Source organism: Psychromonas sp. KJ10-2, assembly GCF_047323255.1.
Lineage (GTDB): Bacteria > Pseudomonadota > Gammaproteobacteria > Enterobacterales > Psychromonadaceae > Psychromonas.
In genome coordinates this window covers 288,356-403,698 of record NZ_CP178827.1, presented here as the reverse complement: position 1 = coordinate 403,698, position 115,343 = coordinate 288,356, and the positions used below count along the sequence as shown (strand labels likewise).

The window sequence follows — 115,343 nt, the reverse complement described above, 5'->3', positions numbered from 1 at the left end:
TTTAGACTTCAAAGTATTGAACAACAGGTCAAGTTAACTAGATATCGCAAGTTTTGATCCAATTTTTCTCTCATTAATAAAATTAATTTAAGCATTTGAATATACAATAATTAAATTCAGAAAATGGACTTGAAGCTAAAGTTTAAGAGGACAGAGTGGTTTACAAGCATGGTGCACAAGCCCTATTTCAGTGCAGATTGTGTACAACATTAAAGGTATATAGGTGCATAAAAAGTATCAAGACGAATGACTAATTTGTTATTAGTCCGCAATATCAGAGAGCATGTTAAAAAGTAAAACGCGTTATTTTAATTTATCTAATCATTCGTTTTCTAAGCATAGGGCAGCATTATCGATATCCACTCTCTTGCTGCTGTACCCATCCAACAAAGGTTTTAGCGGCTAGGTTATTCTCTTGGTCTGCAATGTGTAAAAAATAGGCCTTTTCTTCGAACTCCATATAATCAGTAACACTCACTAATTCCCCCTTAGCAATTAACTCTGACACATGCCAGTCCCACACTAAAGCAATGCCAGTATCATTAATCGCGGCTTGGATAACGGCAACTTGATCGTCAACCATTAACGCATTGTTAGGTATACGATAAGTTAGCCCAGCTTTATTTGCCCAGGACTGCCACCCCTCCCAGAATGACATCTCTTTTTTAAGCATGATCAGAGGTTGATCGAAGATGCTTTGCAAGTCGATATATCCGCCATGGCTTTCTAAAAACTTCGGACTGCATACTAATTGAATCCGCTCAGCAAATATTTGCTGACAATTTTCATTAGCTGTTGCAATCGTAGCGTAATAGAAAGTCACATCATAATGTTCGCTAGCATCGATATGACGTTCATTACTGATAGTGATATTCAACATAATTTCAGGATGAGCTTGCCTAAATTGTTCTATTTTTGGCAATAACCAAAAGTGCATAAAACATGGACCCACTTCTAAGTTAAGTGTCACCGCAGTACTGGAGTTATCTAATATTTTGGTCTCTTCAGAAAGTATGTCTAACGCTTCTTTTACTCTTTGCAAATATTGGTAACCCTGAGCGGTTAATTGCACACCTTGTTTAGAACGTGTAAATAACTGGATATTTAAAAAATTTTCAAGATTTTTTACCTGTTTACTTACCGCTGTAGTGGTTACACAGAGTTCATCAGCAGCTTTAGTTAAGCTTCCCAAACGCGCTGCTGACTCAAACACTAATAGGTATCCTGTTGGTGGAATTAACCTAGACTTTATAGACACTTTAATAACCTTCCTTAACTTTAAGTTAAAGATATATTAACTAAATAACGATTTACTAACAAATCTATCTGTCTAGTATCTTCTCAACCTTACAGAAAGAAGATTGAAATCAATGATTAAAGTGAAAGAAATCCGTCACGATTGGATAACGTTACCCGATGGTACCCGTTTAGCTTTTCGTGCTTGGCTTCCAGACAATGCCGTATTACAGCCTGTTCCAGCCATTTTAGAATTTTTGCCCTACCGTAAGAGTGATGGCACTGTCGTCCGTGATGAATTAACTATGGCGCAAACTGCTGCACAAGGTTATGCCTGTATTCGAGTTGATTTACGTGGCTGTGGTGAGTCTGAAGGTTTCTTTGACGATGAATACTCAGCACAAGAGTTACAAGATGGTTGTGATGTTATTGCTTGGATAGCAGCTCAGGATTGGTGTGATGGTAACTTAGGTATGGTTGGTATTTCCTGGGGTGGATTCAACTCTTTGCAAATTGCAGCGCTTAAACCACCTGCTTTAAAGGCCATTATCACGCAATGCTCTACCGATGATCGTTACAATCGAGATATTCACTTTGAAGGTGGTTGTTTATTAAATGACAACATGGGCTGGGCTGCTTTTTTCTGGGCTTACGCACAAGCACGCTCTCCCGACCCATTATTGATAGATCAAGATTGGAAAGCCGTATGGTTGGATAGATTAGACAATATGCCACAATTGGCAACGCCTTGGTTATCGCATCAAACGCGTGATGAGTACTGGCAACATGGCTCAGTTTGTGAAGATTACTCTGCCATTGAAATCCCTGTGTATGCTATAGGAGGCTGGTCAGATGGTTACCGCGACACTGTATTTAATCTGTTAACTCATTTAAGCGGCCCTAAAAAAGGTCTCATTGGACCATGGGCGCATAAGTACCCTAATATTGCTTTTCCTAACCCGAAAATTGATTATGTTAAAGAATCTGTACGTTGGTGGGATCGTTGGTTAAAACAGATCGATAACAAAATTGATCAAGAAGCCGCATTACAATATTACTTACAAGACAGTGTCGCTCCACAAACAGATTATGACTTCCGTGCTGGTACTTGGGTCAGTGAGCCAAACTGGCCATCACCTAATACTCATTTACAAACATGGCATTTATCTCCACAAGGGTTAAGCACAGAACAACAACTCACTGACCATTCAGTCTCAATCTATTCTCCTCAAACCACTGGTTTAGACGGCGGCAGTTTCTGTGTGGGTATTCGAATTGATATGGAACAACCCGGTGATCAGCGTGCTGATGATGCAGGCTCTTTAGTTTTCGACTCCGAGACGCTCAGCGAAGAGATGCCAATTGCAGGTCAAATAGCGGCGCAATTTGCATTGAGCAGTGATAAACCCCAGGCTAATTTGGTGGTACGTGTTTCTGATGTGCATCCAAATGGCGAAGTGACGCGAATTACTTATGGTGTATTGAATTTAACACATCGAGATAGTCATGAAACACCGGAAGCGCTAATTCCTGGTCATGAATATGATGTGAGCATGACACTTAATGCAATGGCTTATGTGATCCCTAAAGGTCATAAGTTACGCGTAGCTGTATCTACTGCTTACTGGCCACTCATCTGGCCAAACCCAGAACAAGCAACATTAAGTTTTAATACTCAAAAATGTTCAATCACTGTGCCACTTAATCAGCACCCTACTATCAGTGAAAACATACCTGCTTATGACAAACCGGTTACTTTTGATGGCAAAGAACTAGCGGCTTCAGAGAGTAAGCGCGTTGTTCATAAAGATTACAAAACCGGCATTACTACACTGGAAACGCGTGAAGACTTTGGCTGTCAATTTTATGAATCTGCACAAAGTGATATTCAGTTCATTATGGATCAGCAGCAATCCGTCCATCACAGTGACCCATTAAGCGCAAAAAATGAAATCAAGGTGCAAGTTGATATGGGCAGAGAGGGTTGGAGAACCACTATCAAAGGTCACTATGTAATGACCTGCGATAAAGAAAACTTTTACCTGCAAGTGCAATGGCAAGCTTATCAAGATCAAACACTGATCTTCAGTAAATATTTTAACGACACAATAAAACGAAACTTTATATAACTAACTCAAGGATGAAATATGATTAAAACAATAAGACCCTTGGTGTTTTTACCTACCTTTTTGATATTAGCCGCCGCATTAATATTAAGCTTGGTAGATTTAGACACCTTCATTAAGGTAACGGGCTACCTTAACAGTAGCATTTTAAAGAACTTTTCATGGTTATTTAGCTTAGGCAGTTTCTACTTACTAGGTTTAGTTGTAGTGACCTACTTTTCTAAACTAGGTAATGTACGAATCGGTGGTGAAGGCAGTCAACCAATGATCAAAAAACCACAATGGTTTATGATCGTACTTTGTACTACCTTTGCCGTGGGTGTACTATTCTGGACAACCGCAGAGCCTATTTATCATTTGCATGCTCCACCAGCTAGCTTTGGTATAGAAGCAGCAAGCCCTAACGCTACTTTATTTGCTTTCTCTGCGATGTTTTTACATTGGGGACCAACACCTTACGCAATTTATTGTGTACCAGGGTTAATTTTTGCTTTGGCTTTCCATAACTTGAAAATGCCTTTTTCAATTTCAAGTTCATTACGCCCTGCTTTTGGTCGTTTAATTACCCCTGTTGTGGCCGATATTATCGACTCATTAGCTTTATACTCTCTAGTGGTTGGTATGGCTTCTTCATTGGGTACGGGTGTGTTAACGCTATTAGGCGGCATCAGTCAGTACATTGATATTGAACGTAATGCACTAACCTTAGGGATCATTACAGCAATTATTGTTGGTACTTTTATTTTGTCTGCTATTAGTGGATTAATTAAAGGTATTGCACGTTTATCTAAAATTAACTTTTGGATGCTGATTGCCCTCTTTGTGTTTATCTTTTTCTGTGGGCCAACTCTGTATATTTTATCAATTGGCGTTGAAGGCTTAGGTGCCTTTTTACAAAGCTTCTTCCGTTTAAGTTTGTTTACAGGACAAGCTGCGAATGACCCTTGGCCACAATGGTGGAGTGTATTCTATTGGGCAGTTTGGTTTGCTTGGGCACCAATTACAGCGATGTTCTTAGGTAAAATATCGCGTGGTTATACGGTTAAAGAATTCATTCAAGTCAATGTTATTTATCCAAGTTTATTTGTATTCCTATGGATATCAGTATTCTCAGGTACCGCTATTTTCATGGATACACAAAGTGCCGGTGAACTTTATAATGTATTAAATAATGAAGGCATTGAACAACTGCTTTATTACATTATGAATGATTTGCCATTTAGTGCGATTACCTCGTTCTTCTTAGTACTGATTGCTTTTATCTCTTATGTGACGGCAGCAGATTCAAGTACTGATGCCATTGGTGATTTATGTACTAAAGACTTTACTTCAGAATCTGATGCTAAGACGTCATTACCCATTAAAATACTTTGGGGTACGTTAATAGGGTTAGTCTCTTGGATCATGATCAGCACAGTAGGGATTGATGGTGTTAAAAAACTATCATACTTAGGTGGATTACCAGCCACTTTAATTATCTTAGCTTGTAGCGCGACGTTAATTTTGTGGATTAAGAAACCAGAGTTAATTGCCGTGAAAAGTAAAAAATAATAACAATAAATAATAGATTAGCTAAAAGCTAACATAGTCAATATTTTATTTAGGCTAACAGAAGTTACTTTCTGTTAGCCTTTTTTATTACTGATTTCTTTGTGAAAATAGTGATTAAAACAGTCAAATAATATTATGAATTTGAAAATTTACTGCTAGACTGCGCACACCTAAATAGGAGATAAACAGATGGGTAAAAAACAAAAAATGAACAAAATGATGAAATCATCGCCAGGTGAAAACCTTAAAACACAAAAAGCCACAGAGATAGGTCGTGGTACGATTAACCATTCAGCAATGGCGGCTTTAGTCACCAGTAAAGTATTTACTATGCGAGTTGAAAAAGCTAAAAAAGGTAAAGGTTCATTCAGTCGAAAACAAAGCATATGGGAAAAGAGAGTTATCAAATAGCGGCTTAGTACTTAGTACTGACTAAGCTATATTTGATAACCCTCTTTACCAAAATCAACACATTTATATAGATAAACAACCAAGTCGTTAACTTAATATGGTAGCGACTTGTTTAATCTCTTCCGCGTATTTACCACTAAGTGCTACCACTAATGCAAGTTTAATAACAAGTTAATTATTAATAACTTAAATTAACCCTGCATTTCATTATCTACACAAATCTTATTCGAGTCACTTTCGAATTATTGAATCAGCTTTGATATTCACACTTTGTTTAAAGTTCATTGAACAATGAACTTTTCAGTTGCTAAAATGCCTTATTATTTTCCCATCAAGAGATACAATGGCTAACTTCAATACTCATCTTAATACTGCAGTGATCGTCACTGGTTTAGGCTCCGCTACTTTATTATCTGCAGGACATACTGATTTAAACGGTGCACTTTGGTTATGGTTTTTAGGTTCAATTGGCGGCTTATTGCCAGATATAGATTCAGATAACTCTACTTCCCTCGATACTATTTTTAATTTATTTGCATTTAGCGCCGTCTTGCTAGTCCTCCATTACATAACGACAGAGTTAATTATTGAAATTAGCTTTATTGAGTTAATCATTGTGCCTTTACTGGTCTACGGATTTATGAAATATATCCTTAGACCTATTTTTGAATGGTTCACAGTACACAGAGGCAGTTGTCACTCTGTACTATTTTTAGCTTTCTGTGGATTGTTAACCACACAAGTCACTTGGCAATTGAACGGTCAAGCCACTGTACAAGCAGCAACTTTTGCTTGGTTAGCGGGCGGATTTGTTTTATTGGGCGGGTTGATTCATTTAATGTTGGACGAAATATACAGTGTGGATTTAAGTAACGTAAGAATAAAACGATCTTTTGGAACCGCTTTAAAGCTAGCTGATTTTGATAATAAAATAATCACCCTTGCGTCTATTTTAGCAATAGCTGGTTTAGTTTATATCGCACCACCTACCGAGCAAGCTATTATCTCATTAAGTGATTGGTCTCATTTTAGATTACAATCTTTACACTTTACATTCTAAGCGGTTTATAAATGCCACTGCGTCATATCATGACGGTTAAACATGCCCATGACTTTTTTATGGGCATTGCTCACCATAGGCTTATACCAATTGTATTAAATAACTGATCTAAATTTTGCGCCGGAAAAATGGCTTAGTTTGAGGCGTAAGTTGATGTAAATGGTTGTTCCCTATACGAAACTTACAACAAAAAAATAAGTTGTTTTAACAAGTAAAATAACTTATTTAATGCAATTGGTATGACTTAAGCGGTAAATAACGAATACGCGGATAAATTAACAACAACCATTTAAGTAATACAATACCACTTAAATTCTATAGGCAACCACTCACAATCTCTTGTTAAGGTTCTCAAATTTCGTGATTGAGAACATAAAATCAATTGTTTACGATTGATAAAAAATAGAAGTGATAATTATTTGTATTACAGGCGGAATGAATGAGTTATAGATGAGACTTACGTGCTAACTATTTACAGGTATTTTATTTACCAAATTAAACACATAAAGTGTATTTATAGACCGAAAAAACTTAAGTTTGATAATAACTTGCCGATAATTTAACAAATATAACGCAACCTAGCCCGAACGTTTTAAAGTATCATTACTCTAATTATTGATTCGTTTCGTATGTAAGGAGATTTATGGAAGTCTTGAATCAAAAAGGCGAATTAATTGAATTAGATACAGGTTTTAAATTCGGAGATGATTTCTTCACCTTGCTAGATTTTGTGAAATACCCTAGTCCTGATGATGCATTACGGTGTACCAGTGAACTGCAATGCGAACTGTTTTACCAGGACATCATGAATTATGCTTTTGTAGATTCTCATAACCAACTTTTGGCTGATGGCCATATTGGTTTAGCGGCTAAGAATTTGAATGAGATTAACAACTTATCCTTAGACTATTTAACTGGGTTAAAAAAGAAAGAATACTTAGAGCGTAAATTAGCTAGTTTGCAAAATGAGATGTATTTAGGCGAGCCTGTAGATTTCTCTATGATTATGTGTGATTTAGATAACTTTAAATCCGTGAACGATAAATTTGGCCACTCAGTGGGTGATGATACTTTGGCGTTATTTGGTCAATTGATCCTGGATACCATACGGCCATCGGATTTTGCTTATCGCTATGGTGGTGAAGAGTTTATGATCCTGTTACCTAATACCAAACTAAGTGAAGCTATATTAGTAGCTGAAAGGCTTCGTAAGGTTATTGAGCAACGTTTACAGATTGGTAACTATGGATTAAATCAAATCACAGCCTTTGATTTAAATAGTGAGCAAATTGAGCAAGAAAACAATGATATCAATGATGCTTTTTTCTTGGCACACAGTGTGACCTGTAGTTTTGGCATTGCTAATTACTCTGAACAAGGGCAATCAACTGAGTCTTTATTTGATACCGCCGATGAAAACTTATATATCGCTAAAAAGAGTGGTAGAAACCGAGTTGCTTACTAAGTAACTCAATCCCCACACTTCGCTATGTTATGTTATTGATAGCTAAATCTAAGCTCTACTTAAAGCGCAACACTAATTCATGTAGATCATCTGCAATTCGTTTTAGATCTTTGATCGAGGTTTCAGTTTCCGTTGAAATATTCACATTTTTATCAGTCAGAGTCGCAATACCTACCATTTGTTGATTAATGTCTTCCGATACATGCGCCTGCTGTTCAGTGGCCGTTGCAATTTGAATCGACATATCAGAGATTTTTGCAACAGCATCAACAATCCCTTTTAACATTTCACTACTCTGTATTACGTTATTTAAACCATTTTCAGCTTCTATAGTGCCCTGCTCTACATGAACTACTGCTGTACTTGTTTTTTCCGTCAATAGCTCGACAATCTTAAATATTTCACTGGTTGAGTCCTGTGTATGTTTAGCTAAATTACGCACTTCATCTGCTACTACGGCAAAACCACGTCCTTGCTCACCCGCTCTAGCAGCTTCAATGGCAGCATTCAGCGCGAGTAGATTAGTTTGTTTCGCTATTTGGTCAATGATATTGGTGGCAGTTGAAATTCTTTCCGCTTCTGCAGACACTTCCGTCACTGAATGGTTAATTGTTTGTACTGTTTCTTTTAATTTTTCTATTGATTCACTAGTAACCGTTACTAATGTTTCACCTTTTTTTGCTAATGCTAAAGCAGTTTCAGCATGCTCTGCGGTGTCAGAAACTCTCGAAGATACTTCACTGATTGTTGCAGTAATTTCATTACTCGCAGTAGCAACTTGTTGTGTTTTTGCTTGTAGTTGGTCTAAACCATTTTTTGAATGTTGAACGAATTCAAATGAATTATGGGATTCCGATGTTACTTTTATTGCTGCGCCCTCAATACGGCTTAATACCGTTATTAAATGTGATTGCTGACTTAAAATAGCCGTTTTAACCTTTCCTAACAAGCCCGTGCTGGATGTATAAGATTGTGTGGCTTGCTCATTAGAAAAATAACCACTTAATAACTTAGAAAAAGCCAATAAGTTATTTTTATTATGAATACTTGTCCATAACGCATAACCAATATTCGATATCAGCAATAAAATGATAGTCACTAGTGTTTCATCCATTGAGATAAGGACTAAAGATGATAACATCAACAGGATAAGTATTATGTTTTGTAAAGATATAGGTAACTTTTTTCTTAATCCTTTACCAGCATTAAAACGTTTGTATAGTTTCTCTGCTCTTATTACATCCTGTTGTTTAGGGCAAGACCTTACTGACTCATACCCAACAACCTTCCCGTTTTCCGTAACAGGTGTTACATAAGCGTCAACCCAATAATATTCCCCGTCTTTGCAACGATTTTTTACTAAGCCCATCCAAGGTTTACCTTGTTTTAATTGGCCCCACATTGCTGCAAATGTTTCACCAGGCATATCAGGATGACGCACTAAATTATGCGGCTGCCCAATCAATTGATCTCGACTAAAACCACTTATTTCGATAAAAGCCTGATTACAATCAACTATATTACCATTAGTATCAGTCACTGAAATAAACTTTTGATCTACTGAAAAAGTTTTTCTAAGGTCAATTACCGGTAAATTTTCACGCATCTAAATATCCTAATATGCAAAGTACTTAATTTTTGAGTGTATCTTAGATTATTATATGGCAAAAGTGGTAACTATACACAACCTAAAATGACTTTAAGTTTATTTTAATGCGATTAATAATAGGTTTTGTGTAACTGATGTCGCATAAACGGGTAAACACAAAGGGTTAAAGTTTACCTAAGTTAATTGAGAACAAGTATTTAAAATAAGCTAAAATAGACCACTATTATTTACATTTAGAGTTATATATTTAATGATCTCCAACGCTAACATTGATAAAAACAGTCAACACAACGACTCATTTCAAACACTTAAACTCGTTTCCCCTTTATTGAAACGTTTAAGCGAAATGCAATATACACAACCTACCCCTATTCAAATGCAAGCTATTCCCAATGTATTAGCCGGAAGAGATATTATTGCAGGTGCTAACACAGGCTCTGGTAAAACGGCTGCTTTTGCGTTGCCTATATTAAATACCCTAGCATTACAGGCAACAGGACATAAATCATCTGCCAATTTTGTTTCTCATCTTGTACTTGTACCAACGCGTGAACTAGCCAAACAAGTTGCGGATAGTATTAAGTCTTATGCCGCGCATTTTAATGGCGCAATCAAAACCGTTGCCGTCTTTGGTGGTGTGTCTATTAATACGCAAATGCAAGCGTTGCGTGGCGGCAGTGATATCTTGGTTGCAACACCTGGACGATTATTAGATTTAATTAATAGTAACGCCGTTAAACTGGATAACGTTAACACCTTAGTATTAGATGAAGCAGACAGAATGCTTAGCTTAGGGTTTACCGATGAATTAGCTTCTTTACTAAAATTGATGCCACCACAAAAACAGACATTACTGTTTTCTGCTACTTTTCCTGAACAAGTGAAGGCTCTGACTAAAGATCTACTTAATGACCCAGTGGAAATACAATTACAAAGCGCTGAACAAAGTACCTTGGTACAGCGTTTATTCACTGTTGATAAAGGCCAAAAAACGGCATTGTTATCACATTTAATTAAACAACATCAATGGCAACAAATCTTAATCTTTGTCAACGCCAAATCAGCCTGTAAACATTTAGCAGATAAACTCGCCAAACGCGGTATCAATGCTGAAGTTTTTCACGGAGATAAAGGTCAAGGTGCACGAACACGCGTTTTGGAGGCATTTAAAGTAGGTGAGATTCAAGTGTTAATTGCAACTGATATTGCAGCACGTGGTTTGGATATTGATAAACTGCCCGTTGTGATCAACTTTGATCTCCCTAGAAGTCCTGCTGATTACATGCATCGTATTGGTCGAAGTGGACGTGCTGGAGAAGTCGGTTTGGCTTTATCAATCATTGATTTTGAAGACGTTCAACATTTTAAAGTTATAGAGAAAAAGCATAAGATTCAATTAGAGCGTGAACAAGTAAACGGGTTTGAAACCACTGACTTTGAACAACTGGCATTACAGGCTAAAAATAACATAACAGCACCTGCTCAAGGTACTGGTAAAAAGAAACGCAGTAAACAGCCACAAATTAATGCGGATATTTGGCTAGGTAAAGTGTAGAACCGACCAAGCAAGCCTCTATTTATCAAGAGTGGTTAACAACCTTATGACCGCTCTTTTTTTAACCTTCTCAATTCCCTACTTTCCGTACCAGATCACTTTAGTATTATCAACCTGAGCTACAATGAGCTTGATTGTTTTTTTACATTTATTTTTAGCACTCTATCAATTCAATATCTACAGTATTCATTTTTAAAAAATGACCAGTTAATTAACTCGATTGTCATGACGTTTATATTAAATAATAAATTGAAAACAAATAGCATTTAAATTCGCTATATTCCAAAAAACACTATAATGACCTATAAAACAGTTACTTACACTTTTTCCAAACGATAAGCTTGTGTAAGTCGATGATTCAAAAAGGATTTGTAACCATAAAGGGGTACTATCCCAATATTGGTTATCACAAGGGTTGTGGCACATTTTATGGATTTACAGCAAAATACGAAATTACTAGCTAGCCAGCAAAAAATACTCACAAAAATAGCATTAGGCGAACCTTTACATGAAACCTTAGCATCGATTTGCCTAGCGATTGAATCATTAATAGGTGATGATAATGCTAAATGTTCAATATTAAAGTTAATTGATAACTTACTTTATAGTATGGCTGGGCCAAGCATACCTGATAGCTATTCTCACTTAATAAACGGCATTAAAATTGGTCCTGCAGTAGGTTCCTGTGGCACGGCTGCTTTTTTAGGCAAACGAGTTTTAGTGGAAGATATCCCTCACTCCCCATTATGGGAAGAGTTCAAAAGTATTGCAGAACAATACGATTTCAAAGCATGTTGGTCGACGCCTATTATTTCCACTAAATCTGAAGTGTTAGGCACATTCGCCATCTATTATTCAGATCCTAAAGTTGCATCAAAAAAGAACCTCGAGTTGATAGATTATTTTGTCCATTTATCCAGTATTGCCATTGAAAAAAGCAACGATGCATTGCAAATGCAAAAACTGGTTAAAGATTTAAAAGTTACCAATCAAAACCTTAATGCGTTTATTAAAGTAATACCTGATCCAGCAATTATTATTACCAAGGAAGGGTTATACCTCAATGTTTACGCAGCATCAGAAAATTTATTAAGCGACCCTATCCATGAATTAGTGGGCAAAAATATTAAAGATATTTTATCTGAGAGTGACGCATTAATGGTATTAGATAAAATAAATAAAACATTAGAAACCAATGAAATACATGTATTTGAATATACGCTTACAATACGCTCTGAAACACTTATTTTCGAAGGCAGAAGCATTAAGATTAATTACAATAATGACGACCATGTATTATGGGTGATCAGGGATATCACCAGCCGTAAAAATAGGGAAAACGAGGTCAAGAAACTGGTTTATTATGATTCATTAACCAGTTTACCTAATAGACGTTTACTCAATGACCGTATAGAGCAGTGTGTGGCTAAAGTACAACAAGAAGATACCATCAGTGCTCTGTTATTTCTGGATATAGACAACTTCAAACGTATTAATGACTCGCTCGGCCATGCAGCGGGAGATCAGTTACTTATTCAATCAGCAAAACGCCTTACAGCGGTGTTAGGTAAAGTTAATACACTGGCTCGTATTGGGGGCGATGAGTTTGTGATCCTTGTTGATACCATTGGTGCTGACTTGCAACAAGCGGAACAAAATGTCATTCAACTGGTCAAAAAAGTGCAATCTATTTTTAATGATAAATTTGATATCGGCAAACTTGCCTTTCAAATTAGTGCTAGCATTGGCATCTACCTAATCGATAAAGAACATGCAAACGCAGATAACACCCTTAAATTTGCAGATACAGCTATGTATCGTACTAAATTTAAAGGTGGCAATGGTTACAGTTTCTTTGACCCCAAACAACAAACACTACTAGAGATTAAAACTGAATTAGAAAGCGAGATAGTCAGGGCTATTGAAAACGATGAATTCTGTGCTTACTTTCAACCTCAAGTGGATGTTCATGGAAAAGTCAGTGGTGCTGAGGCATTGATTCGCTGGAATCACCCAAGTAAGGGGTTGGTGCCACCTTATCAATTTATCCCACTCGCTGAACAATTTGGCTTAATACAAAAATTACAAAATATTGTATTACACGATATTTGTAAATTGCTTAATCAATTGGCTATAGCGCCATCAGTCTCTCCAAGCTATCGCATTGCTATCAATATGTCACAAAACCAGTTCAACTCTCCCACTTTAAAAGATGAATTAATATCGATTATTGATCAATATAAAGTCCCAGCATCACTAATAAAACTAGAGATAACAGAAAGTATGTTATCCAATGACCTCCCCTATACCGTGCAACAAATGCATGAGTTAAAAAATGTTGGCTTTACTTTTTCAATTGATGACTTTGGTACAGGTTACTCTTGTTTATCAACGTTACATGCATATCCAGTGGATGAATTGAAGATTGATAAAAGCTTTATCGATAACATATCAAACCTTGAAACAGGTTTACCGATAGTTGAAACCATTATTAACTTGGCAAAAAACTTAAATATTTCGGTGATGGCAGAAGGTGTTGAAACAAAGCAACAGTTTGACATTTTAAAAGAGAAAAAGAGCGACGGGATACAAGGCTATTTAATTGCTAAACCAATGTCTGCAACTGATTATATTAATTGGCACCAACGTATGTCTTTACACTAATAATGTGTAATAGATGACATAGAGTTGGCTAATACCCGGTAGATCTGTTGAATTATTGATTTTAAATCTGCTAAGCTCATATTTTCTTGTTTAGCATGTTCATGGTTTAAATTCTCGAATAATATAGGCTCTACCTTAGTTATTTTAATACGGCAAATCCAACGATTATCTTCAAAAGTAAACACATCTACTCTACTATCAGGCAAATAATGCTTTTCTTCTTCATTTCTAATGGTTAAGGTTTTCTTAGCAGATAAAATGTCTGACTCAAAACGTTCAAAAAATGTAATTTTAGATGAGATCGACATTGGATTTAGGCATAATGTTCCTAAGGTTCAGAGTATAGCTTTGATTATAACTATTAATTGTAGTTGATAGCGGTAGAGAAAAGAACATTACCCTACAGCAGTAGGATAATGTTTTACTAATAGGTTTAAACTAAGTTCTATAGTGCGATAAGATCTTACTTAATTTTTCTGCACCTTCCGATAAGTCTTTAGTACCCAAAGATGATTTATGAGCATAATCTCGGATCGATGTAGACTGGTCACGTACACCAGTTAAGTCCGAAGCAATACCATTTGCGACCGCACTTTGCTCCTCTGAAGAGGTTGCAATATGGAAAGTCATCTCTATTACCGCTTGTGATGATTCGGCAATTGCATTGATATCTGTACCAATCTCTTTAATCAAGTCCGTACTGGTCTGAGCCTGAGAGACTGTATTATTGGTAATAGTAGAGATATTGTTGGTTTCAGACTGAAGGTTACTGATCATAGATTGAATCTCTACCGTAGCAGATTGCGTTCTACTTGCTAATGTTCTCACTTCATCTGCGACAACGGCAAACCCTCGTCCCATTTCACCGGCACGTGCGGCTTCGATAGCGGCATTCAGCGCTAATAAGTTGGTTTGATCTGAAATGGAGTTAATTGTGGTGATCACTTCATCTATTTGTGTCGCATTTTCTTGTAATGTTGCCACTGAATATGACGTTTCTTCGATATAATTAGACAGTTGCTGAATTTCACTAATCACTAATTGAACTCGCTGATCACTTTGTTTGACATGTTCGGAGTTAAGCTCGACTTGTTTAGAAGCATTTTTCGATATCTCCGTGACTTCAAGTGATGAAGCCGTCATCTCTTCCATGGCTGTAGCAACTGAGTCAAGCGATGTATGTTGTTGGTTTATTTGAATTTCACTCTGTTTACTATGATCTGCAATATCTGATGAAGTATGATGCAACATTGACGCATTTTCTTTCACGGTATCCACAAGCTCTGATAATGTATCCATGGCTTTATCTAAACATGCACCAATGGTACCGAATTCATCTCGACCTTCAATAAAACCTAAACGAGACGTTAAATCCCCTTTTATAATTTTCAGGGTCGTATCCCACAATACCCATAATGCACCACGTAAAAATGTGGCAGTCCAATACAGGGCTAATGCAAAAGGCAATATCCATAAAAACGTCAGCAACAAACTATTAAGTGCACTTTGTTTTGCGGGATTTTCGATTGCTGCGACAGATTCTGACAATGAGACGTATTGCTGTGAGTTAGTTTTAACCACCACGGTGACCTGGTCATTATTACGTACCATGTGAGAAGTACTAGCGGGAAACGTTACCCCTAAATCAGCAATTTTATCGAGTTGATTAGTGGACTCAAGTGCTATCACCATACCTGATAAACGTTGCTCTAGTATTTGAGCTGATTGTTGTTCAATCATGTCCACAGTATCAAGGTATCGATTAATAGAAATAAAGCTAAGAATAATGACAAACAGGCCAAAAATGACCCAGAATTTGTCAAACAATGACATCTTGATAAATAACTTATCAATATTTCTAAATTGAACTTGTTTCATATTATTTCCATATAAAGTAGTGGTAAATCACAGATAAAATCTGTTTTATTATGCATACCTTTTAATATTGCATCGTTAGATCGTAAAATAGACTTTTCAATCTATTACACTGATTAACAAGATAAATTAAATTTATTTAAGTTTTTCAGTAAAATATTTTAGGATCCAATATACCTCTAAAGTGTGACTCAGTTCAACAAGTGACGTTTATTTAGAATAATCACCGTTTAACTAACAAAATATGTGGTTAACAAGTCATTGTTTTAAGGTCGTTAACCCACACATGATTCACACTACTCTAAATTGGCTGATTATTTTAACAAGATCTTGGTTACTTTCTGTCAGTTGATTAACTGAATTGCTCGTCTGAATACCGTTTGTATTTAATGTTTCGATTAACCCTTTAATCTGCAGCATATTTTTATTCATCTCTTCCGTCACAAGGTTTTGTTGTTCTGCTGAGGTTGCGATCTGTGAGGTTACATCGCTGATTTGATTAACCGACCCAGTCATGATGCCTAACGAATCCATCACTTGAGCTGTGGTCGCCGCTGTTTTTTGACAACTGTCTTTAGTGACAACCATACTAGTAACCAGCTCATCTGAACCTGCTTTTAATTTAGTCAACATATCACTGATTTCAGCAGTACTTTCTCGAGTGCGCATTGATAATGCTCTCACTTCATCTGCGACGACAGCAAACCCCCTTCCCATCTCTCCAGCTCTTGCTGCTTCAATGGCCGCATTCAACGCAAGGAGATTAGTTTGCTCAGCTATTTCACCGATCACTTTTAAGGTATTAGTGATTTGCACCGTATCCTCTACCATCACCGACACCGTTTGAGCGGTTTCATCGACTTGTGAGACTAATGCGGTCACATCAGTCACTGCTTGATGCACAATGACCTTACATTGTTCTGCTTCACCATTCGTGGATTCAGTTTGTTGTGCTGCAGTGGAGGCACTCTCTGCTACATGTTGTGCCGTTGAACTCATTTCATTCACTGAAGTCGTGACCATATCCATCTCAGTATTATGTACTTCTAATACTTGTTGGTTTGAACTTGACTGTTCCTCGAACTGCTTAATTTGTTCGCTAATATGTTGGCTTGACGCTGAGATATCCAGCATCATGGCTTGTAGGTTGGCGATAAACTGATTAATTCCTTCCGCGATTTTTCCAAGGTCATCCTGACTTTCTACTTGCAAACGATGGGTTAAATCTCCTGTTCCTGTAGCGAGGTCAGTGACTACATTACGTAAAGCAACAATGGGTTTAAAGGCAGCATTAATTAAACAAATTGCAATAATGATTATCACAGAAGCGGCCATTAACAGTGCAGAAGTGATTGACTGATTTAGTTGTCCTGTATTTTCTTGAATATGGGCATTATCGATATAACCATTTAAGGTCCATTGCATATTACCAACACTTATCTTTTCTGGTATTAATGTTAAATCCCCCGCTTGCTTATTCGAGAAAATGACATTATCAGCAGCATCCAACAATTCTATATAGCTACCTTTGACTGTAGAAGCCTCTAGTGTTGCTTTAAGCTTACTTAACGAAACAAAAAACAAGTCCCCTTCATTATTTTTCCTCGGAATGGTAATGCTATAGACTGGCTGCTCATCCAAATAAAATAGATTGCTGATCATTATTTCTCCATTAGCTTGCTTAAGCTGCTGTTTATAACGTTCTGCCTCGCCTTCATCTTGTACATTACCTGTTTCGTCAAACACAAAGTTATTGGCAATTTTGATAATTTTTAGGTAATCAGTCGCGTCCATTGTTTGTTTAATTCTGATCAAACTAAAATTGAGATTTTTAGCTAAATTAATATCGTTATTAACATCACTGGATATTTTACTTTTTAACAGAGAGAGTTTTGATTGGATATTATTACTGTCGTTATACGCAATATAACTACTGATATAATAATTTACACTGTAATAGGAAGTGATTAATGTCACCAAAATAATAGTGATCATTAGCACTACAAGCTTTGCTTTAAACGAAATCCTTTTCAACATATTATTCCTTATTCCATGCCCTTTATTAAAAGTGTGAAGTTGACCCACTTCTATTTATACAAGCAAATAGTAATAATTGCTACCCAAAATGGATTAGTTTTAGTCAGGTAAAAATCGGGATTCGAATCATTAATCTATCAATTTCTATTTAATACCAATCATAGTAAGTAACTGATCTATTTTACTTTTTAAAACAACTTATTTTTTCGTTGTAAGTTTCGTATAGGGAACAACCATTTACATCAACTTACGCCTCAAACTAAGCCATTTTTCCTGCGTAAAATTTAGAGCAGTTATTTAATACAATTGGTATAAGGCTTTAAAGGTAAAGAGGCTATTTGTGCTTAGTTAAGGTAAAACTTTGCTTGAAATGTGATTCACTGCTAAGCGAATTAACCATTCGTTTAGCAGTGTGATGTTACAATTTAATGTCGAGGCGGTTTCGGTAAAGCGTTTTTCAACTGGGTTTCTGTGACGCCTAAATCTTTCGCGGCAGCACTAATATCTAACTTTCTACCACCATTATCCATAATAACCTTCATTAACTCTTTTTCTGTCACGCCTAACGTTTTAGCTGCTTTATCGAAGCCTGGAGGTGTGCCGTGACCAGGTCCACCGCCTTGTCCGGGTCCATTCGCAGAACCAATGCCTTGTTTAGCGGTTGTAGAGAAGTTTTGCTTAGCCATGACTCCGTGTAAACAAGTTGGTAAGTTAGGGAAAGTCGTCGATGCGTGATAATGATAAATACCTTCTGGGTGTTCTTTGGTTGGGCCAAAGTGCCCATTACAAATATCTAACCCTGCTGGCATTTTTCCATCTTGTTCAAGACTACCGTAAATTGGAAATCCATCGAAAGCATAGGCAAACATGGCACTGGCTTTTTGTTTGATACCGCACTCAATATCTAGATGTTCATTTTTATAAACGCTGTCAATGTCAGTTGCCGTTGAATGCCAATGGTACCAACCACCTGGGTCAACATGTCCACCACATTCATCTAATGCAGGCATGTGCCCTGTATCCAATACAGAAGGTGCATCAGCAAAGATTGGGACACCATCTAATGCTAGACCTACTTTGGCGACTGTACCTGAGATCGCTCACTTGGTCTGATTTAACAGGGTTAACTGGAATTAAAACGGTCATTTCTACAGTCTTATCTACTGACGCTTGTAAACAAGTATTATCGCTTTTAGGTTGAGTGGTACGGACATCAGTAATGTTAACATTGCCATCTTGATCATAGAAATGATAACCCTGGCTATCTAGCATAGAGAGAAAGCCTTTATCTATCTGGTATAAACCAGCCATTTCACCATCCCAATTCCAAACACCACCTTTCTCGTCGATGTTTTTAGGACAAAAAGGTCCTGTCTCTAGGTTGTCTGGTTGATATTTAACAACAAATTTAGCACAACTTGCTGAATCTCCATTGTCTAATGTACATTCAACAATCACCGGATCTTTTACTAATGCATCTTGACTGATGCTATCGATATCAATATTAGCCCAAGCGCTGCTAAAGGGTAGCGCAAAACCAACCATACTAGCGAACCAATATTGACGTGTAAATTTTACTAATTTCATCCAACTTCCTTAAAAAAATAAACCAAGTCGCCTTGCTTGCTCACTTTTAGACTCGCTGTTATTTCATTGTGAACTAAGTACAACTTTTATAAAGACATTACTTGAGCGGTCTGAACATATTGCTTACAATGCATTATTTTAATTTTATAGGTCATATTTATGAACGACACTCAGTCGCTACCAACATTACCCGATCGTCTTTCTGTTAACCCTCGTAGCCCTTATCATGTTGCAGAAATATTTGAACATGACATCGGTATTCGACTTAACGGTAAAGAACGTTTTGATGTTGAAGAATACTGTATTAGTGAAGGTTGGGCTTTAGTGTCAGCACATAAAGCCTTAGACCGCAGAGGTCAACCTTTAATGAGAACGGTTAAAGGTACAGTTGAAGCCTATTACCGCTAACAACAAACTAAAAGGTGCGTTAATCGCGCCTTTTTTGTACATGATACTCACCACATTATCCTGTCAATTCAACATCTTTCACAGTATACAGTTATTTGGAACAACTGAATTATTATCACTGACATTGTGATGCCAATAATAGTAAATTAATGATCTAAATTTTGAACCTTTCGGCATTCAGGTTGAGCATCTTCTATTAAAAAGCTAACTCATTTTAATTAAAAAAATAGATCAATTAATTAGTGTGTTTCATATTAAGCGTTAATTTACCTTATGAATGTGCAGTAAATGTGCAAAGTAGACAATCCGTTAAAATTTATTAAGGGAATGAATAAAGGGGAATATAATTCCCCTTTGATTAGTTTAATGTAATTGTTTTGTACCTGTGTGCTTTAATATAATGTGAGCCCCGCATATCTCAGTGCACTATAGCCAGAGAACTCATCTACCGGTCTGATTTCAAGATCCAATAAACCTTCAAATTCAATATCAACTTTAAAGTTTTTCCAGCTATAACCTGAACTTAATGTGATCAGTTCACTTTCACCATTAATAATCAGCTCTATTGATGCTTCTTCTCGGGTCCACGCACCTGCAGTAAAGTAAATCGATGCCGTGTTAATTTGTTGATCGCCACTGCTTAATTGCATGGTGATACCATTATCTTCACTCCAGCCCATTGTTTGATACCCTTTATATTCCTCTGCAAATTGATCAGTAAAGGTATATTTATTGGTACGAGCCTTAGTGGTACCTGAATAAGATAATGATAATATTGTTGCCTCAGAAAATGTACTATTTACCTCTTCTAATAAGTTATTTAAGAATTTACTATCAGAGATATCTATATCAGTGCCATTATCTGTTTCTACTCCCATTAACGATGCGTACTTTATTACCTCTTCCTCTTCGATGACTTCCTCTTCTACTTCTTCGAAAACAATACCCGCGATCATCACTGCACTGTAGCCACTATGATCACTATCAGTAGTGATGGTAATTGGAAGGTCGCCATCAAAGGTGATGTCAACGGTAAAGTATTGCCAAGAATATTCTTGAGTTAATGACACGGTTTCAGTTACATCTCCGGCTATCACCTCTATTGCAGCACTCGCATGTGTCCACACACCTGCTTGTAAGTATATTCGCGCAGTTTGTGTTGTGCCGTTAGATTGCAATTCAAAGAATGCCTTATTGCCACTATTAAATGTCATTTTTGCAATGCCACTACTGAGTGTGGTTTGGCCATCAACAAAACTAAAGTAATTGGTAGATTTAATACTGCTATTACCACTTGAGATATCAAAGTAAAAATCGGAAACAGTGGCATCACTGTATGATTTATTGAAGTGTTGTTCATCGTAGAATGAGTATATAGCTTGCTCTGTCACGTCAATAGAAGTTGGTTTACTAATAATTGCATGAGACATACTGATAATAGTATTCTCATCATTTTCAGCAATCGGTTCTAGGTCACTACTAGTATCGTCATCACTGCTGTTGTCTTCATAGGTATCTGCGGTACGAGTATCTTGCTCAACGCTATCAGTGACCTCAACACATGATTCATCAGAATAACTTGATCCTGCCTGGTTAAACGCCACGATGCGATAACAGTATGTTTGGTCCACATCAACATCACTGTCCGTGAAACTGGTTGTATTGGCAGTGAGGGTTGTCACTATCGCTGCATCGTTTTCATCTAATCCACGTTTTTCAACATAAAACCCATCTTCATTTGAAGAACTATCAGCCCATGTTATTTGCAAACTATCGGCGTAAATGGCATGGCTAAAAAGCAACATGACGTTACTATTAAACGGGTTAGTTTACTGTTTATTTTATTCATCTTGTTTCTCCAAACAACATCGGCTGAGTAACCCAGCATTTATCAATGTAAAAATATTGGTTTATGCATTTAAATTTGGTGTGATAAATGCTTATAATTAACTTATGGGTTAAGGTTTAAGGCAACGATTTATGAATTAAATTCAAATGAACGAGCAATCCCTCTCCTCTCAAGTACTACTTTAAGGGTAGTTAATTAGCATATTTTTGCAAAAACAAATCCAGGTTATTTGCTTATTCCTCTCTGTCAGTTAGCTAAACATATAATATTTATATAGTTATTTTTCTAAATTATTTTTTATTTTCCTTCCTATTTATCTACTGGTTAACTAGCAACTAAATGCTACAATATTACTCATATAGGGTTAGTGCATTTGTTGTATTGGCCAGCCAAACACTTTTTAACAACATATTGACTAACAAAACCAAGGAATATATGCGTTCACTTTCTATTAAAAATCGAATAATTTTATCTATACTGGTTGTGGTTATTGTTTCTACCAGTGTGATTGCACTGGTTGCACAATTAAAATCGCGTGAATTATTACTTAACCGATTACAAAATTCAGAATTACCAAACTTGGTGCAACGTGTATCACAAACGGTAGATGCTGAAATAGCTGAAATGAAAGCAATCACTAAATCAATCGCTAATAACCCGTTTATTTATCAGTTAATTGATAATAATAACAAACCAGAAATAGATAGGCGTTTAACTGAATACCTTTCAGGAGTTGCAAATAATAACGGGTTAAGTAATGCCTCGTATATTGAGCGTGACTCTGCACAATACTGGAATCAAAAAGGGTTCCTTCGTGTATTACAAAATAATGATCACGATAGTTGGTATTTTAATTTTAAAAATAGCGGACAACAAACATCAGCAAGTACTTATACTGAGTCCGATGGCACCATTAATGTTTTTGTGAATTACCAACAACTTAATGGCCGCGCGGCTTCAGGTGTGTCCCGCACTTTTTCTGACATAGCTCATTTATTACAACAATTCAAAATTGAACAAACTGGTTTTGTTTATTTAGTTGATCAAAATGGATTAGTAAAAGTACACAAAAACCAAGGCTTTGCTGAAACTAAAAACGTGAGTGAGTTCTACCCTGAATTAGATAAAAATATTCTTTTTGCTAAACAACCCTTTGCATTCCAAGAAGCCGGTGATTTCATACTATCTACTAGTTATATAGAAAGTTTACAGTGGTATATCATTGCGCAAGTACCAAAGGACGAGCTCTATCAGCCGATCACTGAAGTACGCAACTATATGCTCATTCTATTTTTAATAATTGTATTTATCTTCGTAGGTTTAAGCATTGTTGTATCAAATAAGTTGGTATTACCTTTACAAAAAATGGCAGAGAAATTCCGAGTACTGGGCGAAGGTGAAGGAGACTTAACCAGTAAAGTCGATGAACATGGCGCCTACGAAATATCGGAATTAGCGAAAGGTTTTAATGCTTTTGTCGGGAATATTCGTAATGTGGTACAAGATGTTAAATCAACATCTACCGAGATCAGAAGTGCCTCTGAAACTGTCTATATAGATGCTAACGCTTCAAAACATTCACTTGATAAACAACGTGATGAAGCACATCAAGTCTCTGTTGCCATAAATGAAATGGGCAGCACCATAGCAGAAATAGCCAATAATGCAGCAGTCGCAGCGGATACAACTAATCAAGCAACTAATATGACATCACAAGCACAAATAGTGGTTAATGAATCAACAGAAACCATTAGTCATATGGCGGAAGATATGGAAGTAGTTTCAACCAATATTGAAACGTTAGCACAACGTAGTGATTCAATTAGTAGCGTATTGGATGTTATCAGAGGTATTTCAGAACAAACCAATTTATTAGCGCTTAACGCAGCCATTGAAGCCGCTCGTGCAGGAGAATATGGACGTGGTTTTGCAGTAGTAGCTGATGAAGTGAGAAACTTAGCCAAGAAGACTCATGAATCAACGGATGAAATTCACCGTATGATCACTGAATTACAGGATGGCTCAAAACTCGCTGTAGACTCCGTACATAAAAGCCGTGAACAAGCAATTCTTGGATTAAATGCGGCGCAAAAAACTAATTCAGTGCTTAACGAAATAGTGATTAACGTACAGCATATTTCAGACCTGAACACGCAAATTGCGACAGCAACAGAAGAACAGTCTGCGGTGATTAATGAGATTAATGTCCACGTGGTTAATATCAGTGACAGTACCGAAGAAAGTGCTCATGCATCGCAGAATATTGAATCCTCCTCTGACCTGTTAAAATCCATGGCAGCAAGTTTAGATAAACTGGTTAATCGTTTTAAATCGTAAAATCACAGTAGTATTAAACAGTGGCATTTAACTCCCCTGTTACTGTTTAATACTTATACTAAAAGCTACTTTTCTTCAGTGACTTGTTTAGATTCGATAGCCTCACTGCTTTGGTCAGTTAAACGTAAAAACACACCTAATGAAACCAGTAAAAATGCAGTGCTTGCGATAATGGCAACGGGATAATACAAGTTACCCGCCAAGTCTAATTGGCTATACTTTATCACCATAATTAACCCTTCTAACGACAGCGCAACACATACAGTGCCAATAAAGCGAGGCAAGGTGCCTCGTAGCGTTTGAATCGCATCTTTATGGTGATGGTCACCCGGTTCTGAGTATTCTTTATTAATGATCAATGCCAATTCAAACACGGCTAATGCGATCACACCAATGTTGATACTTTTTAATAATACTTCGGTTAAATCAGCTTTATTGATAAGGCCATTCACAACATGCTGAATCAAAGAAAAGATGATTGCACCAGCTAATAATAAGAAAATGATAGTGAGTGCTTTTGAGAAAATGTTTCTCATAAAGGAAGTGATTGATTCGTTCATTGTGCCCTCAGTCGAAATATTTGGTAATACCGGATAGGATGTTTGGTATTACTATCAATATTTGGACGAAAACAGAGGCAATAAGTTCAAAAATGAGAATTAATAGATAAAAAACAGCCAATACTTAAAGTATTAGCTGCATTGATCTATTACGAGAAATCTAAACAATTAGATGCTCGGTCACAATAAATGATTAAGCCTTTAATGCCATATCCGCCATTTTCATGGTGTTTTCAAAAGAAGCACAGCCAGCGATAAACAAGCCGTTATGACAGAACATTGCATCTTCAAGCCCTGTAACATCTTGTAATGCTTGGTCAGATAGTCCAGCCCAACTAGCCGGTAACGATTTTCTATCTTCAAAAGAACCAGGCTCTACAGGTACAGTTTGAATGCGCCATTGCCCTGTAGAAGATGGGTAAACCATATATAAAGCTTCCTGTGACATTGCATGCACAGTACGTTTCCATGGAATATACTTTTCTAACACAATAACACGCGGATCAGTGGTATCTTCAATCGCTTTTGCAACAATTGCTTTTGCACTTATACCACCACTTGCTGACGCAATAAAACGGGCTAATACCTGCTCTGCAAATGCAACTGCTTGATCAAAACACTGATCAAAATGCGCTTCTTCTTGCCATGTTGGATTAAACATAGAGATGGTTTGACTAAGGCTAATACCCTGTGCGACACCTTCAACATGTCCACAGTCTATAGCATCAATGGTTGACACTAAACCGTTATCAATTGACGTTGCAACTTCTTCATTACCCGCACAGATCTGCACGCCATACTTTTGCCAAATAAGACCAAATGACGAGAAAGGAATACCATTTTCACGCGCACCTGCACCACCTCGTTGGTGATGATCGAAGCGCCCTGTTTCAGGATCATAAATGCCGCCTACATCAATGACTAAGTCAGCCGCTGTGATCACATTTAAATCTCTGGTTCTCACTAATTTAAATGAAGGAAAGATAGATTTTAGGGCTGCAATACTGAATACATCATCTGCATGGAAGTTACCGTTATGTGTTGCTATTGTAATTTGTGTCATATATCTCGATTCATTTTGTTTAAATAAGCAATGGGTGAGTGTGTTTTTAGAAAAACCACTTCTCAGGTGAATTCTATACTATGAGGCGCAACAAACCTAGGGAAGCTAACCAGCATCCTAGATTGATACTCAGTGAGTTTTATCAAAAACTGTTAGTTAAAGCATACATTTTGAATAAGTTAATGTTATTTGTACTACAAATAGTGGTTAAACTTGGGTAACATACTAGAAACTATAAAAATTCAAGGAGTTACAAATGAGCATGTTGGATGAGGTAATGAAAGTATTAACCTATTACCATGGAGAAAATAACTTCAATATGAACCCACTTGTACCTGAAGATGTGGAACATTATGCTCGAGCGATATTAGATATCCCCGACGATGAATACATTCTAGCTGCAATGCGAACATCATTTACTCAATTTCATCGCGGTATAGTGATTGGTAGAGATGCTATTTATTGGCGTAACGACCATAAAATTGAAACAACAGTGAATAGCTTAACCTGGCGACAATTAAGCGAACAAAAGTCGCAATTCCGTGCGCATCGCCGTACCGTAGAATTAGGTAATGGTGCTGTTTTCGATAATATCGGCTCTCTCAATAAAACCAGCATTATCATTAATTTGTTAGATTTATTGATCGACCGTTATCAATCGCAACATAACTCGACAGATGGTTTTATCTTTAATGAAAAAGAAGAAATGACGTTAGTTAAGTCCATCCCGAACAATAAAAAAGAACTGAAACAACAATGCGTTGAAAGTGCCGCAGATGCAGAAACCGTCAGTTTTATTTCAATTACAGCTTCACTTTTCAATAAAATTTTTAGACACAAGTAGTCCTCCCTTTCATTTCTATTCCCATCTTTTATTGTCATTGTGTTTATAGTCACTCTATAAACACTTGATTTTAAATAGATGACACTGTAATAAAAGTGACATACTTTGTTTGTAGTGTAACGAAATAAATGCACTTTAATACTTTATAGTTTACCGACACCAGTCAATTGATTACACCAACTAAAATAGTTAGTACTTGTTAAAACTCTGCTATTAAAGAGTGATTTTCATGTGAAAAGCTAACAAAGCGCTTAGTAAAATTGGCATAAGTTCAAACAGTAAATTTATTAATCTTTAATTAAAGTGAATAATCTTTAACTAATGACTATAAAACGATGCCAAATACAAATACCTTAACCATTGAATCAATTATTAACGATAGAAACTTATCTATTGTATTTCAACCTATTATCGAAAATCAGCAACAAGATATCTTTGGTTACGAAGCGTTAACACGTGGGCCGGTAGGCACTCATTTCCATTCCCCATCGCTTTATTTGAAGCAGCAAAAGAACAAGGTTGCTTAGTTGCTTTAGAGCTATTATGTCGCGAGTTATCAATATCTGCTTTTAAACAAAGCAAATTGCACGGGAAATTATTTCTTAACGCGAGCCCTGAAACGTTATTTGAGCCTAATTTCAAATCAGGTGAGACGCTAAAGCTGTTACAAAATAGTGGCCTATCCCCCTCTCAAGTGGTGATAGAGTTAACCGAACACAGCCCTTTAGAAAATTATGAGTTAGTGAGAGACGCGCTAAAACATTATAAGGAGATGGGGTTTGAAATTGCTATGGACGATTTAGGCTCTGGCTACTCCGGTTTAAGAATGTGGTATGAATTACGTCCCGATTTTGTCAAAATTGATCGTCACTTTATTTGTGATATTGACTCAGATAAAGTAAAACAACAATTCGTTCGTTCTATTAAAAACATTGCGGAAGAGCTTAATTGTAAAGTCATCGCTGAAGGGATAGAAACAGCTGATGAGTTTCAGTTTATAGAAAAAATAGGCACCCCATTCTGCCAAGGTTATTATTTCAGCCATCCCGAGAAATCTCCTATTGTTAAGCTCCCTTCTCATTTCTTTAACGATAGAAAACTACTTAATCAAATGGAAAACCGTGCGGTTTCAACAGCCACGGTGGGCGATCTTTTATTACCATTTCAAGCGATTGATATTGCATCTAATGTGCAAGTTTGTACCGACCTATTTAACCAATTTCCAGATGTTGACTGTATCCCTATCATTACGGGTAATGAACCAGTAGGTGTCGTACGGAGAAGCAGCTTAACCAATCTACTATTCTCTAAATATGGGCACGACCTTTCCAATAAGTTTGAATTATCCAGATTAATTGACCAGGATGTGCTTGTGTTAGAAGATGACTTACTCATTGAACAAGCCAGTGTCATGATCAGCGAAAAGATTAACAACAAGAAAGTATTAGAATTTATCATTGTAAAACAGGGTCAATATAAAGGCATAGGATTAATCATCGACTTATTAAAGGAGATAACCAACCTACAAATTAATAACGCTCGCTATGCAAACCCGCTTACCTTATTACCCGGTAACGTCCCAATCAGTAAAAAACTTGATTACATTTTATCAACATCAGCCCCTTTTACCGTGTGCTACATTGATTTAGATAATTTTAAACCTTACAACGATTATTATGGTTATGAAAAAGGCGATCAGATTATCCTTGGTCTCGCTGATATTCTTAGAACAAAAAGTAATGGTTCCGATGACTTTATAGGGCATATAGGTGGGGATGACTTCATTCTTATCTCTTCATCTCCAGATTGGGAAACACAGTGCGAACAAATTTTAAACAAGTTTTCTGATTGGGTACGCTACCGTTACCGACCAGAGGACCTTGAGAAAGGGGAATTTCAGGGGAAGATAGAACGGGTAACAAGCAATTTTACCCTTTATTAAGCTTATCGATAGGTTGTGTTTGCCTTCCACCTCCTTATTGCAAAAGCCATCATGATGTTGCTGTATTAACAACCCATGCGAAGGCAATGGCGAAAAAGATAAAAGGCAATTCAATCTATATTTATGATGAAGAAAATGATCAAGTAAAAACAAATTACTGTTAGCGCTAATCGCAGAAACGAGAAGGCTTGCTAGTTGTTCACCCTGAGCAACTTTGGCCTTCTGTAGCCATCATACTGCTTATACCAATCACACTAAGAAACGGATCTATTTTACTTGTTAAAATAACTGAGTCCTTCGTTGTCATTTTGCAAATAGCACAACTATTCAAGAATTAACATTTTTAATTAATTCTCCGATAGTCTATTAACCAAGTTAATCGTCGAAAGGCTTAAATGACGCCTTGAACTAAGCCATTTTTCCGGCGCAAAATTTAGATCAGTTATTTAATACAATTGGTATTACACTTTTACTTTTTCCTGAACTGGCTTTTCTGATGCTAACTCAGATTTTCTTGAGCCACCTACATAAGCAATCACAGTCGCTACTGTCATGATAGATACGATTGGCCATAAAGAATCGTGGCTTAACAGTGCAGCCAATGCACTGACACCAGCACCTAACATATATTGAGTCGCCCCTAACGTTGCTGCGGCAACACCGGCATTGTTACCGAAAAAATTCATAAAACAAGCGCTTGAGTTAGGAATGACACCACCCATTGTGGCTGTGATCGCCACAAAACCTAATACCGTGAACCATAGAGATTCTGGAAATAAACTTGTTGCTACAATTAGAATAATCGCCCCAACAAGCTGAACGATTAAAAAGCCCTTCAATAATTGATGTGGCTCATAGCGGTGCAATAGGTAACTATTAACCCGATTAACGATCGCAACACCCATTACGTTGAAGATAAGTAACCCTGAAAAGAAGGTTTCACTCACACCAAAATGCGCCATATAAGCAAAGGGTGCATTGGCTAAAAACGTCATTAATACAGAAAAAGAGAAACCTTGTGCGAATAAATAGCCTAATGCTCTTCTCTCTTTAAAGACGCTTAAGTAACCACCGTTTTTGATGGTTTGTTTTGCTTTTACTTCAGTCGGCATAATCAATAATGTTGCCACGGTCACCACTGCACCAACAATAGCAAGTGAAGTAAAGATCCACCCCCAGTTTGCTAACTTTAATATCAATGTGCCAACCGATGGAGCAATGGAAGGGGCTAACATGGTAATTAACATGATCAACGAGAACAGACGAGCTGAATCTTTACCTTGGGTATTATCTCTAATAATGGCAGGTACCCCAACAACAGCAACTCCCCTCCCAACGCTTGTATCGTCCTTGCTATCCATAGCATTTCTAAAGAATGCGCATAAGGGATTGCAAAACTACCTATAGTAAATATGATTAAACCCACCAGAATGATAGATTTACGCCCGAATTTATCTGATAACGGCCCCCCTACTAATTGTCCAATAGCCAAACCAAAGATATAAAGACTAACGGTGACCGCAATCATCGAAATATCCGTATTAAGGTCTTTTGCCATAATAGGTATAGCCGATAAATAACCGTCGGTCGCGAATGGAGTTAATGCAGAAATACCTGCAAGTAACAATAACAGTGATGTAGATATATATTTACTCATAAAACCTTCATTAATTAGCTTTCTAGGAAGATAATAGTTGTAATTTACCTTTCTAGCAAGGTACATTTGTTAGGTATTAATTAAGGGAGTGTTATGACTAAACAAGCATCGATTGCTAATATGCTAGCTAAGACAAAGGCTAACTGGCCTGAATCAGCAGCTCAGATATCACCAGAGATATTACGTATTCACCGTGTAAGTGCTTATTGCCAACAAAATTTATCCCTAATATTAAAACGGTACGATCTCCAAGCTCCTGAATTTTCAGTCTTAGAGACATTGCGTAAAGAACAACCACCCTACTGTTTGACCCCTACGGAGCTTTCTAGTGCGATGTTATTTAGTTCTGGTGGATTAACTAAAGTACTTAATAGGATGAATGCAGCTGGATTAATTGAACGAGTTGATAACCCTAATGATAAACGTGGCAAATTAGTAAAGTTAAGTGAAACAGGTCAATCATTGATCGGAGAGGTAATTGTTAACTTACACCATACAGAGCAACAAAAGTTTAATTTGTTAAATGCAGAAGAAAGAGCACAATTAAATCACTTATTAAGTAAGATACTGCATGTATGGGAAGAAAGTACTTAATATGACTAAAACGAATAAAAATGAGGCTATTATGTCCAAACTCAATATCAACACCTTTTGCTTAACGTTTTCTATTCTGTGTCTCAGTCTTGCAGTGTTAATGGTGTTTGGTGCATCCTTGAACTTATGGGAGCCCATTCAAGGATTTTCTGCGAGTCGCCAATATAACGATTCACTGGGCTATATCACCTTAGTTATGGTTATTTTAACCTTCATTATTAATGGTTATAACCAACAAAAAGTATTCACTGTCAAAGCGATCACTGCATTGGTCCTTGGTATTGCGATATTGACACCAACCATTATTAATACATTACGTGTGCCTGTTCGTTACCCACCTATTCATGATATTTCAACAGATACCACCACCCCACCTGCCTTTGTCTTTTTAGATGATACTAGAGCAGGTGCTAAAAATAGTTTGCACTACGCTGGTCAAGAGATTGCTGATCAACAACATAAAGCATTCCCTAACGTTAAACCTTTGCTCACCAGCCTGGCTCAAGATAAAGCCTACCAAAAATCCTTACAATTAGCTGACAAAATGGGCTGGGAAATAGTCTATCAAGACCCTGAACAACAATTTTTCGAAGCAACGGCTTACACACCATTTTTCCACTTTGCTGACGATGTCATTGTACGGGTAAGCGATCAGTCAAATGGCAGTAAAATAGATATCCGCAGTGTTTCACGTATCGGGCGTGGCGACCGAGGGGTTAATGCTCAACGTATTAATCATTTTATTAATGATTTTAAGCAAACTAGATAGCCACAAAATATAACCGAAGAATAAGCTGAGCAATCTTGTCCATCACTAAGCCATGCTCAACTTACCTTTCTTACTGCCCTGATTATCCTAGCTTTTAAATTTCATTCTCTTTAGCTAAATGACATTGCTTTAGTATGAGATAATCAGCAATCTGATATAATCCATTCAATCTCAAATTACTTACAGGATAAATCCATGCTTAAAAAACTTACCTTTGTCGCAGCAGTTAGTGTATTAACAGCCTGTACAACGCTACAAGACAGTATTAAAGACTACGTGCAACAACCCGTAGTAAATTACAAATCAATTTCAGTGGGTGAAATGTCAATGGATCGTATCGAATTAAACCCAACCTTTAATATCGCTAATAACAATGCTTTTTCATTACCTATTAATAACGTGAGCTACGAATTATCTCTTAACGACAGCAAAATGTTTGAAGGAGAAACTGATTCTGTTGGTACGCTAGCAGCTAATAGCGATAAAGATGTGGCTTTATCATTAGCGTTAACTCAAGAAACCTTAACTTCATTACAACAGTTATTATTTAAAGAGAACAAACTTGATTATCAAGTTAAAGGTAGTGTGAGTGCATTAGGGTTATCAATTCCATTCGAAAAATCGGCGACTTTATACGTGCCAACTGTATCAATTGCAGACCTAGAAGTTGTTAATGCAAGCTTCAGCCAGTTGGATATTATATTAAGTCTTGAAGTAGATAACCAAAATGAATTTAGCTTGCCGCTTGACGATGTCAATTATGCAGTGTCATCTAAAGGTAACCAGTTATTTACCGGTGCATTAAACAATCAAAAAATTAGTGAAGGTACAAGTAGCATTCAGCTTCCTTTAAGCATTAAACCCAGTGATATGTTTAGCAATGTTTTCTCTCTATTAACTAACCCAGAGTTACCTCTTCACTTTGAGATAACTTCGCCATTGTTCACTAAATCTTATGATCAAACCATCAATCTGACTTCATTCTTTAATTAATTAACAGTAATGCGCTTCTGTCAGCATTCACTGCAATGATAGAAGCGTTTAAATCTGAAAATCACTTTGTTCAAATCTAGGCAGATTAAGCAACCAAGGTGTTAGTTCTGAAGCAGGTTTAGGACGGCTTATATAATAACCTTGTACATAGTTACATCCTGACTCAGACAACCAAGCTAACGAAAATGCATCCTCTATCCCTTCTGCTACTACCTTCAATCCCATGTTATGTGCTAAGTCAATCGTTGAACGTACAATGATTTGGTCATCAACATCTTTTTCAAGACGCTGGATAAAAGACTTATCTATCTTTAATTCATGAACAGGTAACTGCTTAAGTTGTGCTAACGAGGAGTAACCTGTGCCGTAATCATCAATGGAGATTTTTAAACCATAATCTTTAAATTGACTTAATAATTTAATAGCCCCAGCGGTATCTCCTACGACAGAACTTTCTGTCACTTCTAATGTGACTTGGTCAGGTCCAACCTTATGTTGATTAATGGTGTGACAAACAAAGTTATAAAAATCAGGCTCTTTTAAGTTTTCTGCAGAGATATTAACAGCAATATTAATGCTTAAACCAATCTCATTCCATTTTTTACATTGCACAATAGCTGCAGTAAATACCCAACGTGTTAACGCTTCAATTTGACCGGTTTTTTCAGCGATTGAGATAAAGTTATCCGGCGGGATCATTCCTAAGGTTGGATGTTTCCAACGTACTAGGGCCTCAACATGCTTAACTTTTTTAATAGCTATACAAAATTTAGGCTGGAAATATAATTCAAATTGGTTCGCAGGGATGGCTTGTACTAAATCATTAATAAGATTTAAACGTTCAACGGTATTAACATCTAATTCTGGCTGATAAATTTGCACTAAGTTACCTGTATTACGTGTATGGTGTAAGGCCGTATCTGCCATCTGAACCAGTTTAGTTACATCAGGTGTGTGCTCTGGATATAAAGCGATACCCATACGTACTTGCAACTGTAAACTGATACCTTGGAAGCAAAATATTTCTTCCAACTCTTTATTAATCTGAGCGCTTACCTCATTAACTTCCATGCTATCTACAATCAAAATAAATTCATCGGCCCCTATATGCACTAAAAACTGTACGTGCTGTTGTTTTGATATATTTTGCAATCTATTTGCTAAAGCTTGAATCACTAAGTCGCCTACATCATATCCCAAGGTAGCATTAACATCTTTTAAGCGACGTAAATTCAAATGCAACATCATAAAACGCTGATTTTTTAGATCTTTTAATACTTCGTTTAAGCGGTGTCTATTAGGTAGGTCTGTTAATAAGTCATGGTTAGCTAAACGTGTTATTGCCTCTTCACGCTGCAATAAAGCAACCTGCATATGGTTAAACTCGTTGGCAAGTTGTCCTATTTCATTTTTTTCTTTAAAGATGATTTTCTTTTGAAAATGTCCATTTGCAATGACTTTGGCATGGTCAACTAATCGGTTAATTGGACGACTGATGGAAGCTGCAATCAAGTAAGCACAGGTTAAAGACGCTAATAAAGTCAAAGTCGCTAACATCATCAAAGGCCACCACTGCTCTTCTAACATAGAGACAATGTTTTCTCTTAAGCTATACATATAAACCGCAAGTTCACGGTTTTCGAACTGCGAGATCACCACAGAAGTGGCAATTAGTTCTTTTGGAATAGAAGATTGATCAATATTATTTATAATATGCAGTTTTTTTTCATCGCTGAACAATGATGTATTTTGCTTTGAAGATGCAGTTAACAATGCCTTGCCTTGTTCTTTTAGAACAAACTCTGTTTGCAAACCAGTCACCGCTTTAAATTGATCTGCCAAACCATCATTAATTTCAAATCCAAACAGTAACCAACCCACCACTTGATTTCGATATAAAACGGGAGAAAGGCTCACCTGATAATGTAAGCCATCGATAGCATAAATATAGGAAGACTCTTGAGATTGAAACCAACTAGGAAACATAAAAGGCTTCCCCAGTTCTGGTCCATGATCAATTTTATTATAAAAGTAACTTTCCCCCGTTGAAGCATCGATATTCGCGATGCTTGTTCTTTGTAACTGCCCAGTGATAACGCCATCGGGTGTGATTGACATGGCTAAATCAGTATCTAACTCTTGTCTCTGATTATTAAGTACGGTTAATAGATGATGAACATCTCCATCGATAAAGACCTTTTTAATACTATGTTCTTTAGCGGTGATCGCAGTGAAAGCAGAAAGGTACTCAACACGATGTTCAAATAATTCTGTAAAGATGGTCTTTGCTGAACTTAAACGGCTATTAATCTCCGTCTCTTCTTGATTTTGATTGGTTACGTATAAAGCATAGAAAGTAATTCCTTGTGCTATGAGCAGTATCGAAACAAATAATAAAAATATTTTATATTTGAGGCTCTTCATCTTATTTTAATTCCATTTTTTAAGAGCTGTTTGATTAACTAAACAATCATTACGTCTCTGTAATATTTATATTTTAAATCAGGCTAAAAGCCCTTTGCGTAATAATTCATTAACCCATTTCATACAGACGTTATAAAAAATGAAATCCATGCTTTTCATTAATCTAACTTGCTAACATATGCTACGCACATAGCAAATGTACTGGGTGATTAAATAGCTATTTATAAGTGAAACGAATCCACATATAAAAACTAGCTACAAAAGTTAGCGCTAAACTTCAGTCTATACTAAATGAAAACCAATCAATAGGTGCCAAAAGTCAAATTTAACTATGCTAAATAAACTAATTAACTAAACAATATAAAGCGTTGATATTATTTATAATTATCGTTTTATTTTGATTTAATTTAAGATTTATTAGAGCGAAAAATAGCCAGGTAGTTGATTAGTGGGTAGGTCATAAAATAGAGGATATCTTGTTAATAGATTGAAGATAGTGATGTAATTATTTGTCCCAATATTTGGGTGCTTATTAATCAAGCCTATATCGCTAACCACCTAGTTAGCTATATAGGCTTTTCTTTTCTGAGGTTACTTTTTTTGTTGACTACAATTTTCTGATGGCATAGGTTTCTGATTAAGGTTATCTGGTTCATCGTATATAAAACCACGATTCGAACTAAAAGGAGGCAAGGGTAAGCTTGGAGTCAATTTCACTTCATCATGTTGCTCACAACCTTCGTTAGGGCCTAGTTTATTAAGGATACGCTGAGACCAAAACCAAGCAATAATACCGAATAAAATAGCACCAACTGCTTGACCTGCAACTACCCCAAAGGCACCAAACCACATGCCACCAAAGTACACAAATGGTACTGTACCAATAGTTGCTTTTCCTATGTTCATAATGGTCGAAGTACTTGGGTAACCTAAATTATTAAAAGTACCATTGGCAATAAATATGACCCCGTTAAACATAAAGGTAACAGATAGCCAAGTACAGTAAAATGCAACCATATCAGCGGCTTCACTGTACGCACTAAACAATAAAATCACCTGATTTTGTAACAGGTAAATAATAAAAGACACAACAAGTACGTAACACGCTGTAAATTGTAATGCTCGTTTACTGGTTAAACGCACTCTGTCATACAACAATGCACCGAAATTTTGCCCGATAATAGGCCCTACTGCGCCTGACATAGCGAAAATCATACTAAAAGAAACTGGCATTAAGCGTGCAACAATAGCCCAACCAGCAACATAAGCATCACCAAAAGAAGCTATCATTAAAGTAACATAAGCGTTGCCTAACGGGGTAGCAATATTGGTACTGATAGCAGGGATTGCAACTTTAAGAATATCTCGTTGATCGGCCAACCATAACTTGTAATCAAACCGCCCCATTAGTTGGTGAATACGAATTACACCATACAAAGCAAAGCCTGCCACAGCAAAGCGCGAGATAACAGATGCCAATGCCGCGCCATGTAACCCCATATCAAAAGCAAAGATAAAGATAGGATCTAAGATAGCGTTAACCGCTCCACCAGCTAATGTCGAATACATGGCTAACTTCGCATCACCAACAGAGCGCAAAGAAGCCCCAGCACTCATAGCGACACATAAAATAGGTAAAGAGGGTAATAGAATTCTCAAATATTCAACAGCCAAATCATGTGTTTCATCACGTGCACCGATCAGCGTCACTAACTCAGGGGTAAAATACCAGATGATTGCCGCAATAATCGAACTAACAATGAAGCCTGAGACCAGTATATTAATGACATATCGACGCGCTTTGTCTCTATCTTGTTGGCCAATTGATCGTGACACTAATGCAGTCATGGCAATCGATACACCAATGCTAATAGAAGTAGTAAAAAAAGCGATAGTCCCTGCATAACCAACCGCAGCCGCTAATTCGGTTTGCCCTAATAAACTAATAAAAAAGAGATCTGCTAAATCAACTAAAAACAGTGCAGTTAAACCAATTGCATTGGTAGAAGACATAACAATAATATGATTAAAAATATTACCGCTAACAAATTTTCCTTTGCTCATAAAGGGATTCCATCGTTGATTATTATAGTGGGTGGGTACTGAGTTATTGAATACATTTGGACTATATAAAAAACAGTCTAATGAAATATGAAAAAACACCTAAGATAAACAAATAGCGTAGTGTTGTTTATTAATTTTTGCATTATAGAGTAGATAAAAACAACTAACGAGAGGCAGGTACGAAAAAGCCAGCAAAAGCTGGCTTTATTGATAATTAAATAATGTTTATATTATTTAGTGTATTGATCATGTGATGTTTTAATTTTGTAGAAAGTAGCTTGTACATAATCTTCTGCATCACCAGTGTTATTTTGGTTGTATGCGCCAACTTTAAAGTACATGTAACGACCACCTTGGTCATACCCACTCTCACTCATATCAACCACTTGTACCGCATCATCTTTACCATCACGCTTTAACGTCACAGTCATGGTGTTACCTTCCACTTTGATTTGGTATGAGAATACTTCACCAAGTGCAATACCATCTTCTACTTCACCACTTAAATCACCAACTAGGCTGTAGTAATTATCAGAACCTTCCAAGGTGTTTTCATGTGCGAAGTAAACAGAACCTGTATCTTTATTTGGTAATTTACGGTAGTAAAGGCGAATTGGCTCATCATCTTGGTCATGTATTTGACCGATAATGAAACGACCTACTTGACCTGCTTCACCGGTTGTTGTGGTATGGTCGACTTTCATTGTTACGTCCATTACACCATCGATACCACCAGCTGCTTTTAAATCAGCTTCAGGTGCACTACCGAATACCCAGTTATTTTTATTCACACCTTTAGTAGAGATAGATTTATCACCACGGCGTAACATTTCACGCATTTCTGTACGAGTGTATTTTGTATTTTTAGAAGTACGCGTACCTTTGATGAAGGTTTTAATCACTAAACCACCATCTTCACCTGTATAAAATAATTCAGGTTGTTCATAACCTTGGTTCAAGTACCATTCGTTAACATCATCAGGTTTACCATTATTATCATGGTCAAAAGGTTGTGATAAGTACCAAGTAGTTAAGTCGAAGTTTTCACCTGGTTTATTACCGGCTTTTGGTACTGCTGGAATAACTGGCGATTTAAGTGGCACATCCCACCATGTTTTCTTACTACAATCTGATACTGCTGAATCACATTTAAGTGGTACAGGTGTACCAAAGTCACCTTTACGTAATGCAGCCATTCTTGCTTTTTCTGCCGCTTTTTTGGCTTTAGCTGCTTCAATTTCAACTTGGTTAGCTTCAATCGTAGCACTTGTTGCAAACTCATTAGCAAGACAAGTATTGATGCTACAGTTCACGGCATAAAACTCTGTCAGGCTGTTCCACATGTTTTTAGTGTTACCGTGCCCAACATACTTAATATAACGTGCTTTCACGGCTGTAAATGGAAAACGTTCTATCGATGTAATCTTGCCAGATGATTTTTCACCTTCCAGCACAGTCGTCCAAGTATTACCATCTTCACTCACTAGGATATCAAAGGTACTTGCACGTTCATTACCCTTAGAAAATGCAATACGAACGGCATCAAACTCAGCAACTTGACCGTAATCTAGAACTGCATAAGAGTTATCGCCACTAGCAGACCAGCGCGTTGACGTATCACCATCAATTAGACGATCAGGGCCATTACCATCATGCGTGCTTGATGTCGCTTCAACCACTACCAGCGGTGCCGAAGTACCTGATAAGTTAATTGGACCAACTGGCTCATCAGTTGTTGCACAACCCGATAAAGCAACAGCAATTGAAGTGCTTAATAATAAATTTAATTTTCCGTGTTTCATTGGAACCCTTATTTATAACATTTAATAATATGACAAATGCATAATAGTCTGCGTGTTAAAAAGTAACTATTTATTCACGCTAACTCAGTGCATGCAGCTCTTTTTTTGTTACTAATAAGCCTACCTCAAGTTTTTATTCAGGGTGTTTAAGTTTGTTAGAAAGTCTTAAGTAGATCTCAGTTTCAACAGAAAATCGCTAAGAAATTAGATCTGTAAACAGATTGACAAAAAAAACATAACGCCTATTCACAGTAGCTTAGCGTCTATTTTAGAGAGGTAGACCAACAAAATAAGACTTATACTTGTTTTATAAATTTCAACAAAGTTTTGAAAAAGAGAATTATTATTAGTGAGGTTTTTGCCATTATTAATCGCCATCAGAAAAATAATCAATGTCTAAACTATCAGCTAAGCCCATTACTATTCATTACAAACCACCCTTCAATTAATCACACATTAAAGATCTATTTTATTATAAAACTAGGCCACATTTGTATTATAAAATTGCAAGAATGTATAAAGTAATGTGAATTTTAGTTATTAATCAAATACACAAATACATTGTTGTTCGTATATCTAAAACTGATTTTCAGAATGTGCTGAGAGTTAATAGTAGAGTCTGGCTCGCTATGAAGGTTATCTTTGCAAGGAACAATATGCCGTTTAACACCTATAAAAAAGGCTGTGGTAAAAATATTACACACAGCCTTTATGTTTATTATTTAAGAATAAGCTTAATATTAAGTACTATAACTTACACCGTAAACTTCTTAGTCATCTCTGCAATCAGTTCGGACTGTTCTTCTAAACTTTTAAATTGAGACCTTGCTTCTGTAGAGCTGTTACCAATGTCTTCAGCAAGTGTTGCAATGCCATTAATACGTTCAGCGATTTCAGAAGACACGGTGGATTGCTCACTGGCTGCAGTTGCCACTTGCACATTCATTTCAGATAATTGTTGGATACCTTGGTTACTGCTATGAATAAACTCTCTAATTTTAGCCATCGCTTCTGTTACCACTTGTCTTTGCTGATCAGAACGAGCCATATCCTGCACCGTTTTCTCTGCACTATCCTGTAATTTATCTAAAATATCTTTGATTTCAACAGTACTGTCTTGGCTGCGTTTCGCCAAACTTCTTACTTCATCAGCCACCACTGCAAAGCCTCTTCCTTGCTCTCCGGCCCTCGCAGCTTCAATAGCTGCATTTAAAGCTAATAAATTAGTTTGTTCAGAGATCCCTTGAATAACGCTCAATACAGAATGGATTAAGGTGACATTATCACCGAGTTCATTAATCGATCCTTCTACCCCTTTCATCAATTTATTTAACCCTTCAAGTTGCTCGTTAGACAGTTCTACTTGCTGTAGTACACCTTGAATCTCTTGTTCAACAGCGGTTGCAGAAGAACGAGTTTGCTCTGCAGTATTGGCAATTTCATTAGAAGTAGATGACATTTGATCAATGGCTGCGGCAACTTGTACCGTTTCTTCTTTTTGTTGATTGGATAACGTTTCCAGGTGTTTTTGTTGTTGATTAGATTCGCTAGCGATATTATTGAGTTGTGCACTGGTGCCCTTTAAACTTTTAATATCTACACCCATAGCGCCTAGGAACTGATTAAAATCTCGAGCAATATTATCTAATAATGAAATATGGCTTGATGGTAAAGTTGCCGTTAAATCTCCTTCTCCATCAGCTAGACCACCTACTGAAACACTTAAGTTATTAAGTGGTTTATACAACTTAGCAATGGCAATAAATACAATTAGTGCAACCACAATGAATGCAAAAAGAAACAACATCAATGCATCCATGATAGCTTGATCAGCCACTTCAACAATAGCCGTATCCACTTCTTGCTGTGCTTTTTCTACATCATCAATATAAAAACCCGTTGAAATAACAATATTCCATTTAGGGATTAATAAAGAATATGAATATTTTGGAGAAGGCTCAGTTTCTCCAGGTTTAACAAAATAATAGGTGCTGTAACCTGTCCCATCCTTTGCCGCATTAATAACATTTTGGGTAATATAATTTCCTTTTTTATCTTGGTTATTATAAAAGTTCTTACCAATGCCTTTCCCGGATCCACTTTGTAAACGCACACCTTTTAAATTATAGGTAAAAATATAACCCGTACCATTGTCATAACGTATTTTATTAAGTGCGGCTAGTGCTGCTTTAAGGCCAGTATCATCAGGTAATTCCGTATACTCTTCAATCATAGAATGAGCAGTATCAACAACGGTTTTAAGGCGTTTTTTTCTAATCTTAACGTATTGTTTAATGTCATCTCAGACACTTTTTCTTCAACGGCGTTAGTACTGCGTATTTCACTGTATAAGCCGATACCGACCATTAACATAAAAGGAATAAATACCAGTAGGTATATTTGCACTTTCAAAGAACGTAACATAAGTAGACTCCATCCTGTTTAACACTAAACGATTAACTATCCATACTCATTAACAACACTGACTTAATCACCTTGCTGACGACTTAATATCTCAACGAGTTAGGTTTAAAATAAGTGGTTGATTAAACTGCGATAAATATATTACTAAAGTAATAAAAAAGATACTTAAAAGGCCATTTTGTCGTTATAAGTGAGCAATAGATTACATCACTTAATTAACCAAGGTCGGTTATTCTAAGGTGTTAGAACCTAAGAATTATCTATATTGATCTTAAATATTATCGGCTGAGATACATTTTTCTTTATCTATTTGAAAAAAATTAATTTCTCATGCACTTTGATGGTTCATTAACACTAATCCTCTATATAAAAAGTGTTGGATTATATACAGTTCCAGCCTTTTACTTCTGCACCAAGATAATTCAAAAAACAACCTGTCGCACCATCATGGTGAAGTTAATATCAATCGCTGTTTTCATCTAACTATTCACTATTGAACGATCGTACATTTGCGAGTAGTCTAAAATACAGAAATAAAATAAACCTATTAAAAGTGTATTAAAAAGGAGATAAATTTGAATTACTCACCATTTGTAAATCGGATCAAAAGCCAAGGCGGGGATGCTTGGAATATTCATTTTGAAGCTGTTAATGCACAACGAAAAGGTGAAGATACCATTATCTTAAGTGTCGGTGATCCTGACTTTAATACACCTGATGTTATATGTGATAGTGCCATTAGAGCGATTAAAGAAGGCGATACGCATTACACGGATACCTGTGGACATATGGCCTTACGTGAAAAAATTGCGGAGGTACATAACCAAACAGCGAAGCACAAAATCAATGTGGAAAATGTGGTAGTTTTACCAGGCACACAAAATGGTTTGTACTGTGCAGCCACTTGCTTATTAACTAGCGGTGACGAAGTCTTAGTGATTGACCCTTCCTATGTCACCTATGAAGCAACCTTAAAATCAACTGGTGCTAAGATAGTACCGGTGCCGACCTTAACCGATGATCATTTCCGCATCAGTCACAGCGCGTTACGTACACTGGTAACTGAAAAAACCAAAGCAATCTTTTTTGCAAATCCTAACAACCCTACTGGCCGCGTAATGGATCGTGACGAACTGGAAGAGATTGCAGCAGTCGCTAAAGAGTTTGACCTGTGGGTGGTTTCAGATGAAGTCTATCAAGCACTGAGTTTTAGCAAAGAGGTGATCTCCATTCGTGAATTAGAGGGAATGCAAGATCGCACCATCACCCTGTCTAGTCTTTCTAAATCTCATGCGATGACAGGCTGGCGCTCAGGTTGGATGATTGCTAACCCAACGATGATCGGCCATATTGAGAACCTCACCTTAAATATGTTTTACGGGTTACCTGGTTTTGTACAACAGGCTGCAATTACCGCCTTAGAGCACAATAAAACCATTAGTACATCAATGCTTGAAGTCTATAAACATCGCCGTTATCTAGTCATGGATATGCTCAAGGATTGTCCTTCTATTAAACTCGTCGCACCCGATGCCGGCATGTTTGTATTGGTTGATATTCGTGAATTAAATATGTCAGCTAAAGACTTTACATGGGGATTATACAAGCATACCGGCGTGGCAACATTAGACGCAGAAGCTTTTGGTACCTGCACCAAAGGATTTGTTCGCCTCTCTTTCTCAGTCAGTGAAGCAGAATTAACTGAAGCCTGTAAACGTATTAAACAGTTCATCACGGATGTTGTTGAAGGCACTATCACGGTAGCAAGCAATCAAGAGCAACAAACATCACCTATTGAAAGTATTAAAGAATCTAAAATTATCTTACCTAAGAAAGTTATTGAAGTAGTTGACTTGCATAAAAGCTTTGGCGACCACGAAGTCTTAAAAGGTGTTTCTTTATGTGCTCGTGAAGGTGAGGTTATCTCTTTAATTGGTGGGTCAGGCTCAGGTAAAAGTACCCTATTACGCTGTATCAATATGTTAGAGGTACCAAATAAAGGACTTATCTACGTTAATGGCGAAGGTATCAATACTGATATTGACCACAAAGGACAACCTTTTGTTACAGACCAAAAACAACTCTTAGATATCCGTTCACGTCTGGGAATGGTGTTTCAAAACTTTAACCTTTGGCCACACCGTACCGTATTAGAAAACTTAATCGAAGCACCTATTCATGTATTTGGTGAATCTCGTTTCGTCGCCATAGAACGCGCTGAAGGATTATTAGAGCGAGTTGGTATGGCACATAAACGTGATGAATATCCAGGTTTCTTATCCGGTGGTCAACAACAACGTGTTGCCATTGCACGCGCACTGGCTGTTGAACCAAAAGCGATGCTCTTTGATGAACCAACATCAGCTTTAGATCCAGAACTAGTGGGAGAGGTATTAAAAGTGATCCGTTCCTTAGCCGAGGAAGGCCGTACCATGATGTTAGTGACGCATGAAATGGCATTTGCCCGCGATGTTTCTTCGCATATTGCCTTCTTACATCAAGGCGTGATTGAAGAGCAAGGCAAACCAAATGACATATTTACCAATCCACAAAGTGAGCGATTCCGTCAATTTATCAATGCTCAGCATAATCGCTAACAGGGAGAGTTTTTATGAATGAAGCAATGCAATTGCTCGGGTTTGGTGAAGGTGGTTGGGGACCCGCATTATTAAGCGGCACCTGGGTCACCTTGCAAATATCCGTTGGCGCATTTATCGTGGGTATTTTGATTGGTTTATTAACCGCCCTAGCCAAACTATATGGTAATTCTTTTTGCCAATCCTTTGCCCGTGGTTACACCACAGTATGTCGAGCGGTACCTGAATTATTACTGATACTGCTGTTTTTCTATGGCGGCAGTAGTTTACTTAATATACTGTTTGACTACTTAGGATATGGCTATGTGGAAGTTGCCGGTTTACCCGTAGCAATTATCGTACTTGGGTTAGTACAAGGCGCTTATGCCTCAGAGATATTTCGTGGTTCTATTTTAGCCGTTCATTCTGGTCAAGCAGAAGCTGGTTCTGCCTATGGTATGAACCAACGTAAAGTATTTTTAGAATTACCTTACCTATTATGGCACCACATGCTTTAGCAGGTTTATCAAACCTCTGGGTTAACTTAATAAAAGACAGTGCCCTAATCAGTGTAATAGGTACTAACGAGCTGTTATACACAGCGAAACAAGCAGGTGGGTCTACTCGTGAATATTTACTGTTCTTTGTTTCAGTTGCTGTTATCTATTACTTAATCACCCTTATTTCTAGTTATCTGTTACGCAAACTTGAAATTCATTTACGCCGCTGGCAACCAAAACACTAGGAGTAAACATGGACGTCTTAATTGAATATTCAGATCTCATTTATGAAGGGTTACAAGTTACCTTAGCGTTATTAATCATAAGTTTAATTTTTGGTTTTATCTCTGCTATTGGTGTTGCACTGGCGCGATTATCAAAATACCGCGTGATTGCTTACCCCGCTTTCTTATTTACTAGTGTGATACGTGGTACGCCGTTATTAGTACAAATATATATCTATTACTACGGGTTAGGGACCTTATTCTCACAAGTCCCAGGCATTCGAGGTCACTTTTTATGGCCCTACCTACGCGATGGATTTTGGTATGTTGCCATTGCACTGATTATCTCAACGGCAGCTTATTTAGGAGAAATTATTCGTGGTGGATTATTAGCCGTGCCTAAAGGTGAAGTGGAAGCGGCAAGAGCTTATGGCATGACAGAAACTAAAGCCCTATTACGCGTTCGATTACCAAGAGCACTATACCAATTAGCACCCACCTTAGCGGGTGAAACAGTACTGTTATTAAAATCAACGGCATTAGCGTCAACCATTGCAGTGGTTGACCTATTGGGTGCCGCTAATCAAATACGTTCGATCACCTTTGAAGTATATAAACCACTTTTATTAGTGGCTGTGATTTACATTATCGCAACCTACTTAATTGAAGTGGCATTTGCCCAGTTTGAAAAACGCATCCCAATGAAACGATAAGGAATAGAGTGATGTCAGTAAACAGTAAATCAGTCAATAAAGGTATTTTACTTTGTTTTGGCGCTTACGCTATTTTCTCCATACAAGATGCGGTAATGAAATGGATGGTTGCAGACTTTGGTGTAGCAGAGTTGTTGTTCTGGCGCAGCCTAGCAGCGTTGTTTATCTGCTTAGTGATTGGCCGTAAAGCAATTATTAAACAAACCATACAATCACCTGTTATTAAACCATTAATGTGGCGTAGTTTAGTTGCCGCCTTTGCTTGGGTATTTTATTACTTATCTGCAAAGGAATTGAGTTTGGCACAGATGACCACCATCTATTATTCTGCCCCAATTATTGTGGTGGTACTAGCCGTTTTATTGCTTAATGAGAAGCCTACAAAACTGCAATGGGCCAGCGTTTTTATTGGATTTATCGGCGTATTAATTGCTTCTCGTCCTGGCTTTACTAGTCAAGCGTTATCAGTATTTTATGCGCTCTTTTCAGCACTGTTATGGGCTTACACCTACATTTTATTAAGAAGGTTATCAGGTAAAGCCAGTATCTTTGTGCAGATGGTCGCTGCTAATTTTATGTTCATCGTGATCATAGGTGTCAGTTTGCCTTGGACATTCACCTCATTTGATAGCACAGCTATCTTAGTGATGATGGTAACAGGTGTAATTGGCGCTGCAGGCCAGTACTTTCTATTTGCTAGTTTTGAGCATGTAGAAGCTACTGTACTCGCTCCTATTGAATATACCGGGCTTATTTGGGCATTTATTTTCTCTTACCTTATTTGGGGAAGTGAACCTAACAACTTTTTAATCATGGGTGCAGTGATGATTGCAGTCAGTGGCTTTGTTTCAGTATTAGCCAATAACAAAAAGAATAAAGCAATTAAATTACATGCAGAAGCTTAATCAACTTTATTAATCAAAAACTTATGACTAAAACAAAGAAGAATAAAATGAAAAAAACACTATTAGCACTTTCTATGGCATTGACTGCTATTTCAGCATACGCTGCCGACACAATTAAATTTGGTGTAGCAGCTGAACCTTACCCACCTTTTGCAACTAAGTCATCGGATGGTACTTGGCAAGGGTTTGAAATAGACCTAATTGTCGATATTTGTAAAGAAGCGGCCTTAGACTGTGAAGTCAAAGAGGTAGCCTGGGATGGCATTATTCCCTCTCTACAAAGCAAAAAAATAGACGTTATTTTTGCATCAATGACTGTCACCGATGAACGCGCTAAAAAAGTGCTATTCACTGCACCTTATTACAATACATTACCAGCAGTCGTTGGTCTTGATGGACAAGAGTTTGCGCTAGATAAAAACACATTAAAAAGAAAAATAATCGGTGTTCAAACCTCTACGATTGCTGCGCTTTACATTAAAGAAAAAGCAGGGAAATTCACTAACATCCGCTATTACGATACACAAGATGCTGTTAACTCAGACCTGTTAGCAGGCCGTATCGACTTTATGGTTGCCGATGATATTCCAGCAACAGACTTTTTTAATAAAAACAAAGAAGGCCTGAAATATTACGGTTCAGTAGAGTATGAAGAGATGCTAGGTAAAGGTGTCGCAGCAGGTGTTCGTATAGAAGATACTGAGCTTGAAGCTAAATTAAGTACTGCGATTAAAAAGGTAGTAGCATCTGACCATTACAACGAATTATCAATCAAATACTTTGGGACTAATATCGCGCCTTAGTACCACAATGGATAAAAGCCAGTGTAAGCAGAAGGTGGTTATTCCCCCTTCTGCTCTTTTATACAAAAATTAAGTGTACAAACCTGCTTTAAAGCCTTTAACCCAGTTTCTACAGACACTTAGTGAGTTATGCAAAGAGATATGTTGTGGTGCTAAACATTGTCTAACCCAAAGACCATCTAACAATGCCATTAATCCCTGAGTAGCTAGTGACACATTGGTATCCTGTAAATTTTCATCTTGTTTTATTTCATTTAGTAATGCTTTTAAAATAACTTCTATCCGTCCATTTGCTGTTTCATAGGCGTCAGCCATTCCTTCCGAGTCTCTGATTAAACTCCAAAACACTAACCAAGGCTTTAAAAGATTTTGATCGAAAGATTCAATATCAAAATGAGTACGGAAAAACGCATCTAACTGCGCGGAAGCATCGCCATCACAAGCTTGAAGTCTATCTTCAATTTGCGCCATAAACTGTTCAGAAACAGATTGATAAGCATAAATAATTAACGCATTGATAGAACCAAAATGATGATTCACTAAACCTTGTGAGACATTCGCCTCTTTGGTTATCTTACGCACAGATAGTCCTGCATACCCATCCGCAATTAAACTTCTTATAACGCCCTGTACCATCAAAGATTTACGTTCATCGGGCTCTATTCGGTCAAATTTTTTAATTCGCATAATCAATCATTCACTTGTTTATTGGGGATAAAGAGATAATAGCCTAACAGCATTAAAGTTAACGTTAACAGATGAAACTAAAGGTGATTTAGTCCATATAGTTCAATTAGCAATCTAGCTTAATTCACATAATAGCGGTCGAACGACCCTATTTGCCCATAAGACACTTCATAATATTAATGGTTAAATCGATCAATTAAAGATTAAAAAAGAGATTACAACGAAACTATGCACACGTTCAAGAATTTATACGGACTTATTTATACGATCGTATGATTTATGTTCTTATTCTATTTTTTAATACAAATAGATTGACAAGTATCTAAAATAAAGCGGTCTTATCTATATCAATAACCCCCTCTTTATACTAATAAAGACGATAATATTATAATGATATTATCGTCTTAAATAGTCAGTTACTCATCAAACGACTGATCGCTCAACGAATTAAAGAGTAAACCAGACACCCTTGGCCCAATCTTTAATAACGCTTCGCTTGATAAAATATCATCATGCGAAAATGGCAGCCTATATTTCGTCAGGTCTTTAACAAAAGGAGCCCATGATTTAACTTCATCCCAACCATCGGGTAAGGTTTTTTCTGCAACAAATAGATGCACTTTCCCTGCATAAGGCTGCGTAGTTGCTTTAGCGAGTAAACGCACCGTATCATCATAGTTAGCCACAATATCATTGAACATTTTGTCTTGTTCTGCGAGGCCTACTTTATCTGACATATCATTTTCAGCAGCAGCAAAGAATTGGCGTTTTTCGCGTTCCACTTCCTCCCTTGCTTCTGCTTCTGTAGGACGTTTCCACTCTTGCCCTTCTGGTGGATAGGTATCTAATAACCCCACAAAGGAGACCTGTTCTCCTTGCTTCTCAAGTTTTGCGGCTAACGCAACAGCAACTGTACCACCAAACGAATAGCCTAAGAAACGATAAGGCCCCTCTGGTTGTACACCTTTCAATGCTTTGTAATAATGCTCAACAGCAGCTTGCATATCTTCACTGACAGCAACAGCACCATTAGGTCGAGGAGACTGTAAACCTATTATTGGGTAATTTCCTTCAAGGTATTTTGGAAGTCCCGTATATTGCCACGAGAACCCTGACCCTGGATTGATACAGATCAGCGGTGTTCCTTGTCCCTGGCGAATAGGTAGAATATGCCCGAAACCTGCTTTTTCAGGGTCGTTGCGTAAAGTTTCATCAACTAACACCGAAGCTAATCCTTCGATAGTAGGCGACACCATGATCTGCCCAACTGAAACAGGCAAGCCTAAACGGGCTCTTAATTCAGCGGCTAATTTCATCGCCATTAATGAATGACCACCTAAATTAAAGAAGCTATCTTGCGCAGATATCTCACTCACGTTTAATAATTTTTTAAAGGTTTGAGCAATAGTTTGCTCAATACCTGCTGTAGAGTGTTCTTCCCGAGATAGATTGGTTTTGTTGCGGGTCTGGTAAAGCTTTTTTGCTGAGCTTACCGTTAGCGCTCAATGGAAACTCACTAACTTCGATTAACGCAATAGGTATCATGTGTGAAGGTAACACCTCAGACAATGCACTTAATATTTGAGCATGGCTTAAGCGCGCTTGTGTATTCAATTCAGTATTAGCAATATAATAAGCCACCAGCTGTCGATTATCCTGAAGCGGTTGATTGGATGATAGTTGCTGTAAAACACGTGCATCCACTGTGACTTTTTTGATCTCTTTAAAGGTTAATAACGCCTGTTCAATCTCCCCTATCTCAACACGTAAACCGCGGATTTTAAGTTGATCATCAGTACGCCCTAAATAAACCACATTGCCATCTGAAGTCCATTTAGCAATATCGCCAGTGCGGTACATGCGTTGGCCATCACCCTGTATATCAGCAACAAAACGATCCGCGGTAATATCAGGCCTATTTAAATAACCATTTGCTAATTGCTGACCCGTTAAATACAACTCCCCGATGCAACCGATGCCTACTGGTCTCAGCTGCTGATCTAAAATACGTAATTCTGTATTCCAAACAGGTAAACCAATAGGGACCTCTGCTAATTTCTGCTGTGTTGCTTGATTAGCAGGATAGTAGCTGACATCAACCGCTGCCTCAGTAGGCCCGTACAAATTATGTAATGGTTTATCGCTGATTGATTCAAATTGCTCAACCAACCTAACGGGTAAAGCTTCTCCACTACAAAAACACGTTTTAATGTCGCGTTGATCGCTGACAACTGCTCGGAACTTGCTGCATGCTCAACAAAGGTGGCTAACATCGAAGGAACAAAATGCAAGGTTGTAATGTTTTCTGAAATAATAGTATCTAATATGGCTTGAGGGTCTCGGTGTGCATCAGGATCTGCCATGAATAAACAGGCTCCCTCAATCAACGGCCAGAAAAACTCCCACACTGAGACATCAAAACTAGAAGGTGTTTTTTGTAAAACAACATCTTCAGAAACCAACTGATAAGTATCTTGCATCCATAATAAGCGATTAACAATGGCTTGATGAGAGACCACCACGCCTTTTGGTTTGCCCGTAGAGCCAGAAGTATAAATGACATATGCAGGATCAGTCGCCTTAATCTTGGTTATCGCTTTATCTTGCAAAACATCAGTCTCTAATGGCTGTTCAAGTAACGACTCTATCAAGATTATATTCAATGCAATGTCGTTAAATGCCTGTTTTGAAAACCTTGAAAGTTGCGCTCTTGTAGTAATCAGAGTCGTCACTTTTGCATCTTCAAGCATAAAAGCTAAGCGCTCATCAGGGTAACTGCTATCTAAAGGTAGATAAGCACCACCGACTTCAATCACTGCTTGTAAAGCAATACTTAACTCACAACTTCTAGGAACGGCAACCGCAATAAATTCAATACGATTTTCAAGCGTATTACTACTTTTTGCTTGCTGTAAGCCTTGAGCAACATCACTGACTTTTGCACGCATTTGTTGATAAGTTAATGATTGCAGATTATCTTTCAACGCAACACGCTGAGGTGTTTGCTCAGCTTGAGACTGTAACAAATCCCGTAATGAATTATCTGGTATCGAGACCTTGGTTTGATTAGCTTGAGTAATCACTTTACGATCCTGCTCAGTGTGTAAATCTAATGCTGGTACTTTAAGCTCAGGGTTATTGATTATTTGCGTTAAAATTTGGATAAATCGCTGCGCCAATTGTTCAGGTTGACTCACCACATCTCGATACTCAAACAATATCCGAATATTGTCGCATGGTAATACTAATATCGTTAACGGATAATGGGTATATCCTCTATTTTCAACGTTATTGATACGCAAATCTCTGTATCTTTCATTGAGTAGTTTCTGGTCAGCGGGATAATTTTCAACCACCAATAAGGTATCAAATAGATTATTAACATCTGCAATACGCTGAATTTCCCCTAATCCTAGCCCGTCATGAGACATTAAATTAATTTGCTGAGTCTGTAACGCGCGTAACTGCGTCAGTAGCGGTTGGTCGTGATTAAAATTAATCACTACAGGCAAAGTATTACTGAATAAGCCGATTTGTTGATCAATACCTTGTACATCGCTGAAACGACCAGAAACAGGGCTACCGAAAACCACCTGATCGCGCCCACACATTGACCCCAACTGTACTCCCAAACACCCTGTATCAGGGTATTTAACGTAATACCATATTGTTGACAATAGCGTGCTATATCAGCGCTTAACTGACTATCTAAACTGGTTTTTAACTCCTGTACATCAGAGTTTGACTCTGCATAGATCATAGTTAGTGTGACACCAATGAGTGCCGCCTTCCAAGCCTTTTTCTGCCTCTTTTGTTGAACGTGCAGCCATCTCCATAACCACATCTTGATAAGCAGTTGTTAACTGATTTGCAGCTCCTTCATTACCAGCATAAGCATCAAATAAAGCCTGTAATAGGATAGGTGTAGACCAACCATCAATAATTAAATGATGGGCAGTAATCAATAATTGATAGTGTTGCTCAGCCATCTTAACTAGATTAAAAAACAATAGTGATGACGAATTGTTCGGTTGAGAAACACTATTATCAAGCTCAAAAACTTTATATGCTTCGTCCATTTCCAATGAATATAATGCTGATTGCTTTTCTTCCTCGCTAAATTCACTGAAATCAAATACCTTAAGTGGCGCATATTGCTTCGCTGACACTAACGTCATATCCGGAATAATTTGCAGGTTTTACCTGTTAACTGCACATCAAACTGCGCGGCTAATTGCGGATAGCTCACGATCAAAGTAGCAATAGCATCTTGCAGTCGCTGAGTATCAACGGCTCCCTGTAGCCTTAGCTTGGTGGTAAAACTATATAGGCTATCTTGTGCCGCAAGTTGAGCGTGGAATAACAACCCAGCTTGTAAAGGTAAAGCCGGCAAAATATCCACCTGCTCACCGTAATGCTGAGCCAATAGTTGTAATTCTTCACTAGTTAACAAATTCGTTAATATTTCCGCTCTAGTTCGGCTCTTATCTAACTGTTCATCATAAACTTTCTGTGTAATTGTTAATGGAGAGGCTATTTTACACATACAGGGCGCCATTTTTCAGCGGTTCTCTCTTTAAAAATGGTTTGTGGTTTTAATTCGTAACCTTGTTTATGTAATGCAATGCTTAAGCGCATGGCACTAATACTATCCCCCGCTAATTTGAAAAAATCATCCTCTAAGCTAACACGATTAAGCTTGAGCACTAGCGCCATTTGTTCACATAAAATGCGCTCTTGATCGGTGTTTGGTAATAACTTACCTTGGCTCAACAGCACTGGTTTAGGTAAGGCTTTTTTATTAATTTTACCACTCACGGTGAGCGGCATCTCCGTTAAAATAGAGACAATAGATGGCACCATATAATTGGGTAATACAGAAGATAGCTGTGTTAAAACTGCATCCACCACCTCTGTTTCGCTGCCTAATTGATGCTCATTCAAAGTACAATAAGCTAATAAACGCTGACTCGCCTCGGTTACCTCTGCGATAACGGCGACCTCTTTCGTGAGCGGTAAACATGATAAAGCGGCTTCTACATCTCCTAATTCAATGCGATGACCTCGTATTTTCACCTAGTTATCACAACGCCCAACAAACATTAATTGCCCCTGTGCAGACCAACGCGCAATATCCCCCGTCATATACATCACATCGCCTTCCATAAAAGGGTTAGCAACAAAACGGCTTGCTGTAATATCGGGTCTATTTAAATAACCCGAAGACATATTATCCCCCGCTAAATATAACTCACCATTCACACCTATCGGCACAGGTTGTAGATTTTGGTCAAGAATATAAACACATGTATTCGCAAAGGGTTTACCTATCTCCACCTCTGGCGTTTTATCTGATATTTGTTCACTGGTTGCATAAACAGTAAACTCAGTGGGCCCGTAAATATTATGAGAAGCAATAGAGGAAGAGCGCAATGCTTCCCAAAGAGAAGGTGGCACAGGTTCACCACAAATATCCATTAATTTAGGTTGGTGTCTTTGCGTCTCACATAATCCAGCTTGTACCAACTGGGTTGCTAACGATGGAGCCACTGCTAGCGTGTCTATTTTATCTGTTTGTATTGAATCTAGTAATGAAAAAGCATCTTGTTTAACCTGGTCAGAATAGATGTGTAAGGTATGGCCTAATGCCATTAAAATAATGGGATCCCAAGAAGTATCAAAGAGAGAGAGCCAGTTAATGCGACATTAAGTTGCTTCTCATTGATCTCAATACTGGAATACACCTTGTCCTGTAATGCCGCGACGAGATTAATCAATGCGCCATGTGACACCATCACGCCCTTCGGGCGTCCTGTTGAGCCAGAAGTATAAAAGACATAGGCCAAATCTTGTTGAGTTACATGACACTTATTCGCGGGTAGCGGAGTATCATAACAGGCTTCAAGTACGGTTAATGTCGGTTGGTCGTCAAGGCAAAGGGTCAGGATAGTATTAGGTAACAGGTGTTGATGTTCGATAGTACTCAGTGCAAGGCTGGGGACTTTATCTTCGCACATCATGGCTAAGCGTTCAGCCGGATGTCCTAAGTCTAAAGGTAAATAGACCGCGCCTATATTCATAATTGCGAAAATGGCAATAATTGAATCAATACTACGAGGGACTGCAACGGCAATTAAATCACCCGCTTGAACGTCATGAGAAAGCAGTAAACGACTTAATTGATTAACACGTTTATATAACTGTTCAAAATTTAATGACTCTCCCTGATACACAAGTGCACTCTGCTCACCAGCATGCTGAGCTTGTTTAATCAATAGCGACACAATGCTAGGCCCATAACAACGGGTATCTACCCTTGGGCCATTTGACCAAACAGCTAACTGTTCGACTTCTGCAGCAGTAACTATCGAATAATCACCTATAGTTTGTTCAATATTAGCTTCAGCATTTTCAGCATACTGAGATAATAAATGTATTAAACGTTGCCCGTGTAATTGCAACTCGGCTTGGTTATATCGCCCTGAATTTGCAGACAACTCAATGCTTAACTTACCTTGTTGTACATACACACCAAATTCAATGTCTTCTATTGGACCAGTAGCAACTTGATGAGTGACACCTTTTACCCCCGCTAAATCCAGTTGGTAATCAAATAATTTACAGTTTAAGGTCGCGCTATAAAGGCGTTCTTTGCCGCCCGCTTCCCCTAGATCCCGTTGTATTTGCTCTGCTTCATATTGTTGATGACGTCTGATCTTTTTAATCTGCTGTGTTAATAACTTAATACAATGTTCAAAGGTATATTTCGACTTTACTGTCACCATTAATGGCAAAACATTCACTGATGTGCCCAGTGTGGTTAACGCCTGAAACCCCATCCTTCTCATCAATGGATAACCAATACATTGAGTCTCCTGCCCAGTTAGCTTTGCAAGGTAAATAAACACAGCGGTACTGGCAATATCGGCCACTGTAAAATGAGCATGCTGCTCAATCAGTCCAGTAATGGTGTCTGGCACACTAAATTGTGCTCTGATAACCTGCGTATTTAATCCATCAGGGCTACTTGATGGACGATAAGATAAAGAAGTAGGTGTAACGTCTTGTTGACAATAGTCTTGCCAAAATTGTTTATCTTTAGATTTTTTATCGCTTTTATCATAGGCAATATACTCTTCAATCACCGCCTGATAAGGAGTAAAAGGTGAAGACCCAATCTCTTGAGCTGATAACAAAGCAGTATAAATATGACTTATACGTTGAGTGAGCGCTGTAAAACTAAAACCATCTAACATCAAATGATGGTAACGCTGATACCAAAACCAACGCGTTTCACCATTAACAACGGGTAATTTAAATACAATATGTCGGAAGCGATCTGTTAACACGTCAGCTCTTGGTGCTTGTTCAATATCAGCCTGCATTAACTTAATGGCTTGATCACAAGCATCAAAGTCGCTAGAGAGATCGACAAAATCAACACTTTCAATATCAATTTTTTGACTCGAGTTAAGTGTCTGTATGCTCCCTTCTATATTGTTTTCATAAACAGTATGTACGGTATCAGCTTCTTTCATGCCTAGTTGAATCGCTTTATCAAGTACATCGAATTCAATCTTCCCAGATAACTCAACATATTGAGCAACAGCAAAAGTATTATGCTTAATCGCTAACTGGTCCGCTAACCAAATGCCCAATTGAGGCCCAACAATAGGAAATGATTGATTAATCGAAATTTCAGGTGAAGTAGTGTTTGGCAAAATGACATCCTTTAATTAATGATGTTAAAAATAATGGCGAATAACGCTTATTCGCTAGCCGTTGATCAGGTTTATTTTTTAATTAAAATCAAAAATACTGACCGACTAAGACGGCTCCGATAATAGAAATGCAATGCACTTTTCTCGTTGTTCAGGCCCAAACAAAACTTGCCAGCCCTTTGGCACTGCAGTGAAAGTGGGCCATAGACTTTGCTGTTGTTTATCATTAATTAATACAAAGAATTGGTGGTCAGTATTATCAAATGGATTGATATATTCATTTTGCATTTTTATCCTTAAAGCCTTAACTGGCTTAATTGTTAAACCATCAAATAAATCATTGATGATCATTGTTTAATGTCACACACCACCATTAACATTAATGATTATTAGTATCATTTAGTTTTTAAATACAATTATCCCTACATTGGCATAAGCACGTATTAATATGAGTGAGGTGTCAGAACGACATTGTGTTGATTGATAAGAGGAAAATAGTTTCCTCTTATCTTATTGAATTAACGCTTAGCTATCGGAGGTGCTTGATCGTTATTGGGTATAATGAGCGAATCATGATTTACCCACCGCCATAATATTAATGGGGCAGCAACAGTAAGGAAGATACTCAACATCGCCACCCAATCCATACCAACAATTTTATTGTCAGCGGTTGTCGTTAATAATGCCGCAGATAAAAAACCAGCGGCTCCAGAAGCAACATTACTGACACTATTATTAATCGACATAAATGCCGCTCGTTGCGGTGGTGATGGTAAGTGACTAATGATGCTAGTTGTAGCGCTCATTCGTACCGTACTCACCGTCATCATGAGCGCAAAAAGTACAAATAAAGCATTGACTTGTGGTGTCTCAATAAAAATAAGATAGAGCGATAAAGCCACCAACAGTGCACTAACAATATGCAGTTGGTGGCGAATGCCTTTATCAAATAATTTCCCAGTAAATTGCAGAGCAATAAAACTGGCAGCACCGCCCCCAAAATACAATGCAGACATATGCTCTCGAGGAAAGGAAAGGTTAAACTGGAAATAAGCAGAGAAGTTACTAATGATCAGAAAATGCGCCAATATTTGAATCGCAACAACCAATAAAGCAATTTTAACTTTGGATTGTGCAAATAACACCGACACTGCTTTTTGCTTTGCCTTGCCACCTGATTGAATGTGTGAGGTCATGGTTGGGAAAGCCATCACGCATAAAACCGCTAACACTAGGCCTAACCCACCAAAAATCCAAAAGTTAATTTGCCATGAAAAATACAAAGAAACCAGCAACGACAATGGCACCATTAAAATAGCTGCGATAGAAAAAGCACTACCAATAAAAGCCATCACTCTGCCACGGTTGGGTGGTGGCGTCACATCAATTACAGCAGCCATTAATACCGATGAAGCTGGCCCAGTAAAGCTCCCTGATAAGGTGAATAATATTATCAAAGCTATCGGCGTGGTCGCAAAACCACAAGCAATTAAGCACAGCCCTCTTAATAATAAAAATAACACCAATACTGATTTCCGATCATATTTATCAAGGTGGTCAGCTAATAACCAAGTCAACACGGCAGACCCAAACATCGCCCCACCAATCAAGTAACTCAATGTGCGCTGGATTGAAGTCAATACTCTTGACTAAATCAGGCCCTAACGGCACTACCATCATGAAACCACCGAGAGAAATAATATTGATCAAAAAAGCTAACCTAACGACCCAATTAGTGGTTGGTTTTACTGTGCTATTTTCTAAAGTCATAGACTCATCCTGAGAAAAAATCAAATAAAAAGACAAATATTTTTATAGTCATTCGTCAAAAAAGAAGTCGATTGTACACATAAAACAATTTCGATCGCAAATGATAATAATTATTAATTGCATTGATCTGTTATTAAAAACCATGCTAGCATTTTAAATGCACTCATCATTTTTAAATAAAAAACAAATAGGAAACTTAGTAACAGAGCAACTGGCTAAGTTCAATTTTATTTATATTTATTAATGATTTATGAGAGCCGTTGATTTTAAAAATAAGCATTCAGTTTACAGGGGAACCTACTAATGAATACTGAAAACCTTGATCAAAAAAATATTAAACAGAAAACCAAGCAAGCTAAAATGGAGTTCATTTTTACCTCTCCACACAAAATATTGACAACGGAGGGTGTGAAAAAGACACTTTCAAATGAGGGATTGGATACGTCTGAATTTATAATCTCTGTTAAAAGTCATTTAAAAAAACTAAAAGAAAATGGCCATGAAAACCCTATTGCGATTGGTTCAATTCCCTTCGATATCAATCAAAAAACCGAGTTCTTTATTCCAAATAGCAGTACATTTTCCGAACATTTTAGTGACGGTACTGAGACTCAGGAAATCGATAGCACTAAACTAATTTCATTATCACAAGTGACTGGTGAACAACATTTCAAAGGAGCAGTTAATAAGGCCTTATCGCTCTCAAAAAATACACAATTAGATAAAGTTGTTTTATCTAGGGCCATCGATGTACAAACATCTGGCACTTTAAATGCGCAACGCATGGCGCGCGTTTTATATCAGCAAAACCCTTCTGCCTATGTTTTTTCAATTCCACAATCCAATGGCAGTACCTTAGTGGGAGCCAGTCCAGAATTGTTAGTTAAAAAACAGGGTAATCAAGTCAGTAGTAACCCGTTAGCGGGATCAAGAAAACGCACCGCAATAGCGACACAAAACGACGCACTTTCTGATGAGTTATGGTCATGTACCAAGGACCGTTTCGAGCATAAATTAGTGGCCGATGCCGTTTATCAACACCTCCAGCCCTTTTGCAGTGAGATTAACAATCCAGAAGCTCCTTCAATTATCGAAACCTCTGCCATGATCCATTTATCCACTAAGATTGATGGCACTTTAACGTCAGAAAATACCTCGGCACTTGATCTCGCTTATGCGCTTCACCCTACCCCAGCAATTTGCGGGACACCAGCGAATTTAGCAAAAGCAACTATCCAACATTTAGAAGGCTATGAACGCGCACAATTTTGTGGCGCTGTTGGTTGGATGGATTCTCAAGGCAATGGAGAATGGGTCGTCACTATTCGCTGTGGAGTGATCCAACAAAATGCCATTCGCCTCTATGCAGGAGCAGGCATAGTAGAAGGCTCTGATCCAGCCGCAGAATTCAATGAAACGGAAGCAAAACTAAATACCATGTTAAGCGCACTTGGTTTTAATGCCGCTAACGAAACACAACAATCAGCACAGACGATGGTACTTTCATAATGACAATTCAATTTACGCCATGGCCTGAACAATTTGCAGAAGAATACGTTAAAAAAGGCTACTGGAACAATCAACCCTTAACACATATTATCGATGGACAACTGACGGAAAATGGCCATAAAACAGCGATTATTTGTCACAACAGAGAGTTCACTTACCAACAAATTGAAGCACTCAGTAATCAACTTGCTCGCGAAATAGCATTAAAAGCGATCCCAGCAGGATCGACAGCACTAGTGCAATTACCAAATAGTGCTGAATTTTATATTGTGTATTTTGCTTTACTAAAATGCGGTATCGCCACAGTGAATGCGTTATTTAATCATAGCGTTCATGAGTTAACGGCATTTGCTCAGCAACTCAATCCTGCTTTATATATCTTATCAACAGAGCATCCTTTATTAACCACCGAAGAGCAGCAAAACACCTTAATCACAACATTAGCGCAGTATGGCACAAACAACAGCCAAGCTTTATTAGTGTCACCTATTCAGTCAGATAATGAAAAAACGAAGCTACTCGCTGATATGCACTGGCTTGATGAGAAAAAATCATTGTTGTTAGATGGCAGCTATGCGGACAAAGTTACGCTGCAAACGGCAGCGGATCAGGTTGCTTTCTTCCAGCTATCTGGCGGGAGTACCGGCACTCCAAAATTGATTCCTCGCACACATAATGACTACTATTACAGCATCAGACAAAGTGCTGTGATCTGTCAACTTAACTCAGATTGCGTTTACCTATGCGCCCTCCCAGCACCACATAACTTTACCCTGAGTTCGCCAGGTGCACTGGGCGTATTTTTTGCTGGCGGTACGGTTGTTACCGCGCCCGATCCAAGCCCAACCACTTGTTTTGAATTAATCAAGCAGCATAAAGTCAATATGACTTCATTAGTGCCACCTGCCATTACACCTCTGGATAAATGCAGTCGCTGATGATCAAACCAATCAACTATCTAAACTTAATACACTCACGCTTATTCAAGTCGGTGGCGCTAAGTTAAGTAGTACCATCGCAGAAAAAGTCAGTGTTGTGTTGGGGTGCAAATTACAACAAGTGTTTGGCATGGCTGAAGGGTTAGTCAATTACACCACTTTACTGACAACCAATGGCATATCACCCATACGCAAGGTAAACCTATGTCACCTTGTGATGAGGTTAAAATACTCGATGAATCAGGTAACCCGGTTAAACAGGGCGAAGTCGGCGCGCTATGGACACGTGGTCCCTATACCTTCAGAGGTTATTACAACGCCCCTATTGCTAATAGCCGAGCTTTTGATGAACACGGTTTTTATTGTAGCGGTGATTTAGTAAAACAAACTGAAACTGGCTATTTAATTGTAATGGGCCGTAATAAAGACCAAATAAACCAGGGTGGCGAAAAAATTGATGCGCAAGAAGTAGAAGAGCTGATGTTACAGCTTCCAGCTATCTCAGACGTTGCATTAGTGGCCATGGAAGATCCCGTATTAGGCGAACGCAGTTGCGCTTACATCATTAACAAATCAGAAATAAAAGCCAGAGATGTTCGCCGCTTCTTAAGAGAGCAAGGTGTTGCCTCTTACAAAATTCCAGATCGTATTACCTTTGTTGATAATTTACCCAAAACCGCCGTAGGTAAAATCGACAAACGTGCTTTACGCGCACTAACTTCTCTACAACTTACTGAATAACAGGATAATTATGTCTATTAAATCACTTGCCGCTTATACATTACCAACGTCAGAAGAGATCCCAACCAATAAAGTATCTTGGCCTTTTGAACCCCATAAATCAGCGTTACTAATTCATGATATGCAGCAATATTTTGTCGAATTTTACGGTCAAGATAATCCATTAATCGACCAAGTCGTAAAGCATATTGCGGAGCTTAAACAGTATTGTAAAACCAACAATATCCCAGTGTATTACACCGCACAACCTCAACAACAACCAAAGGGTGACCGCGCATTACTCAATGATATGTGGGGAAAAGGTTTGCCAGAGCATCCAGGAAAGCAACCTATCATTGATGCGTTATGCCCAGATCAAGATGATATCGTGCTAACTAAATGGCGATACAGCGCATTCTATCGCTCACCGCTTAAAGAGATGATGGATAACTCATCACGTGATCAACTGCTTATCTGCGGTATTTATGGTCATATCGGCGTCATGCAAACCGGTGTGGATGCATTTATGAATGACATAAAACCTTTTATAGTGGCCGATGGTATTGCCGACTTCAGTCGAGAAGACCACTTATTAGCGCTCAACTATATTGCTAGAAATGCCGGCAGAGTGGTCAGTAAAGATCACCTTATCAATACACCTGTGAGCACTGAACATAATATTGCCTTCACCAAATCAAGTTTACGCGCTCAAATAGCGCCCTTTATTGAAGACGCTGATGAGCTACAGGATGACGACAATCTGATGGATTTTGGATTAGATTCTGTTGCGGTCATGACGCTAATTGCTAAATGGCAACAACAAGGTATCAATGCCACCTTTGTAGACCTAGCTAAAGCACCTAGTGTGGATGGTTTCTGGCAAGTTATCTCCCAATCATCAGGTCAAGAAGGACAGGCTTAAATGGCAACACAATCGGCGAATTCTCAGCAATGGCTCAATAAAACAGTGTGGGTAACAGGTGCTAACCAAGGTATTGGTGCGGCTACAGCAGAAATGTTCCTACAATTGAGGGCTAATGTGATTGGCTTTGATCAACAGTTTGATCACCCTCACAGCCAAATCAAACAGGTCACGTTAGATATTAGTAATGAGCAAGCTGTGAAAGAGATTTGCCAGTCGCTATTGGAAACAGACAACAATGTTGATGCATTAGTGAATGTGGCAGGTATCTTACAGATGGGAAAAATAACGGAGTTAAGTAGTAAACAATGGCAACGTACTTTTGATGTTAACGTATCTGGCGCATTTAATTTGATGCAACAAGCGATTCCAGTGATGAAGGCTGCTAATACAGGCGCCATTGTCAGTGTCTCGTCAAATGCAACGCATATGCCTCGTATGTCAATGGCAGCATACAGTGCATCAAAGGCCGCGTTAACCAATTTAACCATGGTGGCGGGTATTGAACTTGCTGAATACGGTATTCGTTGTAATGTAGTATCACCGGGCTCAACACAAACGCCGATGCAATGGTCGCTATGGCAAAAATGAAACCGGTGAAAAAATCACCATTAATGGATTTCCTGAACAGTTTAAACCAGGTATCCCACTCGGTAAGTTAGCAATACCAGAAGATATCGCTGAAACCATTGTCTTCCTATGCTCCTCACAAGCCAACCATATAACATTGCAGGATATTGTTATTGATGGTGGTGCAACCTTAGGTAAATAAGGTTATCAGTGTTCAATCTAAAATGTGCCAATAACCTGCCACTAGATAACCCTGTTTGTATCGATACAGACTCTGTATCGATACAAATTCAAGGGCATTTAGTATTAGCCAGTTGTCATTTTGACTCAACTCGTTTTAATAATAACCATTTCAAGACCCTTAATATTGCAATGCCCAATGCATTGCATAATGCAGTGGCAAAGCGTAAAAGTGAATTTTTAGCAGGTCGTTATTTGGCTAAAATAGCCATGAAAGAGTTAGGGTATGAAGGCATAAATATTGAAATTGACCAGCACAAAGCACCAATATGGCCTCCGGGATTGCTTGGTTCTATCTCCCACTCAAACAATATGGCACAGTGTGTCATCACTAAGTCACAAAATATACATTTTTTAGGCATCGATATTGAACATTGGTTATCTACCGCCGATGCACATTGCTTAGTGGATAACATTGTTGTTGAAGCAGATGAATACCAAATGATGCTACCTCATATAAGCTTTGAGCAGGCAGTCACGTTAATTTTTTCAGCAAAAGAGAGCTTATATAAAGCGATATTTAAAGAGTTTGGCCACTATATTGATTTTCATGCAGCCAAGGTGACCAAGCTGGATTTTACTACAAAACAGCTGACCTTAGTTTTATGCCAATATTTATCTGATACGATGCACATAGGTCGCCAGTTTATTTGTCAGTTTAGTTTGTGTGAGCGATCAGTTACCACCTTAATCAGTGATTAGATCCCCTGCGTTAATATTAATGATTATCATTAGTACAAAATTAATGAATTTATCTATATAATCATTTTATTTTTTTCAAGGTGTTACACATGATCCGATTGCTTGTCCGCCCTTTCTTGATTGTTTTCATCGGGCTTGTATTAGCAAGTTGTGATGATTCTCAAACATCCAATTCAACATTAGCACTAGATCAAATAGAAAAATCCCCGTCTGGCTGGCCAAGAAGTATCATGACCTCACAAGGGTTAGTGACTATTGAGGAACCGCCTAAGCGTATTGTCTCTACCAGTGTTACCCTATCAGGCACCTTGTTGGCAATAGATGCCCCTTTAGTGGCTTCAGGAGCAACGATGCCCAACACTAATGTCGCTTCAGAAAAAGGGTTTATGCGTCAATGGGACACGATTGCAGAGCAACGTGGTGTAAAAGCGTTATATCAAAGTGAACCCAATGCCGAAGCCATCATCAAAGCGCAACCCGATGTGATCATTATTTCAGCAACTGGTGCTGATTCCGCAATGCGTTTATACGATCAACTTAAAGATATCGCCCCAACACTGGTGATCCGTTACGATGATAAAAGCTGGATCCAACTAGCACAAACCTTTGGAAACCTCTTTGGATTAGAAACTCAGTCCGAGTCAGTGATCAATTCATTTCAACAACAAGTCGAACAAACTAAACAAAATATTACCTTACCCGCCCAACCCACTACCGCCATGGTCTATACGCTAGATGACAGTGGTGCCAGTATTTGGACAAGCCAATCAGCTCAAGGCCGTTTACTTGAAACCTTGGGCTTCACCCTTGCCACTGTCCCTGAGTCGATCAAAGGCGATATCAGTATGGGCGTTCGCAATGATATTATTATTGCTAAAGGCGAGCGATTCGCAGATGCCGTAACAGGAAAATCCATTCTGTTATTTTCAGCTGAAAAAGCGACACAACAACAAGTATTAGACAATCCTTTTTTACAATCAAATCCAGCGATTCAGAACAAACAAGTATACGCAGTGGGTAGCGATACTTTTAGGCTCGATTATTACAGTGCCAGCAATTTATTGAAACGATTACAAATGCTCTTTGGCAACAACAATGATTAATGGCCAAACACAAAAAAGTGTAACAAGTCGTTATCAGTGGTTAATCCTTTGCATCCTATTGTTAGCGCTAATCATGGTTGCCAGCCTATGCATTGGGGCTAAACCTATATCCATCAATGATATTTATCAGGTGCTATTATCCGATCAAACAGGGTTAACCAGTACCATCATCTTTGAGGGGCGCTTACCAAGAACCTTAAACGGCTTATTTGTAGGAATGGCCTTGGGTACGTCAGGCGCATTAATTCAAGCAATTACCAGAAACCCGCTCGCTGACCCAGGCATACTGGGCATCAATTTAGGCGCGAGTTTAGCCGTTGCCATCGCCGTAGTCTTTTTAGGCGCAACGCAGTTTAGCGCGTTTTTCATTTATGCCGCACTAGGTTCATTAGTCGCCAGTTTACTCATCTTTGCCATTGGTAGCCTCAGTGCCGGTAAAGTTGACCCACTTAAGTTAACCTTAGCAGGTATCGCCTTAGGCGCTGTGTTTGCTGGGCTAAGTTCAGCATTAATCTTATTTAACCCACTCGCCTTTGATCAAATACGGTTTTGGACAGTAGGCAGTTTAGATATTCGTACCTTGTCAGTGCCCTTGTATATTGCGCCGATAGTTATTGTTGGGTGTTTATTGGCCTTAAGCATTACACCTGCATTAAATGCATTTGGTTTAGGTGACGCGTTAGCAGCAACCTTAGGAAGTAATCCTATACGAGTTCAGATCATTGGGTTAATTACCATCACCTTATTATGTGGTGCAGCCACCGCCGCAGCCGGACCAATAGGGTTTGTTAGTTTAATGATGCCGCATATTGCACGTTGGATGGTCGGCCCAGATCAACGCTGGATAATCCCATTCAGTTTCATCCTCACTCCGTGCTTATTGCTGATTGCCGATATTATTGGTCGTTTACTGGTCGTCGGCGAATTAAGAGTATCTATCGTCACCGCCTTTATTGGCGCACCTATTCTTATCTATCTGGTACGCCGGAAAGGAGCCAGTAGTTTATGAGCGCCATGACAAACAATCTACTAAGCAAAGCCTTAGTATTAGCTAGCGCATTAACTTTAGTTTATTTTACCTTGTTCATCGGTGATGATATTGCCAATAACCTACAAGATATTTGGCAATTAATCAGCGGCAAAGCAGACAAATATCAATCGATAGTCGTCTGGCAATGGCGTGCTTCAAGATTATTCTCAGCAATAATCATTGGTGCAGCACTCGGTATAAGTGGTGCGGTTTTTCAATCCTTAGTGAGAAACCCACTCGGTAGTCCCGACATTACAGGCTTTAACGTAGGTGCATTTACTGGGGTACTGATCGCCATTGCCCTCTTTGGAAATATCTACTGGTACAGTGTTGTTGGGGCAATCATAGGTGGTTTATGCGCCGCTATTTTAGTCTACCTATTTGCTTATCGAAATGGCCATTCAGGTTTTAGGCTGATTATCGTAGGCATTGCGATCAGTGCGACCTTAACCGCCTTTAATCAATGGCTATCGCTGACCGTATCATTAGAAACGGCAATGACCGCAGCACTTTGGAGCGCAGGATCACTTAATGGCATGACTTGGTTACGGATCATGCCGGCAACGCTATTAATTGTCGCTTTAATGGGCTTAGCACTCCTGCTTAATACGCGCATGAAATTGTTAGAAATGGGCGATGATACAGCCGCTGCACTAGGTATCTCAGTCAATAAAACACGCTTAATCATCATGTTAATTGGCGTCTCTTTAACGGCAGTTGCCACAGCAATTACAGGCCCTATCTCTTTTATTTCACTAGCGGCTCCACAAATAGCACGTCGATTACATCCACAAAAACATATTACCCTAGTGGGTTCTGCGCTAGTCGGTGCGTTATTACTTATGAGTGCTGATTTTATTGCTCAACATAGTATGCAAGACGCGACCTTGCCTGTCGGCCTTGTCACCATTAGTTTAGGTGGCCTATACCTGGTTTATTTAATTATTCGAGAAGGTAAATAATGACACAACAATCCTCTCAGCTAAGCGCTGTAAACACAGTAGAAACAAAACAAGCGGCGCTATCTACCCAATCAGTCACCCTAGCCTACGAACAAAACGTGATTGCCAAAGACCTTTCCGTTGATATTCCTCACGGTAAATTTACCGTTATTGTAGGCCCCAATGGATGCGGTAAATCCACCCTATTACGCGCTTTAAGCCGTTTATTAGTCCCGCAATCCGGTGAGATTTTATTAAATGGAAAGAATATTCACCACCAATCAACACGTGAAGTGGCGAAGAGGTTAGGTTTATTACCGCAATCAGCGATCGCTCCCGATGGTATTAAGGTCATTGACTTAGTCTCACGGGGCCGATTCCCGCATCAAAAATGGTTTCAACCATGGTCTGAAGCAGACCAAAATGCCGTTGAATTAGCGATGCAAGCGACTGGCGTAATAGATTATGCAGAGCTTAACGTGGATCAATTATCAGGCGGGCAACGTCAACGAGTATGGGTGGCCATGGCATTAGCACAGGAAACATCACTACTGTTATTAGATGAGCCCACCACTTACTTGGATATTGCACATCAAATCGAGTTAATGGATCTATTCCAAGATCTTAATAAGATTCAAGGGCATACATTGGTTGCGGTATTACATGATTTGAATCATGCATGTCGTTATGCAGATCATTTAATCATGATAAAGTCAGGCCAAGTTATTGCTACAGGTGCACCTAATGAGATTGTAACCGAAGAAATTATCCAACAAGTATTTGGTTTATCCTGTTTAATTTTAGCTGATCCTGTTTCTAATACGCCGCTCATTATTCCACGAGGAAGAAAAACGGCGAATTAATTTAAAATTAATAAAATCAAGCTTATGCGGGTAACAAGGTAACTAAACCATTCATTAACGATGAACGCCATGATAACCAGTCATGGCCACCCTCCACTGTCTGATAAGTTATATTAGCCCCTTTTTCCTTAAAAATTTTATAATGTAAGTCGTTATAAACACGTAACTGTTTCTCTGCATTGCCAACTGTCTGGTAAATATCTAAGCCAGCCACACTAATCTCACTATTTGATGCCTGGTCAGCTAAACTGTTTTTGGGTGCTGTTTTATCCCACTCAGGATTAGCGACTTTAAATGCGTCAGGATCTTGCATTCTTTCAATTTCAGGCCACCAAAATGAACCAGATAAGGAGATCACTTTACTAAAATATTGTCGAAAATATATCCCCGCGTACACAGCAGATAAACCACCTAGACTTTGCCCTGCGACAAGATATTCTGTGACTGATTGACCCCTTTGCGATAGCTGCTCTTCCACTTGCGGCAACAAAAGCTCAGTGACCGACTGCCAAAAAGGTTGATAACAGCTTAACTCCTGCCAACGTGTTTTATTATCAATAGATGGAATTAATAAATAATGTGCTGCGTTAAGTTGATTAATATTAGTTAAATATTGCAGTACCGATAAGGTGCCCGTATCGGCCCCCCATTTTTCTCCATCCAATAAAATAACCAAAGGCGCACTGCCCGCCGCCGTTGAAAAAATAGTACATTGTCGTTCTCGGTTGAGCTCGGTAGCAGGCCAATTCACAGGGATGTTTTCAGCAATAGGCAAATTATTAAGTGTTCCTTGATCCCATTCATTCCACCCTAATTCTTGTGGTGCATTGGGTAAATGTAATGGCGAACTCAGTCCCCAACCGGAGGCAATTGACGAACCTGAATTTAATGGATCCACCTTCTGCTGTTTTACCACTTCTAACCACCAACGACGTTGTGCTGCTCTGCTGCCGTCGCAGCGCTGTTTAGTAAGCGCTGGGGATTGATGGTGTTGAATTGGAATAAAACAATAACTACCACGCCACTTAGCATCGATCGTTAAGCAAGCAAACCAGACATCACTCTCCTTGTACCGCACTAAGCAGCTAGGTTGCCAAGTATTATGATGAGTCAGTCCATTAACATTTAAAATAACTGAACTTGTTAATGATGAATGCTGTTCGCCCTCGGGATCACGCCATATGAATAACACCCTGCAGCAGCCATCCTGTTGGACTTTGATAAAGGGCGCTGCAGCACTTTTAGTGAGATTATTCCACCATCGAGATGAACCGATGGCATTACTTGAAAGATGAAACTGTGTTAATAGATTGTCTAAGGATAATGCGTTGTTCATTAATAACCTTTATGATTTTTAACAGAGATGTTAATAAAGAATAAGATAACTTGTCATTTAGATAACTAAACCTGATCGGTTTTAAGCATGAGATCCTGCGGCGGTATGCCAAACACTTTTTTAAATGCGCTAGTAAAATTGGAAGGATGACGATAACCAGCATTGTAAGCGGCTTCAGAAATAGATATTGAACCGGCTTCTAGTAATTGTTTAGCAATATTTAAACGACGACGACGAATATAGCTTAATACACTGACTCCCATAGAGTTTTTAAACTTATGCTGCAAACTAGAGATACTCATTGCTGAAAATTTAGCTAAATCGCTAACCGACATATCCTGATCTAAATTAGCCTCTATATAAGAGACTAATTTATCCAATACTGGATCGTATTGTAACGATTCATGAGCTGAATGACCGCACTCGAACTGATTAAGAGCCTGAGTGGCATCATTTAGTTGCACAAAGACTTGAAGCAATAATTGTTGGGTTAACGATTCAAGATTCATCTGTTCAATATGCGACGTTGGCTTGCTGGATTTTATAATGTCACTGGTCAACGCTATTATTTCAGCATTGATTTGAAGCTCAAAGTGCGCCAAATGCTGATTGACTAATTGGCTAAAATTGTCGTCCGATAGAATACGTTGTGCAATCCACTCATGCGGTAAAATAAGATTAAGCTTAGTCACTTGATTATTTTTATAGAGGGTACGGCGAAAGCTCACAGAGCGAGTTAGGCTTACGATCACAGCCCGCGGTTGCTCAATCGCATCATATAAAAAGTTCAAGTCATCATAACCAAAATCTAACTTACCCTCTAACAAGATGGTAATACAAAGCGATTTTTTAGCGGTAGCAAGTACTTGAAAATCAACTAACTCTTTGGTTTTTCCGCCATGCAGAATAAAGCTATTGTCTGCTTGGTAAGATATAAGATCCCCCTCTATTAATGCTAAACTTTGTTTCTTATTGGTAGGATTACTGCTAATAGAATGGCTATCAGAAAAGATGGTTTTTTGCCTTAAATCCCCCATTGTTCGAATAAAAGTACCTTTAGGTAAAACCTGCTTTAACTTTCCTTGAAACTTCATATTATTTTTTTCCATAACCAAATAGCCATTTTGCATAACCTATTATGCTGTGAACTTGAAAGTATTTACCTTATCATTAATGCGAATCAATATCATTAACAACAAACATAAAAACAACATTAAATGGAATCAGGAAATATGAAGCATTGCAAAGTATATGCAGGCATTATGCTCGCGTTAAGCGGTCAAGTCATGGCAGAAGAACCTTCACACACAGAAGTGATGATTGTGACAGGTGAAAAAATGGATCGCGATATCAAAGATACCACCACCGCAGTCACCGTTATACACGGTGAAGATATCGATCATACGGGTGCAAAAACGGTTAATGATGTGGTCATTAAAGCCCCCAATGTTGTGACTTCTGGTTTTGGTAGTGTCAATATCCGTGGTGTTAACGGTAGTGGTGCTGCAACGGGGTTCTATGCAATACGAAGCGGTGCTCGTCAGCGTGTTGATACTAATGTAGACGGTGTTTCAGATGCATTTACAGGCTATAACTTTAGTGGTTCAGGTGTTTGGGATGTTCAACAAGTAGAAGTATTGCGTGGCCCTCAATCAACAACTCAAGGTGAAAACTCAATTGGGGGCGCTGTTTCAGTTAAAACTAACGATCCAACGTTTGCGCCTGAATATGCTATTCGCGGTGGTGCAGAAATTTACGAAAACGGTAACGTAATGAAAAACGTTGCCTTAATGGCGTCTGGTCCAATTAATGATGAGTTAGCTTATCGTTTTGCCTTCGATGGTACCGATGGTCAAAGCTACATTACTTATGACGGTGACAGTATTCCAGTTGATCCTGAAGATTCACAAAATTTAAACTTCCGCGGTAAGTTATTGTGGGAACCAGCATTCAACGAAGACCTATCAATCAAATTGACAACCAACTACCGTAAAGCCGATGGTAACTACTTAAACTGGGCAAACTGGGATGGTGGTACAGGTTATGAAGACGAAACGCTCACACTCGGTACGAATTACAACGAATACCTAGGCCGTGACTACAGTTACAACACTCGTATTCAAGACTCTGATGTATATAATGTTTCTACTGAAATTAACTACAAAATTAACAGTCAAGTAACCAGTAAGACGCTAATATCATACAACAGCCAAAGAAATATTTTTGATCAATACCCAACTGAGCAAACTTATAACTTTAAAGATAAAACTGCTAAAATTGAAAGCCAATTAACCTTCACACCCACTGATTCAAAATTCGATGGTTTTGTAGGGATCATGGCCGCAGATAGAGAAAACACCGTTTCAAGTGAAAGTTACTCTACGGAAGGTAAAACCGATGAAACACGTGTAGGTGTATTTGGTGAAATGAACTATTACATTGATGACCAATTCACAGTGACTGCTGGTGCACGTGTTCAACGTGAAAAGCAACATAGAGAATTCTCTGCTACTTATGTAACTAATGAAGTAGATAATGACATACAAGACACTTATCTTTTACCTAAATTAGCCTTCACTTACAGCCCTGTTGAAGACACAACATTCGGCATCTCGGTACGTCAAGGTTACAACTCAGGTGGTCTTGGTTACTATAACTACGGCGGCGCTTCTGAAGTTTACACTTACGAAAGTGAGTCTGTGACTGCTTATGAGTTCAGTGCTAAAACAGCCTTTAATAACAGCACGTCGATCAATACCGCGATTTTCTACAATGACTACGAAGACTACCAAGGTATCTCTGATTACAAAATCACTAATGTCGATGAATCACATACTATGGGCTTAGAAGTAGAATTATCACATTGGTTAACGGATAGCTTAGAAGTTCGTCCTGCAATTGGTTTATTGAAAACTGAAGTAGATAGCGATGACAGCTTTGCTGGTAACGAACTATCTAATGCACCAGACTTCAATGCATCACTTGCATTAACGCAATACGTGGGTGAAAACTTAACCCTAGGTGCGGATGTGACCTACGTCAGTGAATACTATTCTGACTTAGATAACACAGAAGACTACAAAGCAGGTGAGTACGCCATCATAGGCACAAGTGTTGATTATACTATTGGCGACCTATTAATCAGTGGTTACATCACTAACTTAACAGACGAAGATGTCGTTTACTTAATTAACGGTGGCTACCGTGCCTCTGTAGGTCAAAGTCGTACAGTAGGTTTGAACTTAACTTACCGTATGTAAATACACTTATTAAGTCACACATAACCTAATAACAAGGTGGATCAGCAATGATTCACCTTTTTTGCTTTTATCGTCAACGTCCATTCCAATAATTTAGCACCCTACTCACTATTTCCCGCTAATATATGGCTGCACCTACAGTCTTAGATTATTCCTTTATAAAGCCCTCATTATTCGCTAAAATGCCGCGCAAACAATGTGTTCAGACTTAAAATAAATAAAGTGATAGTGAAATGATAATAATTACCTTTTAAATGGTGTTAATTTATCCTCATCGGCGACCTACCAGCAGTCTCTAATAATATATAACGCAATGATCTAAATAACTTTTTGGATATCCGACTAAAATAGTCAAGTAAATACTTGATTAAAACAGTAGGTTTTATGTATCATTACTACTCAAGAATAATTGACTGAATTGGATAGCTTATGCGTTTAACAACAAAAGGCCGTTATGCGGTAACTGCAATGCTTGATCTTGCATTACATCCAGAACAAGGCCCAGTGTCATTATCAGATATTTCAGAACGCCAAGGTATCTCATTATCTTATCTTGAGCAGTTATTTTCTAAACTTCGCCGTGTCTCTTTAGTAAAGAGTGTAAGGGGACCAGGTGGAGGCTATCAATTAGGTCGTTCAATTGACGATATTTTTGTAGCGCAGATTATGGATGCCGTTAATGAAGTCATTGACGCAACCGGATGTAAAAAAGTGCAGATTGTAAAAATGGCGTCACTTGCTTAACTCACTACTTATGGTGTGACTTAAGTGACCAAATACATGATTTTTTAAGTAAGATCAGTTTAGGTGATTTGATGCGTCAACATGATCAACAAAACAATAAAACTGAACAAAGAATTGATAGTCAATTATTTACTATCCCAACTAGCGAAATGATTGGTTAGTTAGCAAAAGATAAAACGATTATTACCATCCTCCCCCGACAAAGAGTGAGTTTTATATGACAGTGCAAGTAGAGATAGATGAAGCACTAGCAAGAGAATATGAAGCTGGTTTTATTTCTGATATTGAGTCAGAAACCTTTGAACCAGGTTTAGATGAAAGTGTTATTACGCGAATTTCTAAAATGAAAAATGAACCAGAGTGGATGCTGGAATGGCGTCTTGGTGCATTCAGAGAATGGCTGAAAATGGAAGAGCCTGACTGGGCTTTAGTTGACTACCCTAAAGTAGATTTTCAAGCTATCTCTTACTACTCTGCACCTAAAAGTATGAAAGATAAACCAAAGTCATTAGATGAGGTTGACCCTGAATTACTGCGTACCTATGAAAAACTAGGTATCCCTCTTATCGAGCAACAAATGCTTGCGGGTATTGCTGTTGATGCCGTATTTGACTCAGTATCAGTAGTGACTACATTCCGAGAGAAACTACAGGAAGCAGGTGTTATCTTCTGCCCTATTTCTGAAGCGATTGTTGAATACCCTGAGCTAGTTAAAAAATACATTGGTAGTGTTGTTGGCCGTAAAGATAACTACTACTCAGCATTAAACTGCGCCGTATTCACTGATGGTTCATTCGTTTACATTCCTAAAGGCACACGTTGCCCAATGGAGCTATCTACTTACTTCCGTATTAACGAACAAAATACCGGTCAGTTTGAACGTACGCTTATCATTGCCGATGAAGGCAGTCACGTAAGCTACCTTGAAGGTTGTACAGCGCCTCAGCGTGATGAAAACCAATTACACGCAGCGGTAGTTGAATTAATCGCACTCGATAATGCAGAAATTAAATACTCTACTGTTCAAAACTGGTACCCAGGTGATGAGAACGGTAAAGGTGGTATTTACAACTTCGTTACTAAACGTGGTATTTGCCACACCAAAGCGAAGATCTCTTGGACACAAGTTGAAACGGGTTCTGCCGTTACTTGGAAATACCCAAGCTGTATCCTGAAAGGCGATGACAGTGTCGGTGAATTCTACTCAGTTGCATTAACACGTGGCAGACAACAAGCCGATACCGGTACAAAAATGATCCATCTTGGTAAAAACACCAAGTCAACAATCATTACTAAAGGTATCTCAGCAGGCCGCAGTAATAACAGTTACCGTGGTTTAGTAAAAATGGCACCAACAGCCGATGGCGCACGTAACTTTACAGAGTGTGACTCTCTACTGATCGGCGATAAATGTGGTGCACATACTTTCCCGTACATTGAAAGCCGTAACCCTTCTGCGATTATTGAACACGAAGCAACAACGTCAAAAGTAAGTGACGAACAAATGTTCCTATGTCGCCAACGCGGCCTTGATCCTGAAAAAGCAGTATCAATGATCGTCAATGGTTTCTGTAAAGAAGTATTCAAAGAGCTACCAATGGAATTTGCCGTTGAAGCAAGTAAATTATTAGAGATTAGCCTTGAAGGCTCTGTAGGTTAAGGATTATTAAAATGTCAGACAACAAAAGTTTATTAACAATTAAAGATGTATACGCAAGCATTGAAGAAAAACAAATAATCAAAGGTTTTGATCTAGATATTAAACCAGGTGAAGTTCATGCAATCATGGGTCCAAACGGTGCCGGTAAAAGTACTATGGGCTATGTTTTATCTGGACGTGAAGGTTACGAAGTCGATAGCGGTACAATCACCTTCGACGGGAAAGATTTGCTAGAGATGGAAATTGAAGAGCGTGCTGCAGCAGGCCTATTCCTTGCCTTCCAATACCCTGTTGAAATCCCAGGCGTCAGTAACTTAGAGTTCTTAAAAGCGTCTGTTGATGCTATCCGTGAAGCAAACGGCGAAGAGCCGATCACTTCTTCTGAGCTATTAAAGCAAGCAAAAGAAGCCTGTAAACAAGTTAACTTACCGCTTGCATTCTTAAAGCGTGGCGTGAATGAAGGCTTCTCTGGTGGTGAAAAGAAACGTAACGAATTAATGCAAATGTTACTGCTTAAGCCAAGACTGTGTATTTTAGATGAAACCGATTCAGGTTTAGATATCGATGCACTACAAATGGTAGCTGAAGGTGTTAATAGCCAACGTTCTCCTGACCGTAGCTTTATCGTAGTAACGCATTACCAACGCCTACTTGACTACATCAAACCTGATTTTGTTCACGTATTAGCTGACGGTAAAATCGTGAAAAGCGGTGACGCTTCACTAGCACTAGAGCTAGAATCTCAAGGTTACGCTTGGTTAGAAACTCACAAAGACGAAGAAATTGAGGGTTAATAGATGAGCGAATGGTTAGAAAATGCCATCTCAAGAGGGCAAAAAATTGACGATTGGTTAAATCCCAAACGTAGCCGTGCACTTGAATTGTTATCAACAACGAAATGGCCGACGCGTAAAACAGAAGCGTGGCGTTATACCCCACTGCGTGCAATCCAAAGCACTAAAGCAACACAGCTTGACGTAGTGAGTGACTTAACACCATTAGCCATTGCCGACTTATCTGCTATTGAATTAGTCTTTAAAAATGGCAAATTAGATAAAAGCCAATTAAGCGACACATTACCAACAGGATTAACAGTAACCTTAGGTAGTGAACTAGCAGCGGCACAACAATCGCAAGCAGTTGCTGACTTCTCTGAAGTGAAGCCAGATCGTCACTTATTCGGTTTAGTGAATGATGCATTAGCACAAGACGTCGTGATCGTGAATGTTGAAGCTGGTGTTAAAATTGAACAACCTGTACGTATTAGCTCACTATTAAGCCAAGGTGCTGAATCTCACACACGTGTTCAAGTAACACTAGGTGAAGGCGCCGAGCTTGCAGTGATTGAAGATGTTCAAGCACAAGGTGAAACACTAAATACCGCTTTTGTTGAATACTTTGTATCGCCAAAAGCACACTTAGAGCATTACCGCTTTGCATTACAAACTGGTAGCAATGTCTCTGTGGGTGGTTGTCACTTCAACATGCTAGATCATTCAACCATGCACAGCACTATCGTGGCATTTGGCAGTGATTTATCACGTTTAGACACTGACATCATTCACTCAGGTGAATTTGTCGATGCAAAACTCAATGCAATCTACTTGCTAGATAATAACGAGCTATTTGATCTGCATGCAACGGTTGAGCATGCAATGCCAAACGGTACCACAGAAGAAAACGTGCGTTGTATCGTCGGTGGCCGTGCTAAAGCAGTCTTCAACGGTCGAATCCATATTCACCGTGATGCGCAAAAAACATTAGCGGAATTGAATAACCGTAACTTACTGGTATCCAAAACAGCTGAAATCAATACAAAACCAGAATTAGAAATTTATGCTGATGATGTACGTTGTGCCCATGGTGCAACGTCTGCAGAAGTGGATAAACAAGCTTTGTATTACTTACAAACGAGAGGCATCGATCGCGCACAAGCCAACGTGATCTTAAACTTTGGTTTCATTAATGAATTAATTGATTTAATGCCAAATAAAGTACTCGCAGAATGGATTCGTCCAATTATCCGAGCACGCTTCTCTACCATGAAAGTAAACTAAGTGAGAGTTTAATGAGTTTTGATGTATTAGCTATTCGCGAACAATTTCCAATTCTAAAGCGTCAAGTCAATGGAAAGCCACTGGTGTATTTAGATAACGCAGCGACCACACAAAAACCACAATGTGTGATTGATGCGATGGTTGATTATTACTCGAACAGTAATTCAAATGTGCACCGTGGTGCACATTTTCTGGCCGATCAAGCAACACGTGGTTTTGAAAATGCACGTGATATTATCCAGAAATTTCTCAATGCGCCAAAGCGTGAAGAAGTGATTTGGACAACCGGCACCACAGAAAGTATTAACATTGTCGCCAACGGTTTACGGACTTTACTGTCACCAGGTGATGAAGTGATTGCAACGGAAATGGATCACCATGCTAACTTAGTAACATGGCAACATGCCTGTAAAGAAGCCGGTGCAACTTTGCGTACCGTCCCTGTTACCGATGCGGGTGAACTGGATCAAGCGGCCTATGAAAGTCTGCTTAATGACAACACAAAATTCGTTGCTTTCCCGCATGTATCCAACGTACTGGGTACCATCAACCCCGTTAAATCAATGACAGAAAAAGCAAAAAAAGTGAATGCTTTAGTCTTAGTTGATGGCGCACAAGGTGCGGCACATGGTTGGGCAGATGTACAAGATATCGGTTGTGATTTTTATGCATTTTCAGCACATAAAATCTACGGCCCGATGGGCATCGGCGTACTGTGGGGCAAAACATCCGTTCTTGAAAATTGGCCTGTATGGCGCACTGGCGGCGAGATGATCGCGACAGTAACATTACAAGATGCCACTTGGAACGTACTCCCATACCGATTTGAAGCAGGCACACCCAATGTCGGTGGCGCAATAGCCATGGGTGAAGCAGTACGTTGGTTTAGTGAACTTGACCAAGAAGCCGTATTAGCGCATGAAAATGCCCTGCTTGCTTACGCAACTGCACAAGCAGAGGCCTTTGAAGGCTTAACCATCATTGGTAACGCTAAAAACAAGATCGGTGTACTCAGTTTCGTACTAGAGCAAGGGCACCCTGCCGACCTTGGCTTCTTGCTTGACCAGCAAGGCATTGCAATCAGAACGGGCGACCTTTGTGCACAACCTTTAATGTCGCGCTTTAACGTGCCAGGTACTGCACGCGCTTCTTTCTCTATTTATAATACATTCGATGATATTGATGCTTTATTTGTTGCACTCAACAAAGCAAAAACAATGTTGTCTTAGGAGCTTTTAATGACCGTATCTGTATTTGACCCAACAGCGAACATCTTATTAACCGATGCCGCAGAAAAATACTTTTCAGCACAAATGGCCAATAAGCCAGACAGTGTTATACGACTCAGTACCAAAGTAAGTGGCTGTACAGGCTTTGCTTACGTACTTGAAATCGAAGACCAGCCAGCTGAAGACGATATTATTATCAAATTTTCTGATTTTGATATTGCTGTTGCAGCGAAATCAATGATGATGATAGCCGGCACAGAGATTGACCTTGTTACCGAAGGTATTAATCAAGTTGTTAAATATAACAACCCTAACGTTGTAGCTGAATGTGGCTGCGGCGAAAGCTTTAATGTGAGCTAACTGATGCAAAAAATGGTAGTAACACAACGCGCTTGTGCAGCGCGTAGAGTCCCAACAGGAGAGCCAACGGTTATTCCTGAGGGAGAATTTATCTCTATTAACCAAAGCCTCGGTGGTAACTATACAGTGACTTGGATGGGCAACATGTTGCGCATTGATGGCACCGATGCATCAGCGATTGGCCAGCAATCTGAAGTCTTAGAATTTGAAGACCTTGGTAAAGATGAAATTGATGAAGATCAGGTATGGCAAGCATTAGATGGTATCTACGACCCAGAGATCCCAATTAGCTTAGTCTCTCTAGGCTTAATCTATAAAGTGTCAGTAGAGCAAAGTAACAAAACCGTCTCTATCGACATGACCTTAACCGCACTCGGTTGTGGCATGGGCCCAGTACTCGTCAGCGACGTTGAATATCGTGTTGCTAAAGTACCCAATGTTGACCATGTAAAAGTTGAACTCTTGTTCGATCCACCTTGGTCAAGAGAGATGATGAGTGAAGAAGCACAATTAGAATCAGGGCTTTTCTTCTAACCTCTTTCACCCTTGCACATAATCCAATATAATAAATCGCACTTAGGTAGTTGTTTTATAAACTAGTTAAGAGCGATTTTTTTACCCTGTCTATAAAGTATAAATATTAGAGGTTCCATGTCATTACCAACTACAGAAGAGATAATTGAAGACTTAACATTTTTTGACGACTGGGAAGATAAATATAAATATATTATCGATTTAGGAAAGCAACTGCCCGCTTTCGACGATAAATGGCATACCACAGAACGCCTAGTAAAAGGCTGTCAAAGTAATGTTTGGATACAACCTGGTACTGAGGGCGATTTACTGATTTTCTCCGTCGACAGCGATGCCATCATCGTACGTGGCTTACTTGGTTTAGTTTTAGCCGCATTTGACCATAAAACGCCAAAACAGATTGTAGATTTTGATATCTCAGCTTACTTCCAAGCTTTAGATCTCGAAAAGCACCTCAGCCCTACTCGCGGCAATGGTTTACGCTCAATCGTAGGCCGTATCAAAAACATCGCACAAGCAGCAGTGTAAAACACCAATCTAATAAATATTAAGGCTATTGAGTTAGCCTTAAAATACACAACTTAAATGACTCTTTTACTTATTATTTCTTTGAAAGTAAAAGTAACATTTCTAATATTCTGCAATGACACTTTTAAGCCTAGCCAACGGTTTCATTTCTTCGTCAGCAATAATACTTTCATAATCACTATTTTTAGCAACTAATTGATATTGACCATCACTTAGTTTTTTAATATCGCGGAGTAAATATAACTCATCTCCTGTCATTTCATGGTTTTCTATAACAACCGTCTGCCCCTGTAATGAGCCTGCGCTATCAGGTGTGATCAACTCTAACAAAAGTAAATCCCCATCTAATATAGGCTGTTTACCACCATTCATTGAATTACCTGTTGCATGAGCTAAGAAGTGTTTATTACTATCCAAGTGGCCGTAACCATCAGGAGCATCTCTAAACTCAACTTCCGAGGTTTCACCTGTTTTAAAATGCCCACATGCAATCTTTAAATTAGGATAAAACTTTAATTTTTCACGTTTACTTTCAGCTAAATTATCTGCTTTTATTTTAATAACATCGGCATCTTTATGGATACTTGTTGTAGTTTCACGTTGTCTATATTCTAGTAACCTTAAATCCAACAATTCTTGTACCCACTGTTCAAAAACTTGCTTGTTTTCTGTTGATATATCAATATTGGCTACAAATTTATCATCAACAATAGAAAACCATTTGGATCCGTTCTTATTAACCGTTGTAAAGGCTCTTATTGGATTACGTTTCCAATAACTCAACCAGACTTTACTTCTGGCTTCACTTTTACGCTCTTTATCAGGGAGCTCAGTTTCAAAAAGATGCGGATAAGACTTTAATACCTTGTGGCTTTCAGCACTTAAGTCTTCAAGCAAAGGTGGCCTTACAAATCCATCTAAGTGTAAAAATGCCTTTAATAAAATAGCTTTAAAAGACTTTGTCATACTTGTTGTTTGTACAGCCGCGGATAAATAATTTAAATATTCTTCAGGCAAACGTTGAATGTTATTTTGCTTTTCAGCCTCCTGTACAAGTTGAACCCAGTTACCATATTGCTTATTTACTTTTTTTAAACCTCCATACTGCAAATAGAATTCAGAGGCTGTTGGAGGATGCCCAACTTGCTCATATAGGCTTTGATAGTCCTCCAATGCAGTTGTACGTTGCTGTTTTGACAACACTTCCCAAAAATCAGTGATTTCAATATCATAATTAATATAACAACCTTCACTGAGGCTTGGAGCTTTGTATTTTATTAATGTCTCTTTAACAGAACTACTGCCAAATAAGGCTGCAGGTTTATTTAAAAATGAATGATGATTTCCAATAAAATCTAACACAACAAGATGCGACTTATGTTCATGTAAACGCAATCCTCGACCTAACTGTTGTAAGAATAAGATCTTAGAATCACTAGGTCTTAACATTAAAATAGTATCAATAGCAGGTAAATCTGTTCCCTCATTAAATAAATCAACGGAAAATATGATCGCTAACTCGCCTTTGGCTAGTTGAGACAGAGCATCATTACGGCGAATACTTGATTGACTATGTACTGAAGCCGCCTTAATTCCTTTTTTATTAAAACATTCAGCCATGAAATCTGCATGCTTTGTAGAGATACAAAATGCAAGAGTGGTTTTTTGCTTATGTTTATTCCAATGTTCAAAAACATGTAGAAATCTTTTATGAGTTACAAACTGATATTCGATTAATTCAGGATCGAACCGTCCATTTCGCCATGGAATAGCACTGTAATCAACACTTCCATCCCATATTCCATAATAATGAAATGGCACCAATATTTTACTATCGATACCTTGTGTTAAATTACGCTCATAAACTAAATTGTTATCACATAGCGCACAAATATCTGCTTGGTCAGTTCTTTCTGGCGTAGCCGTTAACCCGAGCATGAACTCAGGTTCGAAGTACTTAAGGAGTAATTGATAAATAGCAGCACTAGCATGATGAAACTCATCTACGATAACGTAATCAAAATGTGTTTTAGAAAATTTATCTAGGTGTATCTGTTTTCCAATAGTCTGAACTGAGGCAAATAATATATCAGCAGACTGCTCTTTATTCTTTGCATTATAAAAACCTGTTTTTTTATCCGGCAATAATTGCGCAAATGTTCTTTGAGCTTGAATTAGAATTTCTTCTCGATGAGCAACAAACAATACTTGTTGAGCATTCATTTGCTTTACATCAAAAGCTGATAACCATGTTTTACCCATCCCTGTCGCTAATACAACCAATCCTTTTTGATAACCTTTATCGCGAGTTACCTTTAAAGCTTTTAAAGCTTCAAGCTGTATATCATTTGGGGTGATTACCTCAATAGGTTCATGTGAGAACCCAGGTTCATTCACGCTAATAAATTTCATCACACGCCTGCGTTTTAAATATTTAGAAATCCAATCATTGGTTAACGAGTGCACTTTAGGATGGGTAAAAATAGTAGAAAAGGCATCACGAATCTCATTAAAGGTGAGTGCTTCTTTTGAATCTGCAGGTAACTTAAAGTCGTGACGAAAACACCATTCATGAGCATTTGTTAATGCACTTTTACTGATATTGTTAGATCCAATATAAGCACACCCATCAATAATTTCGACATTTAGTAAACTATTGTCTGTCTTTATAAAAATATATGATTTCATGTGGAAGCTTTGTTGATTGTCACTTTGATAAATACGAATATCGGCACCTCTATCAACCAGTGTCATTAACTCCCTTAATGCTATAGGATCAGTTATATCTAAATAGTCTGAGGTAAGCAGTTTTAACTGACAGTTATTAATTAGTGCATCTTTTAAAGGTTCAAATAACAGAGCTAATCCACTTCTTTGTATAAATGACACTGTTATTTCGATTTGATCGGCATGATTGATCGCTTGAATTAATTTGGGGAGTAGCGGATCATTATTACCAACGGTAAGCTGTGAACCTCCATATTGTAAATTTGATGACTGAGTATTAACCATTAACGGGTTCCTTTCGTAAAATAACATTCAGCCACTGTTCAGATTCACGCCCTTCTCTTAAATCCCCCGTCCGCCACTGCTTAACAATACAAATAGGTAAGCCTTGAACATATTGCATAAAACTATATTCATTTAAGTTTGTAAACATACGACCACCTCGAATAACCTCTTCACTGCCTAGTTTAAAAGAACAATAAAAGACCCCATTGTCAGTAAGTAGTGAGATTAATTTTGCTAACACTTCTGAAAGTTCATTCATAGGAACATGAAGTAAAGAGGCGCAAGCCCATATACCATCAAATTTATTAGAAGTATTGAATGTTTGAAATAAGGCTTGTTGGACTGGTTGAGCTATTAATTTTGAAGCTAATGAGGCTAATGCTCCACAGGCATCAAATGCGTGTACTTTATAACCTTGATCAATAAAAAATTTACTATCTCGACCAGCTCCACAACCAGCATCAAGAATTAAACTATTTGGCTTAAGGAAAGGCAAAAATTCATCATATAACGAAGTCATATCGATGTTTACAGTAGCGTCATAAAACGATTCTGCATTCTTTGAGTAATATTCAGTAGTAAAAGTGCTCATAAATACTTATATCTAATTTCTTTTTTAGAATCATACATTAACAACTTTTTTTTGCACTTAAAGATGATTTAATTATTAAAATTTAATATTTTTATAAATATCTTGTTAGGCGATTAGAGCTAAAAGATTAACCACCCTCTTGAATAACTCCCCCTTTTACAAAAAAGTTCTTAAATTCTTACTGACTTCTTTGATGAGTGAGGTTGGCACCTCTTGTTCTGATGCGAGTTGTTCCCATTGAGATACCAACTTCTTTTAATACATTTTTTACTCATCAAATAATATATCTGGCAACTGCAATGAATTCGATAATGATGATTATAATATCACCTTTAAATCGCTGGCCAAATTCACTAAGCCGCTACAGATCCATGAATTAGAAGACGATAATCACATGATTAAAAATTAAAGAAACAAAGAACTCTGTATAAAAACTTTAATATCTAACGTTTAGCCTCCAGATGATACAATTCAGCTAATGCTTTAAACCCCATATTGATGTACATATTTTTACCTGCTTGAGACGATTGCAATGTCATAAGATCGCATCCCCTATGTTTTGCTATAGCGATAATATGTAGCATGATGGCTTTGCCAATACCGCATCTTTGAAATTGGGGTAATACGCCTATTTGATGTATTCCCATTGTTTTATGTGATTGATAGAGTATGGCTGTACCCGCTATATTACCATTCACATCAAAGGCTAAAACTGTAGCATTTTTATCATCGATAAGCGGGTTAATACTTTGTTTATCAATGTTATAACCAAATGCGTTACTGCAGGCTTTACTCCATTGTTTTAGACCCTCAACAGAACGTACAGTCGATACTTGATCGTGAGTTTGCCCTATTGACTCCTCCAACTCTAAATACATGGCCGTTAATTGAACTTTAATTTTTACATGCTGGAATGAAATTGGTTTATTCAAGGTGACATGTACTTTATCGTTCCATTGCTGGCTATCAACAGGTGAAAAATCCTCACACCAAATTTTATGTGGCCAGTGAGCATGAAAATATTTATCTTCTTCAATTTTCTCAGCCGATAAAGCTTGCCAAAAAGCACTTAGGTTATTTAAATTTTTATACAATAATTCTGACATGCTACTCCTTGTTCACTAATGTTATGCCGATGATTAATAACAAAGCACCAACCAATTTAGTACTAGATATTAATTTTTGTGGGCTATCAAAGAGACCAAAGTGACTGATGATGAGTGCTAAAATTAGCTGTCCAGTTAAGGAGTAACTCATCACTGATCCCACTCCCATTTTCGGAATAAGCCAATACATGCTTCCCACACCAATTACACTTAACACACACGATAACCACAAATACCAAGGTACGATACTAAAGGATATTTGTTGCCACTGATGGATAAGACTTTTGCTATTCACTAATAATGCGATGGTAATGACGAGTAAAAAACTGGTAAAAAATGCATAACTAGTCGCTAACAAAGCACTGTTGAATAGCTGACCTAATCTCGCATTCATCGCTGCTTGAATAGCAATACAACTGCCTGCAAATAATGCAAAAATCCATAATATATTCATATGATGGTAACCAAGTCTTCGATAGATTGACGGTATTTCGCTCTAGTTGAAGTAGTGTCCATCGTACTTCTATAACCTACAGGGCATAATATTTCGGCATTTAAACCAAGTTTATTTAATCCAAGTACTTGGTTAATGCCATGGTTATCAAACCCTGTCATGGGGCAAGCATCAATTTTATTGATAGCGGCGTAACTTAGTAGCTTTCCAAGTGCGATATAAGCTTGTTGAGAGGACCAATTGATTCTCTCTTCTTGCGTCTTTGTTAGAAGATCATTGCTAATTACTTGCTCATATCCTTTTAAATCCAAAGCAGCCCTATTTTGACTGCTAGCGACTTGTGAGATAAATGTTGAAATATCATCTTGTGTAATGGTTGTTTTATGAGCAAAAACAAAAAGGTGAGAGTTATTTACAACTTTATTTTGCCCAAAGCTGTAAGGTAAAAGCTTCTGTTTAATGGCTTCACTTTCTATAATAAATAACCGATATGGTTGCAGCCCGTATGCGCTTGCACTTAAGCGTACGCTTTCTATCAAACCACTTATTTGTGCTTGATTTAATTTTTTATCTGAAAATTGATTAACGGCATAACGCCAATTGAGTGCATGAATAAAGTCCATTTAGAGTTCCTCTGTTTGATTGAATGGACTTAGTGTACTGACGGCATTTATGTAATTCATTTACATATGTTGAGAAGCCTCATTTAATGACTTTTTTATTCTGCTCAATTGTGTGGGTGTAATTCCTAAATAACTGGCAATATGAAATTGAGGTAGTCGCGATAAAATAGTTTGGTAATCTTTTAAGAATGTCAGATAACGCTGTTTCGCTTCAAATTGTAAATAACCAATCTCTTTTGTTTCTTTCTCTAATAACCAATGTGTTTCAAGGTAATGAATATGGAATGCCATTAGATCTGGAGTTGTAAATAAAGCCTTTCTAAATTTTAGAAAGTCTATTTCGATGATGTCACAATCTTCTAATGCTTCAACGGCTAAAAAGCTGATCTCACTTTTGATTAATGCGGTCATTGAAGCAGGAAAACGCCCTTCACAAAAAAGTTTTTATTAAATTCATTCCCTTCTTCATCTGTAACATAAGCGCGCATTAGCCCTTTATGAATAAATGCAAATCTCGTAGGTATTTCTCCAGCTTTATACAGTATGTCTCCTTTATTGAGATGTTTTAACGTCAAACATTGTTGGTACGCCTTCCATGCAATAAGAGATATTGGATAGTATTTTTCAATAGTTTTTTTGAGGTGGTCGATGGCAGAGGGCATTATCAAGGCTTATTGTGTATTTATGAATCATTTTAGTCTAATTCATTAAGGTGTTGGTGCCTATTTTAAATGTTTAAAAATAAGCTCTATAAATCAAGCTAACAAACCGACCTCAGTTTCTTTAAGCATATTGAAGTACAGTAAGTAGGTGGCACATAGGAGACTAATGTAAACATAGACATTATTTATGCGGCTTTCAGCGTTAATACGTTACAAACATCTTATTTTTACAATATATGTTGTTACAGCATAATTCTTAAATTCTTACTGACTTCTTTGATGAGAGAGGTTGGCACCTCTTGTTCTGATGCGAGTTGTTCCCATTGTGATACGACTTCGATAGTATGGTTTAAGACTTCATCTATCTTGCGTTTATTAAAGATGGGACTCAGTTTCTCAAAGCTATAAAAATCATCTCTTGTGAAGTTATCTTGCTTTCCGTTTAGTGTCATCCAATGTTTACTCACCCAATGGCTGTTAGGTTTGTAACTGTATGCAAGGTCATAAGCTGGCGCTAGCTGCCATTGATTGTTTTGATCTAACAAAAATCCAAAGTTCTTGGCGTGATCATCATGATTTCGGGCAATGACATTAAACACCATACGCTTAAATAGTTGCATTGCATCGTCAGGGCTTAGCTTTAACTTCCTAGCGGTACTGAATAGTTCTGCATAGGAATATGAGCCTATTTGCTTGTAGCTTACATGTTCAAGGCCATTCAGGGTTTGAACGTGAATTTTGTCATTACCCTTGCGATCAAACCTTTCAGTAATAAAGTGTCTTCGTTTACCTTCATTGAGTAAATGACATGGCATCATGTCGATGCCACATTGCTTCGCTAACAAGTAATATGTGTATTCCATTGCGCCATAACCCATCGGGTCACCAAAGGTTTCTTGATTTTTATTATGCTCATTCACTCCATCAAACTTCATGAGATAATGTTTGAAGCCATCGGGTGCATCAGTTTGGCCTGAACGAACTTGTGTAAAATCTTTATTAAATGCCAGCACCGCTTTAGGCCTAGCCCCACCAGCACTCATACCAACCGACATTAAAGACATCATTGCTTCTTTGTTTTCTTGTCCGCTATTAGTTAGTTGCACTTCAAATTGAGCGCGTTTATCTAATATCTCCTGGGCAATTGAAAGAAGAGATTCGATATCGATAGGTTGCGAAGCATTGAGGTTTTTCTTCGTGTCGCGGGAGAGTATGTTAATGCGCCCATTCCGCGTGTGCCTGTGTATTGTAGGCGTTGTAAAGGCGTAATATCACTGGTTAGTTTACCTTGGCTGGCGATCCACGCATTCATTACGGCATTACCAAAATCATCAGGTAATGAATCAGCTATGAGTCCAGGCAAGCCTTTAAAGGTGGCGGAATCAAGGTGAGGAAATGAATATACTTTTGTTGCTAGTGGCATTTTGATAGGTGATAACTCTATACCTGTTTTGATAAAGTTTGGAAAATACTCAAATGCCCCCGTTTGTGTATCAGTGTCATAACTGACAGCGCCTACATCGTGCTCTTTATATTTAACCTTAATGACTTCAGTTACCATTCTGGAGTCTCCTCTTTTGCCGGTTTATGCTTAGTGGGACTAGCAGCCCTTTTGCGTTCCTTCCCTTTTAATTCGATAAGCTGAACTGGCGATATTTCTTGTTTAGGTATAAAGGCGTTTAATTGTTCAGTTATTTCAAGCGCGATGAGAATAGCAACCATAGACTCGAGCGTTGACTTGCCTTTTTCACAATTGGTCACGGCCTTAAGCGACACCCCCGCTTTTTGGGCAACGGCTTTTTGAGTAAGATTAGCATTAAGCCGAGCAGTTTTAATCCTATCACCCAGTTCCGCAGCGATAGCATGTGGCGTTAAGTCACGAAATACCATAAGACACCTTAAAAGATTGTTTATATTTAATTTTAGATATTAAAACCCTTAAAAGGATTATTACACACATTAAAATAAAAACAAATAAAACACCTTAAAAGGAACTTTAAATTGCATTTATATCACAATAACACCTTTAAGGATCTTTGTGACTCACAGGTAAATGCTTGGTGTCTAGTTTAGTGGGTTAATTTAGCTGAATAGAGTTTTTTAATCTTCTTTGTTCATGTCTATTTAGAACAAAGTAACGGATGCCATAATAATATTGGCGAAGCGCCCTTTTATCATGAGTAGATATCTAAAATCGCAAAATTGATGAATATAGCGAAAGCGATAATCACTGAATCCTTGATGGCTCAGAAGTTAGAATAGCAAAAACTGTAATCGAAAGGCGAGAATTTAGCATCTGCTGAACCCTTTAACTATTAATAACACTTAAACAAAAAAAACGCTTCTGCGTTTAAGCAGAAAGCGGTTTAATTAATGTAGTCGCTGGTAGAAGGCATGAACTAAAAACACTTTGGTTTAAAGCATTTCTAAAACTTTATTTGGGCAATCAACATGCCCAATGGCTATTAACCTCCAGTTATTTTAATCTACGGGAATATATTTAACTTTAATTAATAGTTAACTCACGCGAGGTACTTTCTCCGTTGATCTCTACAGTTACTTGTATTACATCGCCCGTTGTCAATGATTCGCTCAAAGTAGCATTATAGTTAAAAGATGATTGGGTCGATAAACCATCAAAAAATCCTGAAAGGTCAGATACATCAACTACCTCTAAATATTGACTCCCCGTTTCTGTTGCAATTGTTTCCATTCGTGAAGAATAAAACGATGAGATTCCACTACCTATCGCTAGCACACTAATTGGTATATTTTTCTCTTGTGCTTTTGTAATTACGTCAGTGTATGAAGCAGAGCTGCTATTATCAGCACCATCAGTCAATACTATAATTTGTGGATTTGTAATTGATTCATCAAACTCATCAAGGCCTACATCTAAACTATCATAAAAGGCAGTTCCGCCACTAAATGGATAGTATGTATTAATCAAAGCAATGTTATCTTCTCTATCATCATACCTTGCAATTTCTGGTGAAGATGAATAAAAATACATCTCTGAGTGAGGGTTATATATATCAATTAAAGTATGTACCGTCGCACTATCTTCAATGAAACCATTTTCTCTTTCACTAACAAATTCTATTGTTTCACCCTCAGAGTTTTCTAATGCTAAACTAGCATTGATGTAATCATCAGTGAGCGAATATACATCGTCTGAAAAAAGAACCATCGAAAAACTTGCTTCTTCATCATTATCTTTTGTTGTTTCTACAAATTGATGTGCTGATGCGGCAGCTACCGAATATCTTGATTGATAATTACCATCTCCATCTACAGTGTAATTACCATCTTCATCAAAAACATAACTAGACATCGAACCACTTGAATCCAATGAAATGAGAATTGAAGCTTCATTATCAGTAACACTTTGAGAGCCAACTAAACTGCTAAGCGTTATTTCACTATTATTTTTTTCAACAGTAAATGCTGATGGCTCTATCCCTATAACTGCTTTGTAAGATTCTGAATCAGTAATGACAACGTTAATTTCATTATCTGATAATTGTCTTAATCCTGAGAAATAATATGACGCATCACTGGAGATGGTTGATGCCACTTTTAATTCACTGTCTTCTAAAAAGTTATCAATATTAGATTTTATTGCTTTAAATCCATCTTTTTCAGCTGTTAACAATGTCATTTGTTCTGCAATATCAGTATCAACGGACACATCGAATGAGCCGCATGAGTCTGTTGTAATATCATCTTTTAAAATATCGCCATTAGCACTTGTTAAATAGACTGTTGCACTTGATAGTGCAGTGTAACCAGTGGGAATGTCAGAACAAGTTGTACTTCGTTGTACAGCGGATTTCGAAGCTGCACTTTCACTAATACTTTCAGGGTAAACTAAGTAACCAGAAATATTGACTTGTTTGCTAATAACATCATCTTCTTGAGTGCTACTACTTGATGAACTGTCACAAGCAGCCAAAGATCCAACTAATACAGCGACTGAAGTCAGTTTAAAAAATGTTTTCATCATTACTTCCTTGTATATAAAAAATCAAAAAAACATAAGAACACAATGAAATCAATAAGTAAACCCAATAACACTAAAACATCAAAGAAAAGAGAATTAATTACCCAAATTAGCATTGAAATGAATTAAGCATATGAAAAAGCCTAAATATCTAACAAATCATATTTAGACGTTGCAGTGGTTGTCTTCATAAGCACCAATCTTATGGTGGTTTTTCTAAACCAAAAAAGTTGTAGACATAAGTTAAAACATATTTGAGTTTTTAATAATACAAAATTTATTTGAGCACAGTTTACACACAGCGCTAAATATTAGTCATTTTGGAGTAATTTCAAAAAAATAAAATGTCCAAGCTAGTGACCCCTTGGTGGTTAGCCTTAATATGATTAAGGTTTATGAGGCAATGTAATCACGCCACAATTTTTTGTGGCGTTTACAACACTTGTGAAGGTTTTCATACAAGACAAATAATAGAGTGTAACCAATAAAGTTAGAAAAAGTATTTTAAGAATTTAGCGAGCATCCCTCTCTTTGGAAAACATAAATTAAAATTCAATAATAATGTTCACATACGCACATTCTTATGTTTTAACTAATCGCTACTTTTATCAACTTAAGTATGTTCAAAATAAGCTCCCCTATTTGTACTATACGAGTCTCCTAACTGCGTAATACTATTGCGTTTGCTAAAGCTGGTTAAGCGGCGGCAGTAATCAGATAAACTTAGAGAGACTTTTAATTGTAATAAAAACAAATTTGTACCTATTGTTGCAATTATCTTTCTTACCATGTTTATCCGAACCATTAAGCAGTAGCATATGAACTTGTCGACTCGAAACAAAATGTCCAGACCAGAAAAGATAAACTCGGGTCACGTCAATTCAACTATTTAGATTAAGGAATGAATTATGAAAAAAAGTCATGGCGAGAGCGTTTATATTCCAGAGGAAATAACGTCGGTTTTTACAGCGCCCGATTATCCTTTTCCTGATTCGGAGAATTATTTGATTGCATTCAAAACTGAAAAAGAGGCTTTGAATGGAATATTACCGGAAGGGTTTCAATTTATTTCAGGATACGAAGATGTTGTTTTACTTCGTGTTAACAGATTTGAATCAAAAGATAAAAAAATAAGACCTTACTGGGAAACGGTAATATCTATTCCTGCAATATTTGGTGAGGGTGAAGATACTATTCAGGGTGAATATGCCTCACAACTCTACTTAGGTTCGCTCGAGCCTGAAAGTAATACCTCGCCAACGCTAACAGGGCAAATGCATTATGGATATCCTAAACGTGAAGCGATATTTAATGTAAAAGGTCAGTTTGGTGTTAATGATACCAGAATACAAATGTCTCGCCATGAAACGCTATTGTTCGATATCGACGTTAAAGAAAAAGAAGATACTGTGGCCGTTGATCCCAACTTAATGGATCTTCAGGGAAATATGATGGTCTTTAAAGCAATTCCAAATGCAACTGGTAATGGCTGGGATGTGCTAGAAATAAATACGCCAATAGTAAAAGAAGGTTCTTTTAATTTAAAAGATATGCGGGCTGTTGATGTTGAGTTTAAAGGTAATCTCAAACTCGATTCTGGGCGTGTCATTCCAGTAAAAGAAGTTATTGGTTCTGTGTATATGAAATACGATTGGATTCTAGGTCAGGCTGAGTTGGTGCATGACTATCTTGATAATTAGTTTATGTATGTTCAACAACTTGAGCCCTCGTTGTTCGAATACAGACTAGCACTTTTTCAAGAGCATACAATTTCCAGAGCGCCATTATTCTTGGCCTCTGGTGATGCGGGATATAAAAGACAAAGTTATTTGGATTACTGGCGGCTGCTCCGGTATGGGGTTAGCTAGTGTGAAATTGTTCCTTAGCAAAGGTGCAAAAGTAATGGTCACTGACATTAATGAAGAAAAAGGAAGTACTCTTTCAGATGAATTTGGAGCAAATGTCATATTTTACAAAGCTGATATGACTAAAACAAATGAGCTACAAGATGCTGTAAAAGGTGTAATGGATACTTGGGGAAAAGTGGATATTCTTCTTTCTTGTGCAGGAGGAGGAGGGCTTACATGGGCTTTGCCAATGACACCAACCCCCGAAAGCATGCAGTCAGGCGGCCCGTTAAACTGGCAATATACAAATGAGGGTCCCGGTTCTCTAGATGCATTCATGTCTGATATTAATATCAATTTGGTAGGGAATTTTGATGCAGCTAGGTTAGCAGCATTTCAAATGATGAAAAATGAACCAAATGAGCATGGAGAAAGAGGAGCGATTATTTTTATATCTTCAATTTCAGCAAATAAAAGGCACTCTCCGGGTTTTAATTGTGGTTATGCTTCTAGCAAAGCTGGTTTATTAGGATTGACCAAAGAAATGGCAGTAAATCTTGCGCCTGGTGGAGTAAGGGTTAATTCAATTCTTCCTGGTTATTTTGATACCAAATTCGTAGAACAGGTTCGTGATGTTGCAGCAGATCAGTGGAAAGAAGCCGCAATTTTCCCTAAAGAGCCTGGTGACGTAAAGTGTGTTGCAACAATGGCAGCTGAAATTGTGGAAAACTATTACGTCAATAATGCCACCATTGAGGTTACTGCCGGTTTTACTGGAACAACGAGTTACCAAGCTTAAATAAATTAACGCTAAAGTTAAAATAAAGGTTTTGAATATTAACTTAATTTATATGAAATCTTCATCTATAAATGTTTTGAGTGTTCAACTTTATTTTGACTTTAGGAAGCTGTTATCTTAAGCACCTTGAGCGGTATGCTTGATATGACTGGTATTTTGTTTAAACGTATTCCTTACTTGAATAAGTATGCCCTACATAGCTTCAAAGAAAAATGACAGCAAGACGGAGAGTTATAACTTATATGCATTGATATTTTCCACAGCCTTCGCCATAACTTTAATGTCAGGCTCACAGTTATTTTTCACCCAGGTAATCAATAATTGATATAAACCACCAGCCGTGAATTGTCTGTGTAATAAATGGTCTATCTCTTGCCCTTTATTGATCCCCAATAGATTTTCCATATCTTTAAGGTTTTCAACAAATATATCTAGCAATAAAGTTTGAATATTAGATCTGATTAAAGACGACAAAAAATCTTTATATTGAAGAAAATAGCGAAAGAAACTTTCAGAAGCCTCAAATGAAGAGAGATTTTTTTACTCGTTAAGCAATTAGTATATTCACTATAAATAAACTTCATATGTTCGTAAATTAAATCCTCCTTGTAATTGAAATTTCGATAAAAGCCTGTACGTGAGACCCCCGCTTTTGAACACAACTCCGAAATAGTAATATCCTGAATATTCTTCTTTTTCATGATAATCAAAAGTGCTTGTGTGAGGCATCTTCTTGTCTCAATACTTTTAGGGTTTTTAATATTCATAAAAAATCAACTTCTAATGTAATTATAACTTTTTCTATATCACCTGAAATAAAATTAACTCTTGCACATACCGCAATTTTTAGCAGCCTGATTTTACTTAAAAATACGATAAAAGGAGGATCCAATATGGGTTACAGTCATTGCTTTAGTTTATAGAAAATGAGGAGCTAAAGTAAAGATAGTTTGGTATTCAAAAATAGATCGGCCCCCTTAATGCTAAGCCTTTGTTTTTTTACGGCATACTGAACTTACTAGATCTTGCAGAAGATAGTGTAACGTGTATTACTATTCCAACCTGATTGCTCTGTTTCATTTTGCAGATTGAGTTTAAAAGAAATATATTGTGTTATCTCTAATAAACTTCTCATTAGGTTACCTAACTTGTATTCACTAATTGAATATTCACAACTCCACACACCTTGAAAGTCTTGTGTTATATGAGCACTTTTATTACCTTCTACACGCAGGTTATTTAATGTATCAATGATATAGGTAGGCACTTTTTTGCTCATAGAAATTTTTTATTTTACTGTTCAAGTCCCCTGAGACTGGTGGCTTTAAATGAAGCTTTTCACCGACTTCATGACACCATAACTCAACATATAGTCGAGCTTTAAGTAAGCAACAAGAATGGTCGATAGAATAGTATTTTTCAACCTCCTGGCTTAAACGATAAAGTTCATGAAATGAATGCTCGATAAATAGGTAGTTGTTAGTAATTGATGGCGTGGTTGGTAAGTAAGCTAATTGACCCATGGTTATTATCCTCAATTTTTTTGAAATCTATGAGGCTAATATTAAAGACGCCACAATATTTGTGGCGTTTGCAAGCTTGTGAAGTTTTTCCATACCATACAAATAATCCAGTACCATGCCACCTGTAAATTTTTTGATTAATTTATACTATGAAACTTAATAGTTGCTGCATAAAACTTTAATGTGGATTAAGATATAACGAGCCATTGAAAGAGAATTGTTTATTTATTCGTGTTTTTTATCAAGAACTCTGGAACTGGAAGTAGCTCCTCTAAACGGTTACTTTCATATTCATAGGTAATAGTTTGACCTTCAATTACCTCTATACCAAGTAATAATATAGACACTTGAATCACATTCTTCGGTAACTCTGTATCAATAGAGCTCCCCATAATGACTGGCACATCTTTTTTACTCAAAGAAACAAGTTCATTGCCAATATTTTCATAATCGCTGTATTTAAAATTTTCTCCAGCGTTTATATGTAACATCGCATGTTTAATCACCATTGGATTAATACTAGACAGAGTCTCATAATTAAATGTTTTATGGATAATATCTTTGTAGTGATTTTGAGCATCGTCTTCTTTTCTGATAACGACAGAGTAAAATGCTGTCGTTTTATTTGAACTTGCAAACTCTCTGAAATACGCCCAATCATAATGATTGGCAACTATGTCATCCTCCATTAGCTTTGTTAATGAGTACAGTGGTTTGTGAAAATCGTTAGCGATGACATCAAACTTTTCAGGTGTCATACAGGTTGAATCAAAGTGATCTTTAGTTGAAATAAATAGCATGTAATCTATATCTTTCGTTAACTCTTCTACTTTTTTGTTTGTATTATTTTTATCAGCTGAAGTACTACAAATACAGCATAGTATTCCGTTATATTTTATCTTTTTCGAAATAGTAGTAACGGTTTTGATCGCCGTAGAATCATCTATAGAGCAGATAAAAAAACAATTCCATAAGAACCGATTACTTTCTCCATCTCATCAAAACCAGAAACGTTATAATCATCATCTTGCCCTAATACTTTAATATTGAAATTTATAACATCATTAAGACCAGTTGAATTATCTAGCGTTACAGAGGACATTAAAAAGAAATCAGCATTAATATTATTCTTGCATGAAATATGCCTTACAACAGCTTCCCCATCTTGACCAACTCCAATAATTTTCACATTATTTGTAAAGTCACTTTCAATATTTCTTAACTCTGTAGCTTGATTCATTTTATTTTTCCTAGCAAAGAAGGATATAAGGTCAATTTCATTAACCAATAAGTTGCAGTTGTAACTAAAAGTGAAAGTTAGTAACCCATTAACTATATACACTCATCCTCAAAGAATGAGTCGTATAAAGATGAGTGTATTAAAAAATTTTAACATTTTCATTGGAATCTAACATTTTGAAATGATTTCTAATGTTAAGTCGGTTATAACCTCTGAAATCATTTTAAGATTATTGTCTTTAAAAAAATAATACAAATTTCAGATTCTGGTCTAATTGAACTGGACACTTTAATTCTGGATAATACTATCCACTATCGAGGTGAACATGAATACAAAACGTCAGTACAAAACTTATACCACAGAATTTAGAGTAGAAGCATTAGCGTTGATCAATGAACAAGGCTATACCGTTCAAGAAGCCGCATCAGCATTGGGCATCACGACTAGCCTACTTTACAGCTGGAAACAAAAAGTGGAAGAGCGTGCAAATTCAACCGTAAATTCTGATGAGCGGACTGAGTTATTAGCACTACGAAAAGAAGTTAAAACCCTCCGAATGGAGAAAGGAATACTAAAAAAGGCCAGAGCCTTCTTCGCAAAAGAAGTGAAGTAAAGTTTCGATTTATTCGAGCATGTCGCTTTAAATATCCCATAAAACTACTTTGTAATGTACTACAAGTGAGTCGCAGTGCATTTTATGATTGGCTAGAACGACCGGCTAAAATTATCAGTGAAGAAGAATTGAGTATGTACCGACTGCACGACAGCTATTTAAACGTAGTCGTGGTAGTTTAGGCTCGCGGCAACTGTGTAAGAACTTGAGACTAGCAGGATTTAAAGTCGGCCGTCATCGTACACGTAGCATCATGCGTAAGTTGAAACTCGTTGTTAAGCAACGCCAAGCATACAAAGTAACAACCAAACGGAAACACAGCGATAACGTTGCAGTTAACTTACTGGCTCAGCAATTCAATCCTGCTGAGGCAAACTTAGTGTGGGCAGGTGATGTCACCTATTTAAGAACGAATCAAGGCTGGATGTATTTAGCTATTGTGATGGACTTATGCTCACGTAGGATCGTTGGCTGGTAATATCAAAACGTATGACCGTTGATTTGGTTGAGCGAGCATTACAGATGGCGATTAATATTAGGCGGCCTAATCTCAATATAGGAGTGGACGATTTAGTGCGTTATTGAACAAATATAGAATAACCGCATCGATGAGTAGTGTAGGTGCTTGCTTAGATAACGCGGTTGTAGAGCGATTTTTTGGCAGTTAAAAGAATGAATGGTTATTCAATGTTGTTCATTTAACACGTGATGCAATGAAGATGGATACTGAAGAATATATCCGTTATTACAACCATGAGCGACTGCATACTACTCTCGGTGATTTAACGCCGATTAACTATGAAAATTTACAAAGTCAGGTGTCCGGTTGGGGTTGACCAGAATAATTGGTCACGGCCTTAAGCGCCCCCCCCACTTTTTGGGCAACGGCTTTTTGAGTGAGGTTAGCATTAAGCCGAGCAGTTTTAATCCTATCACCCAGTTCCACAGCGATAGCATGTGTCGTTTAATCACTAAATACCATAAGACACCTTAAAAGATTGTTTATATTTAATTTTAGATATTAAAACCCTTAAAAGGATTATTAAATACATTAAAAGAAAAAATAACCCATAAAAAACCTTAAAAGGAACTTTACATTATATTTCTGTCACAATAACAACTTTAAGGGGATTTGTGACTCACTGGCAAATGCTTGGTGTCTGGTTTAGTGGGTTAATTTAACTAAATAGAAGTTTTTAATCGTTTTTGTTCATGTCTATTTAGGATAAAGGTTCGACACTTTTATCAAAACGAGTAACTCTCAACTTTTCAATCTGAAATATTAGATCTAGTTGGAACTAATAAAGTTTATTCAATATGAATAAAATAGGTTGCATGTTTTAGCTTTCTGTATTGACAGCATAACAATTTTATATCACTTATCTAATAACTTTTCATATAACTTTACAGATGGATACCCCAATATATCAATTTCACCAAATTCGCCTATATGAATTTCAACTTCATTACATTCTTCGTAATCTTCAGCTTTATACTTATCGGTAAAAAATAATACTTCTTGGTTAGTTGAACCTCTCCATCGAAGATTGACATCTCGTAAACTCAATTCAAAACGCCCCGTAACCATTATATCTACTAGCTTCAACACTTGAGAAAATAACGCATTACCTAATATTTCACTATAGCTATAACCACTATAAAGCATGCAATCAAACTTAGTTGACTGTAGTTTATTTAATAACCACAAAACATTTTCACATTGTTCTAGTGGTTCACCACCTAGAATCGTGACACCGCTAATATCGGTTACTGATAAAATATCAATAAATAGTGCTTCACGATCAATCAAATTTTTTTCTTTATGTGGCCACATGTCTGTATTCCAACAGCCTTTACATCCTAATGTACAACCTTGCAACCAGATTACGTAGCGCTTACCTGGGCCATAAATATCACTTCCCTTCGTTATATTTGCGTAGTTAAACTGAGTATCAAACATTAATGCCCCATTCTCGTCAGTACTAGTTTAATTTTTCCATTTACTCGCGATTCCTTTACAGAGAAGCCTTGTTCTTTGGCTTGAGCAATAGCTTTAGCCTTAGTTTCTTCAACATACTCTCTTTTAGTTTTCTCCATTTTTATACGTTCAGCTTCTGCTACACGTACTAACTTCAATTCATAGAAAGATTGATAGGCAACTTCCAACTCACTTAAGAACTGCTTTATTGGTATATATTGCTTGTTAAATATATTTGAGGTTAAATATCCGCCAATGTCATCGGAATCATGTACCAAATGATATTTTCCATTATGTAATTGAAAGTGCTGTTTCCCTTGATAATCTGATCGATTAGTTATAATTCGATTATTGATAACGTGACATTCAACATCTAATGACATTAACGCATCAAGTAAAACATCTTGCTCAATAAATGGGGTTAGAGTTTTAATTACAGCGCTCAAATTACTTCCTTTTCATGTTGATTTTAATAGGGGAGTCAATGGTAACTTGTTGCATATATTCATCTGTTTTTTTGACCAACGTAGGAGATTGAGAACCAAGTAATTTATCTAGGGCATCGATGCAGGCTTCGCCTTTGAAGCCAGCTGTTTTAGCGCTGATAGTTCCATCTTCATCAATTAATAAAATTATCTTTTCTTCAGCCATTTAGTTCATCCTTAGCAATAACAAGTTTTGCATTTAACCTTTTACAATCCATCTTCCCTTGCTCTAATTCTTTTTGATACTTTATTAATAAATAACGCTGCTGCCCTTTCGAAAATAGTTTACCCACTTGAGGTGGATCTTCCTTAGGCAGATCAAATTGCATGTTAGCATTTTCAGACTTATCAATGCCCAACAGCTTATCAAAAGCCGATTGAGTATCTCTTTCTTTTGCAGAGAAAACTCCGTGCTTATCAATGTCTCTTTCTGTTCGTTCTAAGTGCGCTTTTGCGTTCACAGAGGCATCATTCAATTTTTTATTTTCTTTGCTAATAAAGGATAGTTTTTGTTGGTAATTAGATACGAGTCTACGAATGCTTTTTAAATCATCATTCTTTATATCTTCATTATTTATAATTTTATTTTTTGCCGAATTTTGTTTATTGTTTTGTATATTTACCCACTTAATAATGTCATCACAATTAAGGTCAATAAGCTCTTCTTGATCGGCCAACAAAGCTTTGTCTAAAAAGTCTAACCAACCATCAATCAATAATGATGTTTGCTCTTTCTTCTCTTTATTAAACTCAACTTCATTATCACTAACAGCTTGCTCTGCCTTTTGCTTTTCTTTCATTGCTAGTTGTACTTTATTATTTAAGGTCGCTTGTTTATTTTTCCATTGCAGTTGTTGTACAGCTTTATCTTGTTCTTTCGTCAGCCTTGTCGCACGGTTTAACACATTTTTTGCTACTTCTTCAATTTTAGCGATCTGCTCTTCACGATGTGAAGGTGAAAGTGAATGCAACTTAACTTCGCTAAGTTGATCAAGCTCTTTTATGAGTGACCGTTTACTGGTCAACTGGCCAGTAAGAAAGGATCCCATAAAATTTCTAATATCATCCGTAATAGTTTTTTTACTATTCTCTATTTTTTCCAACTGAGCATATAGCTTGTCAACATTCCTATCCCAATGCTCCTGAGTATCTAGCCACTGTTGCTCTAGCTTATCTGGCAATGCTTTAACTGGAATACGTGGCGGTTGAATATCAATAGAAAAGGATATTTTTTTGCTAAATTTGTTTTATCAAAACCGATTAAGCGTCTTGCTTTAGAAAAAGCTTCTACACCTCCTGGCTTGAAAGAATTTTCATATTCCTGGAAATCTGTACATTCAACTTTTCCAAGATCTAGTTCATTATTATTCTGCCAACGCACTTGTTCTTCGACTTGTTCTAGGTAGCGTATTGGCGAATTAATTTCAGCAACTGAGAGTTGTGTATTTAAAGCCCAATTTTTTCTTGAAGCAATTACTTCATTAAACTCAATACAGTCCTCTAATTGTTCATCAGTAAGCTTCAACACCCAATTATAATAATCACTATTATTTTTTTCGGGTAATACCCAAGCTTCATTATCTGCATTGATCATCTGTATCAAAGGTATTTCTGATAAAAATATATTATCTGACTTTTGCGCTAACCGAGTTAAACTTTGACTTGATACTTGCTCTAAGTTAAGCCAAATATCAGTCTCTTTTTTGATGCTAATGTCGCTTTGATCAAGTACCCCCCACAATTTTACCGCATCACCGTGACTATAAAGCTGACTCGCTTGTGAGGAGCTTTTAAGCAGGTAGTTTGCTAAACTTTCGGGAAATATATGTTTATGAGCCACATCGATTTCTTGAACAGGCGAAGATTTTTTATCGACAGAGCGATCTAAAGGATGTGATTGTGACAAATATTCATACTTAGCTTCATGCCAGAATAAACGACAAAAAATATCGAAATAAGCATCTTCCTGAGTTTCATTAAGTCGACTTAAATATTGGTTTGGTTCTTGATTACCAACCAATGAACTCAAAATCAGAGCATAACTATTCGGATAGCCATGATCTGCAATTACTAAGCTACCATTTTGCATGACACCAGCTCTAATACAACAATGACCCGCCAAGGAATTAATAGCGTGTTGGGAAAGAGAAGGTTTACCAAGCAATAGGAAGACACAGACCCCTTTTGCAGCTAAACCTTGTAGCTTAATGATTACCTCATCATTGTCTAAAACTGGCGTCGCAATAATTAAACAATGTTCGACCTCAAATAATTCACTCCATTCAGGAGTGCCATAAAAAAGAGTATTACCATCATAATAACAATCATGCCCTTCAGGGTTATTTAACACGAAAACATTATTCAATTTTTGGTTTTGATAATCGACTAAAAACTGCGATTTATTTGATAAGATCATGCTGCAACCTCTTCGTTTATCTTGCGTAAGCAATCTTGTAAATACAGGGGTAGTTCACTTTCCCTTAAGCGTGTAAAAGTGCAATTCCCTTTCGTAAAGCTTTGCTCTTTTGATAAGTTAGCAAAATCAAGACTAGTTGAACATTTCCAAGTAAATATCTCCGTATTAGCGATAAAAATATAATATCGGTCATGATTGTCACGACTGTTTTTAACTAGCTCTTTTTCCCAACCTGTAGGCACGTTTACATCAGGATCCGTGGTAAAAACGACTCCGACATTAGGGTTACATTGATTGTGTATTGCGCACAAATTATTAGCATGAAGCTTACTTTTATAATGTCGATCAGAATAAATAATAGAATTTATTTCCGAATTTAATGTTAATGCTCTCAATAACTCCTCTGTACTAATTGCTTGTTTATCAGTAAAAGTAATACTCGGCAGAGTCATTTTAGTTAGTTTTGGCATTAAATAATTACTGGCGGCTGCATGCCAATAAACCTCATTAATTCGTTTTTCCCCATCAAGTTTTCTTAAAAGTTCTTGACCTAATAGAAGAGGTAAATCGAAATGGTTAATCGCACTATGTTTCAACCACGCTCGTTGCAGATACTCCATACTCTCTGGAGAGACATGATCATCTATAAATAATTTATTAAGCCATTGTTCCTGCCATTCTGAAGCAATAATTTTAAACTTAGGCATTATTGGTAAATTTCTCATAATCCCCTGCTTAAAGTTTCCAAATATAGTATTAACGTCATGTACCGGCAAAGAACGAATATTAAAGTCTTGTAAATATTTACATGGTTCAATATTGTCAATTTCTGCTCTACAATGTTTTTTATTCCAAGTCATATTTGAATGTTCACACAAGTCTTCTATTAACTTAGCGCTTAACTCTTGTGGAATTTTAATTTCAAACTCTTTTGCTTTTTTGCACATCTCGGGTATTGATTGTAATTTGTCCATTTATCGACCAGTGACAATTTGCTTTATCAAGCGGAGCATCTAATTTGATTTTAATTTGTGTCGATTTAGAGGCACTTCCTCTGTCAATAACCTCTATGGCTAGCTTACTAACTTTGCGTAATTTAGCTTCATTAATAAGGTACACGGTTGCTTGATCAGTATTTAACCTTAAGCTTGGTTGTGGCTTTTCTACTTGAGACCAATTATGCAACTGCTTACTTCTATTATTTTTACCATTATGAGATTGAGATTCCTCTATTCGCTGAATAGCGACTGGCATTTTTCCAAAGTAGTTATCATCGATATACCAAATTTCATAAATTCCGCGCTCTTTCGATAAAAGAGTACCTGTTTTGATAACATCAAAACCAAGCTGAGTAATTTCGTCATTTTTATACAGACCACTAGCAGTTAAAAAAGTCATTAAGCGAGGTGGCAGTTTTAACCCTTTTTGTAGTTGCTTAAGAATATTTTTAATGTCTGAACGTTCTTCAGAAATAAATAAATTAGCTAAAACCTTATAGCTTATTGCTTTAACGGTCCTTGTTAACGATATCTCTATTGGACTGGAGAAAGCATCTGTACTCATATCTGCCTGTTGCTGAGAAGGCTTAACTTGTTGTGATGATTGCTCAGAAAGATCAGCAAAATATTTCATCATCTATGACTCCTTAAATAATGAATGTGCCAGAGTCTTTAGATCTGGTGAAGGCGACTTGTGAGCATAATAATCATATTTACCCACTACTATTAATTGAAATCTAGCACGCGTGACTGCAACATTTAATCTATTTGGACTATCCATAAACCCATCTCTTTCTGTATTGACCATTGAAAGAAAAACAACATCAGCTTCCTGTCCTTGAAAATAATCCACAGTATTTAACTTTATTTGAACGCCTTTGTAGTGGAATCGGCTTCTGGCGTTTTTATTGTTTGTTAATTTTTGAATCTCAGAACGTAACTGTGCTTCTTGTCCTTTATAAAAAGTTAACACTGCAACCTCATATTCTTTTTCTTGATTTTCAGCCCACTCACAAAAACATTGTAACTCTTTAATTATCTTGACTGCTTCGGCAGGATTTTTATTCCCTCTTTGCTGGCCCCCATCAACATTGAGCCATATCGCCCGCTTAGTGTAATGTTCATAACTCCATCTTCTGTTTGTTTTACTACCATCAAGTAGAGAATGGGTTTTACCTTGTTCTGAATAAAATTGATTACGAGAATAATTTGAAATATCAGGATGCATGCGGTGCTGGTAGGTCAAAGTCGTATGACGGCACTCTTTCTCTTTGTTATTAAAACCTTGATTAAGCGTATTCGGTTGTTCTTTATTAGACTTTAAAATTCCAGATCCAGATAACGCTTCCAAAATGGAAGGAAACGCCATATCTCTCACTGTATAGATACGCCCTGTAGCATTAACGGACCTAGGCAAGAGTTGCTCTAACTGCCTTTTAATACCGGCAGCAGGATTACGGCCTGTACTATTAATAAATCGCAACCAATATTCACGCTCTAAACGCCAGACAATTTCATCTGCCCAGCTATTATTTTTAAGCTCATCAGTTACTGTACTATGGACTTCAGAGGATGAAGTTAAATCCTTAGAACGTTTAAGAGTGACATGATGTTCATTGTCCCAAAGCGCCTGATGGCGGAAACAATGACTTGATTGACGCCAACTATCATCAATAATAGCTGCATCATGTGGTAATATATTTTGAGTCGTTTCAAGTAATGAATGGTCAATAAAAATCAAAGAGTGTTCGTAAAGTAACCACGGCATTTCTTTTAACTTACTCGGGCTAAAATATTGCTTTATTTCATTATGATGTTTCTTGCCAATCAAGCCGATTGTGAGATAAGCTGAGTCACTCTTACTACGTGCGTTAATCTCATCTACCAATGCAGCTAACAAAGCAGAACTGACTGGCATAATTAATTTGTCATGATATCCCCATCTCCCGCTAACATTCTTCCTAAGAAAATTTAATAAAAAACATGCGTCTTGAACTGCCGCACTTAACTTTAATTCATTTTTGTTTTTAGAGGTTTTAGGCCTTAAAATTAATTCTTTAAGGTTGGCTATTATTTGTTCTCTATCTGTGAAAGGAGATAATTGTTTAATATCTCCCACCAAAATCCAACGTTTAGCGAACCGAGCTGGGACTAAAAATTCCGCAAAAGTTGTTTTACTGCATTCATCAATAATCATCACATCAAAAGGTGCATGACCTTTTTCAAGAGAAACTTTGTTATTATTGATAAGCCGTAATATGCCCATGGTTGTGCCACACACTAAATTAGAGCTATCAACGAGAAGCTGATCTAAATCATTAACGCCAGTAGCATGATGCAGCCCATCAAGTTGGTTATCATATTGAAACTCTTCAACTCCCTGTGCACGTGCCTCATCGCCAATACGCAAAGAAAATATTTCATTTTCTAACTCATTTTCTTTAACCCTTTCTAATACATTATTAATAGCAGCATGAGTCGAAGCAGTTAACAAAACTCGCTTGCCTTGCCTAACTAACTGTACAATTAACTCCAAAATAGTCGTTGTTTTACCAGTGCCAGGTGGACCGTCCAAAATTGCAAAATCAGTGGTATTTAGCCCCTTAGTGACAAACTCTCTCTGTTTATCACATCCTTCAAAATTAGGATCGGTTAAGATCTTCCAATTAATACTTTCTATATTTTTTAATGAAAATCTAGGCCAACTAATTGTTTGTCTATCAAGTAATAGATCAATCAAAGGTTTATTATCAGTATTGGGGATCTGCTTTAAAGCTTGAACGGCATTCATCTGGGAACGAATACCATTAACATTTACACGTACTTGAAGATGCTCGCAGGATGGATATACAGCTCTGCTACCACGGCCAAGTTTAATCTGTTTCTCTTCTGGTCTGCGCGCTAAGATCCTATATTTATTTTTAAAATCCTTTTGATTCGCATCTAATATATCCACATCACCATCAAAGAAAAACTCTAAAACATCACGCTCAGACGCAACTTCCTGACTGTTGTTTATATAATCTAGTTGGATCCATTTTTTCATTATCTTGTTTAAATTCACATTTAAAATCTAACTGCTTAAGCTGTTTATGAAACAATTTTTTTGGCGTCTCATCTTCGGTTTTAAGGTAAAAATTTCCGTCTTTATTAATCAACTGCCAACTACTAGGAATATCGGCACCTTCGCTAGTGGCAAGCTCACTAATCAGTAAGTTATTGGTAAATTCTTTTGTAATATCTACAATTTTAACCTGTTTTAAATTAGTTTTTTTGTTACAAACAAATAGTAATTTAGAATTAATTTCAACCGCCCCATCAGGTGGATTAAATTCATTTAACAAGCAAAAAGTAATTGCTCTGGCTTCATAGACCATATCGATAGACGGGTCGACAAACCCAAAAGCTTGATAGTTTTTCCCATTTGTTTTTTTACTTTAAATGAACGAGCCCCTTGAGTAACAGTAAACTCATTAGGTAAGTCTTCGGAGATCGGAGTAATTTCGAGGTTGTAACCAATCCAACTAATTTTAGATTCACTGACATCATCACCAAGATAAATAAAATGTTTTAAATTTTTATATCTGTAATGGTTCTCGGTTAATGGGATCTTAAATCTATTTTTTCCTTTTCCAATAAAAACAGGCTCATTAAAATCAGCTTCAAAATCTTCATCAAGTTGGCAGTCATCATCAATATCACGGGTAATTTCAAACCAACCCGCTTCAACACTTTCAAGCGAGATATCTAAAATAGGTTTAATCTCAAATATTTTTGACTGTGGGATCAACATCGCTCCAAGTGAAGATAATTTGGACCAACTACATTTTACCTCTTTCTTTTCCAACGCCGTTTTAGCGTTTGCCAAGTAACGGCGAAAAGGCTCTAATTTATCGTTAACTAATTTTGTTGAATATGGCTGAGGCCCTGTTTGCAGCGCAGTAAAATACGGGTTTTCCATAACAGATCCTAATTTTTAAGAAACGGGTTAGTATTTTCTTGTTTTAGTCTTGGCCTATCTTTAGTTGGCTCTAGAAGATCTTCAGGTTTATTACTACTCGCATTAACCGTCCGACCTTTAACCCATTTCCGTGTACTTTGGATTGCATCATACATCGTTGTTGAAAGTGGCATCGTCGCCTTCATTGCATCTTGAATATCATGTGCAAGTAATTCTCTGTGCTCACTAAAAGCCCGGAATAAAGCTTCTTTGATAGCCTCTTCTAGCTCCGCACCAGTAAATCCTTTACTCGATTTAGCCAAATTAATTAACTCATTTTCGTTGAAAAGCTCATGACGATTATTTCGTTTTTTAAGGTGAATAGTTAAAATTTCATAACGTTCAAGTTCTGTAGGTAAATCGACAAAAAATATTTCATCCATACGACCTTTACGTAATAATTCAGGCGGAAGCATTTCAATATGATTAGCAGTTGCTAAAACAAAAACAGGTGCAGTTTTTTCCTGCATCCACGTTAGAAATGTACCTATAACTCTTGCGGTAGCACCACCATCGCTTTGGCCAGAGCTTTGTAAACCTGCTAATGCTTTTTCAATTTCATCTACCCATAAGATACAAGGAGCTATTGTTTCAGCCATTTGCACTGCCGCACGCATATTATCTTCTGATTGACCGACAATACCTGCAAAAATTTTGCCCATATCCAGCCTTAACAATGGCAATTGCCAATTACTTGATACGGCTTTAGCAGCAAGACTTTTCCTGTTCCGTGTAGCCCTAACATCAAAATTCCACGCGGGTATTCTAGCCCATATTCTTGAGCATCTTCACTAAACGCATTTTTACGACGTTCTAACCAACCTTTAAGGTTATTAAGTCCACCAACATCTCTAAGTCCTACTTGTGGATGAAAGTATTCAAGTAATCCCGATTTTTTTATTACTTGTTCTTTTTCTGAAACAATTAAATCAATTTCAGACTCAGTGAGACGCTGTTTCTCAACAGCAACTTTAGCAAATGCTAACTGCGCTTCACTAGTGGATAGCCCCAATGCTGCATCAATTAATTTAGCTGTTGGTTCAAAGTCACGATCATCTAGGTCATAATGATTTTTAGCATGTTCCATCAGTGTTTTTAATTCATCACGATTAGGAAGAGGTAAAGACATCACTTGCATATCTTTTTCTAACTCTAAAGGGAATGCTTGTGTAGGTTGAGACATCAAAATAGTTTGGTTTGGGTAGTTACCTAAAGATTTTTTCTTGGAATATAACCTTAATTTAGAAAATAAATTAGGATTTATAGCCTCAAGCTCATAATGAATATCTTCTAAAAGTAAAATACTATTCGTAGGATCATCATTGCAGTTTTCACTAAACTCATCAGACTCATCATTTTCAGACAAATACCAATCAAGCACGGCTTCAAGATCCAGATTTAACCTACTTTCAGATGCTATGTTCTCTAATCCGCTTATTCTATTCCAAATAAATAAGTTGCGATCTAATACGTTAGAAAGATCAATGCAGGTGGCATGAATTCGCAATGTATCGTGGCTAACAATTTGGATAAGTGGCACACCGGCTTTTGTATTTAATTCTAATTGTGATGTGAAATAATTCATTTATTTCCTTAAAAATGCTTTTTGTTTTATATAATTATACAAAAAATACAAAATATTAGATATATTTTCATCAATAAATAGCTACATATTTGAAGATAGAGCGAATCTATTGCAATTTCCGCTTACTTCGTCACCTTCATAATCGACAAATATAAAGATTAGTAAAATCAAGTGAATAAATAACGATGAAATACCAAAACCTGTTGCGAATAAAAATTTTTTTAGCACGCTTACCTTTTAAATTCATATGATATCAATCAGGAATTAGAATATAGTGAAAACTATTTTTTATTCTTTATCTGTAACCTCAAAAAACTCACCAATTGACACACTTAAATATTGGCATAACACTTCCTTAGCATCCCCCTTTTTTGCAGTTTTAGTTTACAAACGATAAATTATATTTTACAAATATTCATATCTTGAACCTCACATTAAAACGAAGATAAATAACGTTAAACGTAACAACGGAAGAACTAACTTCACATATAAAATATGACGTTAAAACAACACGCGAAACATTAAAAGATTCAGCCTTTGGTCGATAGAATAGTATTTTTCAACCTCCTAGTTTGAACGATAAAGTTCAGAAGATGAATGCTCAATAAATAGGTAGTTGTTAGTAATTGATGGCGTGGTTGGTAAGTAAGCTAATTGACCCATGGTTATTATCCTCAATTTATTTGAAATCTATGAGGCTAATATTAAAGACGCCACAATATTTGTGGCGTTTGCAAGCTTGTGAAGTTTTTCCTTTCAATACAAATAAACCATTACCATGCCACCTAAAAGTTTTGATTAATTTAAACTAGGAAGCTCAATAATTGCTATATAAATTATATTTGGTCACAAACACTAAAAACTCAACTTTTTGGGGCTAGATTAAGGAAACTAAAAGTAATTGATATTCGTTAAAGTGAAAGTTAGATGAGTAATGATTTGTATATTTTGGCCGAAAAAAAACCGCTTTTGCGTTTAAGCATAAAGCGGTTTTCTTAATGTGGTCGGTGATAGATGGAGCGAATAAGCGGCAGCTTAGTGTCTGAGCTATATTTTCAACTAATCTCGTACTTTCAGAGGCATAAACGAAAAAATCCGCTTAACTATTTCTAGCTAAGCGGATTATTCTTAATGTGGTCGGTGATAGAGGATTCGAACCTCTGACCCTCTGGTCCCAAACCAGATGCGCTACCAAGCTGCGCTAATCACCGAGTATTTTTATTCGTGTTTTATAATCAAGGGTCAGAACCCTCTGGTCCAACTTTCATCCGAAACACCGGAGATACGCTATCAAACCACGCTAACCACCGAGTACTTTTATTCGTATTTTGTTATAAGAGGTCAAACCCTCTGGTCCAACTCTTTTCCAAAACACTGGAGATGCGCTACCAAACTGCGCTAATCACCGAAATTGTTAATATCTAATTATTCAGGGATTAAAATTAACTAATTGATATTGTTGTTTAAATGGTGCGGAAGGAGAGACTTGAACTCTCACACCTTGCGATACTAGAACCTAAATCTAGCGCGTCTACCAATTCCGCCACTTCCGCAACTACTTAAACATTGTCAAACTAAGATTTAAAAAATGGGGCGAATGACGGGGTTTGAACCCGCGACAACCGGAATCACAATCCGGGGCTCTACCAACTGAGCTACATCCGCCACTAAACTTTTTAAAAATGGTACGCCCTACAGGATTCGAACCTGTGGCCTACGGCTTAGAAGGCCGTTGCTCTATCCAGCTGAGCTAAGGGCGCAAAAGCAGGATTTATACCTTACAACGATTTCTCATTGTATTCAAATGTGGTCGGTGATAGAGGATTCGAACCTCTGACCCTCTGGTCCCAAACCAGATGCGCTACCAAGCTGCGCTAATCACCGAGTATTTTATTCGTCTTTTAGAATCAAGAGTCAGAACCCTCTGGTCCAACTTTCATCCAAAACACCGGAGATACGCTATCAATCTACGTTAACCACCGACTGTTTTATTGTTGAAACGCGTAATGCCTGTCAACGAGGCGAGATATTACTGAGTTGCAGTCTTGTCGTCAAACTTTATTTACATATATTTTGTCGCTTGCCGAATTATTAAACGCATTGCACAATATTGATTCATATTTTAATTAAAAATGCTTTTTAATGCTATTTTTTAAACAGGTTTAACTGTATTTATCTCAATTAATTTATACGCTTAAGTAAAATAGGTGCATAAACTATCTTTAAATTCAGATATAGTGAATCTGTCGTTGATTTAAATGCTTACTTCAACATGTTAACTACTTTAAAATGGAGTAAATAACACATGCCTTACCCTGATCTCCCAAAAGAAAAATCGTATTCATGGTTTAATATTTTATTAATTATAATTTGTATTTCTATGTTTGGTTATAGTATCTATTTTTTCACTTATCCTGAGCAGAACCACAAGTTAATTGAAAGACTAGGTTTATCTACTTTACTTTCTCCGTCAAGCACAAAGCTAAATGAAAACACCTCTACTAGTTCACAACAGTTACAGGGCCAACCATCTGCTATGCAAACTGTTCAACCCCCTATCGTTTCAACTACTGAACCAACAGTAGATGAACAACCAATAGTAGAGTTACCAGCATTAGTTGAATCAGATCCTGAAGTGCTGTTATCCATGCAGGAGTTCAGCCAGCCTGAGCTAATGAATAATCGTATGCTACAAAATGGTATTATTAGTAGCACGGTTGTATTTATTGATAACTTTAGTCGAGGCGACTTTATCGCTAGCTTTAGTCCATTGCTTCCGCCTATTTTACCCTTTGTTATCGATACAAAAGCCGGACAAACATTTGTCTCTCAAAAGAGCTACCAGCGTTATGATAACTACGCTAATTACATTGACTCCCTAGATTCAGAAAAATTTGTCGAGGCTTATAAAACGTACAAACCATTAATAGATGAGTCTTATTCTGAAATAGCGCGACCTGGCTCAGAGTTCCATGACATTTTAAATAATGCTATTGATGTTGCATTAAGTGTACCTGTGATTAAACAGCCTATCTCATTGCACTCCCCTTCTGTGATGTACCTTTTTGATGACCCTAGTTTGGAAGCATTAAATGACGCGCAAAAATTAATGCTGAGATTTGGTCCTGATAACCTCACTAAGATTCAAAACAAACTCAAAGAAATTCAAGCGGTATTAAATAAACCCGCTGTTGAGACGAGTGAGTTTACTGAATAATACCAATCATAGTAAGTAACTGATCTATTTTACTTGTTAAAACAACTTATTTTTTCGTTGTAAGTTTCGTATAGGGAACAACCATTTACATCAACTTACGCCTAAAACTAAGCCATTTTTCCCGCGCAAAATTTAGATCAGTTATTTAATACAATTGGTATAACTCGCCTGCCTATGAATTTAGGGTGGGTAGACGGTTACTTTTCTATCTAAAAGCAAAAAGCCAATCGTTAATGATTGGCTTTTTATTTACAGGCTTAACAACTTTTACTATCTCATCATTTTATTCATAGAGAATATTACTTATCCACACCGTTTGATAAGGTGCAAGCATCATCATATCGGCTTGTACATCAATCACTTCACCTGAGATTAATTCATACCAGTTATCCGTCATGATTAAATTTAAATCATGAATCGCAAGCTCCATTTCATGGCTAGTGATATTACTGATACAGAATATACTCTGTTTTCTATCCAGGCTTTGACGCCAAAACCCAAACATCTGTAGCCCTAAATGCAAGGTAAATTGTGTTGCATTAGGGTGGAATGCAGGTTGCTTAATACGAATATCCAATAGGTCTTTTAATGAGCTTAAAACAATTGAATGATGGTTAGTTTCATCATCTAAATTATCTTGTAACTCTTCGTAGTCCCAACGATGTCTGTTAATGGAGCGATTGTGCTGTGTATTAGCGACTTTTTCATAATCGTTCTGTGTACCTAATAAACTATGAATATAAACGCCTGGTACTCCTTCTAAACCAAACATAATGGCATGAGCACAAAGGAAACGTTGTAATCCTAATTTATCTTTACCTTTGGTTGTACCTTGTAACGCATCGTAGAGTGCAATATTAATTTCATACGCTTTAGGTGCGCCAGTTTCAGTGGTTCGCCATGAAACCTTTCCGCCAAATTGTTGCATGGTTTCTACTAACGTTGTTAATTCATAATCATTTAACAAGCCTTCAGCAGGACGTAAACCAATGCCATCGTGCGATGCGATAAAGTTAAAATAGAAAGTCCCATTTTGCGACGGTGGCATACTCATTAACCAACGCTTCAAGTATAAACAGTTACCTGTTACTAACGTATTAATAAGGAGAGGAGGTAATGAGAAGTTGTAGATCGCATGAGCTTCATTGGCATTACCAAAATAGGTTAGATTTTGTGTGTTAGGGATATTTGTTTCCGTAATAATAACCGCATCACCTTGCGCATGCTCTAATAATGTTCTTAGTAAACGAACCACTTCATGGGTTTCAGGTAGGTTAATAGAGGCGCTATTAAGCTTTTTCCATAAAAATGCCACTGCATCAAAGCGGAAAATTTTCACGCCCATGTCTAGGTATAAGCGGATAATAGACACAAAGCTTTTTAGTACTTCAGGATTCCTAAAGTCAAAATCTACTTGGTCGTGACTAAAGGTACACCAAACGTGTTGTGTACCCTTACCTGTTTCCGTTTCTCTTAGTAAGTCAGAGGTTCTTGGGCGCACCACACTTGATAAATCATCATCCGGTGATGCAGTGTAGAAAAAGTCACTACCAACACCTTCTCCTTTGATAAAGTTATCAAACCATGCACTCCGGCTCGAACAATGGTTAATCACGAGGTCTGACATCAAACGGCGCCCTTTAGCGATCGCTTGTATGTCAGTCCAATCCCCTAATGATTCGTTAACGCTAGAATAATCGATCACTGAAAATCCATCATCGGAGCTATAAGGGAAGAAGGGTAGAATATGCACACTATTAACGCTATCAGCGAGATAGTTATCCATAAAGTGCTGCAGTGTCACCAGTGGTTTTTCGTTTGGTTTCATCACGCTGTCACCGTAAGTGATCATAATGATATCTTTCTGCGACCAATGGTTTTCATAGGCAATCGGTACTGAACAATGTTCATGCAATCTCATTAATTTAATTAACTGATCGCTCAAGTCTTCAGTACTGATGCTTAAATCGACATCTTTATAAATAAAATTAAGCTGCTGTGTCAATTTACTTTTTAACAGTAACAGTTCATGTTCTGCTGCACTTATCCCAGCCATAAAACTCCCTTATCATCACCAAACGTTACTTTTATGTAGCCGCTTGGTGCAATTTTTATTATTGATTGTAGTGTGAGTAAAGATTATTCACTGAACTCTTGATAATCTAACTCCACTGCTTCTTTTAGTTGCTCTAAGACATCTGGCATTGCACTAATCACACGACTCCATGAGGGAATAAAAGGTGTATCCATTGGTTTGTCTAAGAAAATTTGGCCAGCAGTCATGACATTTTCTGCAAACATTTCAATGGCTTTCTCTTCATTATGGATATCTAGACTTAAACCATTCATTAAGGCATCACCACGGTACATTTCTAAATAATCCAATGCGATTCGATAATAAGTGGCTTTAAGAGTACGAATACTTTCAGTACTAAATGTTTCACCCTGTGTTGCTAGTTTACGAATAAAGGCTTTAGTAATGTCTACTGACATTTTTGATAAACCACCTTCTACATTATCAAGTGATAAATCTTGGTGTTTATGGTCGTAAGCATCTGAAATATCTACCTGACAAGTACGGTTGCTGGCATAGTTACGATGCATTTCTGATAACACACCGATTTCTAGTCCCCAATCACTTGGAATACGTAAATCAGTCAACACATCTTTACGGAATGAAAACTCCCCCGCTAATGGGTAAAGGAAGCTATCAATAAATTCTAAGTAATCGTTATGACCAATGGTTTTCTTCAACGCTTTCACTAATGGAGTGACCAATAAGCGAGATACGCGACCATTTATTTTGCCGTCTGCAACACGAGAGTAAAACCCTTTACAAAACTCATAGTTAAAACCAGGGTGAGCAACTGGGTAAATTAGTCGTGCTAATAAAGAACGATCATAAGTCACAATATCACAATCATGTAATGCCACTGACTCCGCTTTACCTGAGGCTAAGGTGTAGCCCATGCAATACCAAACATTACGGCCCTTCCCTAACTCTTTAGGTGCAACGCCAAGTGCTTGTAATTTTGCATCTAATGCTTTTAATCTTGGTCCTTCATTCCATAATACACGATGATGCTGTGGTAATTTTTTGAAGAATTTAAGCGCATGACGGTACTGCTCTTCATTAGCGCGGTCTAATCCGATAACAACTTCACTTAAGTAAGGCACTTCACATAGGTGGTCAACGATATCTGGGAATGCATCGCCTTCTAATTCTGAAAAAAGTGAAGGTAAAATTAGCCCCATTGGGCGAGTTGCAGAAAATGTTTGTAATTCAGCTTCAAGATGTTCATTACTGCGCTGTCTTAGATTATGCATTGTAGTCACAATGCCATTTTGATAAAAATCAGCCATTTTAGAATTCCTTAAATTAACAAATTAGTGTCGAAGATAATATTTCTTGTAAACATTCAGCCCAGCCAGCGGGCCCATATTGACGGCTTTGATAAATATTGTTGTTTCGCTCAAGCGATGGGAAGTCGTGCACTGGAGATTTAATTTGCACTGCAATAGTAGCTTGCTCAAGCATTGCAATATCATTCTTACCATCACCTAATGCAATGGTTATAATCTCATCATGTGGTGCAATAAGTGCTTTTTCAGATTGTGAAGAGAGAGCAGCGTATTGAGAGTATTGCTGCGCTAGCCACTGTTGGGCTTGGCCTTTATTACAGTGACCACTGATATGTAGAAAACGTCCTCCTTGTAATACATTAGCGCCTTGCTTTTCCATGCAGGCAACAAACTTAGTTTGAGTTGCTTGATCGCCTGTCCAGTGAAGTGGTTCACTATACTGACGTTGCTTTGCCATTTTTGCGTTATCTTCACTCAAGTCAGTTAACGCCATTAACTCACTGACCGACATCTCAGAGAACCCTTGATAGAAGTTAGCAAAGTCGCCAGCAAACTCTTTTAATAAAGATTGCCAATGCTCACTGCTATGTGAAAAGGATTTAACCCAATACTGCCCTTCTAATCTTGTATCAGAAGGTTGTTGTTCAAAGTAGTTGACGGGGATGTAAATGGCGGCGCCATTTTCTGTAATAAAAGGAGAATGAAGAGACAGTTGCTGTCGAATTAATTCAATTTCTGGGAATGTTTTACTGCTGTTAGGGATAATAGCAATGTTGTCTTGCTTTAATTTATCGATCATCTCTTGTGCATCATCAGTTTGATACGTGTAATGATCTAATAATGTGCCATCCAAATCAGTAAAAACTAATATCTTTTTATTCATCTATATTCCATTTATTTGATGATTCACTTCTATTTTTACCCTAACCAATATTTGATTACCAATAAAATTACTCAATTTAATGAAAGTAACTGTCAATAGAAACATCAAGTGAGAAATTTTATAGTCCTTATTTATTAGTTATTTAACAGTAATTACCTCTTTTTTGTTAGGGCCAATAAACAGATAATTTAAATTATTTACCCTTCCATGGTGCCAATAATTTTATGTAAATCTTATTTAAGATAAACATAACAATACCTTAATTAAAGTCATTGTACTAATTTTAGACAAGTATGAGGGGCAACAATAAAGGCTGGCATGAGTGGCGGCTAAATACCGCCACTAAGTGATATGAAGTGAGTTGTGCCATTAAATAACAAAGTGAATTAAACAAAATAAACTAATGCTTGAAATAATAGTCGCATTGATTAATTCGCCAATATTAAATGTTTCGTTCATGTTTGAACTTGTATCTTGTTGTGATGACATGATGTAACTCCCTTTAAAGTGAATAACCTGAGGCATAAGCCAATGACTCAGATTCATTAATTAATAAAGTCGATGCTTTACTTGATAAGCTACTATTGTTTGACTCAAAAACGCGACTTTCATCATCCACCAGCAACGCACTATTACTAAATTGGTCTGAAAGTGATTTATTAATATGAACCTCTTGTTCTAACTTATTAATATCGTCTAGCGTCAAGTCAGTATTTATCTGCACCGTGCTATTATCTTCTTGTAATGTTTCATTGATGTGTCGAAACTCCTTTTCGATTACATTTTTTTGATTGTCCAATTGAGTATCAGATTGTTTAGCTAACTGCTGTTTTTCAGCTTGATGACTGTCTTTTCTGATCATCTTAGCTAACTTTTCAATACTCGACTCATAGGGCATCACCTGTACCCGTCTCAAACTCGCGTTGTAGGTACTGTTTGCCAAGTGCATCGCCTGATATTCACCTAAAGTGAATAAGGTTAGCTGATCTCGCTGAACACCATGCTCAACCAGAAAGTTAACAACGTTATCAGCCCTTTGTTTGGCTAACGCTAAGTTATAACTAGCACGTCCTGATTTATCGGTATGTCCTACCACTTGCCATTTAGCTTGTTTGCCTTGGCCATTTATATAATCAGCGATGTCCAATAATTGTAACTTATACTCAGGGCGAATCTGTGAAGAAGATAGCGTAAATAAAATGTTCATCTCATTTGGATCAATTTCACTCGCTTTTTCTGGACTTGGATCTTGTTGTTGGATCCTCGTCTTTGAAACAGCTTGATTCACATTATTAATACTAGCTGAGTTTAAGTCATTTTCAGGTTTTTTAATGAGATTTTCTTCAGCTATTTTAGCTAACTCATTAGCATCCGTAGTTAATAGACTGTTATCTCGATGCTTTTGAAAGAACACCTCGGTTTGATCTGTTTGTGATTTTGTTGTGACTGGTTGAGAATATTGCTTTAAGTGTTCAGTAAACTGCTGTGCTTCTCTGGCTGTTCTGTAGTTTTCCAATAACACTAATCCGCCGGTTAACATTGACAAGGCGGTAATACATAGCAAGGATTTTTTAATATTTGATGATAATTTCTGAGATTGTGTGGTCATAGCTTTGCTCCTTATGAATAAATGCAACTTAGGTTGTTGTTTTGATGTCTCTATTAAAACAAACCTAAATGGCAAGATTAGGGAGCAAAAAAGGCAAACTACTGATCAATTATGTTCAAAAAGTGGCAAGTCTATTTAGCATTTTAAATAATTTATAGGGTAAAAATAATCATGAAACGTATTGCTATCATTGAAGACAACCAAGCTATTCGTGAAAACTATCAAGATTTAATGATACGTCATGGTTATCAGGTGGATGGCTTTGAAGACCGAGAACAAGCCTT

Annotated in this window: 101 protein-coding genes, 5 tRNA genes and 8 pseudogenes (1 of these 114 cut by a window edge); 47 read left to right on the top strand and 67 right to left on the bottom strand. The window is 37.5% G+C overall.

From position 1 onward, the window contains the following. Positions 1-349: 349 nt before the first annotated feature. On the bottom strand, positions 350-1,258 hold the full coding sequence (locus ACLKL2_RS01935; RefSeq protein WP_413693169.1) for a LysR substrate-binding domain-containing protein: 909 nt from the start codon (positions 1,256-1,258) through the stop codon (positions 350-352). Between the two features lie 112 nt (positions 1,259-1,370). On the opposite strand from ACLKL2_RS01935, the gene ACLKL2_RS01930 reads away from it, so the two are divergent. From ACLKL2_RS01930 to ACLKL2_RS01910, 5 genes and pseudogenes are all read left to right on the top strand, one after another. Further along, on the top strand, positions 1,371-3,365 hold the full coding sequence (locus tag ACLKL2_RS01930) for a CocE/NonD family hydrolase (RefSeq protein ID WP_413693168.1): 1,995 nt from the start codon (positions 1,371-1,373) through the stop codon (positions 3,363-3,365). Between the two features lie 18 nt (positions 3,366-3,383). Continuing rightward, on the top strand, positions 3,384-4,913 hold the full coding sequence (locus ACLKL2_RS01925; protein WP_413693167.1) for a BCCT family transporter: 1,530 nt from the start codon (positions 3,384-3,386) through the stop codon (positions 4,911-4,913). 207 nt (positions 4,914-5,120) lie between these two features. Then, a pseudogene (gene arfA, locus ACLKL2_RS01920) lies at positions 5,121-5,332 on the top strand (alternative ribosome rescue factor ArfA). A 335-nt stretch (positions 5,333-5,667) separates the two neighbouring features. Further along, positions 5,668-6,384, top strand: a complete 717-nt coding sequence (locus tag ACLKL2_RS01915) for a metal-dependent hydrolase (protein WP_413693166.1) — start codon at positions 5,668-5,670, stop codon at positions 6,382-6,384. 643 nt (positions 6,385-7,027) lie between these two features. After that, on the top strand, positions 7,028-7,849 hold the full coding sequence (locus ACLKL2_RS01910) for a GGDEF domain-containing protein (RefSeq protein ID WP_413693165.1): 822 nt from the start codon (positions 7,028-7,030) through the stop codon (positions 7,847-7,849). Between the two features lie 55 nt (positions 7,850-7,904). On the opposite strand, the gene ACLKL2_RS01905 is transcribed toward ACLKL2_RS01910, so the two are convergent. Then, positions 7,905-9,455 carry a methyl-accepting chemotaxis protein gene (locus tag ACLKL2_RS01905; RefSeq protein ID WP_413693164.1) on the bottom strand — a complete coding sequence of 517 codons (1,551 nt, stop codon included), beginning with the start codon at positions 9,453-9,455 and terminating at the stop codon, positions 7,905-7,907. Positions 9,456-9,708: 253 nt separating this feature from the next. Here ACLKL2_RS01905 and ACLKL2_RS01900 point away from each other — a divergent pair, with 253 nt between their 5' ends. After that, the gene (locus ACLKL2_RS01900; protein ID WP_413693163.1) at positions 9,709-11,013 is read left to right on the top strand and encodes a DEAD/DEAH box helicase; all 1,305 of its coding nucleotides are present in this window, start codon (positions 9,709-9,711) and stop codon (positions 11,011-11,013) included. Positions 11,014-11,442: 429 nt separating this feature from the next. Then, on the top strand, positions 11,443-13,677 hold the full coding sequence (locus ACLKL2_RS01895) for a sensor domain-containing phosphodiesterase (protein WP_413693162.1): 2,235 nt from the start codon (positions 11,443-11,445) through the stop codon (positions 13,675-13,677). Here the strand turns inward: ACLKL2_RS01895 and yqfB are convergent. From yqfB to ACLKL2_RS01870, 5 genes are all read right to left on the bottom strand, one after another. After that, a complete protein-coding gene (gene yqfB, locus ACLKL2_RS01890; protein ID WP_413693161.1) occupies positions 13,674-13,985 on the bottom strand; it encodes a N(4)-acetylcytidine aminohydrolase in 312 nt (103 codons plus the stop codon). The two genes, ACLKL2_RS01895 and yqfB, sit on opposite strands and share 4 nt — an antisense overlap. A 130-nt stretch (positions 13,986-14,115) precedes the next feature. Next, positions 14,116-15,555 carry a methyl-accepting chemotaxis protein gene (locus tag ACLKL2_RS01885; protein WP_413693160.1) on the bottom strand — a complete coding sequence of 480 codons (1,440 nt, stop codon included), beginning with the start codon at positions 15,553-15,555 and terminating at the stop codon, positions 14,116-14,118. Positions 15,556-15,843: 288 nt separating this feature from the next. After that, positions 15,844-17,589: a methyl-accepting chemotaxis protein gene (locus ACLKL2_RS01880; protein WP_413693159.1), complete on the bottom strand. Its 1,746-nt coding sequence runs from the start codon at positions 17,587-17,589 to the stop codon at positions 15,844-15,846. A 425-nt stretch (positions 17,590-18,014) separates the two neighbouring features. Then, the gene (locus ACLKL2_RS01875) at positions 18,015-18,599 is read right to left on the bottom strand and encodes a YHYH protein (RefSeq protein ID WP_413693158.1); all 585 of its coding nucleotides are present in this window, start codon (positions 18,597-18,599) and stop codon (positions 18,015-18,017) included. Between the two features lie 28 nt (positions 18,600-18,627). Further along, on the bottom strand, positions 18,628-19,176 hold the full coding sequence (locus ACLKL2_RS01870; protein WP_413693157.1) for a hypothetical protein: 549 nt from the start codon (positions 19,174-19,176) through the stop codon (positions 18,628-18,630). Between the two features lie 159 nt (positions 19,177-19,335). Here ACLKL2_RS01870 and ACLKL2_RS01865 point away from each other — a divergent pair, with 159 nt between their 5' ends. Next, the gene (locus ACLKL2_RS01865; protein ID WP_113819964.1) at positions 19,336-19,584 is read left to right on the top strand and encodes a DUF3297 family protein; all 249 of its coding nucleotides are present in this window, start codon (positions 19,336-19,338) and stop codon (positions 19,582-19,584) included. A gap of 392 nt (positions 19,585-19,976) precedes the next feature. Here ACLKL2_RS01865 and ACLKL2_RS01860 read toward each other — a convergent pair whose 3' ends face one another. Continuing rightward, the gene (locus ACLKL2_RS01860) at positions 19,977-21,389 is read right to left on the bottom strand and encodes a hypothetical protein (protein WP_413693156.1); all 1,413 of its coding nucleotides are present in this window, start codon (positions 21,387-21,389) and stop codon (positions 19,977-19,979) included. A gap of 479 nt (positions 21,390-21,868) precedes the next feature. Here ACLKL2_RS01860 and ACLKL2_RS01855 point away from each other — a divergent pair, with 479 nt between their 5' ends. Further along, positions 21,869-23,770 carry a methyl-accepting chemotaxis protein gene (locus ACLKL2_RS01855; protein WP_413693155.1) on the top strand — a complete coding sequence of 634 codons (1,902 nt, stop codon included), beginning with the start codon at positions 21,869-21,871 and terminating at the stop codon, positions 23,768-23,770. A gap of 65 nt (positions 23,771-23,835) precedes the next feature. On the opposite strand, the gene ACLKL2_RS01850 is transcribed toward ACLKL2_RS01855, so the two are convergent. Both ACLKL2_RS01850 and ACLKL2_RS01845 read right to left on the bottom strand, forming a co-directional pair. Then, positions 23,836-24,330 carry a hypothetical protein gene (locus ACLKL2_RS01850; RefSeq protein WP_413693154.1) on the bottom strand — a complete coding sequence of 165 codons (495 nt, stop codon included), beginning with the start codon at positions 24,328-24,330 and terminating at the stop codon, positions 23,836-23,838. 193 nt (positions 24,331-24,523) lie between these two features. Beyond that, positions 24,524-25,393, bottom strand: coding sequence for an MYG1 family protein (locus tag ACLKL2_RS01845; protein ID WP_413693153.1), 870 nt, complete (start codon positions 25,391-25,393; stop codon positions 24,524-24,526). Between the two features lie 256 nt (positions 25,394-25,649). On the opposite strand from ACLKL2_RS01845, the gene ACLKL2_RS01840 reads away from it, so the two are divergent. From ACLKL2_RS01840 to ACLKL2_RS01830, 3 genes are all read left to right on the top strand, one after another. After that, a complete protein-coding gene (locus tag ACLKL2_RS01840; protein ID WP_413693152.1) occupies positions 25,650-26,237 on the top strand; it encodes a hypothetical protein in 588 nt (195 codons plus the stop codon). A gap of 335 nt (positions 26,238-26,572) precedes the next feature. Then, positions 26,573-26,764, top strand: coding sequence for a hypothetical protein (locus ACLKL2_RS01835; RefSeq protein WP_413693151.1), 192 nt, complete (start codon positions 26,573-26,575; stop codon positions 26,762-26,764). Further along, entirely contained in the window at positions 26,725-28,179 is a 1,455-nt protein-coding gene (locus ACLKL2_RS01830) for a GGDEF domain-containing protein (protein WP_413694228.1), read from the top strand. The genes ACLKL2_RS01835 and ACLKL2_RS01830 overlap by 40 nt, the downstream gene beginning before the upstream one ends. A gap of 461 nt (positions 28,180-28,640) precedes the next feature. Here the strand turns inward: ACLKL2_RS01830 and ACLKL2_RS01825 are convergent. Then, positions 28,641-29,737: pseudogene (locus tag ACLKL2_RS01825) on the bottom strand (multidrug effflux MFS transporter). A 192-nt stretch (positions 29,738-29,929) separates the two neighbouring features. On the opposite strand from ACLKL2_RS01825, the gene ACLKL2_RS01820 reads away from it, so the two are divergent. The 3 genes from ACLKL2_RS01820 to ACLKL2_RS01810 all read left to right on the top strand — a co-directional run bounded on the left by ACLKL2_RS01820 (position 29,930) and on the right by ACLKL2_RS01810 (position 32,192). Further along, entirely contained in the window at positions 29,930-30,430 is a 501-nt protein-coding gene (locus ACLKL2_RS01820; protein ID WP_113820424.1) for a MarR family winged helix-turn-helix transcriptional regulator, read from the top strand. Positions 30,431-30,461: 31 nt separating this feature from the next. Further along, a complete protein-coding gene (locus ACLKL2_RS01815) occupies positions 30,462-31,199 on the top strand; it encodes a DUF1499 domain-containing protein (RefSeq protein ID WP_413693150.1) in 738 nt (245 codons plus the stop codon). Between the two features lie 195 nt (positions 31,200-31,394). Further along, a complete protein-coding gene (locus ACLKL2_RS01810) occupies positions 31,395-32,192 on the top strand; it encodes an LEA type 2 family protein (RefSeq protein ID WP_413693149.1) in 798 nt (265 codons plus the stop codon). Between the two features lie 48 nt (positions 32,193-32,240). Here ACLKL2_RS01810 and ACLKL2_RS01805 read toward each other — a convergent pair whose 3' ends face one another. The 5 genes from ACLKL2_RS01805 to ACLKL2_RS01785 all read right to left on the bottom strand — a co-directional run bounded on the left by ACLKL2_RS01805 (position 32,241) and on the right by ACLKL2_RS01785 (position 40,906). Next, positions 32,241-34,616: a bifunctional diguanylate cyclase/phosphodiesterase gene (locus tag ACLKL2_RS01805; RefSeq protein WP_413693148.1), complete on the bottom strand. Its 2,376-nt coding sequence runs from the start codon at positions 34,614-34,616 to the stop codon at positions 32,241-32,243. A gap of 591 nt (positions 34,617-35,207) precedes the next feature. Then, entirely contained in the window at positions 35,208-36,680 is a 1,473-nt protein-coding gene (locus tag ACLKL2_RS01800; protein ID WP_413693147.1) for an MATE family efflux transporter, read from the bottom strand. A 230-nt stretch (positions 36,681-36,910) separates the two neighbouring features. Next, a complete protein-coding gene (locus ACLKL2_RS01795) occupies positions 36,911-38,482 on the bottom strand; it encodes a polysaccharide lyase family 7 protein (protein WP_413693146.1) in 1,572 nt (523 codons plus the stop codon). Positions 38,483-39,236: 754 nt separating this feature from the next. After that, entirely contained in the window at positions 39,237-40,715 is a 1,479-nt protein-coding gene (locus ACLKL2_RS01790; protein ID WP_413693145.1) for a methyl-accepting chemotaxis protein, read from the bottom strand. Continuing rightward, positions 40,712-40,906 carry a hypothetical protein gene (locus ACLKL2_RS01785; RefSeq protein WP_413693144.1) on the bottom strand — a complete coding sequence of 65 codons (195 nt, stop codon included), beginning with the start codon at positions 40,904-40,906 and terminating at the stop codon, positions 40,712-40,714. The genes ACLKL2_RS01790 and ACLKL2_RS01785 overlap by 4 nt, the downstream gene beginning before the upstream one ends. 575 nt (positions 40,907-41,481) lie before the next feature. On the opposite strand from ACLKL2_RS01785, the pseudogene ACLKL2_RS01780 reads away from it, so the two are divergent. The 6 genes and pseudogenes from ACLKL2_RS01780 to ACLKL2_RS01755 form a co-directional block, all read left to right on the top strand. Continuing rightward, positions 41,482-42,615, top strand: a pseudogene (locus ACLKL2_RS01780) (pyridoxal phosphate-dependent aminotransferase); the annotation flags it as partial. Positions 42,616-42,726: 111 nt separating this feature from the next. After that, positions 42,727-43,503: an ABC transporter ATP-binding protein gene (locus ACLKL2_RS01775; protein ID WP_413694227.1), complete on the top strand. Its 777-nt coding sequence runs from the start codon at positions 42,727-42,729 to the stop codon at positions 43,501-43,503. A 14-nt stretch (positions 43,504-43,517) separates the two neighbouring features. Beyond that, positions 43,518-44,227, top strand: a pseudogene (locus ACLKL2_RS01770) (ABC transporter permease). An 8-nt stretch (positions 44,228-44,235) separates the two neighbouring features. Beyond that, a complete protein-coding gene (locus ACLKL2_RS01765) occupies positions 44,236-44,919 on the top strand; it encodes an ABC transporter permease (protein ID WP_413693143.1) in 684 nt (227 codons plus the stop codon). 11 nt (positions 44,920-44,930) lie between these two features. Next, positions 44,931-45,824 carry a DMT family transporter gene (locus ACLKL2_RS01760; protein ID WP_413693142.1) on the top strand — a complete coding sequence of 298 codons (894 nt, stop codon included), beginning with the start codon at positions 44,931-44,933 and terminating at the stop codon, positions 45,822-45,824. A gap of 47 nt (positions 45,825-45,871) precedes the next feature. Next, complete coding sequence (locus ACLKL2_RS01755; RefSeq protein ID WP_413693141.1) at positions 45,872-46,627, top strand: transporter substrate-binding domain-containing protein; 756 nt, start codon at positions 45,872-45,874, stop codon at positions 46,625-46,627. Positions 46,628-46,696: 69 nt separating this feature from the next. Here the strand turns inward: ACLKL2_RS01755 and ACLKL2_RS01750 are convergent, their stop codons facing one another. The 12 genes from ACLKL2_RS01750 to ACLKL2_RS01695 form a co-directional block, all read right to left on the bottom strand. Next, positions 46,697-47,314, bottom strand: coding sequence for a TetR family transcriptional regulator C-terminal domain-containing protein (locus tag ACLKL2_RS01750; protein WP_113820412.1), 618 nt, complete (start codon positions 47,312-47,314; stop codon positions 46,697-46,699). Positions 47,315-47,730: 416 nt separating this feature from the next. Next, positions 47,731-48,720, bottom strand: coding sequence for a thioesterase domain-containing protein (locus ACLKL2_RS01745; protein WP_413694226.1), 990 nt, complete (start codon positions 48,718-48,720; stop codon positions 47,731-47,733). Positions 48,721-48,727: 7 nt separating this feature from the next. Further along, complete coding sequence (locus ACLKL2_RS01740) at positions 48,728-49,483, bottom strand: AMP-binding protein (protein WP_413693140.1); 756 nt, start codon at positions 49,481-49,483, stop codon at positions 48,728-48,730. Beyond that, positions 49,366-50,946, bottom strand: a complete 1,581-nt coding sequence (locus ACLKL2_RS01735; protein WP_413694225.1) for an AMP-binding protein — start codon at positions 50,944-50,946, stop codon at positions 49,366-49,368. Before ACLKL2_RS01735 ends, ACLKL2_RS01740 begins: the two co-directional genes overlap by 118 nt. A gap of 102 nt (positions 50,947-51,048) precedes the next feature. Then, positions 51,049-51,492 carry a condensation domain-containing protein gene (locus tag ACLKL2_RS01730; RefSeq protein WP_413693139.1) on the bottom strand — a complete coding sequence of 148 codons (444 nt, stop codon included), beginning with the start codon at positions 51,490-51,492 and terminating at the stop codon, positions 51,049-51,051. Next, entirely contained in the window at positions 51,489-51,860 is a 372-nt protein-coding gene (locus ACLKL2_RS01725) for a condensation domain-containing protein (RefSeq protein WP_413693138.1), read from the bottom strand. The genes ACLKL2_RS01730 and ACLKL2_RS01725 overlap by 4 nt, the downstream gene beginning before the upstream one ends. Further along, complete coding sequence (locus ACLKL2_RS01720) at positions 51,848-52,390, bottom strand: AMP-binding enzyme (RefSeq protein ID WP_413693137.1); 543 nt, start codon at positions 52,388-52,390, stop codon at positions 51,848-51,850. The genes ACLKL2_RS01725 and ACLKL2_RS01720 overlap by 13 nt, the downstream gene beginning before the upstream one ends. Then, entirely contained in the window at positions 52,391-52,966 is a 576-nt protein-coding gene (locus tag ACLKL2_RS01715) for an AMP-binding protein (RefSeq protein ID WP_413693136.1), read from the bottom strand. Continuing rightward, positions 52,966-55,035: a condensation domain-containing protein gene (locus ACLKL2_RS01710; protein WP_413693135.1), complete on the bottom strand. Its 2,070-nt coding sequence runs from the start codon at positions 55,033-55,035 to the stop codon at positions 52,966-52,968. Before ACLKL2_RS01710 ends, ACLKL2_RS01715 begins: the two co-directional genes overlap by 1 nt. Before the next feature lie 105 nt (positions 55,036-55,140). Continuing rightward, complete coding sequence (locus ACLKL2_RS01705) at positions 55,141-55,323, bottom strand: MbtH family protein (RefSeq protein ID WP_413693134.1); 183 nt, start codon at positions 55,321-55,323, stop codon at positions 55,141-55,143. Positions 55,324-55,553: 230 nt separating this feature from the next. Then, the gene (locus ACLKL2_RS01700) at positions 55,554-56,630 is read right to left on the bottom strand and encodes an MFS transporter (protein WP_413693133.1); all 1,077 of its coding nucleotides are present in this window, start codon (positions 56,628-56,630) and stop codon (positions 55,554-55,556) included. Beyond that, entirely contained in the window at positions 56,593-56,805 is a 213-nt protein-coding gene (locus ACLKL2_RS01695; protein WP_413693132.1) for a hypothetical protein, read from the bottom strand. The genes ACLKL2_RS01700 and ACLKL2_RS01695 overlap by 38 nt, the downstream gene beginning before the upstream one ends. Before the next feature lie 303 nt (positions 56,806-57,108). On the opposite strand from ACLKL2_RS01695, the gene ACLKL2_RS01690 reads away from it, so the two are divergent. The 12 genes and pseudogenes from ACLKL2_RS01690 (at position 57,109) to ACLKL2_RS01635 (ending at position 66,343) form a co-directional block, all read left to right on the top strand. Next, a complete protein-coding gene (locus tag ACLKL2_RS01690) occupies positions 57,109-58,314 on the top strand; it encodes an isochorismate synthase (RefSeq protein WP_413693131.1) in 1,206 nt (401 codons plus the stop codon). After that, positions 58,314-59,252, top strand: coding sequence for an AMP-binding protein (locus ACLKL2_RS01685; protein WP_413693130.1), 939 nt, complete (start codon positions 58,314-58,316; stop codon positions 59,250-59,252). Before ACLKL2_RS01690 ends, ACLKL2_RS01685 begins: the two co-directional genes overlap by 1 nt. A gap of 177 nt (positions 59,253-59,429) precedes the next feature. Beyond that, positions 59,430-59,555: pseudogene (locus ACLKL2_RS01680) on the top strand (AMP-binding protein); the annotation flags it as partial. Positions 59,556-59,663: 108 nt separating this feature from the next. After that, a complete protein-coding gene (locus tag ACLKL2_RS01675) occupies positions 59,664-59,993 on the top strand; it encodes an AMP-binding enzyme (RefSeq protein ID WP_413694224.1) in 330 nt (109 codons plus the stop codon). A 10-nt stretch (positions 59,994-60,003) separates the two neighbouring features. Beyond that, positions 60,004-60,894, top strand: coding sequence for an isochorismatase family protein (locus ACLKL2_RS01670; RefSeq protein WP_413693129.1), 891 nt, complete (start codon positions 60,004-60,006; stop codon positions 60,892-60,894). Further along, complete coding sequence (locus tag ACLKL2_RS01665; RefSeq protein WP_413693128.1) at positions 60,895-61,485, top strand: SDR family NAD(P)-dependent oxidoreductase; 591 nt, start codon at positions 60,895-60,897, stop codon at positions 61,483-61,485. Between the two features lie 13 nt (positions 61,486-61,498). Continuing rightward, a complete protein-coding gene (locus ACLKL2_RS01660) occupies positions 61,499-61,666 on the top strand; it encodes an SDR family oxidoreductase (protein WP_413694223.1) in 168 nt (55 codons plus the stop codon). Between the two features lie 8 nt (positions 61,667-61,674). After that, positions 61,675-62,406, top strand: coding sequence for a 4'-phosphopantetheinyl transferase family protein (locus tag ACLKL2_RS01655; protein ID WP_413693127.1), 732 nt, complete (start codon positions 61,675-61,677; stop codon positions 62,404-62,406). An 89-nt stretch (positions 62,407-62,495) separates the two neighbouring features. Further along, complete coding sequence (gene fepB, locus ACLKL2_RS01650; protein ID WP_413693126.1) at positions 62,496-63,509, top strand: Fe2+-enterobactin ABC transporter substrate-binding protein; 1,014 nt, start codon at positions 62,496-62,498, stop codon at positions 63,507-63,509. Next, a complete protein-coding gene (locus ACLKL2_RS01645) occupies positions 63,502-64,518 on the top strand; it encodes a Fe(3+)-siderophore ABC transporter permease (RefSeq protein ID WP_413693125.1) in 1,017 nt (338 codons plus the stop codon). The genes fepB and ACLKL2_RS01645 overlap by 8 nt, the downstream gene beginning before the upstream one ends. Then, entirely contained in the window at positions 64,515-65,501 is a 987-nt protein-coding gene (locus ACLKL2_RS01640; protein WP_413693124.1) for a FecCD family ABC transporter permease, read from the top strand. Before ACLKL2_RS01645 ends, ACLKL2_RS01640 begins: the two co-directional genes overlap by 4 nt. Then, positions 65,501-66,343, top strand: coding sequence for an ABC transporter ATP-binding protein (locus tag ACLKL2_RS01635; RefSeq protein WP_413693123.1), 843 nt, complete (start codon positions 65,501-65,503; stop codon positions 66,341-66,343). Before ACLKL2_RS01640 ends, ACLKL2_RS01635 begins: the two co-directional genes overlap by 1 nt. A 22-nt stretch (positions 66,344-66,365) precedes the next feature. Here ACLKL2_RS01635 and fes read toward each other — a convergent pair whose 3' ends face one another. Beyond that, positions 66,366-67,679 carry an enterochelin esterase gene (gene fes, locus ACLKL2_RS01630; protein ID WP_413693122.1) on the bottom strand — a complete coding sequence of 438 codons (1,314 nt, stop codon included), beginning with the start codon at positions 67,677-67,679 and terminating at the stop codon, positions 66,366-66,368. A 65-nt stretch (positions 67,680-67,744) separates the two neighbouring features. Beyond that, on the bottom strand, positions 67,745-68,788 hold the full coding sequence (locus ACLKL2_RS01625) for a helix-turn-helix domain-containing protein (RefSeq protein ID WP_413693121.1): 1,044 nt from the start codon (positions 68,786-68,788) through the stop codon (positions 67,745-67,747). Between the two features lie 123 nt (positions 68,789-68,911). On the opposite strand from ACLKL2_RS01625, the gene ACLKL2_RS01620 reads away from it, so the two are divergent. From ACLKL2_RS01620 to ACLKL2_RS01580, 9 genes and pseudogenes are all read left to right on the top strand, one after another. Further along, positions 68,912-70,939, top strand: a complete 2,028-nt coding sequence (locus ACLKL2_RS01620; protein ID WP_413693120.1) for a TonB-dependent receptor — start codon at positions 68,912-68,914, stop codon at positions 70,937-70,939. A 429-nt stretch (positions 70,940-71,368) separates the two neighbouring features. Beyond that, positions 71,369-71,844, top strand: a pseudogene (gene iscR / locus ACLKL2_RS01615) (Fe-S cluster assembly transcriptional regulator IscR). Between the two features lie 56 nt (positions 71,845-71,900). Next, entirely contained in the window at positions 71,901-73,343 is a 1,443-nt protein-coding gene (gene sufB / locus ACLKL2_RS01610; RefSeq protein WP_413693119.1) for a Fe-S cluster assembly protein SufB, read from the top strand. Between the two features lie 11 nt (positions 73,344-73,354). Further along, positions 73,355-74,137, top strand: a complete 783-nt coding sequence (sufC, locus tag ACLKL2_RS01605; protein WP_113820395.1) for a Fe-S cluster assembly ATPase SufC — start codon at positions 73,355-73,357, stop codon at positions 74,135-74,137. Positions 74,138-74,140: 3 nt separating this feature from the next. Beyond that, positions 74,141-75,400 (top strand): SufB/SufD family protein, encoded by a 1,260-nt coding sequence (locus ACLKL2_RS01600; RefSeq protein ID WP_413693118.1) that lies wholly within the window; start codon positions 74,141-74,143, stop codon positions 75,398-75,400. Positions 75,401-75,411: 11 nt separating this feature from the next. Beyond that, positions 75,412-76,629, top strand: a complete 1,218-nt coding sequence (locus ACLKL2_RS01595; protein WP_413693117.1) for an aminotransferase class V-fold PLP-dependent enzyme — start codon at positions 75,412-75,414, stop codon at positions 76,627-76,629. Positions 76,630-76,638: 9 nt separating this feature from the next. Further along, positions 76,639-76,989 (top strand): HesB/IscA family protein, encoded by a 351-nt coding sequence (locus tag ACLKL2_RS01590; RefSeq protein WP_113820392.1) that lies wholly within the window; start codon positions 76,639-76,641, stop codon positions 76,987-76,989. Further along, positions 76,990-77,523: a putative Fe-S cluster assembly protein SufT gene (gene sufT / locus ACLKL2_RS01585; RefSeq protein WP_413694222.1), complete on the top strand. Its 534-nt coding sequence runs from the start codon at positions 76,990-76,992 to the stop codon at positions 77,521-77,523. Between the two features lie 117 nt (positions 77,524-77,640). Continuing rightward, positions 77,641-78,051, top strand: coding sequence for a SufE family protein (locus ACLKL2_RS01580; protein WP_413693116.1), 411 nt, complete (start codon positions 77,641-77,643; stop codon positions 78,049-78,051). A 102-nt stretch (positions 78,052-78,153) separates the two neighbouring features. Here the strand turns inward: ACLKL2_RS01580 and ACLKL2_RS01575 are convergent, their stop codons facing one another. The 11 genes from ACLKL2_RS01575 to ACLKL2_RS01525 all read right to left on the bottom strand — a co-directional run bounded on the left by ACLKL2_RS01575 (position 78,154) and on the right by ACLKL2_RS01525 (position 88,506). Further along, positions 78,154-81,063 (bottom strand): DEAD/DEAH box helicase family protein, encoded by a 2,910-nt coding sequence (locus ACLKL2_RS01575; protein WP_413693115.1) that lies wholly within the window; start codon positions 81,061-81,063, stop codon positions 78,154-78,156. Then, positions 81,056-81,655, bottom strand: coding sequence for a class I SAM-dependent methyltransferase (locus ACLKL2_RS01570; RefSeq protein ID WP_413693114.1), 600 nt, complete (start codon positions 81,653-81,655; stop codon positions 81,056-81,058). The genes ACLKL2_RS01575 and ACLKL2_RS01570 overlap by 8 nt, the downstream gene beginning before the upstream one ends. 443 nt (positions 81,656-82,098) lie before the next feature. After that, positions 82,099-82,761 (bottom strand): GNAT family N-acetyltransferase, encoded by a 663-nt coding sequence (locus tag ACLKL2_RS01565; RefSeq protein WP_413693113.1) that lies wholly within the window; start codon positions 82,759-82,761, stop codon positions 82,099-82,101. A 1-nt stretch (position 82,762) separates the two neighbouring features. Beyond that, the gene (locus ACLKL2_RS01560; RefSeq protein WP_413693112.1) at positions 82,763-83,215 is read right to left on the bottom strand and encodes a DMT family transporter; all 453 of its coding nucleotides are present in this window, start codon (positions 83,213-83,215) and stop codon (positions 82,763-82,765) included. Continuing rightward, the gene (locus ACLKL2_RS01555) at positions 83,212-83,838 is read right to left on the bottom strand and encodes an NAD(P)H-dependent oxidoreductase (RefSeq protein WP_413693111.1); all 627 of its coding nucleotides are present in this window, start codon (positions 83,836-83,838) and stop codon (positions 83,212-83,214) included. The genes ACLKL2_RS01560 and ACLKL2_RS01555 overlap by 4 nt, the downstream gene beginning before the upstream one ends. Before the next feature lie 60 nt (positions 83,839-83,898). After that, a complete protein-coding gene (locus ACLKL2_RS01550) occupies positions 83,899-84,249 on the bottom strand; it encodes a Crp/Fnr family transcriptional regulator (RefSeq protein ID WP_413693110.1) in 351 nt (116 codons plus the stop codon). Next, a complete protein-coding gene (locus ACLKL2_RS01545; protein ID WP_413693109.1) occupies positions 84,246-84,500 on the bottom strand; it encodes a Crp/Fnr family transcriptional regulator in 255 nt (84 codons plus the stop codon). Before ACLKL2_RS01545 ends, ACLKL2_RS01550 begins: the two co-directional genes overlap by 4 nt. 242 nt (positions 84,501-84,742) lie before the next feature. Next, positions 84,743-85,606: a type II toxin-antitoxin system HipA family toxin gene (locus ACLKL2_RS01540; RefSeq protein ID WP_413693108.1), complete on the bottom strand. Its 864-nt coding sequence runs from the start codon at positions 85,604-85,606 to the stop codon at positions 84,743-84,745. Positions 85,607-85,626: 20 nt separating this feature from the next. Then, positions 85,627-86,061 (bottom strand): HipA N-terminal domain-containing protein, encoded by a 435-nt coding sequence (locus ACLKL2_RS01535; RefSeq protein WP_413693107.1) that lies wholly within the window; start codon positions 86,059-86,061, stop codon positions 85,627-85,629. Continuing rightward, a complete protein-coding gene (locus tag ACLKL2_RS01530; RefSeq protein ID WP_413693106.1) occupies positions 86,055-86,390 on the bottom strand; it encodes a helix-turn-helix domain-containing protein in 336 nt (111 codons plus the stop codon). Before ACLKL2_RS01530 ends, ACLKL2_RS01535 begins: the two co-directional genes overlap by 7 nt. Before the next feature lie 616 nt (positions 86,391-87,006). Beyond that, entirely contained in the window at positions 87,007-88,506 is a 1,500-nt protein-coding gene (locus ACLKL2_RS01525; protein ID WP_413693105.1) for a vWA domain-containing protein, read from the bottom strand. Between the two features lie 905 nt (positions 88,507-89,411). Here ACLKL2_RS01525 and ACLKL2_RS01520 point away from each other — a divergent pair. Further along, entirely contained in the window at positions 89,412-90,203 is a 792-nt protein-coding gene (locus ACLKL2_RS01520) for an acetoacetate decarboxylase family protein (protein WP_413693104.1), read from the top strand. Positions 90,204-90,306: 103 nt separating this feature from the next. Continuing rightward, on the top strand, positions 90,307-91,149 hold the full coding sequence (locus ACLKL2_RS01515) for an SDR family NAD(P)-dependent oxidoreductase (protein ID WP_413693103.1): 843 nt from the start codon (positions 90,307-90,309) through the stop codon (positions 91,147-91,149). 231 nt (positions 91,150-91,380) lie between these two features. Here ACLKL2_RS01515 and ACLKL2_RS01510 read toward each other — a convergent pair. The 5 genes and pseudogenes from ACLKL2_RS01510 to ACLKL2_RS01490 all read right to left on the bottom strand — a co-directional run. Continuing rightward, a pseudogene (locus ACLKL2_RS01510) lies at positions 91,381-91,659 on the bottom strand (TetR-like C-terminal domain-containing protein); the annotation flags it as partial. Next, positions 91,611-91,850, bottom strand: coding sequence for a TetR/AcrR family transcriptional regulator (locus ACLKL2_RS01505; RefSeq protein ID WP_413694221.1), 240 nt, complete (start codon positions 91,848-91,850; stop codon positions 91,611-91,613). The pseudogene ACLKL2_RS01510 and the gene ACLKL2_RS01505, both read right to left, overlap by 49 nt. Positions 91,851-92,167: 317 nt before the next feature. Next, on the bottom strand, positions 92,168-92,428 hold the full coding sequence (locus ACLKL2_RS01500) for a hypothetical protein (RefSeq protein WP_113820374.1): 261 nt from the start codon (positions 92,426-92,428) through the stop codon (positions 92,168-92,170). A 465-nt stretch (positions 92,429-92,893) separates the two neighbouring features. Then, complete coding sequence (locus tag ACLKL2_RS01495; protein WP_413693102.1) at positions 92,894-93,472, bottom strand: hypothetical protein; 579 nt, start codon at positions 93,470-93,472, stop codon at positions 92,894-92,896. 143 nt (positions 93,473-93,615) lie between these two features. Beyond that, on the bottom strand, positions 93,616-93,912 hold the full coding sequence (locus ACLKL2_RS01490; RefSeq protein ID WP_413693101.1) for a hypothetical protein: 297 nt from the start codon (positions 93,910-93,912) through the stop codon (positions 93,616-93,618). A gap of 325 nt (positions 93,913-94,237) precedes the next feature. Between ACLKL2_RS01490 and ACLKL2_RS01485 the strand changes: the two are divergent. Further along, a pseudogene (locus ACLKL2_RS01485) lies at positions 94,238-95,361 on the top strand (IS3 family transposase). A 539-nt stretch (positions 95,362-95,900) separates the two neighbouring features. On the opposite strand, the gene ACLKL2_RS01480 reads toward ACLKL2_RS01485, so the two are convergent. The 17 genes from ACLKL2_RS01480 to ACLKL2_RS01400 form a co-directional block, all read right to left on the bottom strand. Then, positions 95,901-96,485, bottom strand: coding sequence for a 4Fe-4S single cluster domain-containing protein (locus tag ACLKL2_RS01480; RefSeq protein WP_413693100.1), 585 nt, complete (start codon positions 96,483-96,485; stop codon positions 95,901-95,903). Next, positions 96,485-96,949, bottom strand: coding sequence for a hypothetical protein (locus tag ACLKL2_RS01475; RefSeq protein WP_413693099.1), 465 nt, complete (start codon positions 96,947-96,949; stop codon positions 96,485-96,487). The genes ACLKL2_RS01480 and ACLKL2_RS01475 overlap by 1 nt, the downstream gene beginning before the upstream one ends. 1 nt (position 96,950) lies before the next feature. Continuing rightward, the gene (locus ACLKL2_RS01470; protein ID WP_413693098.1) at positions 96,951-97,154 is read right to left on the bottom strand and encodes a DUF2997 domain-containing protein; all 204 of its coding nucleotides are present in this window, start codon (positions 97,152-97,154) and stop codon (positions 96,951-96,953) included. Then, complete coding sequence (locus tag ACLKL2_RS01465; protein WP_413693097.1) at positions 97,147-98,169, bottom strand: hypothetical protein; 1,023 nt, start codon at positions 98,167-98,169, stop codon at positions 97,147-97,149. Before ACLKL2_RS01465 ends, ACLKL2_RS01470 begins: the two co-directional genes overlap by 8 nt. Continuing rightward, complete coding sequence (locus ACLKL2_RS01460; protein ID WP_413693096.1) at positions 98,154-99,404, bottom strand: hypothetical protein; 1,251 nt, start codon at positions 99,402-99,404, stop codon at positions 98,154-98,156. The genes ACLKL2_RS01465 and ACLKL2_RS01460 overlap by 16 nt, the downstream gene beginning before the upstream one ends. Continuing rightward, on the bottom strand, positions 99,401-100,378 hold the full coding sequence (locus tag ACLKL2_RS01455; RefSeq protein WP_413693095.1) for a hypothetical protein: 978 nt from the start codon (positions 100,376-100,378) through the stop codon (positions 99,401-99,403). Before ACLKL2_RS01455 ends, ACLKL2_RS01460 begins: the two co-directional genes overlap by 4 nt. After that, positions 100,326-101,039 carry a hypothetical protein gene (locus ACLKL2_RS01450; RefSeq protein ID WP_413693094.1) on the bottom strand — a complete coding sequence of 238 codons (714 nt, stop codon included), beginning with the start codon at positions 101,037-101,039 and terminating at the stop codon, positions 100,326-100,328. The genes ACLKL2_RS01455 and ACLKL2_RS01450 overlap by 53 nt, the downstream gene beginning before the upstream one ends. Next, positions 101,040-103,448, bottom strand: coding sequence for an AAA domain-containing protein (locus ACLKL2_RS01445; RefSeq protein WP_413693093.1), 2,409 nt, complete (start codon positions 103,446-103,448; stop codon positions 101,040-101,042). Next, positions 103,393-103,746, bottom strand: a complete 354-nt coding sequence (locus ACLKL2_RS01440; RefSeq protein ID WP_413693092.1) for a hypothetical protein — start codon at positions 103,744-103,746, stop codon at positions 103,393-103,395. The genes ACLKL2_RS01445 and ACLKL2_RS01440 overlap by 56 nt, the downstream gene beginning before the upstream one ends. Then, positions 103,740-104,363 carry a hypothetical protein gene (locus tag ACLKL2_RS01435; protein ID WP_413693091.1) on the bottom strand — a complete coding sequence of 208 codons (624 nt, stop codon included), beginning with the start codon at positions 104,361-104,363 and terminating at the stop codon, positions 103,740-103,742. The genes ACLKL2_RS01440 and ACLKL2_RS01435 overlap by 7 nt, the downstream gene beginning before the upstream one ends. 8 nt (positions 104,364-104,371) lie before the next feature. Beyond that, positions 104,372-105,064, bottom strand: a complete 693-nt coding sequence (locus ACLKL2_RS01430; protein ID WP_413693090.1) for an AAA family ATPase — start codon at positions 105,062-105,064, stop codon at positions 104,372-104,374. 8 nt (positions 105,065-105,072) lie between these two features. Further along, positions 105,073-105,987, bottom strand: a complete 915-nt coding sequence (locus ACLKL2_RS01425; protein ID WP_413693089.1) for a hypothetical protein — start codon at positions 105,985-105,987, stop codon at positions 105,073-105,075. 1,134 nt (positions 105,988-107,121) lie between these two features. Then, positions 107,122-107,198 (bottom strand) — tRNA-Pro (locus tag ACLKL2_RS01420). 257 nt (positions 107,199-107,455) lie between these two features. After that, a tRNA-Leu gene (locus ACLKL2_RS01415) sits at positions 107,456-107,540 on the bottom strand. Positions 107,541-107,576: 36 nt separating this feature from the next. Further along, a tRNA-His gene (locus tag ACLKL2_RS01410) sits at positions 107,577-107,652 on the bottom strand. Positions 107,653-107,670: 18 nt separating this feature from the next. Then, positions 107,671-107,747, bottom strand: a tRNA-Arg gene (locus ACLKL2_RS01405). A 47-nt stretch (positions 107,748-107,794) separates the two neighbouring features. Beyond that, positions 107,795-107,871 (bottom strand) — tRNA-Pro (locus tag ACLKL2_RS01400). A 421-nt stretch (positions 107,872-108,292) separates the two neighbouring features. Here ACLKL2_RS01400 and ACLKL2_RS01395 point away from each other — a divergent pair. Continuing rightward, complete coding sequence (locus ACLKL2_RS01395) at positions 108,293-109,204, top strand: DUF3014 domain-containing protein (RefSeq protein ID WP_413693088.1); 912 nt, start codon at positions 108,293-108,295, stop codon at positions 109,202-109,204. Between the two features lie 283 nt (positions 109,205-109,487). Here ACLKL2_RS01395 and ACLKL2_RS01390 read toward each other — a convergent pair whose 3' ends face one another. From ACLKL2_RS01390 to ACLKL2_RS01375, 4 genes are all read right to left on the bottom strand, one after another. Then, a complete protein-coding gene (locus tag ACLKL2_RS01390) occupies positions 109,488-111,260 on the bottom strand; it encodes a sugar phosphorylase (protein ID WP_413693087.1) in 1,773 nt (590 codons plus the stop codon). 83 nt (positions 111,261-111,343) lie between these two features. Continuing rightward, positions 111,344-112,567, bottom strand: coding sequence for a glycosyl transferase (locus tag ACLKL2_RS01385; RefSeq protein ID WP_413693086.1), 1,224 nt, complete (start codon positions 112,565-112,567; stop codon positions 111,344-111,346). A gap of 16 nt (positions 112,568-112,583) precedes the next feature. Next, positions 112,584-113,450, bottom strand: a complete 867-nt coding sequence (locus ACLKL2_RS01380; protein ID WP_413693085.1) for an HAD-IIB family hydrolase — start codon at positions 113,448-113,450, stop codon at positions 112,584-112,586. A gap of 502 nt (positions 113,451-113,952) precedes the next feature. Then, positions 113,953-115,059: an OmpA family protein gene (locus ACLKL2_RS01375; protein WP_413693084.1), complete on the bottom strand. Its 1,107-nt coding sequence runs from the start codon at positions 115,057-115,059 to the stop codon at positions 113,953-113,955. 171 nt (positions 115,060-115,230) lie between these two features. Between ACLKL2_RS01375 and pdsR the strand changes: the two genes are divergently transcribed. After that, on the top strand, positions 115,231-115,343 hold the 5' portion of the coding sequence (gene pdsR / locus ACLKL2_RS01370; protein ID WP_413693083.1) for a proteobacterial dedicated sortase system response regulator. It continues 595 nt past the right edge of the window; only the first 113 of its 708 coding nucleotides appear in the window; its start codon is at positions 115,231-115,233; its stop codon lies off the right edge, out of view.

Coding starts and splice junctions, on each gene's coding strand:
- ACLKL2_RS01580 (WP_413693116.1), top strand. CDS start 77,641: ATGTCATTACCAACTACAGAAGAGATAATTGAAGACTTAACATTTTTT.
- ACLKL2_RS01880 (WP_413693159.1), bottom strand. CDS start 17,589: ATGTTGAAAAGGATTTCGTTTAAAGCAAAGCTTGTAGTGCTAATGATC.
- ACLKL2_RS01560 (WP_413693112.1), bottom strand. CDS start 83,215: ATGAATATATTATGGATTTTTGCATTATTTGCAGGCAGTTGTATTGCT.
- ACLKL2_RS01845 (WP_413693153.1), bottom strand. CDS start 25,393: ATGACACAAATTACAATAGCAACACATAACGGTAACTTCCATGCAGAT.
- ACLKL2_RS01635 (WP_413693123.1), top strand. CDS start 65,501: ATGACACAACAATCCTCTCAGCTAAGCGCTGTAAACACAGTAGAAACA.
- ACLKL2_RS01590 (WP_113820392.1), top strand. CDS start 76,639: ATGACCGTATCTGTATTTGACCCAACAGCGAACATCTTATTAACCGAT.
- ACLKL2_RS01565 (WP_413693113.1), bottom strand. CDS start 82,761: ATGTCAGAATTATTGTATAAAAATTTAAATAACCTAAGTGCTTTTTGG.
- ACLKL2_RS01925 (WP_413693167.1), top strand. CDS start 3,384: ATGATTAAAACAATAAGACCCTTGGTGTTTTTACCTACCTTTTTGATA.
- ACLKL2_RS01530 (WP_413693106.1), bottom strand. CDS start 86,390: ATGGTATTTCGTGACTTAACGCCACATGCTATCGCTGCGGAACTGGGT.
- ACLKL2_RS01490 (WP_413693101.1), bottom strand. CDS start 93,912: ATGAATCAAGCTACAGAGTTAAGAAATATTGAAAGTGACTTTACAAAT.
- ACLKL2_RS01515 (WP_413693103.1), top strand. CDS start 90,307: ATGCGGGATATAAAAGACAAAGTTATTTGGATTACTGGCGGCTGCTCC.
- ACLKL2_RS01840 (WP_413693152.1), top strand. CDS start 25,650: ATGAGCATGTTGGATGAGGTAATGAAAGTATTAACCTATTACCATGGA.
- ACLKL2_RS01685 (WP_413693130.1), top strand. CDS start 58,314: ATGACAATTCAATTTACGCCATGGCCTGAACAATTTGCAGAAGAATAC.
- ACLKL2_RS01885 (WP_413693160.1), bottom strand. CDS start 15,555: ATGAAACAAGTTCAATTTAGAAATATTGATAAGTTATTTATCAAGATG.
- ACLKL2_RS01425 (WP_413693089.1), bottom strand. CDS start 105,987: ATGAATTATTTCACATCACAATTAGAATTAAATACAAAAGCCGGTGTG.
- ACLKL2_RS01450 (WP_413693094.1), bottom strand. CDS start 101,039: ATGATGAAATATTTTGCTGATCTTTCTGAGCAATCATCACAACAAGTT.
- ACLKL2_RS01625 (WP_413693121.1), bottom strand. CDS start 68,788: ATGGAAAAAAATAATATGAAGTTTCAAGGAAAGTTAAAGCAGGTTTTA.
- yqfB (WP_413693161.1), bottom strand. CDS start 13,985: ATGTCGATCTCATCTAAAATTACATTTTTTGAACGTTTTGAGTCAGAC.
- ACLKL2_RS01430 (WP_413693090.1), bottom strand. CDS start 105,064: ATGGGCAAAATTTTTGCAGGTATTGTCGGTCAATCAGAAGATAATATG.
- sufB (WP_413693119.1), top strand. CDS start 71,901: ATGACAGTGCAAGTAGAGATAGATGAAGCACTAGCAAGAGAATATGAA.
- ACLKL2_RS01375 (WP_413693084.1), bottom strand. CDS start 115,059: ATGACCACACAATCTCAGAAATTATCATCAAATATTAAAAAATCCTTG.
- ACLKL2_RS01705 (WP_413693134.1), bottom strand. CDS start 55,323: ATGCAAAATGAATATATCAATCCATTTGATAATACTGACCACCAATTC.
- ACLKL2_RS01385 (WP_413693086.1), bottom strand. CDS start 112,567: ATGGCTGATTTTTATCAAAATGGCATTGTGACTACAATGCATAATCTA.
- ACLKL2_RS01915 (WP_413693166.1), top strand. CDS start 5,668: ATGGCTAACTTCAATACTCATCTTAATACTGCAGTGATCGTCACTGGT.
- sufC (WP_113820395.1), top strand. CDS start 73,355: ATGTCAGACAACAAAAGTTTATTAACAATTAAAGATGTATACGCAAGC.
- ACLKL2_RS01870 (WP_413693157.1), bottom strand. CDS start 19,176: ATGAAATTAGTAAAATTTACACGTCAATATTGGTTCGCTAGTATGGTT.
- ACLKL2_RS01505 (WP_413694221.1), bottom strand. CDS start 91,850: ATGAAAAAGAAGAATATTCAGGATATTACTATTTCGGAGTTGTGTTCA.
- fes (WP_413693122.1), bottom strand. CDS start 67,679: ATGAACAACGCATTATCCTTAGACAATCTATTAACACAGTTTCATCTT.
- ACLKL2_RS01875 (WP_413693158.1), bottom strand. CDS start 18,599: ATGCCTGCATTAGATGAATGTGGTGGACATGTTGACCCAGGTGGTTGG.
- ACLKL2_RS01460 (WP_413693096.1), bottom strand. CDS start 99,404: ATGATCTTATCAAATAAATCGCAGTTTTTAGTCGATTATCAAAACCAA.
- ACLKL2_RS01525 (WP_413693105.1), bottom strand. CDS start 88,506: ATGATGAAAACATTTTTTAAACTGACTTCAGTCGCTGTATTAGTTGGA.
- ACLKL2_RS01555 (WP_413693111.1), bottom strand. CDS start 83,838: ATGGACTTTATTCATGCACTCAATTGGCGTTATGCCGTTAATCAATTT.
- ACLKL2_RS01545 (WP_413693109.1), bottom strand. CDS start 84,500: ATGCCCTCTGCCATCGACCACCTCAAAAAAACTATTGAAAAATACTAT.
- ACLKL2_RS01750 (WP_113820412.1), bottom strand. CDS start 47,314: ATGCGAATTAAAAAATTTGACCGAATAGAGCCCGATGAACGTAAATCT.
- ACLKL2_RS01860 (WP_413693156.1), bottom strand. CDS start 21,389: ATGTTGCTTTTTAGCCATGCCATTTACGCCGATAGTTTGCAAATAACA.
- ACLKL2_RS01730 (WP_413693139.1), bottom strand. CDS start 51,492: ATGACGTTAGTGTCAGCGAAGCAATATGCGCCACTTAAGGTATTTGAT.
- ACLKL2_RS01850 (WP_413693154.1), bottom strand. CDS start 24,330: ATGAACGAATCAATCACTTCCTTTATGAGAAACATTTTCTCAAAAGCA.
- ACLKL2_RS01695 (WP_413693132.1), bottom strand. CDS start 56,805: ATGACTTTAGAAAATAGCACAGTAAAACCAACCACTAATTGGGTCGTT.
- ACLKL2_RS01520 (WP_413693104.1), top strand. CDS start 89,412: ATGAAAAAAAGTCATGGCGAGAGCGTTTATATTCCAGAGGAAATAACG.
- ACLKL2_RS01690 (WP_413693131.1), top strand. CDS start 57,109: ATGAATACTGAAAACCTTGATCAAAAAAATATTAAACAGAAAACCAAG.
- ACLKL2_RS01820 (WP_113820424.1), top strand. CDS start 29,930: ATGACTAAACAAGCATCGATTGCTAATATGCTAGCTAAGACAAAGGCT.
- ACLKL2_RS01910 (WP_413693165.1), top strand. CDS start 7,028: ATGGAAGTCTTGAATCAAAAAGGCGAATTAATTGAATTAGATACAGGT.
- ACLKL2_RS01570 (WP_413693114.1), bottom strand. CDS start 81,655: ATGAGCACTTTTACTACTGAATATTACTCAAAGAATGCAGAATCGTTT.
- ACLKL2_RS01900 (WP_413693163.1), top strand. CDS start 9,709: ATGATCTCCAACGCTAACATTGATAAAAACAGTCAACACAACGACTCA.
- ACLKL2_RS01550 (WP_413693110.1), bottom strand. CDS start 84,249: ATGACCGCATTAATCAAAAGTGAGATCAGCTTTTTAGCCGTTGAAGCA.
- ACLKL2_RS01790 (WP_413693145.1), bottom strand. CDS start 40,715: ATGATTGAAGAGTATACGGAATTACCTGATGATACTGGCCTTAAAGCA.
- ACLKL2_RS01600 (WP_413693118.1), top strand. CDS start 74,141: ATGAGCGAATGGTTAGAAAATGCCATCTCAAGAGGGCAAAAAATTGAC.
- ACLKL2_RS01640 (WP_413693124.1), top strand. CDS start 64,515: ATGAGCGCCATGACAAACAATCTACTAAGCAAAGCCTTAGTATTAGCT.
- ACLKL2_RS01865 (WP_113819964.1), top strand. CDS start 19,336: ATGAACGACACTCAGTCGCTACCAACATTACCCGATCGTCTTTCTGTT.
- ACLKL2_RS01500 (WP_113820374.1), bottom strand. CDS start 92,428: ATGAGCAAAAAAGTGCCTACCTATATCATTGATACATTAAATAACCTG.
- ACLKL2_RS01855 (WP_413693155.1), top strand. CDS start 21,869: ATGCGTTCACTTTCTATTAAAAATCGAATAATTTTATCTATACTGGTT.
- ACLKL2_RS01805 (WP_413693148.1), bottom strand. CDS start 34,616: ATGAAGAGCCTCAAATATAAAATATTTTTATTATTTGTTTCGATACTG.
- ACLKL2_RS01895 (WP_413693162.1), top strand. CDS start 11,443: ATGGATTTACAGCAAAATACGAAATTACTAGCTAGCCAGCAAAAAATA.
- ACLKL2_RS01905 (WP_413693164.1), bottom strand. CDS start 9,455: ATGCGTGAAAATTTACCGGTAATTGACCTTAGAAAAACTTTTTCAGTA.
- ACLKL2_RS01380 (WP_413693085.1), bottom strand. CDS start 113,450: ATGAATAAAAAGATATTAGTTTTTACTGATTTGGATGGCACATTATTA.
- ACLKL2_RS01810 (WP_413693149.1), top strand. CDS start 31,395: ATGCTTAAAAAACTTACCTTTGTCGCAGCAGTTAGTGTATTAACAGCC.
- ACLKL2_RS01795 (WP_413693146.1), bottom strand. CDS start 38,482: ATGAAACACGGAAAATTAAATTTATTATTAAGCACTTCAATTGCTGTT.
- ACLKL2_RS01675 (WP_413694224.1), top strand. CDS start 59,664: ATGGGCCGTAATAAAGACCAAATAAACCAGGGTGGCGAAAAAATTGAT.
- ACLKL2_RS01930 (WP_413693168.1), top strand. CDS start 1,371: ATGATTAAAGTGAAAGAAATCCGTCACGATTGGATAACGTTACCCGAT.
- ACLKL2_RS01595 (WP_413693117.1), top strand. CDS start 75,412: ATGAGTTTTGATGTATTAGCTATTCGCGAACAATTTCCAATTCTAAAG.
- ACLKL2_RS01470 (WP_413693098.1), bottom strand. CDS start 97,154: ATGGCTGAAGAAAAGATAATTTTATTAATTGATGAAGATGGAACTATC.
- ACLKL2_RS01395 (WP_413693088.1), top strand. CDS start 108,293: ATGCCTTACCCTGATCTCCCAAAAGAAAAATCGTATTCATGGTTTAAT.
- fepB (WP_413693126.1), top strand. CDS start 62,496: ATGATCCGATTGCTTGTCCGCCCTTTCTTGATTGTTTTCATCGGGCTT.
- ACLKL2_RS01665 (WP_413693128.1), top strand. CDS start 60,895: ATGGCAACACAATCGGCGAATTCTCAGCAATGGCTCAATAAAACAGTG.
- ACLKL2_RS01535 (WP_413693107.1), bottom strand. CDS start 86,061: ATGGTAACTGAAGTCATTAAGGTTAAATATAAAGAGCACGATGTAGGC.
- ACLKL2_RS01715 (WP_413693136.1), bottom strand. CDS start 52,966: ATGGCATTAGGCCATACCTTACACATCTATTCTGACCAGGTTAAACAA.
- ACLKL2_RS01700 (WP_413693133.1), bottom strand. CDS start 56,630: ATGTTTGGGTCTGCCGTGTTGACTTGGTTATTAGCTGACCACCTTGAT.
- ACLKL2_RS01670 (WP_413693129.1), top strand. CDS start 60,004: ATGTCTATTAAATCACTTGCCGCTTATACATTACCAACGTCAGAAGAG.
- ACLKL2_RS01445 (WP_413693093.1), bottom strand. CDS start 103,448: ATGAAAAAATGGATCCAACTAGATTATATAAACAACAGTCAGGAAGTT.
- ACLKL2_RS01390 (WP_413693087.1), bottom strand. CDS start 111,260: ATGGCTGGGATAAGTGCAGCAGAACATGAACTGTTACTGTTAAAAAGT.
- ACLKL2_RS01835 (WP_413693151.1), top strand. CDS start 26,573: ATGCCAAATACAAATACCTTAACCATTGAATCAATTATTAACGATAGA.
- ACLKL2_RS01435 (WP_413693091.1), bottom strand. CDS start 104,363: ATGGAAAACCCGTATTTTACTGCGCTGCAAACAGGGCCTCAGCCATAT.
- ACLKL2_RS01620 (WP_413693120.1), top strand. CDS start 68,912: ATGAAGCATTGCAAAGTATATGCAGGCATTATGCTCGCGTTAAGCGGT.
- ACLKL2_RS01455 (WP_413693095.1), bottom strand. CDS start 100,378: ATGGACAAATTACAATCAATACCCGAGATGTGCAAAAAAGCAAAAGAG.
- ACLKL2_RS01645 (WP_413693125.1), top strand. CDS start 63,502: ATGATTAATGGCCAAACACAAAAAAGTGTAACAAGTCGTTATCAGTGG.
- ACLKL2_RS01760 (WP_413693142.1), top strand. CDS start 44,931: ATGTCAGTAAACAGTAAATCAGTCAATAAAGGTATTTTACTTTGTTTT.
- ACLKL2_RS01480 (WP_413693100.1), bottom strand. CDS start 96,485: ATGTTTGATACTCAGTTTAACTACGCAAATATAACGAAGGGAAGTGAT.
- ACLKL2_RS01765 (WP_413693143.1), top strand. CDS start 44,236: ATGGACGTCTTAATTGAATATTCAGATCTCATTTATGAAGGGTTACAA.
- ACLKL2_RS01800 (WP_413693147.1), bottom strand. CDS start 36,680: ATGAGCAAAGGAAAATTTGTTAGCGGTAATATTTTTAATCATATTATT.
- ACLKL2_RS01785 (WP_413693144.1), bottom strand. CDS start 40,906: ATGTTACGTTCTTTGAAAGTGCAAATATACCTACTGGTATTTATTCCT.
- ACLKL2_RS01495 (WP_413693102.1), bottom strand. CDS start 93,472: ATGCTATTTATTTCAACTAAAGATCACTTTGATTCAACCTGTATGACA.
- ACLKL2_RS01725 (WP_413693138.1), bottom strand. CDS start 51,860: ATGTGTAAAATAGCCTCTCCATTAACAATTACACAGAAAGTTTATGAT.
- ACLKL2_RS01815 (WP_413693150.1), top strand. CDS start 30,462: ATGTCCAAACTCAATATCAACACCTTTTGCTTAACGTTTTCTATTCTG.
- ACLKL2_RS01575 (WP_413693115.1), bottom strand. CDS start 81,063: ATGGTTAATACTCAGTCATCAAATTTACAATATGGAGGTTCACAGCTT.
- ACLKL2_RS01755 (WP_413693141.1), top strand. CDS start 45,872: ATGAAAAAAACACTATTAGCACTTTCTATGGCATTGACTGCTATTTCA.